This is a genomic window from Halorientalis sp. IM1011, from assembly GCF_001989615.1.
GTDB lineage: Archaea > Halobacteriota > Halobacteria > Halobacteriales > Haloarculaceae > Halorientalis.
This window is the reverse complement of sequence record NZ_CP019067.1, coordinates 1,050,788-1,166,130: the sequence shown is the minus strand read 5'-3', so window position 1 is coordinate 1,166,130 and position 115,343 is coordinate 1,050,788. Positions and strand designations below refer to the sequence as shown.

At 66.4% G+C, this 115,343-nt stretch carries 103 protein-coding genes (2 of these 103 running past the window's edge); 52 read left to right on the top strand and 51 right to left on the bottom strand.

The genetic code is table 11. The features are described 5' to 3' along the window. Together BV210_RS05855 and BV210_RS05850 are read left to right on the top strand one after the other, a co-directional pair. On the top strand, positions 1-409 hold the final stretch of the coding sequence (locus BV210_RS05855; protein ID WP_077205732.1) for a DUF4350 domain-containing protein. Its footprint begins 665 nt before the window's first position; only the last 409 of its 1,074 coding nucleotides appear in the window; the start codon falls outside the window, past its left edge; the stop codon is at positions 407-409. Between the two features lie 99 nt (positions 410-508). Then, positions 509-1,501: a MoxR family ATPase gene (locus BV210_RS05850; protein ID WP_077205731.1), complete on the top strand. Its 993-nt coding sequence runs from the start codon at positions 509-511 to the stop codon at positions 1,499-1,501. 27 nt (positions 1,502-1,528) lie between these two features. Here BV210_RS05850 and BV210_RS05845 read toward each other — a convergent pair whose 3' ends face one another. From BV210_RS05845 to BV210_RS05835, 3 genes are read right to left on the bottom strand one after another with little or no spacing between them, the layout of a single operon-like run. Beyond that, on the bottom strand, positions 1,529-2,446 hold the full coding sequence (locus BV210_RS05845) for a hypothetical protein (protein ID WP_077205730.1): 918 nt from the start codon (positions 2,444-2,446) through the stop codon (positions 1,529-1,531). Next, complete coding sequence (locus BV210_RS05840) at positions 2,443-2,931, bottom strand: hypothetical protein (protein ID WP_077205729.1); 489 nt, start codon at positions 2,929-2,931, stop codon at positions 2,443-2,445. Before BV210_RS05840 ends, BV210_RS05845 begins: the two co-directional genes overlap by 4 nt. Then, entirely contained in the window at positions 2,928-4,379 is a 1,452-nt protein-coding gene (locus BV210_RS05835) for a DUF58 domain-containing protein (RefSeq protein WP_077205728.1), read from the bottom strand. The genes BV210_RS05840 and BV210_RS05835 overlap by 4 nt, the downstream gene beginning before the upstream one ends. A gap of 119 nt (positions 4,380-4,498) precedes the next feature. Between BV210_RS05835 and BV210_RS05830 the strand changes: the two genes are divergently transcribed. Next, positions 4,499-6,715: a hypothetical protein gene (locus BV210_RS05830; protein WP_157525874.1), complete on the top strand. Its 2,217-nt coding sequence runs from the start codon at positions 4,499-4,501 to the stop codon at positions 6,713-6,715. Between the two features lie 62 nt (positions 6,716-6,777). After that, positions 6,778-7,779, top strand: a complete 1,002-nt coding sequence (locus tag BV210_RS05825; RefSeq protein WP_077205726.1) for a DUF1616 domain-containing protein — start codon at positions 6,778-6,780, stop codon at positions 7,777-7,779. Between the two features lie 30 nt (positions 7,780-7,809). Here BV210_RS05825 and BV210_RS05820 read toward each other — a convergent pair whose 3' ends face one another. Beyond that, positions 7,810-8,967: a glycosyltransferase family 4 protein gene (locus tag BV210_RS05820; protein ID WP_077205725.1), complete on the bottom strand. Its 1,158-nt coding sequence runs from the start codon at positions 8,965-8,967 to the stop codon at positions 7,810-7,812. Between the two features lie 322 nt (positions 8,968-9,289). Between BV210_RS05820 and BV210_RS05815 the strand changes: the two genes are divergently transcribed. The 5 genes from BV210_RS05815 to BV210_RS05795 all read left to right on the top strand — a co-directional run bounded on the left by BV210_RS05815 (position 9,290) and on the right by BV210_RS05795 (position 16,619). Further along, positions 9,290-10,966, top strand: a complete 1,677-nt coding sequence (locus tag BV210_RS05815; RefSeq protein ID WP_157525872.1) for a hypothetical protein — start codon at positions 9,290-9,292, stop codon at positions 10,964-10,966. A 298-nt stretch (positions 10,967-11,264) separates the two neighbouring features. Next, positions 11,265-12,527 carry a sulfatase gene (locus tag BV210_RS05810; protein ID WP_077205723.1) on the top strand — a complete coding sequence of 421 codons (1,263 nt, stop codon included), beginning with the start codon at positions 11,265-11,267 and terminating at the stop codon, positions 12,525-12,527. Beyond that, the gene (locus BV210_RS05805; RefSeq protein WP_077205722.1) at positions 12,524-13,609 is read left to right on the top strand and encodes a glycosyltransferase family 1 protein; all 1,086 of its coding nucleotides are present in this window, start codon (positions 12,524-12,526) and stop codon (positions 13,607-13,609) included. Before BV210_RS05810 ends, BV210_RS05805 begins: the two co-directional genes overlap by 4 nt. A gap of 56 nt (positions 13,610-13,665) precedes the next feature. Then, on the top strand, positions 13,666-14,748 hold the full coding sequence (locus tag BV210_RS05800; protein WP_084802577.1) for a glycosyltransferase family 4 protein: 1,083 nt from the start codon (positions 13,666-13,668) through the stop codon (positions 14,746-14,748). A 341-nt stretch (positions 14,749-15,089) separates the two neighbouring features. After that, a complete protein-coding gene (locus BV210_RS05795; RefSeq protein ID WP_077205720.1) occupies positions 15,090-16,619 on the top strand; it encodes a flippase in 1,530 nt (509 codons plus the stop codon). Between the two features lie 94 nt (positions 16,620-16,713). Here the strand turns inward: BV210_RS05795 and BV210_RS05790 are convergent, their stop codons facing one another. From BV210_RS05790 to BV210_RS05775, 4 genes are all read right to left on the bottom strand, one after another. Further along, a complete protein-coding gene (locus BV210_RS05790; protein WP_077205719.1) occupies positions 16,714-17,946 on the bottom strand; it encodes an ABC transporter permease in 1,233 nt (410 codons plus the stop codon). Beyond that, complete coding sequence (locus BV210_RS05785) at positions 17,943-19,184, bottom strand: ABC transporter permease (RefSeq protein WP_077205718.1); 1,242 nt, start codon at positions 19,182-19,184, stop codon at positions 17,943-17,945. Before BV210_RS05785 ends, BV210_RS05790 begins: the two co-directional genes overlap by 4 nt. Further along, positions 19,174-19,914 (bottom strand): ABC transporter ATP-binding protein, encoded by a 741-nt coding sequence (locus tag BV210_RS05780; RefSeq protein ID WP_077207987.1) that lies wholly within the window; start codon positions 19,912-19,914, stop codon positions 19,174-19,176. Before BV210_RS05780 ends, BV210_RS05785 begins: the two co-directional genes overlap by 11 nt. A gap of 106 nt (positions 19,915-20,020) precedes the next feature. Continuing rightward, positions 20,021-20,950 carry a hypothetical protein gene (locus tag BV210_RS05775; protein ID WP_077205717.1) on the bottom strand — a complete coding sequence of 310 codons (930 nt, stop codon included), beginning with the start codon at positions 20,948-20,950 and terminating at the stop codon, positions 20,021-20,023. 140 nt (positions 20,951-21,090) lie between these two features. Here BV210_RS05775 and BV210_RS05770 point away from each other — a divergent pair, with 140 nt between their 5' ends. Next, positions 21,091-22,710 carry a PGF-CTERM sorting domain-containing protein gene (locus tag BV210_RS05770; protein WP_157525870.1) on the top strand — a complete coding sequence of 540 codons (1,620 nt, stop codon included), beginning with the start codon at positions 21,091-21,093 and terminating at the stop codon, positions 22,708-22,710. 226 nt (positions 22,711-22,936) lie between these two features. Here BV210_RS05770 and BV210_RS05765 read toward each other — a convergent pair whose 3' ends face one another. Both BV210_RS05765 and BV210_RS05760 read right to left on the bottom strand, forming a co-directional pair. After that, positions 22,937-23,116, bottom strand: coding sequence for a hypothetical protein (locus tag BV210_RS05765; RefSeq protein ID WP_077205715.1), 180 nt, complete (start codon positions 23,114-23,116; stop codon positions 22,937-22,939). Between the two features lie 67 nt (positions 23,117-23,183). Then, a complete protein-coding gene (locus BV210_RS05760; RefSeq protein ID WP_084802576.1) occupies positions 23,184-24,455 on the bottom strand; it encodes a glycosyltransferase family 2 protein in 1,272 nt (423 codons plus the stop codon). Between the two features lie 309 nt (positions 24,456-24,764). On the opposite strand from BV210_RS05760, the gene BV210_RS05755 reads away from it, so the two are divergent. From BV210_RS05755 to BV210_RS05745, 3 genes are all read left to right on the top strand, one after another. Next, a complete protein-coding gene (locus BV210_RS05755) occupies positions 24,765-25,601 on the top strand; it encodes a deoxyribonuclease IV (protein WP_077205714.1) in 837 nt (278 codons plus the stop codon). 137 nt (positions 25,602-25,738) lie between these two features. After that, entirely contained in the window at positions 25,739-26,152 is a 414-nt protein-coding gene (locus BV210_RS05750) for an EamA family transporter (protein WP_077205713.1), read from the top strand. 40 nt (positions 26,153-26,192) lie between these two features. After that, on the top strand, positions 26,193-27,005 hold the full coding sequence (locus BV210_RS05745; RefSeq protein WP_077205712.1) for a class I SAM-dependent methyltransferase: 813 nt from the start codon (positions 26,193-26,195) through the stop codon (positions 27,003-27,005). Here the strand turns inward: BV210_RS05745 and BV210_RS05740 are convergent. From BV210_RS05740 to BV210_RS05730, 3 genes are all read right to left on the bottom strand, one after another. After that, complete coding sequence (locus tag BV210_RS05740; RefSeq protein WP_077205711.1) at positions 26,988-28,280, bottom strand: RNA-guided endonuclease TnpB family protein; 1,293 nt, start codon at positions 28,278-28,280, stop codon at positions 26,988-26,990. The genes BV210_RS05745 and BV210_RS05740 overlap by 18 nt on opposite strands. A gap of 240 nt (positions 28,281-28,520) precedes the next feature. After that, the gene (locus tag BV210_RS05735) at positions 28,521-30,065 is read right to left on the bottom strand and encodes a (R)-citramalate synthase (protein ID WP_077205710.1); all 1,545 of its coding nucleotides are present in this window, start codon (positions 30,063-30,065) and stop codon (positions 28,521-28,523) included. Positions 30,066-30,215: 150 nt separating this feature from the next. Continuing rightward, positions 30,216-30,770, bottom strand: a complete 555-nt coding sequence (locus tag BV210_RS05730; protein WP_077205709.1) for a DUF192 domain-containing protein — start codon at positions 30,768-30,770, stop codon at positions 30,216-30,218. Between the two features lie 137 nt (positions 30,771-30,907). Here BV210_RS05730 and BV210_RS05725 point away from each other — a divergent pair, with 137 nt between their 5' ends. After that, positions 30,908-32,746, top strand: coding sequence for an ATP-binding protein (locus tag BV210_RS05725; RefSeq protein ID WP_077205708.1), 1,839 nt, complete (start codon positions 30,908-30,910; stop codon positions 32,744-32,746). Positions 32,747-32,792: 46 nt separating this feature from the next. Here BV210_RS05725 and BV210_RS05720 read toward each other — a convergent pair whose 3' ends face one another. After that, complete coding sequence (locus tag BV210_RS05720; RefSeq protein WP_077205707.1) at positions 32,793-34,487, bottom strand: methyl-accepting chemotaxis protein; 1,695 nt, start codon at positions 34,485-34,487, stop codon at positions 32,793-32,795. 194 nt (positions 34,488-34,681) lie between these two features. On the opposite strand from BV210_RS05720, the gene BV210_RS05715 reads away from it, so the two are divergent. From BV210_RS05715 to BV210_RS05700, 4 genes are all read left to right on the top strand, one after another. Beyond that, entirely contained in the window at positions 34,682-35,296 is a 615-nt protein-coding gene (locus tag BV210_RS05715) for a hypothetical protein (RefSeq protein ID WP_077205706.1), read from the top strand. Positions 35,297-35,338: 42 nt separating this feature from the next. After that, complete coding sequence (locus BV210_RS05710; protein ID WP_077205705.1) at positions 35,339-35,887, top strand: GMP synthase subunit A; 549 nt, start codon at positions 35,339-35,341, stop codon at positions 35,885-35,887. Between the two features lie 94 nt (positions 35,888-35,981). After that, positions 35,982-37,880, top strand: a complete 1,899-nt coding sequence (locus BV210_RS05705; protein ID WP_077205704.1) for a DUF2070 family protein — start codon at positions 35,982-35,984, stop codon at positions 37,878-37,880. A gap of 87 nt (positions 37,881-37,967) precedes the next feature. Next, positions 37,968-40,136, top strand: a complete 2,169-nt coding sequence (locus BV210_RS05700) for a hypothetical protein (RefSeq protein ID WP_157525866.1) — start codon at positions 37,968-37,970, stop codon at positions 40,134-40,136. A 4-nt stretch (positions 40,137-40,140) separates the two neighbouring features. Here BV210_RS05700 and BV210_RS05695 read toward each other — a convergent pair whose 3' ends face one another. The 8 genes from BV210_RS05695 to BV210_RS05660 form a co-directional block, all read right to left on the bottom strand. Beyond that, positions 40,141-40,383 (bottom strand): DUF3194 domain-containing protein, encoded by a 243-nt coding sequence (locus BV210_RS05695; RefSeq protein WP_077205702.1) that lies wholly within the window; start codon positions 40,381-40,383, stop codon positions 40,141-40,143. Between the two features lies 1 nt (position 40,384). Next, positions 40,385-40,774, bottom strand: a complete 390-nt coding sequence (locus BV210_RS05690) for a prefoldin subunit beta (RefSeq protein ID WP_077205701.1) — start codon at positions 40,772-40,774, stop codon at positions 40,385-40,387. Between the two features lie 148 nt (positions 40,775-40,922). Then, a complete protein-coding gene (locus BV210_RS05685) occupies positions 40,923-41,321 on the bottom strand; it encodes a hypothetical protein (RefSeq protein WP_216640643.1) in 399 nt (132 codons plus the stop codon). 55 nt (positions 41,322-41,376) lie between these two features. Next, entirely contained in the window at positions 41,377-44,943 is a 3,567-nt protein-coding gene (locus tag BV210_RS05680; RefSeq protein ID WP_077205700.1) for a PAS domain S-box protein, read from the bottom strand. Positions 44,944-45,053: 110 nt separating this feature from the next. Further along, positions 45,054-45,314 (bottom strand): KEOPS complex subunit Pcc1, encoded by a 261-nt coding sequence (locus BV210_RS05675; RefSeq protein WP_077205699.1) that lies wholly within the window; start codon positions 45,312-45,314, stop codon positions 45,054-45,056. A 1-nt stretch (position 45,315) separates the two neighbouring features. After that, entirely contained in the window at positions 45,316-45,450 is a 135-nt protein-coding gene (locus BV210_RS05670) for a DNA-directed RNA polymerase subunit P (protein ID WP_077205698.1), read from the bottom strand. Next, the gene (locus BV210_RS05665) at positions 45,447-45,728 is read right to left on the bottom strand and encodes a 50S ribosomal protein L37ae (RefSeq protein ID WP_077205697.1); all 282 of its coding nucleotides are present in this window, start codon (positions 45,726-45,728) and stop codon (positions 45,447-45,449) included. Before BV210_RS05665 ends, BV210_RS05670 begins: the two co-directional genes overlap by 4 nt. Before the next feature lie 67 nt (positions 45,729-45,795). Beyond that, positions 45,796-46,521 (bottom strand): DUF2103 domain-containing protein, encoded by a 726-nt coding sequence (locus BV210_RS05660; RefSeq protein ID WP_077205696.1) that lies wholly within the window; start codon positions 46,519-46,521, stop codon positions 45,796-45,798. A 94-nt stretch (positions 46,522-46,615) separates the two neighbouring features. Between BV210_RS05660 and BV210_RS05655 the strand changes: the two genes are divergently transcribed. Beyond that, on the top strand, positions 46,616-47,323 hold the full coding sequence (locus tag BV210_RS05655; RefSeq protein ID WP_077205695.1) for a hypothetical protein: 708 nt from the start codon (positions 46,616-46,618) through the stop codon (positions 47,321-47,323). A gap of 7 nt (positions 47,324-47,330) precedes the next feature. Here the strand turns inward: BV210_RS05655 and truD are convergent, their stop codons facing one another. The 5 genes from truD to pth2 all read right to left on the bottom strand — a co-directional run bounded on the left by truD (position 47,331) and on the right by pth2 (position 50,569). Further along, positions 47,331-48,707, bottom strand: coding sequence for a tRNA pseudouridine(13) synthase TruD (truD, locus tag BV210_RS05650; protein ID WP_077205694.1), 1,377 nt, complete (start codon positions 48,705-48,707; stop codon positions 47,331-47,333). A 93-nt stretch (positions 48,708-48,800) separates the two neighbouring features. Beyond that, positions 48,801-49,439, bottom strand: a complete 639-nt coding sequence (locus BV210_RS05645; RefSeq protein ID WP_077205693.1) for a phosphoribosyltransferase — start codon at positions 49,437-49,439, stop codon at positions 48,801-48,803. Positions 49,440-49,551: 112 nt separating this feature from the next. Beyond that, a complete protein-coding gene (locus BV210_RS05640; RefSeq protein WP_077205692.1) occupies positions 49,552-49,947 on the bottom strand; it encodes a PIN domain-containing protein in 396 nt (131 codons plus the stop codon). Beyond that, positions 49,944-50,189, bottom strand: a complete 246-nt coding sequence (locus BV210_RS05635) for an antitoxin VapB family protein (protein ID WP_077205691.1) — start codon at positions 50,187-50,189, stop codon at positions 49,944-49,946. Before BV210_RS05635 ends, BV210_RS05640 begins: the two co-directional genes overlap by 4 nt. A gap of 41 nt (positions 50,190-50,230) precedes the next feature. Beyond that, entirely contained in the window at positions 50,231-50,569 is a 339-nt protein-coding gene (pth2, locus tag BV210_RS05630; protein ID WP_077205690.1) for a peptidyl-tRNA hydrolase Pth2, read from the bottom strand. A 93-nt stretch (positions 50,570-50,662) separates the two neighbouring features. On the opposite strand from pth2, the gene dcd reads away from it, so the two are divergent. Further along, positions 50,663-51,253 (top strand): dCTP deaminase, encoded by a 591-nt coding sequence (gene dcd / locus BV210_RS05625; protein ID WP_077205689.1) that lies wholly within the window; start codon positions 50,663-50,665, stop codon positions 51,251-51,253. Between the two features lie 151 nt (positions 51,254-51,404). Here the strand turns inward: dcd and BV210_RS05620 are convergent, their stop codons facing one another. After that, entirely contained in the window at positions 51,405-56,546 is a 5,142-nt protein-coding gene (locus BV210_RS05620) for a S8 family serine peptidase (protein WP_077205688.1), read from the bottom strand. Between the two features lie 267 nt (positions 56,547-56,813). Here BV210_RS05620 and BV210_RS05615 point away from each other — a divergent pair, with 267 nt between their 5' ends. From BV210_RS05615 to BV210_RS05605, 3 genes are read left to right on the top strand one after another with little or no spacing between them, the layout of a single operon-like run. After that, positions 56,814-57,710, top strand: coding sequence for a thiamine-phosphate synthase family protein (locus BV210_RS05615; protein WP_077205687.1), 897 nt, complete (start codon positions 56,814-56,816; stop codon positions 57,708-57,710). Beyond that, a complete protein-coding gene (locus BV210_RS05610; RefSeq protein ID WP_077205686.1) occupies positions 57,710-58,372 on the top strand; it encodes a class I SAM-dependent methyltransferase in 663 nt (220 codons plus the stop codon). Before BV210_RS05615 ends, BV210_RS05610 begins: the two co-directional genes overlap by 1 nt. A 36-nt stretch (positions 58,373-58,408) precedes the next feature. Continuing rightward, positions 58,409-59,740, top strand: coding sequence for a hypothetical protein (locus BV210_RS05605; RefSeq protein ID WP_077205685.1), 1,332 nt, complete (start codon positions 58,409-58,411; stop codon positions 59,738-59,740). A 1-nt stretch (position 59,741) separates the two neighbouring features. Here the strand turns inward: BV210_RS05605 and BV210_RS05600 are convergent, their stop codons facing one another. Then, positions 59,742-60,503 carry a DUF7001 family protein gene (locus BV210_RS05600; RefSeq protein WP_077205684.1) on the bottom strand — a complete coding sequence of 254 codons (762 nt, stop codon included), beginning with the start codon at positions 60,501-60,503 and terminating at the stop codon, positions 59,742-59,744. A gap of 55 nt (positions 60,504-60,558) precedes the next feature. Continuing rightward, positions 60,559-62,571, bottom strand: coding sequence for a CARDB domain-containing protein (locus BV210_RS05595; protein ID WP_157525864.1), 2,013 nt, complete (start codon positions 62,569-62,571; stop codon positions 60,559-60,561). 168 nt (positions 62,572-62,739) lie between these two features. On the opposite strand from BV210_RS05595, the gene BV210_RS05590 reads away from it, so the two are divergent. Then, on the top strand, positions 62,740-64,086 hold the full coding sequence (locus tag BV210_RS05590; RefSeq protein WP_157525862.1) for a M48 family metalloprotease: 1,347 nt from the start codon (positions 62,740-62,742) through the stop codon (positions 64,084-64,086). A 206-nt stretch (positions 64,087-64,292) separates the two neighbouring features. Here BV210_RS05590 and BV210_RS05585 read toward each other — a convergent pair whose 3' ends face one another. Then, on the bottom strand, positions 64,293-65,213 hold the full coding sequence (locus BV210_RS05585) for a sulfide-dependent adenosine diphosphate thiazole synthase (RefSeq protein ID WP_077205682.1): 921 nt from the start codon (positions 65,211-65,213) through the stop codon (positions 64,293-64,295). 156 nt (positions 65,214-65,369) lie between these two features. On the opposite strand from BV210_RS05585, the gene BV210_RS05580 reads away from it, so the two are divergent. After that, the gene (locus BV210_RS05580; RefSeq protein WP_077205681.1) at positions 65,370-67,199 is read left to right on the top strand and encodes a histidine kinase N-terminal 7TM domain-containing protein; all 1,830 of its coding nucleotides are present in this window, start codon (positions 65,370-65,372) and stop codon (positions 67,197-67,199) included. Positions 67,200-67,205: 6 nt separating this feature from the next. On the opposite strand, the gene BV210_RS05575 is transcribed toward BV210_RS05580, so the two are convergent. The 6 genes from BV210_RS05575 to BV210_RS20200 form a co-directional block, all read right to left on the bottom strand. Beyond that, positions 67,206-67,952, bottom strand: a complete 747-nt coding sequence (locus tag BV210_RS05575; protein ID WP_077205680.1) for a 4-phosphopantoate--beta-alanine ligase — start codon at positions 67,950-67,952, stop codon at positions 67,206-67,208. Positions 67,953-68,020: 68 nt separating this feature from the next. After that, positions 68,021-70,945 (bottom strand): DUF1508 domain-containing protein, encoded by a 2,925-nt coding sequence (locus tag BV210_RS05570; RefSeq protein ID WP_077205679.1) that lies wholly within the window; start codon positions 70,943-70,945, stop codon positions 68,021-68,023. An 80-nt stretch (positions 70,946-71,025) separates the two neighbouring features. After that, the gene (locus BV210_RS05565; protein ID WP_077205678.1) at positions 71,026-71,853 is read right to left on the bottom strand and encodes a pantoate kinase; all 828 of its coding nucleotides are present in this window, start codon (positions 71,851-71,853) and stop codon (positions 71,026-71,028) included. Positions 71,854-71,926: 73 nt separating this feature from the next. Next, entirely contained in the window at positions 71,927-73,642 is a 1,716-nt protein-coding gene (locus tag BV210_RS05560) for a histidine kinase N-terminal 7TM domain-containing protein (RefSeq protein WP_216640642.1), read from the bottom strand. An 83-nt stretch (positions 73,643-73,725) separates the two neighbouring features. Further along, entirely contained in the window at positions 73,726-74,664 is a 939-nt protein-coding gene (locus tag BV210_RS05555) for a UbiA family prenyltransferase (protein ID WP_077205677.1), read from the bottom strand. A 118-nt stretch (positions 74,665-74,782) separates the two neighbouring features. Further along, complete coding sequence (locus tag BV210_RS20200; protein WP_172824879.1) at positions 74,783-74,920, bottom strand: hypothetical protein; 138 nt, start codon at positions 74,918-74,920, stop codon at positions 74,783-74,785. Here BV210_RS20200 and BV210_RS05550 point away from each other — a divergent pair. Further along, positions 74,919-76,235, top strand: a complete 1,317-nt coding sequence (locus tag BV210_RS05550; RefSeq protein ID WP_077205676.1) for an alpha/beta fold hydrolase — start codon at positions 74,919-74,921, stop codon at positions 76,233-76,235. The two genes, BV210_RS20200 and BV210_RS05550, sit on opposite strands and share 2 nt — an antisense overlap. Position 76,236: 1 nt before the next feature. On the opposite strand, the gene BV210_RS05545 is transcribed toward BV210_RS05550, so the two are convergent. Then, entirely contained in the window at positions 76,237-76,512 is a 276-nt protein-coding gene (locus tag BV210_RS05545) for a hypothetical protein (RefSeq protein ID WP_084802673.1), read from the bottom strand. A 124-nt stretch (positions 76,513-76,636) separates the two neighbouring features. Between BV210_RS05545 and BV210_RS05540 the strand changes: the two genes are divergently transcribed. From BV210_RS05540 to BV210_RS05530, 3 genes are read left to right on the top strand one after another with little or no spacing between them, the layout of a single operon-like run. Next, complete coding sequence (locus BV210_RS05540; protein WP_077205674.1) at positions 76,637-76,939, top strand: UPF0175 family protein; 303 nt, start codon at positions 76,637-76,639, stop codon at positions 76,937-76,939. Continuing rightward, a complete protein-coding gene (locus BV210_RS05535) occupies positions 76,936-77,460 on the top strand; it encodes a hypothetical protein (RefSeq protein WP_077205673.1) in 525 nt (174 codons plus the stop codon). Before BV210_RS05540 ends, BV210_RS05535 begins: the two co-directional genes overlap by 4 nt. Positions 77,461-77,508: 48 nt before the next feature. After that, entirely contained in the window at positions 77,509-77,934 is a 426-nt protein-coding gene (locus tag BV210_RS05530; RefSeq protein ID WP_077205672.1) for a hypothetical protein, read from the top strand. A 229-nt stretch (positions 77,935-78,163) separates the two neighbouring features. On the opposite strand, the gene aspS is transcribed toward BV210_RS05530, so the two are convergent. Then, positions 78,164-79,468, bottom strand: a complete 1,305-nt coding sequence (gene aspS / locus BV210_RS05525; RefSeq protein ID WP_077205671.1) for an aspartate--tRNA(Asn) ligase — start codon at positions 79,466-79,468, stop codon at positions 78,164-78,166. Between the two features lie 106 nt (positions 79,469-79,574). On the opposite strand from aspS, the gene BV210_RS05520 reads away from it, so the two are divergent. The 3 genes from BV210_RS05520 to BV210_RS05510 all read left to right on the top strand — a co-directional run bounded on the left by BV210_RS05520 (position 79,575) and on the right by BV210_RS05510 (position 82,935). Next, entirely contained in the window at positions 79,575-80,054 is a 480-nt protein-coding gene (locus BV210_RS05520) for an Lrp/AsnC family transcriptional regulator (protein WP_077205670.1), read from the top strand. Between the two features lie 180 nt (positions 80,055-80,234). Next, positions 80,235-80,684: a hypothetical protein gene (locus tag BV210_RS05515; RefSeq protein ID WP_077205669.1), complete on the top strand. Its 450-nt coding sequence runs from the start codon at positions 80,235-80,237 to the stop codon at positions 80,682-80,684. A gap of 40 nt (positions 80,685-80,724) precedes the next feature. Next, complete coding sequence (locus tag BV210_RS05510; RefSeq protein WP_077205668.1) at positions 80,725-82,935, top strand: amino acid permease; 2,211 nt, start codon at positions 80,725-80,727, stop codon at positions 82,933-82,935. Positions 82,936-83,003: 68 nt separating this feature from the next. Here BV210_RS05510 and BV210_RS05505 read toward each other — a convergent pair whose 3' ends face one another. Together BV210_RS05505 and BV210_RS05500 are read right to left on the bottom strand one after the other, a co-directional pair. After that, complete coding sequence (locus tag BV210_RS05505; RefSeq protein WP_077205667.1) at positions 83,004-83,708, bottom strand: phosphoglycerol geranylgeranyltransferase; 705 nt, start codon at positions 83,706-83,708, stop codon at positions 83,004-83,006. 45 nt (positions 83,709-83,753) lie between these two features. After that, a complete protein-coding gene (locus tag BV210_RS05500) occupies positions 83,754-86,246 on the bottom strand; it encodes a DNA topoisomerase I (protein ID WP_077205666.1) in 2,493 nt (830 codons plus the stop codon). A gap of 175 nt (positions 86,247-86,421) precedes the next feature. On the opposite strand from BV210_RS05500, the gene BV210_RS05495 reads away from it, so the two are divergent. Continuing rightward, positions 86,422-87,183, top strand: coding sequence for a HEAT repeat domain-containing protein (locus BV210_RS05495; protein WP_077205665.1), 762 nt, complete (start codon positions 86,422-86,424; stop codon positions 87,181-87,183). A gap of 38 nt (positions 87,184-87,221) precedes the next feature. Here the strand turns inward: BV210_RS05495 and gatB are convergent, their stop codons facing one another. Further along, positions 87,222-88,739, bottom strand: a complete 1,518-nt coding sequence (gene gatB / locus BV210_RS05490) for an Asp-tRNA(Asn)/Glu-tRNA(Gln) amidotransferase subunit GatB (protein ID WP_077205664.1) — start codon at positions 88,737-88,739, stop codon at positions 87,222-87,224. Between the two features lie 121 nt (positions 88,740-88,860). Here gatB and BV210_RS05485 point away from each other — a divergent pair, with 121 nt between their 5' ends. After that, positions 88,861-89,169, top strand: coding sequence for a hypothetical protein (locus tag BV210_RS05485; protein ID WP_077205663.1), 309 nt, complete (start codon positions 88,861-88,863; stop codon positions 89,167-89,169). Between the two features lie 20 nt (positions 89,170-89,189). Here the strand turns inward: BV210_RS05485 and BV210_RS05480 are convergent, their stop codons facing one another. Both BV210_RS05480 and BV210_RS05475 read right to left on the bottom strand, forming a co-directional pair. Next, entirely contained in the window at positions 89,190-89,900 is a 711-nt protein-coding gene (locus tag BV210_RS05480; RefSeq protein ID WP_077205662.1) for a universal stress protein, read from the bottom strand. Next, entirely contained in the window at positions 89,900-91,336 is a 1,437-nt protein-coding gene (locus BV210_RS05475; protein WP_077205661.1) for an APC family permease, read from the bottom strand. Before BV210_RS05475 ends, BV210_RS05480 begins: the two co-directional genes overlap by 1 nt. 206 nt (positions 91,337-91,542) lie before the next feature. Here BV210_RS05475 and BV210_RS05470 point away from each other — a divergent pair, with 206 nt between their 5' ends. Genes BV210_RS05470 through BV210_RS05460 form a run of 3 tightly spaced genes read left to right on the top strand, consistent with a single transcriptional unit; the run spans position 91,543 to position 96,451 of the window. Beyond that, complete coding sequence (locus tag BV210_RS05470; protein WP_077205660.1) at positions 91,543-91,872, top strand: bZIP transcription factor; 330 nt, start codon at positions 91,543-91,545, stop codon at positions 91,870-91,872. A 24-nt stretch (positions 91,873-91,896) separates the two neighbouring features. After that, positions 91,897-95,487, top strand: coding sequence for a chromosome segregation protein SMC (gene smc / locus BV210_RS05465; protein ID WP_077205659.1), 3,591 nt, complete (start codon positions 91,897-91,899; stop codon positions 95,485-95,487). Continuing rightward, positions 95,480-96,451 carry a ScpA family protein gene (locus BV210_RS05460; protein ID WP_077205658.1) on the top strand — a complete coding sequence of 324 codons (972 nt, stop codon included), beginning with the start codon at positions 95,480-95,482 and terminating at the stop codon, positions 96,449-96,451. Before smc ends, BV210_RS05460 begins: the two co-directional genes overlap by 8 nt. On the opposite strand, the gene BV210_RS05455 is transcribed toward BV210_RS05460, so the two are convergent. Together BV210_RS05455 and BV210_RS05450 are read right to left on the bottom strand one after the other, a co-directional pair. After that, the gene (locus BV210_RS05455; RefSeq protein ID WP_077205657.1) at positions 96,448-96,789 is read right to left on the bottom strand and encodes a hypothetical protein; all 342 of its coding nucleotides are present in this window, start codon (positions 96,787-96,789) and stop codon (positions 96,448-96,450) included. The genes BV210_RS05460 and BV210_RS05455 overlap by 4 nt on opposite strands. Then, complete coding sequence (locus tag BV210_RS05450; protein ID WP_253741608.1) at positions 96,786-97,136, bottom strand: winged helix-turn-helix domain-containing protein; 351 nt, start codon at positions 97,134-97,136, stop codon at positions 96,786-96,788. Before BV210_RS05450 ends, BV210_RS05455 begins: the two co-directional genes overlap by 4 nt. Before the next feature lie 94 nt (positions 97,137-97,230). Between BV210_RS05450 and BV210_RS19770 the strand changes: the two genes are divergently transcribed. From BV210_RS19770 to ppsA, 4 genes are all read left to right on the top strand, one after another. Beyond that, entirely contained in the window at positions 97,231-97,386 is a 156-nt protein-coding gene (locus tag BV210_RS19770; protein WP_157525858.1) for a hypothetical protein, read from the top strand. A gap of 107 nt (positions 97,387-97,493) precedes the next feature. Beyond that, positions 97,494-97,712, top strand: coding sequence for a hypothetical protein (locus BV210_RS05445; protein WP_077205655.1), 219 nt, complete (start codon positions 97,494-97,496; stop codon positions 97,710-97,712). Positions 97,713-98,001: 289 nt separating this feature from the next. After that, entirely contained in the window at positions 98,002-98,901 is a 900-nt protein-coding gene (locus BV210_RS05440) for a PhzF family phenazine biosynthesis protein (protein WP_077205654.1), read from the top strand. Between the two features lie 118 nt (positions 98,902-99,019). Further along, the gene (ppsA, locus tag BV210_RS05435; RefSeq protein ID WP_077205653.1) at positions 99,020-101,290 is read left to right on the top strand and encodes a pyruvate, water dikinase; all 2,271 of its coding nucleotides are present in this window, start codon (positions 99,020-99,022) and stop codon (positions 101,288-101,290) included. Between the two features lie 42 nt (positions 101,291-101,332). On the opposite strand, the gene BV210_RS05430 is transcribed toward ppsA, so the two are convergent. Further along, entirely contained in the window at positions 101,333-102,082 is a 750-nt protein-coding gene (locus tag BV210_RS05430; protein ID WP_077205652.1) for an SDR family oxidoreductase, read from the bottom strand. 125 nt (positions 102,083-102,207) lie between these two features. On the opposite strand from BV210_RS05430, the gene mfnA reads away from it, so the two are divergent. The 10 genes from mfnA to BV210_RS05380 all read left to right on the top strand — a co-directional run bounded on the left by mfnA (position 102,208) and on the right by BV210_RS05380 (position 112,676). Beyond that, positions 102,208-103,260 (top strand): tyrosine decarboxylase MfnA, encoded by a 1,053-nt coding sequence (gene mfnA, locus BV210_RS05425; RefSeq protein WP_077205651.1) that lies wholly within the window; start codon positions 102,208-102,210, stop codon positions 103,258-103,260. A 99-nt stretch (positions 103,261-103,359) separates the two neighbouring features. Continuing rightward, entirely contained in the window at positions 103,360-103,902 is a 543-nt protein-coding gene (locus BV210_RS05420; protein WP_253741651.1) for a YqaA family protein, read from the top strand. 70 nt (positions 103,903-103,972) lie between these two features. After that, positions 103,973-104,557, top strand: coding sequence for a hypothetical protein (locus BV210_RS05415; protein ID WP_077205649.1), 585 nt, complete (start codon positions 103,973-103,975; stop codon positions 104,555-104,557). 459 nt (positions 104,558-105,016) lie between these two features. Further along, positions 105,017-106,150 (top strand): ATP-grasp domain-containing protein, encoded by a 1,134-nt coding sequence (locus BV210_RS05410; protein WP_077205648.1) that lies wholly within the window; start codon positions 105,017-105,019, stop codon positions 106,148-106,150. Between the two features lie 2 nt (positions 106,151-106,152). Continuing rightward, on the top strand, positions 106,153-107,103 hold the full coding sequence (locus BV210_RS05405) for a glycosyltransferase family 4 protein (protein ID WP_172824878.1): 951 nt from the start codon (positions 106,153-106,155) through the stop codon (positions 107,101-107,103). A gap of 69 nt (positions 107,104-107,172) precedes the next feature. Then, on the top strand, positions 107,173-109,263 hold the full coding sequence (gene metG / locus BV210_RS05400; RefSeq protein ID WP_077205647.1) for a methionine--tRNA ligase: 2,091 nt from the start codon (positions 107,173-107,175) through the stop codon (positions 109,261-109,263). A gap of 67 nt (positions 109,264-109,330) precedes the next feature. Beyond that, positions 109,331-109,570, top strand: a complete 240-nt coding sequence (locus BV210_RS05395) for a hypothetical protein (protein ID WP_077205646.1) — start codon at positions 109,331-109,333, stop codon at positions 109,568-109,570. A 48-nt stretch (positions 109,571-109,618) separates the two neighbouring features. Further along, the gene (locus BV210_RS05390) at positions 109,619-110,206 is read left to right on the top strand and encodes an NfeD family protein (RefSeq protein ID WP_077205645.1); all 588 of its coding nucleotides are present in this window, start codon (positions 109,619-109,621) and stop codon (positions 110,204-110,206) included. A 573-nt stretch (positions 110,207-110,779) separates the two neighbouring features. Continuing rightward, positions 110,780-111,961: an SPFH domain-containing protein gene (locus BV210_RS05385; protein WP_077205644.1), complete on the top strand. Its 1,182-nt coding sequence runs from the start codon at positions 110,780-110,782 to the stop codon at positions 111,959-111,961. Between the two features lie 109 nt (positions 111,962-112,070). Beyond that, entirely contained in the window at positions 112,071-112,676 is a 606-nt protein-coding gene (locus BV210_RS05380) for a MarR family transcriptional regulator (RefSeq protein ID WP_077205643.1), read from the top strand. 32 nt (positions 112,677-112,708) lie between these two features. On the opposite strand, the gene BV210_RS05375 is transcribed toward BV210_RS05380, so the two are convergent. The 3 genes from BV210_RS05375 to BV210_RS05365 form a co-directional block, all read right to left on the bottom strand. Further along, complete coding sequence (locus tag BV210_RS05375; RefSeq protein ID WP_077205642.1) at positions 112,709-112,960, bottom strand: hypothetical protein; 252 nt, start codon at positions 112,958-112,960, stop codon at positions 112,709-112,711. 142 nt (positions 112,961-113,102) lie between these two features. After that, entirely contained in the window at positions 113,103-113,501 is a 399-nt protein-coding gene (locus BV210_RS05370; protein WP_077205641.1) for a TRAM domain-containing protein, read from the bottom strand. 83 nt (positions 113,502-113,584) lie between these two features. Next, positions 113,585-114,364: a YkgJ family cysteine cluster protein gene (locus BV210_RS05365; protein WP_077205640.1), complete on the bottom strand. Its 780-nt coding sequence runs from the start codon at positions 114,362-114,364 to the stop codon at positions 113,585-113,587. A gap of 116 nt (positions 114,365-114,480) precedes the next feature. Between BV210_RS05365 and BV210_RS05360 the strand changes: the two genes are divergently transcribed. Beyond that, on the top strand, positions 114,481-115,146 hold the full coding sequence (locus BV210_RS05360; RefSeq protein ID WP_077205639.1) for a hypothetical protein: 666 nt from the start codon (positions 114,481-114,483) through the stop codon (positions 115,144-115,146). A 33-nt stretch (positions 115,147-115,179) separates the two neighbouring features. Here the strand turns inward: BV210_RS05360 and BV210_RS05355 are convergent, their stop codons facing one another. After that, a protein-coding gene (locus tag BV210_RS05355) for a helix-turn-helix domain-containing protein (RefSeq protein WP_077205638.1) crosses the window boundary here: on the bottom strand, positions 115,180-115,343 show its end. It continues 325 nt past the right edge of the window; only the last 164 of its 489 coding nucleotides appear in the window; its start codon lies beyond the right edge, outside the window; its stop codon occupies positions 115,180-115,182.

Below are 115,343 nucleotides of genomic sequence, written 5' to 3'. Positions count from 1 at the left end.
CGTCTTCATCAACGCGATGCAGGAACGGGAGGGGAACAGTGCGTTCGTCCGAACGCTGGTCGACGAGGACGACCGCGTGCTCGTAGACATTTCACACGGTGAGCCGGTGCCGCCGCTGGCGATGGCCGTGCTGGTGCTCCGGGAGACACCGCTCGCGCAACTGCTGGTCGGCACGAGTGCGATCTTCGCCCTCGCGGTGTGGACGACCCGGCCGTCGCTGCTCGAAAGGGGCCGGACGCGTCTCGCCCGACTGCGCGGCCACCGACCGGCATTCGAGGACGACGGTGTCGTCTCCCGCGAGGCGGTGCTGGAACACGTCGCGGCCCGTCACCCGGAGTGGGACCGCGACCGGGTCGAACGGCTGGTCGACACCGATCTCGACGCGTCCCCGGGCGACCGGGACGACTGACGGGAGGCGACTGCGGGGCGACGACCGGGTGACGGGACGGCGACCGCGACGTCCGTTCGAGCAGATACGTTTTTACGTCGCGTCCGAAATGTACCTGTAATGGTCCACCCCGAGGAGTTATACGCGACGCTCGAGTCGGAGGTCGGGAACGTGCTCGTCGGGAACGAGACGATCGTCGAGGGGCTGACGGTGGCGTTACTGACCCGGGGACACGTGCTTCTCGAAGGCGTTCCCGGCGTGGCGAAGACGACGGTCGCGAACCTCTTCGCGACTGCGACGGGACTGGAGTACACGCGCATCCAGATGACGCCCGACGTCTTGCCCGCGGACGTGACGGGAACCCACATCTACCGCGAGGGGACCGGTGAATTCGACCTCCAGCGGGGGCCGGTGTTCGCGAACATCGTCGTCGCCGACGAGATCAATCGGGCGACGCCCAAGACCCAGAGCGCGCTGCTCGAAGCCATGGAAGAGGAGACGGTCACCATCGACGGCGACACGTTCGCGCTGCCGTCGCCCTTCATGGTCGTCGCGACGCAGAACCCCCTGGAGTTCGAGGGGGTCTACGAGCTGCCCGAAGCCCAGCGCGACCGATTCATGTTCAAGCTCCGGGTAGACCTGCCGGACGAGAGCGACGAACTGGCGATGCTCGACCGGTTCGACGACGACCCGGAACTGGGGCCGTCGTCGGTCTCGACCGTCGCGTCGGCGTCGGCCATCGAATCGGCGCGTGAGATCGTGGCCGAGATCTACGTCCACGATTCCATCAAACAGTACATCCGGGACATGGTGGCGGCCACGCGCGAACATCCGGATCTGGAGTTCGGTGGCTCGCCGCGGGCGACGCTGGCGTTGCTCGACGGCTCGAAGGCCCGGGCGGCGATCCACGGCCGCGAGTACGTCATCCCCGACGACGTGAAAGCGCTCACCGACAACGTCCTCGGCCACCGGGTCATTCTGCAGGCCGAAGCGGAGTTGAGTAACCGATCGACGACCACCGTCGTCACGGACGCCGTCGAGTCGGTGTCACCGCCGGGCACGGAGGACCTCGAAGGACCGCGTGCGACCGCGGTCACGGACGGGGACGGGTAGCTCTCAGCGGGTACGCGGTCCCGCCGGTCACGCTGTCTCCGTGTCCGCGACTCCGGATTCGTCGTCGACGTCGACCGCCTCGGGATCCCACGAGCAGACGACCAGCGACTCCTCTTCGTCTCGGTCGCCCGTTTCCTCCTCGATTTCCACGGGCACGTCGAGCGTTCGCGCCAGGCCGCAGGCCGCAAAGGACGCGACGGGGTGGTCGATTCCGTCGACCGGCCCGTAGGCGCTCCCGGTCACTTCGAGCGCGAGCCGTCCCGCCTCGCGGTCGACGTCGGTCGTCGCGCTATCGACCAGTTCGTGGACCTCGACGAGTGCGTCCGCGATCTGGGCCGCCAGGTCGACGGGATCGGTGGCCGGGTCGGCGGCGCTCGCTCGCTCGAACTCCTCGTAGAGGCCGTCGCCGGTGGGCGAGAGGCAGACGCCGCGACGCCGGTCGTCGGCGGCGACGACGACGGTGCGTTCGAGGTCGGCCCCCTCGGGGACTGCGTACGCGCCGTGCTGGGGGAGGAAGAGCCTGACCCGGTCGGCGTCCGTCGGGACGTAGACGCCGGTCTCCTGCAGGTCCAGGTCCGCGACGAGGCCGGCCATCGAGTCGGCGAAGGCGTCGTAGACGCGCTGGCCGACGGAGGCGGCGATGAACCGCTCGGGGGTCAGGAAGTAGATCAGGACGGCGACGAAGAGCCCGGTGCCCGCGAGCGCGAAGAGGACGTCCCGGGTGCCGGGGAACAGGAGAGCGCCGACGAGGGCGAGCAGTCCGAGGCCGGCGAAGCCGAGCCCGGTCCGGTGATACTCCTGCTTGCGCGCACGGCGGTACTCCTCGCGCAGTCGCCGGTTCTCCTCGGCGAGGTAGGCGGCCCGCGCCGCGAGCGCCTCGTCATCGTCCCCGGCCGCTGTCGGCTCGTCGGCGGCGCCCTCGTAGCCGTCGGACTCGGTGCTCACGATCGAACCCTCCCGAGGCCGACGAGTTCGTAGCGGTGGCCGAGATACGCCGCCGTGGCGATGGCGCCGAGGACCACGGCCGCCGTCAGTCCCGTGCGGTTCCAGGTCGTCTGCGTCCACCAGGCGAGGCCGCCGAACGCGAGTGCGGCGACCGGTGTCGCGGCGACAATCGGCCAGTCGGTCCGCGAGCGGTGCGGAGGCGTGACCAGGACGGCGAACAGGGCGACTTCCACGAGGACGAACTGGGGGTCGCCGATGCGTCCGGCGCTCGCGACGAGGGCGACCTGCCCCATCGCGAAGGCGAACTGTGGGGTCGTCGCGACCCAGACGGCGAGGAGCGCGACGCCACCTGCGGCCCCCAGCGGGCCGCCGACCCAGTACAGCGCCCACGCGGCCACGACGGCGACGAAGAACCCGGCGACCAGCGAGTACGCGCCGGGACGGCCGAGTCGGTCGGTGACGTCGGCAGGCACGACGCCGTTCATCGCTTGGCCCTCCGTCTACTCGCCGTGTTCGACAGCGTCTCGACGCGCTCGCGCGGGCCGACCTCGTAGACTCGTGTCCCCCGACGACTGCCGCCGCTCAGGCTGCGACGGAACTCCTCGAAGCGAACGTAGCGGTGGTAGGCGTCGTCGAGGTCCTCGATTCCGGTGGTCTCGAACAGCACGGACGGCGTGAGGAAGACGACGGCCTGCTCCCCGTTGTGCTGGGCGGCCTCGACCGTCTCCCGCAACTCGTCCCGGCGGGTGTCGTCGGTCAGCACTATCGTGACGACGGTGCCCCGCAGTCGCGCGAGCTCCTGCGTGAGCGTCTCGTGGAGGGACGTCTCCCTGCCGGTCTCCTCCGTCGGTCCCGGCTCGTCGAAGAACGGGCCGAGCGCGCTCGCGAAGGGGGAGTCGTCAGATTCCAGACGGGCGGCCGCGGTGCGGGCGTCGATCCGGGCGCGCTGGGGCGTCCGACGTGTCTTCCCGGTCGATGACGCGCTCGCGTCGGTGACGGGGTCGAGGCTGCGGACGAGCGAGTGGAGCCAGGCGTAGTGGGTCGAATCCGCGCTGGGTCGCTCACGGTGGGTCAGGCCCTCGGAGCCGACGGCGACGAGGCCGACCGGGTCGTTCGTCTTCTGGGCTGCGTGGAGCGTCCCGAGCGCCACCTGTCGGGCGTAGTCGAGTTTCGTCTCGCCCGGGGGACCGTCGGCCATCGAGGGCCGGCGGTCGACCACCAGGAGCCATCGGATGTCGACTTTCGACTCGTACTCGACGACGTGGGGCTCGCCGAGTCGCGCGGTCGCGTTCCAGTCGATCCGGTCGGCGTCGTCGCCCGACACGTACTGCCTGACGTTCGAGAGTTCGAGGCCGCTCCCCCACTGGCCGGCCGCGTGTTTCCCAAAGGGAGCCGCGAAGCGGTCGCCACCCTCGCCGACGTGGACGTCGGTCGGGCCGCGGGGGCCGACTGTCGCCGAGACTGCTCCGCCCGTCGTGAACTCCGAGCTGAACAGCGGGGAGGTGACGGTCACCGTGGGCGACCCAAACTGGGTCTCGCCGACGACCTGCGGCGTGACGGTGAACGCGGTAGCGGCGTCGGACTCGTCCGCGTCGAGGACGGTCGTCCGGTCGCTCCGTTCGGGGCCGGCCACCCCCGCAGGTGCGGCGGCGGTGACCGAGACGGACCGCCTGGTCGGACCCGTCCGTTCGACGGTGAGCGAGAGCGTCAGGTCGTCGCCGACGGCGAGTCGCACGGGCGCGACGGTCTGGTCGACGGCCAGCGTCTCCTGAAGCGCGTGGACGTCGCGGACGAAACTCGCCTGTGCGGCGACGAGCCACGCGCCGAGGCCGACGGTACCGACGAGTAACTGCGGGCGGTCGAGGACGGCCGCACCGGCTGCGAGGAGGGCCGCCAGGGCGACGGTCCCCCACCAGCGGCGCGTGGGTTCCATGTCCGCCGGATGAATGGGCGCGCAATTGAAGGTTCTGGATGCGACAGGGGGCGATCCGGCGATCATATCACAGTAAACTGGTAAGAAATAATAGTCCCGTCCGCTAACGGCCGGTAACAGTGAGACGCTTCGGAGTTGCGGTCGCGGCGGTGCTGCTCGTCGCCACCTGCTGGTGGGTCCCCGGCGCCCTCACGGCGTCGGAATCCCAGGGTGGGACGGCCATCGCCGAGGTGGGGGCCGCGGGGGACACGACGGTCGGTGCGGCGGCGGACGGCTGGCGCGCGCCGGTCGGCGTCGCCGCGGCGCAGGAATCGGACGGTGACGACAACGAGTCGACGAGACACGAGGACCCGGACGAGGCGGGGTCGGAGGGCGACCTCGAGGCGGTGTCGCGCTGGTTGCAGGGCGAACTCGCCGACCGGCTCGGGGGCAGTGCGATCAACCTGAGCCAGGGGCAGTACGAGCAGGCGTCGGAGATTCTGGGCGACGGGTACGACGAGCGACTCGACCAGTTCGTCGACGTGGCCGGCGAGACCGACGGCGACGAGGACGACGAGCAGGCCGAGACGTACGGCCAAGCACAGGAGAACCAGTCGTCGTTTGTCGACGCAGTCGAACGGTATCGCGAGGGGTTCGAACGATACCGCGAGGCGAGGGAGCAGGGGAACGCCACACGCGCGCGGATGGTGGCCCGGACTCTCAGGGAGCCGGCACAGCGCATCCGGGACAACGGCTCCTCGCTGCGGCGGCTCTACGGCCGACTCTCGGAGTCGCCGAACGCGGATCTGTCCGAGGCGACCACGACCATCGAGCGACTCCAGGAGAACGTCAGCAGCCAGCAGTCGGCGATCGAGGCGGCCGTGTTCGTCGGCACGTCGCTGACGGTCGAGGCCGGCAACGGGACCGCCTCGTTCGACGATCCGCTGACGATCACGGGACGGCTCGCGACCGAGAACGGGACGGCGGTCGCCGACCACCGGACGCGGTTCACCGTGGCCGGCCGGTCCGTGACGACGACGACCGACGCCGACGGCCGGTTCTCCTTCGAGTTTCGCCCGACGACGCAACCGGTCGGGTCACAGTCGCTTGACGTGGCGTTCGCGCCCGCCGACGCGTCGCGCTACCTGCGCTCGACCGACACCGTCGACGCGACGATCGAACCGGTCGAACCGTCGGTGACGGTCACCCCGGAACCGACGACGGTGAGTTTCGCGGACGATCTCACCGTCACCGGGCGGGTCGGTGCCGATGGGGTCGGCGCGCCCGACGTGCCCGTCGAAGTGACGCTCGGCGACGAGCGCCTGGGCGTCGTGAGGACCGACGCGGACGGCGGGTTTCGGCTGAACGCGACGGTGCCGGCGACCGTGCTCGACGGCTCCCGGACGGTGGCGGCCCGCGTCGCGCAGGACGACCGGGCGCTGACCGCGGCGGGCGAGGCCGCGACGGTGACGGTCGAGTCCACGCCGACGTCGCTCTCGCTCGACGCCGAGTCGAACGGCACCGAGTCGGTGGACGTGGACGGGACGCTCCGGACGGCCGAGGGCAGGGCCGTCCCCGAACAGCGGCTCAGGGTGCTCGTGGACGGGAGCGTCGCGACGACGGTACGGACCGACGGGGACGGGCGGTTCGCGGCGACGGCGTCGGTCCCCGGCACCCCGACGGCGGCGAACGGGACCGCGTCGGTGTCGGTCGTCTACCAGGCTGACGGGACGAACCTCGAGGCCTCACGGGCGAACGCGACCGTGACGCTCGGACCGGCCGAGCAGGACGGGGGCGGGGTCGGTGGCGACGGTGCTGGTGGCGACGGCGGCGACGACGGGACGGGGTCACTCCTTTCCGGCTGGCTTCTCCCGATCGTCGCCGTGGTCCTGCTGGTCCTGGTAGCGCTCGGTGGAGCGGCCGCGTACCTCTGGCGAGAACGGGAAGCAGGGGACGGGTCGGACGACGACCCGATCGTCGTCGCGAACGCGGTGGACACCGAGGAACCCAGCGAGAACGGGGCGGACACCGAGTCGACCGGGGACGCGTCACCGCTGGCCGCGGCACGGGAGCGGTTCGACGAGGGTGAGACGGACGCGGCCGTGATGGCTGCGTACGCGGCCGTGCGGGACGCGCTCGCAGCCGAGCACGACGTCCCCGCGGACGGCACGCACCGTGAGGTGTACGCGGCCGTGACGGATGCGCTGGACGAGAGCGACCGCACGGAACTGGAGCAGGTGATCGACAGCTACGAGCGGGCGGCGTTCGCGCAGTCGCCGGTCCCGACCGACCGGGCCGAGCGGACGCTCGACCGGGCGGCCACCATCCTCGAAGACCGCGAGGCGGCCGGCAACTGAGGGGGTCCTGTCGCCCTCGTAACCGGTCGCTTTTTCAGTTCGTCCGAGCAACAGTCACGCCAATGTCGCGTTCCGGGACCTGGTGGCTCATGCTCCCGCGGCCAGTACGGCGGCTACCGGCCGACCTGGCGGCCGTCGTCGCGCTGGTGGTCCTGACACTGCTCTCGGTCACCGTCCCGGGCGTTCGCGAGACGCCGCTGCGGGTGGTGGTCGGGCTCCCCTTCGTGCTCTTCTGTCCGGGCTACGCGCTGCTGGCAGCGCTCTTCCCCGAGGCGTCGACGCCGGTCGACGACGAGGACGCCCGGGAGAGCGGCATCGACGGCCTCGAGCGTGTGGCACTCTCCTTCGGCCTGAGTATCGCCGTCGTCCCACTGCTCGGACTGGCGCTGAACTTCACGCCGTGGGGCATCCGCCTCCTGCCCGTCGCGCTGGCCGTGGGGGCCGTGACCACGGGCTCGGTCGTGCTCGCCGCCGTGCGTCGGTGGGCGCTGCCCCCCGAGGAGCGGTTCAGCGTGCCCTACCGGTCGTGGGTGGCGGCGGGGCGTCGGGAGCTGTTCGAGCCCGCTTCGCGGGCGGACGCGGCGCTGAACGTCCTGCTGGTGGTGGCTCTTCTGCTGGCCGTCTCGACCGTCGGGTACGCCGTGCTGGTCCCCTCGGACGGCGAGCGGTTCACCGAGTTCTACCTCCTGACCGAGAACGAAGACGGCGATCGGGTCGCAGACGGCTACCCGCAGAACTTCACGGTGGGTGAGAGCCAGTCGGTGATCGTCGGCGTCGGCAACCACGAACACGAGCCGACGCGTTATGCGGTGGTGGTCCAGCTCCAGCGGGTCGAGACGGTGAACAACTCGACACGGGTGCTGGACCGCGAGGAGATCGACCGGTTCACCACGCCCGAAATCGCGGCGAACGAGAGCTGGCAACAGCGCCGGTCGATCGACCCGACGATGACCGGCGAGCGGTTGCGCCTGCAGTACCTGCTGTACAGGGGCTCAGCCCCCGAGGACGCCTCCGAGGCCACGGCCTACCGGGACCTGCATCTCTGGGTGAACGTGACTCGGTGAGGGGCGGTGGGGGCCGTCGTCGGGCGGTCGTTACGCAGAGTCGACGGCGCGGCGGTAAACGGATTCGGCCTGCTCCGCGACGGCGTCCCAGTCGAATAGCTCGGCTCGTTCCGTCGGGTCGGTTGCCGGGCGTTCGCCCGAGAGGGCCGATCGGAGCGCGCTGGCGACGCCGTCGACCGTCGGCTCGGCCAGCAGGCCGGCGTCGCCGATGACCTCGTCGGCGGCCGAGTCCGGGTGGTCGGCACCGACGACGAGACAGTCCGCGGCCATCGCCTCCGCGTAGGTGATGCCGAACCCCTCTCGCGTGGAGGGCGAGGCGAACACGTCTGCGACGCGCATGTGTCCGAGGACGTCTTCGTACTCCTCGAGGAAGCCGAGGAACGTGATCCGATCCGCGGTGTCGAGGTCGTCCGCGAGGTGCTGCAGGCGCTCGCGCTCCGGGCCGTCGCCGACGATGCCCAGCGTGGCGTCGTGGTCGGTCGCGACCGCGTCGAAGGCTTCCAGGAGGACGTCCACGCGCTTGTCCTCGATCAACCGGCCGGCGAAGAGGACGTCGAACCCGGGCTCGCCGTCCGCTCGCCAGGAATCCTCGGGGAGGGGTGCGCCCCGGATCTGCTCGACGTCGATGCCGTTCGGGACGACATCGATCTCGCTGCGGGCCGGCCCCATCGTCGCGAGGCTGTCGGCGGTGACGCCCGAGACGGCGATCGGGTGCTGGGGGACCCGGGCCGTGACGCGCTCGACGAGTTTCCCGCCGGGGGCCAGCCGGCCGAGGTAGTCGTCCCAGTAGTCGCCCCAGACCTCGTGCCAGGTCGTGACCAGCGGCGTGTCACCGGGGAGCGTCGCGAGTTCTGCGGATAGGACCGGAAAGTAGGGGAAGACAGAGGCCACGACGAGGTCGTGCTCGTCGATATGCCGCCGGAGCGTCGGGAGCAGGCGGACCGAGAAGTCGATCGCCTCTGTGATCGAGCGCCGTCCCTCGTCCTCGTAGAGTTCGGCCTCTGGCGCTGCGGCGCGGAGGGTCATCCCTTCGTGGGTCATCTCCTTCGGCCCATCCCAGAAGTGCCGGCCGTAGACGGTGACGTCGTGGCCCTCTTCGGCGAGGCGTGTCCCGATCTCGTGGACGCGCTTCTGTGCGCCGCCAGTGACGAAGGGATATACCACATTACTTACAAAACATACGTTCATCGACAGATGTCTGTATACTCTCCCGACAACTCCTTGAACGCTCTGCTTTCGTAATGGGAAGGACGTGACCGTATCTCAGTCCGTGATCTTCTCCGGGAGGGAAACCATGAACTTCCGGTCATACTCCGGTGGTGTTCAACCGCCGAACGTCGTCGAGGAATACGTCAATGGTTCTGTAGAGGCTGTTGTCGCTGATGAAACTGGTAACATGACGACGATCAGTTAGCGACAGACTCTCTTGCTCTCCGATATGCGCTGGCTGACCCCGTCTTCAGGTGGTTGCTTAGAAAAACTAAAAGGGTCCAACATGTACATCTAACACGTGGATCAGCGATTCAAAATAGGGGCCATTTGCGCTTCTCTGACTTTCGGAACGGGGGTTTTCTATACCCATATCTCCGGGACACTCTTTCCAGGGCTGCCGCTCGGACTTGCTGTAGCTGTGTGTGCGCTGGTGGCCGGCAGTTTCGGGTCGCGGGCATCAGCGGTCGCAGGGGTCGTAGCGATTGCAATCCTAGCCGCCGCTGCGCGGGTATTTGGATATCTCTTCCCTCCAAGCATGATGTTTTTTGACCCAGATGCGTACGCGGTCCGCAGCCAGATCATCGCCATCACTGGAGACCTAAGTGCGATCGCTCCAGACTTTTACGGAGCAGCAGCTGCGTTTCATGTTTTCGGTGCGGAGGTGATGCTCATTACAGGATTGCCCGTTGATCTGGCATATGCTGTCTTTCCATTCCTCGTGGGCCTCGTATTCGTTCTGTTCGCAGCAATTCTGTCTCGCCGCCTGACGTCCGATTCGGACGCTCCGATTATCGCCGCAAGTGTGGCCGCTGTCGGTGCATCTTCACTATTCTTTGGGATGGCTCCAACCCCTCTGGCGGTGGCGGCAATTTATCTCACTGGTTCTGTGGTGATACTGATGACAAATATCAATCGTCAGTTAGATTTGCAGTATATTCTCCCACTGGGGCTTTTCCTGCTGGCCGGCGCAGTTACGCACAAAATCCCGGTGATGTTGTTCGCTGGCATTGGTGCTGTCCTTGTCGGATATTCGGCCGTACTTCATTGGATAGGTATCCACCGCTCCCCTGGCACGATGTGGATTGTTGCAGCACTTGGAATTGCCGCATTAGCCCTTCAGTGGATCTATCTCCTGGGATACTCTGAAAGGGCAGTTCTAAAGATATTCTCGATAGTTGGCCTCTCTGAACTACCGATATCGTTCGAGGTAGTCCAACCTGCAGCGGCGACGGTGGTTGAATCTCCCCTTATTGTCTCATTGCTTCGCCAACTCTATCTACCGGCCACTGTTGGGGCTGGCGGGATCGTCGGACTGGTTTTATTCCGGCGGTATGACGACAGTCGCGTCCGGCTTCTCCAGGCGGCCGCAGGAGTGACTGTTTCCGCTGCACTTCTGGGCTTAGTCGGATCGGGACTTGGATACCAGAGAGTCTACATGTATGGGGCTGTCTTCGTTGCAACGCTCATCGGTGTTGGATTGGCGCGGCTTTTACACTCCGGCCGGGTCAGCACTCGTACTGTTGCAGCTGGATTCCTGCTGGTGATTCTGTTAGCGAATCCCCTCAGCTCGACGGCTATGCCGGATTATCCGGACACACCGCGTCTATACCTCTCCGCAGAAGAGGTCGAGGGAAAGCAGTTCGCCAACCACAGAATTGATCAAACTGGTTATATGGACTTGTATTACGGCGACGAGGCAGTCGACTTTAAACAGGCTGCTCGTGGCGGGATACATCACCAGAAGACCGTTCCCAATCCTCTCTGGCATCCGGGATTGTTGAACAACGAGCTGATAAATGGAACGTTGCTCAACTACGAGTACCAGTATATTGCATATAGAACCGATGTCGAGGTTTGGCGTCTCAGAGGCAATTGGTATCGGCTGAGGTGGGAACCAGAACAGACCCTCAACGCGAATACCTCTTACCAGAGGGTCTACGATAATGGCGGGGTCACGATCCATGCCAGAAAGTAATCCAAGTCGACAACTCGAACGTTGATCGCGAGTTCTCTGGCCGGTGGGCTTTTCTTTACCTAGACAATTGCCCGCATCCTCACCATTGATCAAGTTTTTGTCTGGACAGGCGAGGACATGGTCGTCTTGTCAGACGTCCTTCTCGTAGCACAGGCGTTACTTCTGGGCTTACCTCTCCTCGGTGCGGGATTGGCCGTTATTCTCGAACCCCGGCTCAGATTCTGGTACCACGACCGATCCTAATAAGTTCGCGCAAATCACGTAACACATATACTGCATGGTCTATTCTGTGAATATAATGCATGGGGACTGGGAGAATGTCGCCCTCCTCTCCTTCGACGCCCTCCGGGCGGACCACCTCGGCTGTTACGGCTACGAGCGTGACACGTCCCCCGTGCTCGACGAACTCGCCGAGGAGTGTCTCCGGTTCGAGAACGCCTACAGTGCGAGTTCCCACACTCGCGAAGCTGTGCCGGCCATCCTCACCGGCGAGTATCCCGACACGGCGATCGACGCGAAGTACCACCTCGTGACGGAAACGATCGCCTCGGACCTGTCGAACGAGGGCTTCGCGACTGGCGGCTTCCACTCGAACCCGTTCGTGTCGCGGGCCTACGGTTTCGACCGGGGATTCGCTGAGTTCGACGACGACCTCCACTTCGGGAGCAACAAACTGGTGGCGCTGGCCCAGCGGCTGCTGGACAAACTGCGGAACCGCCACTACGCCCGCGCCGACGAGATCAATAAGCGGTCGATTTCCTGGGTGGAATCGCTGGACGACGAACCGTTCTTCCTGTGGAATCACTACATGGACACCCACGGCCCGTACGAACCGCCGGGTGAGTACCGCGAGCGGTACGGTCGCGGTGGGGTGTCCGACAAACGCGCGCAGTCGCTGTACCAGCGGGCCATCGACGATCCCGAGTCGATCACCGACGAGGAACGGCAGCTGTTGATCGACTGCTACGACGCCGAGATCGCGTACAACGACGCGCAAGTCGGCGAGTTTCTGGACGAATTGGAATCCCGTGGCGTGCTGGAGGAGTCACTGTTGATCGTGACTGCCGACCACGGAGACGCCTTTGGGGAACACGACTACTACGAACACCCGCGCTACCTCCACGACGAAATCACGAAGGTGCCGCTGTTCGTTCGCCCGCCAGGGGGCGCGGATGGGGACGTGGTCTCGACGCCGGTCAGTACGCTCGACGTCGCGGCGACGATCGGTGACGCCGTGGGTGTGGACCGAGAGTACGTCGGCGCGTCGCTGTTCGACGTATCTGGTAATCGGTCCGTGTTCCAGCAGGCTCGCGGTGAGGACGAGCACGCGCACGTTCGCCGGTACGCGGTGCGTTCCGAGAGTGGTGTGTGTTTCTGCAAACGGGACACTGAAACCGGGTCCCTGGAGTTCGGCGACTGTTCGGACCGGTCGTTACGTGAGGAGCTAGAGGCACACGTCGACGAGCGGATTCGTGCGGAGAACGGAGGGGCCAGTGGTGACGACTCCGAGGTTGACGAAGAGATCGACCGGCGGCTGAGTGCGCTGGGGTACAAGGAATGATACGAGTAGGGGTGAATGCAAGAACATTCTCTGTCTCAGAGCCAGGGGGGGCAGTTCAAACTGCTATAAATCAAACAAAAGAACTCGAAAAGAACGATGAGATTGACCTTGCTATTTTAGGTCACGACTCAGTAGCTGAATTATTTCCTGAAGAAGAACTCATATCTGACTATTTTTTCAGAGACAGTCAGGTCTTTGGCATTCTGTGGGAGCGAATTTTTCTCCCGAGGTTAATAGAGAAGTACGATATCGATCTCTTGTACTGTCCCAATGGAAACGCCCCACTTACAGAAATTGATGCGTCTGTTGTAGTGTGCACCCATGACATGAATGCACTGAGAGGCATGTCAAGTCCGACTCACCGGTTATATCGAACCATTACCTTACCTCGAGGACTACAATTAGCGGATGCTATAGTGACGGTTTCAGAGTTCTCGAAATCCGAGATAGAACGGATAATTTCTGTTGACAGGAGCAAAATCTCGGTCGTACCAAATGGAGTCTCTGATGACTATCTGTATTCGTCATTAGAATCTCCGGTAGATCTCCCAGATGATTACATATTATATGTAGGGTCACTCAACCCCCGGAAGAATATTAGTGGTATACTGGAGAGTTATCGCATACTCCGGGAAAACTACGGCGTTCCACATAAACTTGTGATAATTGGCCCTGGAAACAAGTCGATATTTCAAGACTTCACTATTGGAGAGTCCTCCCAAATTGTGACTCCGGGGTATCTTACCCAGCCTGAACTTAAATATGCCTATAAGAATGCAGATATCTTCCTCTATCCGTCGAAATATGAGGGGTTTGGCCTTCCTCCGCTAGAGGCAATGACCCAAATGACACCCGTTGTTGCTTCTAGTGCTGCGGCCCTACCGGAGGTTCTGGGTGATTGTGCACTATTTCCGGATCCAGATCGTCCCGAACAAATCGCAGAGGGAGTCTGGAAGGTACTGAACGATCATGAACTCAAGACTGAATTGACGGAATGTGGTGAGGAATTAGTAGAAAAGTACAGCTGGGAACGGGCTGGTAATCGCCTTGTGAACGTATTTACTAATGTTGAGGGAAGGTAAATTACTTCTATCAGAACCGTAATAACTATAAAAATAAAGGCGGATATTGAACCAAAATGTCGAGAATCCTGATACACTCGCCAATATATCCTCCTCAATCAGGTGGGGCAGCCTCATATTTCTCCAACTTGGTTGAGAAGATAGATGACAATCACACTATCTTTGTACTTACGGCTAGGGGGGAAGACCATGATGAAATAAATGATAATCCAGCGGTTACCGTCCTTAGGGTGATTCCGGAACTTCACCACCCTCCTCTATTCATCCGGACCGCAATTCCCTCTCTCGTATCTCTCATTATAAGCCTCTATCTGATACTCTTTGAGGATATTGATCTCGTTCATTCTCATTCAACCTCCAATGCCGTCCCGGGGCTCGCGGTTGCTACAGTCCTTTTAGATGTCCCCCTCGTCTACGACTGTCGCGATGAGGACTTCCCGTTATGGATGGTTACATTAGGTAATGTTGAGCATTGGCTTAGCTGTAGCAGTAATATTGATGCCCGTCTTGAGAAGGCGGGTGTCGACGCCAACAAAATTACAAGAATCCCGGTTGTAAATCCAGATTACGTTTCTGATTGTGCTATTGAATCAGAAAACGACGAATTCACGATTATCTTCGTTGGGACGGTAATCCAACACAAGGGCATATTCCTCTTACTTGATGCCTTTGAGGAGTTCTATACAAAGCACAGATCTGGAAAGTTGGTAATTATAGGCGATGGACCGGATTTCAATGAAGTAAAAGACCATATTGAGGGTATCGAATATGGTGATAAAATTGAATTGAAGGGGAGTGTCTCTCACAGAACGGCATTGACCGAAATCTCACAAGCGGATACACTCGTTCTGCCCTCTGAACGGGAAGGGATGCCTCGCGTCATAGTCGAAGCATTTGAGCTAGGTGTACCAGTGATTTCGACGCCAGTAGGTGGAATCCCAGATATAATTAAAGATGAGAAAACTGGATTGCTTGTTGATCATAATGCATCCAAAATTGCCGATGCTCTGGAGAAACTCTATTCCTCAGAAGGATTCCGGGAAAAATTGTCAACCAATGCGGAAAACCAAATTGCAGACTGGGATTGGGATACGGTTACAGGTAGAATTTATGACCAGTATCAATCTGCAGTGAGCTGAGATACTTCCTTCGACCCACCGTTTTCATAAAACATCCGGTAAGGAGAATAGGTGGACGGGTCTGGTGAAACATTTGGGAAAACCACAATCTATTGCTTTGAGTTATTCGATATAACCGAGTTCTTCCAGAAGATCGAGTGGTACATCTTTATCCTCTCTTTCTGATTGAGAGAGATTGATTTCCCTTGCTTCCTCAATCCACGTCTTTGCTTTCTCCGGACCAAAAAACCAATAGCGGACTTTACAAGATAGAATATGATCTATGGACCTAATTATTTAATTACGGATATGGTATGGCGAGAAGACGAAATTTACTAATATTTAACTTCTAATGAACTAATGTGCAGTCGGCAAATGAATCACTCGGGGATCTGGCTGAGAGCGCACTACTAATTCTTTGTGGCACTATTTTAGGCCGTGCTCTTGGATTTTTTGGAGAGATAATTATCATTCGGTCTCTCAACCCAAATATGTTTGGTGAAATTGCCTTTACGTATACGATTGTATCATCTGTGGCGACAATTGTACTTCTGGGGGTACATGATGGAGTTACAAGAAAAATGTCCGGTGAACGGGGCAGTCTTTCTAAAGAAGAAATCGTTCAAAGTGGTCTTATAATTGTCTTGTTTAGTGCTTCGATCTCCTCTATAGTTCTCTATCTACTTCGAAATTGGATAGCTCAGATAGCGGGAATTATGGCTGTCTCCACATTTTTGGTCCTATTCATTCCTTACATATTTCTTTACCCGTTAGGTCGAATTTCGCTAGGAATACTAAGAGCACAGAAACAATCTTTTCCCGCTGTTATTTCACAGGACTTCATCTCACGACTCGGCTCTATCGGTATCCTTTTAGCCTTAACCTTAACGGGCGAAAATGTACTGGGGGCTATCGTATACTGGCTCTCCGTTCCACTTCTTTTAGTTCTGGGAGCGAGTATCTTCATAAGGAAGAATCTTGATCTGACAAATATATCCCACCACACTCCAAGTGTTACCTCAGTCCGCGAACTCTGGCGGTTCTCATGGCCGTTAGCTGGAGGACTAGCAATCTTCCTATTTCTCCGAAATCTAGATATATTGATGATTGGATACTTCATGGATGAAACGTCAGTCGGCTACTACCGTTCAATCCAGCCACTCCAACAAATTTCAACCTTCATTCTTGGCTCATTCACGTTTATTTTCCTACCTCTGGCGACAAAATACTATGATAGGGGAATGAAGGAGGAATTGAACCATTTATATAATGCATCTACTAAATGGATACTACTCGCTACCACACCGCCAGTTCTTCTCTTTTCATTCTTCTCTTCTGATATAATACGAATTGTGTACGGTGAGGCGTATTTATCCGCAGCCACGGCATTGAGCGTATTGGTTGGAGGTCTTCTCATACGTGCTGTTACTGGGTTAAATGGGGACGTAGTACAGGCTATTGATCAACCTCGAATTGAGTTATATTCCGCAGCTGTTGGTCTGTGTTTTAACTTTATATTCAATATACTTCTCATCCCCGTGTTTGGAATCGTAGGGGCAGCATTTTCTACTGTGATGGGTTACGCAGTATACAATATAGTTGAAACAGGTGCTATTTATAGAGAAACTGGGATTACTCCGTTTGCTTTATCCAATATCAAACCAATTATTCCAACAGCAGGGTTTGCAGCGTCTCTGGCGTTACTCACTCAGAACCAACTGAGCATCCCTGAAATGGTATTAGTTGGACTTTCCCTCGGAATAATTCAAATACTTTCACTATTCCTCACGCGTAGTGTTGAAGAGGATGACTTGATTTTATTTGATATGTTTGAGGATAAGATAGGATTCGAGATGGAAAGGACAAGAGAGTTTCTTAGAAAGCAGATATAGTACCAACAAAGCTTGATGGATTTGGTCCTGGATTCAAGGAGGTCTGAATAGCAATGGAATAGTTCAAATACAAATATTATTGGCTGAGCCAATATCAAATATCGTCTTCTACCACCGACCCACGCCCAACACCCCACCCAGCAACCATCCCACTAACCAAACTCGTAACTCCACCAATCCAGGCCCCGACCAATACAGCAGTCCCGGACAACTGAATCACATCCCCGAAGCCGACCAGCGTTTCGGCGACCCACTCCAGACCAATAGCCAGAGGCACGGAAAGCCCCAGGCCCACCACAACCCCAACCAACCCAACCACCAACGCCTGCGCCACGATCGTCCCGCCAAGCGTCCACCGGGAACAGCCGAGCGCCTGCAGCGCGGCGAACTGTCGGCGTTGCTGGGCCACAAACGACAACAACAGATTCAGCGTGATCGCGAACCCGACGACCACGGCCAACCCGGCCAAACTGACTCCAGCGGCCAGCACCACCAGCCGTTCCTGCAGGAGCGACTGCAGTTGTTCCTCGTTGGTCCGGACGTCGTAGTTCGGGTACTCCCGCTCCAGTTCCCCGGCCACCTGATCGGGGTCGGCGCCGTCCTCTAAGTTCACGGCGACGTAGGTGGCCTCGTCGGTGCCGGTCGTCCCGGTGACTTCCTGCAGTTCGCTCAGCTGGAGCGTCACGGTGGAGGTCCCGAGGAACTGCGAGAAGGTGGAGGTGAAGCCGACGATCTCGAACTCGTGCTCGCGGGCGGTACTGGTCGTCCCGCCGACGTAGAGGGTGTCGCCGATGCCGACGTCGAACAGGCTCGCGGTCCGCTGGTCGATCAGGACCTCGTGGTTCATCGGGCCGTCGTAGGTCCCGTTGGCGTAGTGGGTGCCTGATTTCGAGAAGGTCGACCCGCGGTCGATGCCGATGCGACTCTCCTTGACGAACGGCACCCCCACCGCGGCGATTGGCTCCAGCTCGCTCCGATTCCGGCCGACGTAGACGGTCTGGAAGGCCAGCGGTGCGGCGATCTTGACGTCCTCGTGGCGACTGATCCGATCGGAGAGTTCGTGCGAGCCGGTCAGGGAGTTGTCGACGCCGCCCACCGTCCCCGGCGCAAGTTCCACGGGGCCGCCGGTCACCCAGAGCTCCTGGTCGGACTGGGCGAAGCGCTCCTCGCCGAAGGCGACGACGCCGATGCCGAGGCCGAGCAACAGCGTCGTCGAGACGACGGCCAGCGCGACGCCGAGCACGGCCAGCGCCGTCCGCGTGCGGTCGTACCGCAACTGCGCGATGGCGAGTCCGACCGACGCACGGAGTCGCGTGAGCACTCTCATCGTCGGATGTCCTCCGTGACGCGACCTCGATGGCTCAACCAGACCGGATAGGGCGCGGCGAGCAGGCCGATGACGACCGCGACCCCGAGCCCGTAGGCGGCGAGGGCCAGGTGGAACTGTGCGATCTGGGTCCCCAGATACTCCCGGGTGGCGAGGTTCGTCGCGGCGATGCCGGCCCGGCCGACGACCACTCCCAGAATCCCGCCGAGCACGGAGACGGTGACCGTCTCGGCGAGGACGATGAGCGAGCGGCTCCGACCGCCGAAGCCGACGGCGCCCATCGTCGCGAGCAGGCGGCGGTCGGCCGTCACCGCAAGGGCCATCGTCGTCCCGATGAAGAGCACGCCGACGACCAGCGCCGTCAGGAACGCGACCACGGCCATCGCGAGCGGGAGGTCGGAGTTCCCCAGCTGGTAGGTCGAGAGCCCGCGCTGCTCGACGACCTCGGTGTTGGGGTACAGACCGGCGAGCCGGTCCCGGACGCCCGGTGCGTTCGTGTCCACCAGCAGGTGGGTGGCCACGTCCCCGCGGTCGGCGCCCGTCACCGCCTGCAGTTCGCTCAACTGCGCGGCCGCGACGGGGACCGACCCGCCCGGCCCGCTCCGCTCGGCGTCGGCCACCGCGACGACCGAGAAGTTGCGCTCGGGTGCGGTCGCGAACTGCAACCCGGAGCCAGCCGAGGCGTTCAGCACCGACGCGGCCGCCTCGTTCAGCACGACCTCGCCGGTCCAGGACCCGTTGCGGCTTCCGTTCGCGTAGTGGGGGTCGCCGGGGGTGAGGGCCGACACGTTGACGCCGGCGACCAGATCCAGATTTTCCCCGCCGACGACGCCGACCACCGCGACGTACTCCTGGGTCGAGCCACCGTCGACGGAGACCTGGAGCACCTGGCGCAAGACGGGCGTGGCGTGGGAGATCCGCTCGTCCTCGCGGAGGCCCGCAGCGGTGGCGTGGACGTCGCCGAGCCGGGGGTCGCCGGTCGCGACGACCGCGGAGCTGGCCGTCCCGCGCTCGGGGACGACCACGTAGTCGACGCCCTCGCCGTGGACGGTCGCGTCGGCGGTCACGCCGAAGGCGATGCCGGTCACGACCGTCAGCAGTGCGACGGCGATGGCGACGCCGAGCACGCTGTAGCCCACGCGTCGAGTGCCGCCGTGGACGAGCGAGCCGACGACCCGGGTCACCCCGAGGCCGACGAGCCCGTACCAGCGGCGCAGGCGGGCGAGGCTACGGGGCACGGTCCTCCCCGGTGACGGCCCCGTCGCGGAGGCGGACCAGTCGGTCGCCCGCGGCCAGCGCCTGGTCGTCGTGCGATGCGAGCACGACCGCGCGGTCGGTCGCGAGGTCGGTCAGCACGTCCAGCACTCGCGCGCTCGTCTCGGTGTCGAGTTCGCCGGTCGGCTCGTCGGCGACGACGAGGTCCGGTTCGGTGATGAGCGCTCGCGCGATGGCGACCCGCTGGCGTTCCCCGCCACTGAGCTGGCCGGGGCGGTGATCGGCCCGGTCTTCGAGGCCCACGGATTCGAGCGCCTCGCGGGCCCGTTCCCGGCGCGTTCGCTTGCCCACGCCCCGTTCGACCAGCGGGAGCGCGACGTTCGAGGTGGCGGTCAGCGACGGCAGCAGGTGAAAGCGCTGGAAGACGATGCCGACGTGGTCGAGGCGGTGGCGCGCCCGCCCGCGCTCGGAGAGCGACCCCACGTCGGTGCCGGCGAGCGTGACCGTCCCCGCACTCGGCGTGTCCAGGCCGGCGAGCAGGTGCAAGAGTGTGGTCTTGCCGCTCCCGCTCGGGCCGGCGATGCCGACGACCTCGCCGGCGTCGATCGACAGCGTCACGCCGTCGACGGCGCGGATCGCCGTCCCGTCGCCCCCGAAGAAGCCACCCCCGCCCCGTCGGTACTCCCTGACGACGTCCGCGCAGTGGACGACCGATCCCTCGTCGCCGTCCGTTCCCGCGACCTCCTTCGACATGATCTTCGTTGGTCCGACGCAGACGGCCGACGAATAAAACATCTTCTACCTGAACAATCTCCCCTGACGATGGATTCGCCCGATACGTGATCCGGGGACGGCCGCGTCACCGCCGACGCCGAAGGGCCGTCACCAGCCCGTACCCGAGCAGGGCGACCGTCAGCAGGGCCACGGCCGTCGACCGTCCGGTCCCTGCAGTCGTCGATGGTCCGTCGTTCCCGTTCGGGGTCAGCACGTCGGCGGAGGAACCCGACCCGTCCGTGGTTTCGATCGTCTTGGAATTACCCGGTTGTGAGGTCGGCGGTGGCGTGTCGCCGACCGTCAGGGTCGCGCCGTCGCTGATCCCCAGGGACTGATCGCGCGCGTCTGGACGGCGTTCGATCACGGACGCGTACGCGCGGTAGGTCCCCGCGGGCAAGCGCGAGACATCGACGTTGGCGACGTACTCGCCGTCTTCGACTCGCGTCGCGGTCGTCCTGACGCTGCGGTTCCGGTCGCCGACGACGACCTCGACCGCGTCGGGCGCACTGCGGTCGCCCGTCGACGTGACCGTCACCGGAACCCTGGCGGTCCGGTCGGTCACCGTCTCGGCGGGCGTCGAGACGGTCACGTCGTAGCCGGCGACGACCACGGGGAACACGTCGAGGAACTCCCCCTGTCTGTAGACGGCGACGACGTACGTTCCGACTTCGAGCCCCTCGGTGTCGAAGGCCGCCTCTGCGGGTCCTCGCTGGCGGGACGTGTCCCGGATATTGCGGTCGGCGTCGTAGAGATAGAGGTCGTAGCCCGCATCGGGCGCCGCGACCGTGACGTCGATCCGTTCGCCCGGGCGACGCTGGGCAACCGCGGAGACATCGAACTCCTCGCCCTCCAGGGAGACGGTCCGGGTCGGCGTCTCGACCGCGTCCGCGACGGTCACGTTGTAGTCGTCGGCACCAGCGTCTTGTCCGACGTCACCGGTCGCGGCCCCGAGTCCGGGGACGGCGAACAACACCGCGACGAGAACCACGCACCGAACCCCCGATCCTGTGTCCATGGCGATATCTGCGTCACTGAGGGCAAAACTATTTCCGGTCAAGTGGGGTTCGTTCGACGAGCGCTTTCGGGCAACCCGTAAACGAGACAGCATTCAGAGGAATCTAAACGGTTAAGAAAGCGCGCGTAAAACCATTGCGTATGACACTTAGGGTGGGTAGAGTGTGTCTGCTGGTAGCCGGCCTGTTGGCCCTCACGGTCGTAGGTGTCCAGACCGGAATGGCACAGCCCGATAACCGAGCGAACGCCGCACTGGGCGTCGAGAACGAGAGCGTCGTCGAGGTCACCGACGAGGTGGACGTCTGGGAACGCGCCGCGTTGCCGTTCCGCGCGAAGACGCCCGGGGCGACACGCGTCACGAGCGTGAACTCGTTCGTCAACGTCGACGAGTTCGACACGGGCGACGTGCCGCTGAACAAACGGCATCTGAACGTCTACGACACCGGCGACAAAATCGAGCTGTCGCTGGATCCCGACACGACTGGTGCGGGGACCGGCGACTTCGCCGGGAAGGAGGCCCAGGTGCTGGTCGCGAACGTCCAGGACACGGAAACGGCCAGATCCGTGGTGAGTCAGGGTGGAATCGATGGTAATCTAGCCGACCTGCTGGCCGGGACGAACGAGAACGTCACGTACGACCTGCTCGACGACGGCGAGGGCGTCGGCGAGTTCGACGACGAGGGTGGTCTGGAAGCGAAGTACGAACCGAGCGAGAGTGGCGTCCACGTGTTCGCCGTCGCCATCGTCGAGGACGGTGACGGATTCTCCGTTGCGGACGGTGACGCGAGCGTCGACGGCGACGTGACGATCGTCGGCGTCGACTCGGTCCCGGTCCAGCACGCGGCGGCCGACGTCTCGCCCGAGGACTCCCGGATCAACCCCGGCGACGAGGCCACGTTCGACGTGGACGCGAACCTGGGCGACGACGACGTGACGCACTCGCTGGTTCTCTACCGGCGCCCGACGCTGGTCGGACAGCAGTTCACGCTGAACGTCGACGAGGTCAGTCGCGACGTCCGGCCCGAGGACGTGACGATCGAGCACTCGCTCGACGAGGTCAACGGCGTCGCCGAGATCGAGAACGACCTCTCGGTGATGGGCGTCGACATCTCGGATCGACGCGTCTCGCCGACGGTCGAACTCCCCGGCCTCGTGGACTTCGTCGCGACCAGCATCGGAACCGAACCGCCGGGCACCGTCTCGACGGGTGACGCGACGCTCGACGCCTCGGCGGTCGCGGTCGAGAAGGACGGCTCCGATGTGGAGCTCACCGTGGAGACGTTCGGCAACTGGTCGACCGGTCCCTACCAGTACGTCTACGTCGCCGAGGGTGACGGTCCCGACGAGACCGCGACGTCGACGGGCCGCATCCAGATCAACCCCGGCGGTGGCAATGGACCGGCCAACCCCGGTGGTGGAAACGACGACGATGACGACGATGGCGACACCGGAGGCCACACCGACGATGACGACGGTGACACCGACTCCGACGACGATACCGACGACAAAGAGGAAACTGACGGGGACGACACCGACGAAACCGATACCGAAGACGAGGACGACGAGCGAGAGACCGAGACGGGCGACGGCGAGCAGGAGACCGACGACGACACGCCGACCCCCGGATCGGACGGTCAGGCGGCGGCAGACCCGGGGACGGACGCACCGAACACGACGACCGGCTTCGGCCCCGGATTCGGAATCGTGATCGCCACGCTGTCGCTGATCGCGGTTGCGTTGCTCTCCCGTCGGCGGTCGTAACTACCCGGCGACGAATTTTCTGCGAACAACGGATCGCTACTCACTTTTCTCGCCACAGTGACCGACTGCGCTGAACAGCAGGACGTGCGTCTCGAAGAAGCCTCTCTGGAGATTCTCGTCGCAGGGTTAGAAGCAGTAGAACATCCGAACGAGCAGTAGTGCGTGGCCTGCCACGCTGGGCTGTCGCTTCTACTCACTCTGAAGATGTGAGCTTTCGCTGGCTGTATCAGGACGACCGCGGTCGCGACGCCCGGAAGACGTGTCCGCCCGCGGCACGGATCCGATCCAGCGCGCGTTTGCCCGTGGCCAACATCGTCAGTCCGGACAGCGCGACGACGTACACCGCGAGCAACACGAGGATCTTTCCGACGTTGTAGCTGTATCGGAGCACACTTGACGAACTCATTGGAAATAACTTCGACAGGGTCACCATAAATCGTCCCCCGCAATTATCAAACGCTGAGTTGGCGGCCTCAGGCCGAATCGCCCGAGGTCGCCAGCATGCTCAGGAAGAAAGAACAGAAGATGGTCTGGACGCCAAGCAGTGTCACTGTCGAGGCCAGCAGGTTGACGGTCGCCGACGGGACGGCGGCGTACCCCTCGATGGTCCACCCGACGACGGCGTAGCTCAGCGCGAGCGCGCCGAGCAGGAAGAGGCCGACGCCGATCGACGCGCCGTGTTCGAGCTTGAAGTTCTCGCGGATCCGGCTGGTGATCGGATCGCGGGGCTCGCGGATCGGGTCGGTCGCGATGGAGCTGAACATCGCGAGGGTCCCGACCTGATAGCCGACGATCGTGATGAGACTGCCACCGATCATCGTCTGGAGGCCGAAGGTCACGCTTCCCATCTGGGTCCCGAACAGTGACAGGCCCATGACCGCGATGCCGGCAAGCGTGAGCAACGCGGCGGGCAGTGAGAACAGGTAACCCGGCGCGTTCACGAGCATGAACTTGACGTGTCGCCACCCGTCCCGGAAGCTGTCGAGGGTAGCCTCACCCTCGCGCTCGTGGTAGGTGATCGGCTCCTCGGCGATGGTCATGTCCTTGGCGGCCGCGTCCATGATCATCTCGCTGGCGAACTCCATGCCGGTCGTCTCGAGATCCAGGCGGTCCAGCGCGTCGGCGTCGAGCACGCGGAGCCCGCTGTGTGCGTCACTCACGCCGGCGTCGTAGAAGGTGTTGAGGAACGCGGTCAACAACGGGTTCCCGACGTACTGGTGGAGGGCTGGCATCGCCCCGGGTTTGATCTCGCCCTCGAGGCGACTCCCCATCGCGATGTCGACGTCGTCCCGGGTCGCCAGTTTGACGAGTTTGGGCAACTCCTCGAAGTCGTAGGTCGTGTCGGCGTCACCGATGGCGACGAACTCACCGCGAGCGCGCTCGAAGGCGTACTTGTAGGCGTTACCGTAGCCGCCCTCGTCGGGTTCGACCACGATCGCACCCAGATCGCGGGCGATCTCCGGAGTCCGGTCGGTCGAACTGTCGCTGACGATGATCTCTGCGAACACGCCGAGTTCCTCGATCGCCGTCTTGGCCCGGTCCATACACTCCGTGATGCCCTCCTCCTCGTTGAGGGTCGGCATCACGATGGTCAGGCTCGGTTCCTGATCACTGTCGCGCTGGACCAACAGATCGTCGCCGGAGAGGTCTGTCTGGGACGCACCGACCGACGACACGCCGATGGATCCGTCCACCTCAGGTGTGGAACCGGATTCCTCGATTCCGCTGTCCGAGTCCGTCGACATCACTCCGATGCCTCGCCTCCGTCAGCCCCGACGCGCGCTCGGATCGGTGATTCCCCGCACTCGGCACAGACGTACGAGCGGTCCACCGTCTCGACCACCGGCGCGTTACAATCGATACACTTGATACTGGCTGCCCGGGCTGCTTTCGGATATCTTCCCACCGTTGTCACCCTGCTATCTTCTTGTTTGCCATTGTCCCATATAGTAATTTCTCATTGCGTGATAGTTGTATGAATAGCAGACATGATAGACGTCTCACCGGTCATCACGCATCGAAGCCGCTTTGGCCCCCACGAACCCAGTCCGACTATGCTCAGAGTCGGTGCACACACCTCTATCGCCGGTGGCGTCCACAACGCCGTCGACGAACAACTGGAGTACGACGGTAACTGCGGGCAGATCTTCTCACACTCCCCGCAGGTCTGGCAGGACCCCGATATCGACCCCGACAACGCCGCACAGTTCCGCGACAACTCCGCCGACGCTGACGTGGGGCCGTGGGTCATCCACTCCTCGTATCTGGTCAACCTCTGTACGCCCAAAGACGACCTCCGCGAGAAGTCGATCGACTCGATGCAGGCGGAACTCGACGCCGCCGACCGACTGGGAATCGAGTACGTCAACGTCCACCTGGGGGCCCACACGGGTGCCGGCGTCGATCAGGGCCTCTCCAACGCCGCGAGCGCGCTGGACGAACTCGACGTGCCCGACGGCGTCACCATTCTGATCGAGAGCGACGCGGGCAGCGGCACGAAACTCGGCGGGCAGTTCGACCATCTCGCGACCGTCCGGGAGCGCACCGAACAGGAGATCGAGTTCTGTCTGGACACGGCCCACGCCTTCGCGGCGGGCTACGACCTCTCGACGCCCGAGGGAGTCGACGACACGCTCGCGGAGTTCGACGACGTGGTCGGCCTCGACGATCTGGCCTGCGTCCACCTCAACGACTCCAAACACGAGTGTGGCACCAACAAGGACGAACACGCCCACGTGGGAGACGGCCTGATCGGCGAGGACGGTATGGACGCGTTCGTCAACCACGAAGCCATCCGGGACGTCCCCCTCGTGCTGGAGACGCCCACGGAGGACGGCCGCGGCTTCGCCTGGAACGTCGAGAAGGTCAAGGAGCTCCGGGACGGCGACTAAAATCACACGAGGGAATCGAAGGGAGTTTCGGGAATACGAACCGGGCGAACCTGTTTGTACGGGGCGGTTCAGAGACCGGCTATGCACTTCTTCGACGGATCGACGCTCGTGGATCGCTTCCCGGAGGTGGCCGGGTCGTGAGATACGTGTTGTGGTCGCTGGGTGCGATGGTGAGTTACTCAAGCGTCTTCTTGCTGGTGAAACTGGCCCAGCGGGAACTGCCGGCTTTCACCGTCATGACCATCGCCGTGCCGGTACTGCTGGTGACGACGACGCTCGTGACGATCCTGACCGGCGAGTGGGAGCCAACGTCGGTCACGGGCATCCACACGCTGTACGCGGTCGCTGCGGGGCTGGGGCTCGCCGGTGCCGTCGTCGGGTACTTCCGTGCGCTGGCGACCGGGCCGGTCAGCGTCGTCGTCCCTATCTACGGGCTGTTCATCGTCGGCGGCGCAACACTCGGGATCGTCGTGTTGAACGAACCCCTCACCGCCCGGAAGGGACTCGGGATCGGGTTCGCCGTGCTCAGCATCGTTCTCATCGCGACGTAGGTCCCGACCGTTTTTGTCGGCCAGTGACCAACGAGCGAGTGTGCGCGAGTTCAGTGCCGAGTACCTGGAGACGACGCGGGTCGGGATGTGGGAGGACTCCCGAGACGCGCTCGCCGACCTCGACCTCCCGGGTCGGAAGCGCGTCCTCGACGTGGGCTGTGGGACGGGCGAGTTGACGCGCGTCCTCCGGGAGGAGACGCCCGGCGAGGTGGTCGGCCTCGACGCCGACCGCGGGTTGCTCGCCAGTGTCGACCCACCTCGACTCCAGGGCGACGCGCTCTCCCTGCCGGTGGCCGACGACAGCTTCGATCTGGTGGTCTGTCAGGCGCTGCTCGTGAACCTGCCCGACCCGGCCGCGGCGGTCGCGGAGTTCGCCCGCGTCTCGACCGATCTGGTCGCGGTGATCGAACCGAACAACGCCGCGGTGTCGGTGACCTCCTCGGCCGACCCGGAGGCCACCCTCGCGAGACGCGCGCGCGAGCTATATCTGCAAGGCATCTCGACCGACGCCGCGCTGGGGGCGGACGCCGCAGCCCTCTTCGAGGACGAGGGTCTGACCGATGTATCCACGACCCGGTACGATCACGAGCGCCGGATCGAACCTCCCTACTCCGAACACGCCGTCGAGGCGGCCCGCCGGAAGGCGAGCGGTGAGGGACTGGAGGCCGACCGCGAGACGATGCTCGCCGGTGACGCCACGCCAGAGGACGTCGACGACCTCCGGACGGCCTGGCGCGCGATGGGCCGGGACGTGATCGCCCAGATGCAGTCCGAGGAGTACCACCGTCGCGAGGTCGTCCCCTTCTTCGTCACGGTCGGTTCGGTCACGCCGGAGTCAGCTACCCACCGCTGAAGCGGTGGGCTTGCCGGTGGACTCCCGTTCTGCCGACACGGGGGTGTCGGACGCCACGTCAGTCGCGTTCACGGTCATCGCCCCCGACTTCAGGGCGTACTGACAGAACGCCCCTCCAGCGGGGGACTTCTGCCCCCGCTGGAGTTTCAACGCCAGTTTTCGGGCTACGTTCTTCGCTGCGTTGTAATCTGCGTTCGCAGTATAAGAACAGTGCAAGCAAGCGAAGCGTTGCCCGTCGCGGTTTTCGTCGAGCGTACAGCCACATTTCGAGCATTGTTGGCTCGTATAGGACGGTTCGACCGTCTCGACCACGATACCGTGTTCGTCGGCTTTGTATGCCACCTGCTCTTGCAGTTCGCGGAACGCCCACTGCTGGAATTTCTTGCCATCGCTGATGCGCTCTCGAATCTGCGCCAGGTCCTCGAACGCGATGTGCGTACAGCCGTGGCGTTCGGCCTCTGCAACGAGTTCTTTCGAGCACCGATGCAGGTAGTCACGGCTCCAGCGACCGAACCTGTCACCGATGCGCTGGTAGGTCAAGTGGGCGCTTCGCGTCCCGGTCTGTTGCAGGCTGGCACGCCGTTTCTCGAACTCGCGGCGCTGGTGGTTAAGATAGTCGGCGTTGCCGACGAACCGACCTGTGCTGGTCACGGCAATATGGTCGGCAACGTTGCAGTCCACGCCGAGGACTCTCGAATCCTCAGCTTTCTCAGGACTGCTCGCGTCAAGTTCTTGCTCCATCGCCGCGTGGAGGTAGAATTCGTCGGCGTCGCTGTCGTAGTGGACGGTGCTGGTCGAAAACGAGTATTTCTCGTTCAGCAGGTACTCGCCGTGGGGTGTGCCTTCGGGGTTGTCGGGCAGGTCGTACTCGCATTCGACTCTGCCGTTGACGGTAGCGAGACTTACCTTATCGCGGTAGAAGGAGGCCGCTCGCTTGACGTAGACGATGCTGAACGTGTCGTATTCGGGCTTGCTGGTGTTCTCGCCCTCGGCCAGCCTGTCTACGCAGTTGTCGATGTCGTCGGTGGCGCGTTTGATGGCTTTCTGCACGAGGTTCGCGTGCAGGTAGTCTGTTTCTTCCCGAAGGTCGTCGTAGATTGCGTTTTCAGCTTCGCTTTTGCTGGTTACGCAGTCTTCATCGGGATAGCGCCACGCCCAGTCTGCGGTGCGGTTGACACAATACTGGAACTTGTTGTTGGTGGCGTGGAGGTCGCTCTTGCGGTTGTCGGGCACATCAAGGCGAACGCGTACCGTTCGAGTTACCTCCCATGCCATATCTCACAGTAGTTGCTACTTTTTATTAGTAGTTTTGACTATGTTGGGGAGTCGGCAATGCCGATACTAGTGAGTGGTTACACGGAGTTTACGCGCTTCCTCCCACGGCTAAAGCCGGTGGGCTTCCGCGCTGTTACCGCTGTGACGGACCGGCTGAGAACACTGGACGTCCGGGAAGCGTCGATTCGTTCCCCGGATAGCGACAGCACGATTTCCTCCTCGTGTGAAAAGTGGGTGCCGTTAATCGTCGGCGAGCACCTGATCGGGTTCGTTCTCGATGAGGCGGTCGATGGCTTCGACCATGGCCTCGACCGAGGCCCGCGTGATGTCGGCGTCGGAGACGGCGACGGTGACGGTGTTGTCGCCGCGGGACATCTCCACTTCGACGGTGACGACGGCGTCGGTGCCGCCGGTGATGGCGTCGACGTGGTAGGAGTCGAGCGAGGCGTCGGCGGCGTGGCCGAGCGCCCCCTGGACGGCGGAGACGGCGGCGTCGACCGGACCGGACCCGGTGCCGGAGGCGACGCGTTCCTCGCCGTCGACCTCGACCCGGACGCTCGCGGTCGGGGTACCGGAGCCGCTCGCGGCGGTCATCTCGAGGAGCTCGACGCGGCGGTCCCGATCCTGGCCGACGACCTCCTCGGCGATCGTCAGGAGGTCGGCATCGGTGACGCGCTTGCCCCGGTCGCCGATTGCCTTGACGCGCTCGACGACCTCGTCGATCTCGTCGTCGTCGGCGTCGATGCCGTGCTCTTCGAGGGCGGCCGCGACGCCGGCGCGGCCGGCGTGCTTGCCGAGGACGAGTCGGCGCTCCCGACCCACCTTCTCGGGCGGGTAGGGCTCGTACATCGAGTCGTCCTTGAGGGTGCCGTCGGTGTGGATGCCGCTCTCGTGAGTGAAGGCGTTCTCGCCGATGACGGCCTTGTTCGGGGCCAGCGGGACGCCCGTCGACCGGGAGATCAGCTGTGCGAGGTCGTACACCTCGGTGAGGTCCATCGGCTCGACGCCGTAGCCGTGGTCCAAGGCGATGGCGACCTCTTCGAGGGCGACGTTGCCGGCCCGTTCGCCGATGCCGTTGATCGTGCCGTGGACGAGGTCAGCGCCCGCGGCGACGCTCACCAGGGCGTTCGTGACGGCCAGTCCGAGGTCGTCGTGGGTGTGGGTACTCGTCGGGCCGAGTTCGGTCATCGGCTGGATCCGTTCGAGCGTGTCGTCGGGCGTCGCGTGGCCGACCGTGTCGGCGTAACAGATCCGGTCGGCACCGGCGTCCATCGACGCGCTCATCAGCTCTTCGAGGTACTCGACCCGGGCCCGGGAGCCGTCCTCGGCGATGACTTCGACCCAGAGGTCGTGGTCCTTTGCGTAGGCGACCAGTTCCTCCGTGTTCGCGACGTTGTCCTCGTGGGTGGTCCCGACTTTCGTCTCGATGTGCTTGTCGCTGCCGGGGACCACGATGGTCACGCCGTCGACGTCGCAGTCCAGTGCGAGGTCGATGTCGTTCTTGATGCCACGGCAGAAACTCGTGATCGTGGCGTCGAGATCGAGGTCGGTCACGCGCTGGATCGTCTCGCGCTCGCCCGGCCCGGTGCAGGCGCTGCCGGCCTCGATGAAGTCGATCTCTGCTCGATCGAGTCCGCGGGCGATGCGCGCTTTCTCCCCGGGTGTCAGCGACACACCCGGCGCTTGCTCGCCGTCGCGAAGCGTCGTGTCGAGAAACTGTACGTCGTCGACGTCACTCGGGTCCCGAAGCTGTGGGTGATTCCCGAAGAAGCTACTCTCTGTCACGGTGTGTCCACCATCAGGCAGAACCGAGAATTTCGCATCCAGCCGCCTTGCGGCGACTTCCTCTATCCTCCGTCGGGGTATGGTCCGACATTGTACCCCACAGTTAGCCAGAGGCTCGCATTAATCTATTGGATTCGAGACAGCGAGTCTCTAGCTCTGCTCGTCGGCGGCCGGTTCGTCCTCAGCCGTCGCGGCATCACCGGTTCCGTCGGCCGGAGCCGCCGTCCCGTCGCCAGTCGCGGCCGACTCGTCGGTATCGGCAGTGCCAGTGTCGTCGGTGTCGGGTTCGGCGGCGGCGTCGGTGTCAGCAGGGTCGTCCGGAGACTCCTCACGTTCGACGACGACCGTGTCGCCGACGTCGACGCCGTCGGCGCTGCCGGCGGGGAGTTCGACGATGGTGTCGGCCTTGGCGACGCCGATTCCGGTCCACGGCGAGAGCGTCGCGACTTTCACGACCTCGTCGTCACGGAGCCAGAGCACGTCCAGCGGCAGCCGGACGAACAGCATGTGGATCACGCGCCGCGGGACGGTCTCCCGCAGCCGATAGAGGAAGCCGGGGTCGCCGAACTCGAAGACGAGTGCGTAGTCGTCGGCCAGCGTGGACTGCCCCATCAACCCGACGGTCTGGGAGATAAAGGAGTCGGCGAGGTCGACGGTCGTCGCAAGCGCTCGCCGCTCGCCCTCGGTCTCGTGGACGACGCGCATACCCGTCGCTCTCCCGGTGCCGACAAAACGTTTTGGTCGAGAACGGCTCTCGACGACAGCCACTCACGCCGCGTCTCCGTTTCAAGCTCTGAGAACTGGGGGGGTTAGTTAAAAACGCGGCCGTAAGTATAGCGAGTATGGCCAGTAGTCTCTCGGCCGTCGAGTTGGCGTACTACGCGCTGCCGGCGGTTACGGTGTTGTTGCACGCGGGCCTGAGCTACTGGATCTATCGCCGTCACTGGGATCAGGCGGGGGCGAAGTGGTTCGTGATCACGCTGATCACCGGGGGGATCTCGGCGTTTTTCTTCTGGATCTATCTGTTCGTCCCGCCGTCGGGGGGCAAGCGGGCGCTGTTCTTCCCGATCGCGTTGCTCGCGTTCTGTTCGTACCTCTCCTTTACCGTGTTCGCCGGCCGGTACACGGGGACGGATTTCCACCGTCACTGGTTGACCCGTGCGACGATGACGGCGATCCTCGGCGGGTTCGTCGTCCTCTCGCTGACCAGACCGGACGGTCTCTATACCACGAACGTCCGACTGATACAGGAGCCGATCACCTACTACGCCTACGAGGTCGAGGCGGGACTGGGTGTCGTCTATCTGCTCACCTACGCGCTCGGGGGGTACACGCTCTACAAGCTGTACGTGTACCTGCTCTCGACCTCGGCGCGCGCGACGAAACAGCTCGCCCTGCTGATCGCCGCCGTGCTCTCGGTCGTGGTCATCACCGCCGCGAGTCAGGCGGGCCTGTTCCCCGCCGACCACCTCAACCACGCCACCTACTCGACGATCCCGTTCAACGTGTTCGTGACCCTCGCACTCTTCCGGTTCGACCTGCTGAACGTCCAGCCGGTCGCGCGCAACGCCGTCGTGGAGAACCTCCGTGATCCAGTCCTCGTCCTCGACGACGAACGCCGCGTCGTCGACTACAACGAGGCCAGTACGCACGTCTGGTCCGATCTCGAGGGCCGCGTCGGGGACCCGTTCGAGGACGTCTGCCCGATGCTCGCCGACGTCGTCGACCTGCGTGAGGACGGTGAGGAGGCGGACCGGATCACGATGCCGGCCGACGGTCAGGACCGCCACTACTCCGTCACCGTCTCGCGGGTCGCACGGGGCGACCGGGACGGGGAGTGGCTGTCGATCCTGCTACGGGATGTGACCGCGCTCGAACAGTCCCGCTGGCAACTCGAAAAACAGAACGAACGCCTCGATCAGGTCGCCTCGACGATCTCACACGACCTCCGCAACCCCATCAACGTCGCCGACGGCTACGCGGAGATCCTGACGGGGATGCTCGACGAGGACGGAATCGACGCCGACGAGGCCGACACCGCAGCCGGGCATCTCGACGAGATCCGGACCAGCCACGAGCGGATGGAGTCGATCATCGAGGATATCCTCACCATCGCTCGCGAGGGCAAGACCGTCGAGGAGACCGAGTCGGTCTCGCTGGCCACGGCCGCCCGCGACGCCTGGGCCAACGTCGACACCGGCGACGCGACGCTAACCGTCGCCGACGACCGACAGATCCAGGCCGACCGCTCGAAACTCCTCTCGATCCTGGAGAACTGCTTCCGGAACGCTGTCGAACACGGTTCGACGGGCAATCAGAACGCGAAGCGTTCTGAAGACGCTGTCGAACACGGTTCCACGGGCAATCGGACTTCGTCCGATGACGCTGTCGCCCACGGCCCGGCCGACGTGGCCGTCGAGGTCGGCGGGACGTCCGGCGGGTTCTACGTCGAAGACGACGGTCCCGGCATCCCCGCGGAACACGCCGACGACATCTTCGAGTACGGCTACACCACCACCGAGGAGGGGACCGGACTCGGCCTCTCCATCGTCCGGACGATGGCCGAGTCCCACGGCTGGACCGTCGAACACGACTCCGACTACGATCAGGGTGCGCGGTTCGTCTTCACCGAGGGGAGCAAGGAATCCGTCGCGGAGACGCCGACGGCCGTTCCGGAGTGAGACGGCTGGTCGGGCACCCCTTCACCCAAAGTCGCAGGAATCGAGGTCAGTCATCTGCGGGCCGGGTCGCGCCGGGTTCGACGGCCGAACCGGGCTGGACGGACGCGCCCGGGAGCCGGAACCGATCCAGAAGGTCGGTCAGATCGGCCGCTTCGGCCGACAGGGACTCGGTCTGGTCGGCGACGGTCGAAACCGAGTCGGTCTGCTGTTGGGCGGCCGCGGCGACGGTGTCGGCCTCGGCGGCGGTCTCCTCGCTGATCGAGGCCACCTCGTCGACCATCTCGACGACCTCCTGTGTGGTCCCGGCCTGATCGTCGGTCGCCGTCGAAATCTCCGTGACGCTCGTGTGCAACTCGCCGACGACCTCGACGATGTCGTCGAAGTTCGACAGCGTACCCTCGACGGTCGCGATGCTGTCGGTCACCTGCTCGTTCATCTCGCGAGCGGTCGCGGCGGTCTCGTCGGCCTCGCGCTGGATCTCGGCGATGAGGTCAGACATCTCGTCGGCGGAGGTGCGGGCCTCGTCGGCCAGCGCTTTCACCTCGTCGGCGACGACGGCGAAGCCCTCGCTGTCCTGTCCGGCGCGGGCGGCCTCGATGGAGGCGTTCAGCGCGAGCAGATTCGTCTCCGCGGCGATCTCCTCGACGTCCGCGACGATCTCGTCGATCCGGCCGATCTTGGTCGCGAGGCCGGCCACGTCCTCGGCGGTGCGGTCGATGCGGTCCTCGACGGCGTCGAGTTCCTCGATGGCGTCGGCGGCGGCCTCCCGGCCCGAGCGCCCCCGTTCGGCGGCTTCTTCGGCGGTGTCTGCGACCTCGTCGGCCGAGGCTGCGATCTGCTGGACCGTCGCCGAGAGCGTGTTCATCTCGCTGGCGACCAGCTGGAGCCGGTCGCTCTGGGTGGCCGCCCCCTCCGAGATCTCCCCCGTCGAGCCGGCGATCTCGTCGCTGGCGCGGTCGATCTCGGCGACCGAGGACTGGAGGTCGTCGCTCGTCTCCGCAACCGTGCTGGCGAAGGCGGCCACGTCGCCGACGGTGTCGGCCAGCGTCCCCAGCAACTCGTTGTAGTTGTCGACGACGGACGCGTACTCGTCCTCGCTAGCGTCGTACTCGACCGTCGCGGTCAGGTCGCCCTCGCGGGCCCGCTCGGTCGCCTCGGCGAAGGCAGCCGCCATCTCCTCCAAGTTCGCCGAGCGTTCCTGAAGTTCGGCGGTCATCTCCTCCAGTTCCGTCGTGTAGCCTTCGAGTTCCGCGGCCATCGTCGACAGCGACTCGCCGAACTCGCCGGGGACGTCCTCCTCCAGCGCGGGCGCGTCGAACTCCTGGCGGGCCAGCGCGTCGGCCTGCCGAGAGACGGTCGTCAGGTACTCGCTCATGTCGGCGACGGCGTTGGTGAGTGACCCGACCTCGTCGGGCTGGTCGGATCTGGCGGCGGTCACGTCGAGGTCGCCGACCGCCACCGACGCGACCGTCGCTTCGAGGTCCTGGATCGGGTCGACCAGATCCTCGCGCGTGATGAGGAGAGTGTTCAGGAACGCGACGAGGGCCGCGACGACGAGCGTGCCGACCAGCGCGACGCGGACGAGCCCGGTGGCCAGAAACGGGACGACGGCCTGGGCCAGCGAGATAGCGAACTGGATCGCCACCGCCGCGACCACCTTCCGCTCGACCGACCCAGTCACGCCGAGTCGATCCATCGATCCCCACAGCAGGGCGCGATACCTGTCGAGAACGTTGCTCATGTCTCTCGAACACCGCCGGGAGCAGTTTAATGCCAGTCAAAATTCTCACTAACTGAAACCAGCTTTCGACCCGTATTCGACATCCGGCTCCCTTTTCGTCGGCCGGGGTTCACTACAGAATCAGATGTGGCTCTCGATCGTCCGCCGGCGGCGGTCGTCGGACGTTTGAAGGGTGGCGACGGCACAGAGGTGGTATGGAGAAGACGCCGACCGGGACCGGCGTCGGGGTCGACGACCCATACGCACACGTCGACCGGTGTGATCACCTCACCGACGCCGGGAAGTGTCGCTTCGCCGTCGAGCAGGGCGACCGCGATCCGGCCTTCGCCGACGCCCGCAGCGCCGAGGACTTCCAGTGTCCGGTCGCCGGCGACCTCGACGAAGAGGGGCTGACCGGGCCGTGGGAGTGGGCCGACTGTCCGCACTTCCGCTGTCGAGACCAGCGAGGCGCGAGCGCAGCGAGTGCCTCGGACGGAGCGAGCGGTGTAACCGCGAGCCGCGAGTGCGCTCGCTGCGGACTGCAAGCCCGACGGCTGGCCCACTCCGACGAGCGACCGCTGCTGGAGGAACACCACCTCTCCTATGCGGACGCGTCCGACGGCCGCGCCGAGGACGGCGACCCGAGCCACGAGATCACCGTCGTCCTCTGTCGCTGGTGTCACTCGAAGGTCCACGACTCGTGGGCGCGCATCGACGACGACGTGAATCCCGACGCGGAAGCCATCGCCGAGGCCGAGTCTCGGCGCGCCCGCGAGCAGGACGAGCTGGACTTCGCCTCGGCGGCCGAGCGGTTCGACCGCGAGGAGTGAGTTTCGGGCGACTTATCCGTCCCCTGAATCTGTGTTCTCCCAATGACGCGTATCGACGTGGTCGACAACCACGGCCAGTTCACCCACCTGGAACACCGCGCGCTCCGCGATCTGGGCGTGGACGTGGAACTGATCGACAACACTACCCCGCCCGAGGAGATCGACGCCGACGGGCTCGTCCTCTCGGGCGGCCCGGACATCGACGACATCGGCAACTGCCCGGACTACCTCGATCTGGACGTCCCGGTCTTCGGGATCTGCCTCGGGATGCAGCTCATCGCCGACGAGCTCGGCGGTCGGATCGGCGAAGGCGACTACGGCGGCTACGCCGACGTGACCGTCGAGATCACCGACGACACCGACCCGCTGATCGGGTCGCTCGCACCCGAAACGCGGGTGTGGGCCAGTCACGCCGACGAAGTCAAGGAGGTCCCCGACGGGTTCACCCGGACCGCCACCAGCGACGTCTGCGGCGTCGAGGCCATGAGCGACCGCGATCGAGACCTCTACGGCGTCCAGTGGCACCCGGAGGTCTCCCACACCGAGGAAGGCGAAGCGGTCTTCGAGAACTTCCTCTCGGTCTGTGAGTGAGCGGTCCCGGCGATCGCCGCGGCCGTTCCGATAGGGTCCTCGATCATCAAAGATGCATCAAGAACTATAGCCGAGGGGAATCGAACCGAAGACGATGACCCAGACGCAGGGCGATCTCGCCGGGCTGTCGCGGTTCATCTTTCGCGCGCCCAACTGGTATTCGAGCCTGACGTTCGCCCTCGTGATCGCCGCTATCACGGGCGTCGCCGTCTTCGACGGCCGGTACGTCCTCGGCGACGCGTGGGAAGGGATCTTCTTCGTCGGCCTGCCGACCGTCGCCGCGAGCGTGCTCACGCCGTACGTCGACGGCCGACTCGGCGGCCAGTTGACCCGTAATCGCGCCTCGCTGCTCGCGCTGACCTGCGAGCTCGTCACCATCACCGTGTTGATGGCTGCCGGCGTGCTGGTGGTGGCCTCACACCCCCTCCACGGTGTGATGCCGGCGACGCTCCTCACCGAGCCGCTCGGCCAGCAGTTCGTCTTCGACGCGCTCTTGCTGGCGCTGGCCTCCATCTTCGCGATCCGGCTGTTCGTGATCGTCGCCGTCTCCAGACACTCCCTGCCGGTCGCGGCGATCCCCGCCAGCATCCAGACCGTCGCGGCCGCCGTCTTGCTGTTCATCTACAGCGGGACGCTCCGGTTCCTGGAGGTCGGCGGGCCGTTCCTGAACTCCTATCTCTCGCGATCGGAGGCGGCACCGCCCGAACTGAACGTCGTCGGCCCGCAGGACTTCGTGGTGCTCGCCGCGGTGTGTCTCGTCTACACCGGCGGCGTCTGGCTGTTCCTCTGGGCGATCGACTCCCCGTGGCGACGCAGCCTCGACGTCTCAGTATTAGACTTCATCCGCGGGTTCATCGGCCACATCGCCGAGGGCACCCGCGAACTGGAGGACTTCTTCGAGGAGATCGGCGAGGAGGCGATGGTGCCCGTGACGGTACTGGTCTTCCGGACCGAGGACGGCGCGGAGAAAGCCCGCTTCGTCCTGCCGATGATCCACCCCGGGCCGATGGGCGAGATCGGCGGCGGTAACCTGCCCGAGCGGGTCGCTCACCGGGCCGAAGGGCTCGCCTTCCCGCCGCACGCGACCGCTGGCCACGACTTCAACCTCGTGACCGAACGCGAGGTCGACACCATCCTCGACGCCGCCGACGCCGCCGTCGGGGAGATCGAGTTTACCGACGAGGCGACCGTCTCCGTCCGGGCCAGCAAGGGGGACGCGAAACTCGTCGGACAGGCCTTCGGCGACGACGCGCTGGCCGTGGCGACCTACGCCCCGGAGTTCGCCGACGACGTGGAGTACGCGGTCGGCCTCTCGGCGGCCGCGGAGGCTCGGTCGGCCGGCCTCGACGACGTGATGCTCGTCGACGCCCACAACAGTAACAACGGGCTCGACGGGGCCGATCTGGGCCACGTCACGCCCGGCAGCGAGCGGTCGTTCGACATGATCACCGGCGCGGGCGAGGTCGGGAAGCGACTCCTCGACGCCGAGAGCGGCCAGCCGAGACTGGGCGTCGCCTGGGACGAGACGCCGTGGGATCCCGAAGACGGAATCGGCCCGCTCGGGATCAGAGTCTCCGTCCTCGAAGTCGGCGACCACCGCACCGCCTACGTCCTGATCGACGGGAACAACATGGAACCGGGCCTGCGCGGGCAACTCCTCGACGCCATCGACGGCGTCGACCACGCCGAGGTGATGACGACCGACACTCACATCGTCAACACCGTCGAGGCCGACAACCAGGTCGGTGCAGCCATCGACGACGAGAAACTCGTCGCTCTCGTGACGGAACTGGTCGAGCAGGCGACCGACGACCTCGAACCGGTCGAGGCAGGCATGGCCGAACAGCGCGCCAGGGTCACCGTCTTCGGCAACGACCGCACCGAGACGCTCGCCTCCCACGCCAACGCGATGATCTCCATGGGCGCAACCCTCGCCGCAGCCGTCATCGTCGCCGTCCTCGCCATCTCCGCCTTCCTGTTCGCCATCGCGTAGTTACCGAATCTGATAACCCGACGGGACGTTTTAAGCCGCGGCCGGTCCGAGCGTCGGGAAACGGCGGCGTCCGCCGGGAACCCGACGATGCACCCTCCAGAACCGGATCACGCGAGGCCCACGGCCAGCCGACCGTCGCGCTGGCTCCTCGGCGGTGTCCTCGCGTGCGTGTGCCTGCTCGCGGTCGCCGGCCCGGCCGCGGGAGCCACCGGACCGGGGACGGCCGTCGCGGCTCCCGTCGACGCCGAACTGTCGGCGGTCGCCCAGCAGGAGGACTGTTTCGGCCCGGACACGTTCGAGGGCGTGGCCGGCGATACGGTCGAGATATCGACCAGTTGCGGCGGCTACCTCCTCGTGGGCGGTGACAGGACGGTCGATTCCCCCTCGAACCGAAACTTCCTCGACCTGCTCTACGTGCCCGGCGGGGGCACGACCTTCACCGTCAACACGCGACTGCTCGGCACTGACCGGTCGGCCTACTCCGGTGGTGTCGTGAGTTACGCCCAGAAGTACGGTCCCGACACCGCGCCAGAGGACACCTCGGAGTTCTCCGGATTCCGGTTCGTCGACGAGGACGGCGACGAAATCGCCGGGACGCTCGCCGAGTTCGAAGGCGAAGTCGGCATTACGCGACTCCCGCGACCAGTCCAGCCCGCCCGCTACCGGTTGCTGGCGGGCGCGAACGAGTCGCTCGTCCTCGGCGACGACGGCGTCCCCTACCTGGAGAACCCCCTCGACCGCTCGAACCTCAGACTGACGACGCCGAGTTTCGAGGGCGACCTCGAACGGAGCGTCGCGCCCAAGGGAGCGGCCGACGGGGAGTTCACGCCCGCGACCGACCGGAACCGGGTCGCGGTCGGCGACCGCGTGCGGATCAGCGGCTTCTCGACCGCCGGATTCCGCGGCACCCTCGCGACCATCGACGGCGACGGCCTCGACAAACTCCGGACGCTGCTCGACTACCCCGAAGGCGTCAACGTCACCGTCGAACACCTGAACCCCGGCGTGAACCAGGAGACCGAGCAGGTTACGTTCGACGAGGCGAACGCACAGGATCTGTTCGTCGACGTGTCCGACGACGAGGAGTCGTTCTCGATGGTCATCGACACCTCTGGGGGCACCTGGTTCGGGCAGCGATCGGCCCCCGGCGACCGGTTCAGGGTGACCTTCGAGTTCGAGGGCAGCGCAAACCGGGAGTACCGCTTCCCGTCCGGGAGCGGGTTGCCGGGTCCGTTCACCGCCCGCTCGGAGGTCGAGGACCGGAGCGAACAGTACCCCTACTTCGACAGCGACGAGACGACCGTCGAGTCGACGACGACGTTCACCGTCGTCGAGCCACGCATCGAGTACAGCCAGGATCAGCTGACCGACGACGGGGAGTTGATCGTCGGCGAGAACGGGCGGTACCGGCTCACTGGTACGACCACCTACGCGCCCGGGACAGACGTCGAGATCCAGCTCATCTCCCGTGACGGGCCGCCGCCGACCAAGATCACCATCGACGACGTGTCCATCGACGCCGACGGCACCTTCCGGACCCCGCCCGTCAGCTTCGCCGAACTCGACCCCCAGTACCCGGTGGAGGCCGAACTGTTCCTGCGCAACCGGCTGGTCGACCGTCGACCCGTCGTCATCGCCGCCGACCCCGACAACCCGGCGGAACTCCGGTTGCTCGACGCCACGCGGAACCTGACGATCACGGAGGGCGAGCGGCTGGGAGGGCTGTCCGCGACCGTCGGGAACGACGGCGTCGCCGACGGGACGGGCCGCGTCCTGCTCACCGTCGACGGCGATCGCTGGGGCAACCGCTCGGTCTCCGTCACCCCCGAACGGAACCGGTCGGTCGCCTTCGACGGCGCACGCCCCTCGCTGCCCCCGGGCGAGTACCCCTACACCGTCCGCCTCGCCGGGAGCGACCAGTCGCTGTCGGGATCACTCGTAATCGAACCCCGCGCGACCCCGGAGCCGACGGCCACCCCCGAGCCGGACACGGCACAGCCGCCGACCGCGACGCCCGAGGACACGCCCCAGTCACCGCCCACGGCGACGGCGACCGACACACCCGGGACGACGAATACCACGGCGGCGAACGGTTCCGCACCCAGCGAGGCCGAAAGCGGGTCACTGATCGGCGGGCTGGTGAGCTACGTCACGTCGGTGGCCCCATACACGCTTGGCTCGATGGTGTTCGTCGTCGTCGCGTACGTGGTCGCGCGTGCCGCGGTCGCCAGACGCGGCGGGAGCGACGCGTCCTGAAAAATTAGTCCTCGAACAGGTCGTCGACGGCGGACCGTGCCGCGAGGGCCGCGTCGTCGGCGATCCGTTCGGGATCGCGGGTGTCCGAAGGTGCGTTGAGGTAGACGTCCACTTCGAGTACCCCGTCCTCGAACGTGACGGTCACGTCGAGGTCGGTGACTTCGGACTGTTTGTAGCGGGAGAAGACGAGCCCCTCCGCGGCGTCGGCGGCCGTCTCCACGACGTCCTCGTCGGTGGGTTCGCCCATTCTACGCGCCGCCGGCACCGGGACCCATCGGGCCGCCACCGCCGCCCGCGCCGCCGAGCAGCTGCTGGAGCTCCTGCTGGAGTTCCTCGAACTGCTCCTGAACGCGCTCTTCCTGCTTTTCGAGCGTGTCGACGCGGACTTCGAGGCTCTCGACGGACTCCTCGAGGTCGTCTTTGGCTTCGCCGTATTCGGTCTTGACGAGCAGTTCGCCGACCTCGCGGTACATGGTGGTGTCCTCGTCCACGTCGTCGAGCTCTTCGAGCGCGGTCTGGGACTCGGTCAGCTGTGTCTCGGCCTGCTGTTTCTGGGCGGCGACCTGCTGGGCTGTCTCCTGCAGATCCTGTAGCTCCTCGATTTTCTCCTGTGCTTCCGGCGGCAGATTACCCTGCATACCCGGACCCTCGGCATCCGGAGTGAAAAACCCACGCATCTCACCACTCCAGCGCCGGCGTCGACGGTTCCGTCGGTCCCCGGGAGACGGCGTCAGCGAAGACCGGAGGGCGGCGGGGACCGGGCGGAAAAGCGGACCGACCGACCGCTCAGGATTCGGCCTGTGGCTCCTCGTCGACGGCCTCGACGTGTTCGGCCCACTTCTCGACTGTCGGCTGGCCCCAGTAGCGTGCGGTGTTGCTCCGCGGATCGTACTCGACGATACCTGCATCGTCGAGTTTCGGCAGGTGCCGATGGTGGAGGTTGATGGCGAGCCGGTCGCGTTCTTCCTCCGAGGCCTCGGACGCGAGCGCCTCGACCAGATCGGACAGCGTCGCGACTTCGACCGCTGACTGCCGGAGGAACAGACAGACACGACGGCGACAGTCGTTCGAGAGGAGGTCGAAGACGTCGTCGATGGAGGGCGTCACAACCGCGCGGTTCGTCCCGAGCGGGTTCGTCGAACTCGGGGACCTCACCGATCGGTCGGACTGATTGTCGTCTCTCATGGAGGCTTCACACAATGCTCGTACACCATCCCGCATGATATGCGTACCTAGCTGTCTAGGTCCGCCCGTCGTCGAAGTACGTCGAGAGCAGTTTCCGCTCGGCGTGTCGGAGGTGCTGGTGGAAAGTCGGCGAGGCGATACCCAGCGCGTCCGCGACTTCCTCGGCGGTGCTGTCGCGCGGCCAGTCGAAGTAGCCACCGAAGTACGCCGCCGACAGCGCCGAGCGCTGCCGGTCGGTGAGTTTGTCGTCGACGCCCTCACAGGGATCGGTCGACGACTCGGGCCAGCCGTCACCTTCGCGTTTGGCCGCGAGCGTGGCGTCGCCGAACCGCTCGTCGAGCCGTTCGGTCAGCTCCCGGATGTCGAATCCGCGAGGGGCGGCCGCCTCGACCGTCACCTCGCCGCCCTCGGCCTCGACCGCGGCGGGTTCGACGCCGGACTCGAACAGGACCGACGTTATCGACGGTTCGACCTGCGCCTCGAAGACGGCGTGGTCGTCGTTCTCCGTGACCAGTCGGAGTGACGCGGGAGTCGGGGTTTCCGGGTCGTCGGCCAGCGCCTGCACGTCCGCGGGCGGCGCGGTGACGGCGACGTAGTGGAGCCGGTCGCCACCGGATGATTTCGTCGAGCCGAGGAGGCGGCAGGTACAGTCCAGTTCCGTCGAGACGGTTCCGAAGAACGTGTCCGGTTCCTCCAGTTCGAGCGTCATCTCGACGGGCACGTCGGACTCGATGAGCTGGCGGTTCTGCGTGGCGGAGATCGCGAACCCGACCATCTCGCCCAGCACCTCGAAGGCCTTGATCTCGCGGTCGCTGAACGCTCCCGGCCGGTCGGCGTACACCACCAGCACACCGTGTGTCACCGTCCGGTGGGTGAAGGGGATGGCCGCGACCGACCGGAAGCCATGATCTAGCGCCGGTTCGCGGAACGACTCGAACAGCGGGTCCGACTCCACGTCGTGGACGACAGTCACCTCGCCGGAGCCGAAGGTCTCGGCGACGGGACCGGACCGCTCGTGCTCTGAATCGACTGGAATCTCGACGCGATCCAGGTATCCCTCTCCGTCGCCGGCCCGGGCTTTCGGTTCGACGAACGCCTCGCTCGGACGGCGCACACCCGTGAAGGCAAAGCGGTAGAGCGAGGAGCCACCCAGTCGCTCACAGACGGTCTCCTCGATCTCCTCGGCCGTCGCGGCCGTGGCGAGCGCGCCGATCGTCTCCTGGACGAGTTCGTTGATCCGGTTCAGCGTCTCCAGTTCGTCGCGCTGGGTCCGGAGTCGGCGCTCGCTCTCCTTGCGCTCCGTGATGTCGCGGACGACGCCGACGGTGCCCGCGAACTCGCCGTCGTCCAGTGGGAGCAACGAAAACCGGTTCTCGACTGGCGTCTCCTCGCCGTAGACCGATCGGAGCGTCCCCTCGACCGTTCCCACCGAGCGCTCGCCGGCGAGCATCTCCTCGCGGTGCTGTCTGGCCTTCGTGACGACGTTCTCGTCACCAAACATCCGTATGTCCATGCCGTCGACCTCCGCGGGATCGAACCCGAGTTTCTCCCGGGCCGCCCCGTTGACCATCCGCAGCTCGTGGTTCTCGTCGGTCATGTAGACGCCGTCGCTCATCGTCTCGACCAGCGTCTCGTAGCGCTGGAGTTCCTCCGTGCGCTCCCGTAACTCCTCCTCGCGGTCGGCCCGCCGGAACGCTGACTCCACGTCCGCCGCGAACAGCCGCCCGAGTTCGCGGTGTGTCTCGTCGAAGGCCGCCGGCTCGGTCGCCCCGATGTTGAGCATCCCGTACCCCTCGATGGGGAGCAGGAGCGCGCTCCGACCCGGTCCGTAGTCGTACTCGGTGTCGATGTCGCGCAAGTCGTCGACGACGACCGGCTCGCCGCGTTCGTAGGCCTCACCGACGACTCCCTCACCCACGTCGTAGGTCGGGAACGTCTCGTCGAACCGGTCGTCGTCGGTCTCGACCACGACGGATTCGAGCCGACCGTCGTCGGTCAACAGCCGGACGCTCGTCGTCGCGAACTGGAAGTGTCGCTGTGAGACGTCCGCGGCCGTCTCGGCGACTTCACAGTGAGTTTCGGCGGCCATCAGTTCCCGGGTGCCACGGTGGAGCTGTTCGAGCAGTTCCGCACGTTCCCTGCGGTCGCTGATGTCCCGGATCAGCCCCAGCGCAGCGAGGTCGCCTTCGAGCGGCATGAACCGGACTTCGATGGGGAACTCCTCGCCGTCGCCGTCGAGGGCAGTCCCCTGAATCGTCGCGACCGCCTTCTCGTCCCGTTCGGCCAGTTCCCGGCGGGCTCTGACTCCCTTCTGGGCCGTCTCCTCGGTGACGAACTCCGAGAGGTGTGCGCCCAGAATCGCGTCGGGATCGCGTCCGAACAGCTCTGCGAGCGTGTCGTTGGCCTCCTTCAGCCGCAGATCGTCACCCATGACGTAGACGGCGTCGCCCACCGTCTCGAGGATCGTCTCGTAGCGTTCGAGTTCGCGCTCGCGCTCGATGCGCTCGGTCACGTCCCGGATCAGGCCGATGGTCGAGTACTCACCGTCGTCGACCAGCCCGAACCGCCCCTCGACCGGAATTTGCCTCCCGTCCGGGCAGTGGAGGTCGAACTCCATGGTCGTGGGCACGTCTTCGCCAGCCTTGAGCGCGTCCGACCGCTTGCGGGCGATTTCGTTCGTCTCCGCGTCGAGGTATTCCGAGACGTGTCGTCCCAGCACGTCCTCGCGGTCGACACCGACCATCTCCAGCATCGCGTCGTTGACCTTCCGGACGTAGCGGTCGTCGTCGGCGACGTAGACCCCGTCGCCGATGGTCTCCAGGAGCGACTTGTACCGCCTGAGGTCCCGCTCGCGCTCCTTGCGGTCGCTGATATCGCGGACGAGGCCGATCGTCGCGTACCCCTCGTCGGAGAGCAACGAGAACCGCCCCTCGACGGGGAGGCGACTCCCATCTCTCCGGACGAGGTCGTACTCGATGGTCTCGACCGTCCGGTCTGCCTCTCGCATGGCGCTGGCCAGACGCCTGCTTCGGTCGACGGTCTCGGCGTCCATGAACTCGGAGAAGTGCATCCCCAGCATCTCCTCGCGGTCGTAGCCGGCCAGTTCGGTCATGGCGTCGTTGACTTTCGCGACCCGCAGGTCCTCGTCGAGGGCGTAGACGCCGTCGCCGAGCGTCTCCAGCAGCGACTTGTACTGCGAGAGGTCCCGCTCGCGTTCCCTCCGCTCTCTCACGTCCCGGGCCGTCCCGACGAGCGCCCACACCTCGCCGTCGTCGTACAGCGGTGCGGCGGTGAGTTCGTGTGGAATCTCACGCCCGTCCGCGGTTTCGAGGTGGACCTCGATCGTCGTCTCCTCGCCGTCGGCGACGCGATCGAGCGCGGCCGCCACCCGGTCGCGGTCGCGTTCTGCGATTACCGTCAGCGGATCGATCTCCGCGAGTTCGGCGTCGCTGTACCCCAGCACCTCGCGACACTGCGCGTTCCAGTCGACGAGCCGGCCCGAGCGGTCGAACACGTACAGCAGGTCCGTCAGCGTGTCCAGAATAGCGTCCGAGATGTCCTCGGGTTCGGGCCATTCGCCCCGATGGTCCGGATCGACCCACCAGTCCCCCTCGTGTCGCATCGCCCGACTCATCGGTGTCCCCCTCTGACGAACGTCGCCGACACCGCGGACGACGGATTCGCGAACATACCGGGGTCTAGACGAAGCGTCAAATAAGGGTATCGGCGATGTCAGTATCGGCCAGTCGCGACCGCGTCGGCCCGCTCGCCGACCGAGACCAGCGTCGACCAGGTGTTGATCCCGGCCCGGAGCGCGACCAGATCGTCGGCCGAGACGGTCACCGTCACGGTCTCCCCCTCGCGGTCGAGGGACGCCGTTGTCCGGTCACCGGCGATCTGTCCGACCTCGGGGCGGACGCTTCGCTCGACGATGCGGGCACGACGCTCGTCTTCGAAGGAGAACGAAAGAACGGCGTCGTGGGCGCGAGCCACGCTAGTTGACGTCGACTTCCTTCACGTCGCGGCTGCGCTCTTTCAACAGGACGCGGTGGCCGCAGTACGGACAGCGGACGCCGCCGTACTCGTCCAGTTCCACGTCGCGCTTACAGCGGGAACACTTGTAGCTCATTCGTCGTCGTCTTCGGCGAGTGCCGCGCGGATGGAGCGCGTCACCGTCTTGCCACCGGGGGTCTCCGGACGGTACGTGCCGCCGGCGAACTTGTAGCCGCAGTAGCCACACTCCCAGATGCCGGTGCCCTGGCGCTCGACGGCGTCTTTACCGCAGTCGGGGCACTCGTGGTCGTCGTTCATGTCGTCCTCGATGTCCGCGACGCGGCGGCGTGCGACGCGGCCGTAGCGAGCGCCGAACCGGCCGGCGCTCCCCGTCCGTGCCTTGTCTTTGGCCATAGTACCGTTCTATCGGTCCAGCCCGCTCATAAACCCTGCGTGTTCGAACGACCCACCGCGGCCAGAATCACTCCCGCAGTCCGGTTTCGGAGAGCGCATCGTTGAGGTCCGCACGGACCTGTTCGCCGAGTTCGCGGTCGCCGGCCGTGGTGACCACCCGATTTTCCTGCACGCTGGAACCGTCCCGGATCAACAGGCGGACGTTCCCGTTGGCGTCGGCCCGCGTGGCCTTCGCCCGGACGCCGCCCCGCGACCCCGACCCGCTGGCGTCGATGGGCCCCGGGATGATCTTCTTGACGTGGGGGTGACCCGCGACCGTCTCGATGGCCTGTTTCCCCGCCCGCTCACCGATCAGCGTGGTGTGAGAGCCGCCGAGGATGTCGGCCGTCGACGCCTCGACCACTTCGAGCGCCGGCCGCCCCTTCCGTTCGATCACGGCCGTCACGGGATCGTCGCCGGTCACGCGGTAGAACTCGTAGTGGACCTGCCCGCGGACCGCTCTCAGAACTGTGCGATCGCCCGTCGCGTACACTTCCTCGGGTCGCTTGCGCCTGATCTCGTCGGCGATCAGGCCGGCGAAGTTGCGCAACTCGATCACGTCGCTCTCCCCGTCGGGATCCTCCGGCGTGGTCGTGATCGTCCGCCGGCTGACGACCTCCTCGTCCAGCAGCGTCGTGACGGTCGCGCGGTCCCGCGAGAGATCGAGGACGACGGTGTCGGCGTTGCCCGTCCGACAGACCAGACAGTAATCGCCCGGCCGGTCGAGTTCGCTGGCACACTGCCGACACTCCATGTCACCGTGTCGGTGATTCGACCGGATAAGCGAGACGGTTCGGCGTGACAGTCGGCCGAAAAGCCCTTCGTCGTCGGGTTGGACAGTCGACAGGATGGTCCCGAAGCGCGTTCCCGCCCTCCTCCTCGCGGTCCTCGGGCTCGCCCTCATGTTCAACAGCGTCTGGCTCCTTCCCCAGGAAGGCGACACCCAGTACACGGTCGACCGGACGGAGATAACCGTCGAGAACGGCACGTTCGACTACCGCAACGACGCCGACGGTCCCGGTCACGAGTTCAACGATCTCGTCCCGGTCGCCTGTGACGGCCGGACCGGCGACCGCCTGTGCGCCTTCGACCAGCACCTCGTGACAGACGGCCCGGTGACGGTCGCCGGCGACCCACTCTACGGGTCGGATCAGGAGTTCGTCCAGCTCGACGGTGGCTACTACCGCCGGACGGTCGAGGACACCGAGAACGGCACCGTCTACGACGTGGAGCGGGTCGCGCCCCGCGCACTGCTGGACGAGGTCGCCGTGAACGTCTCCAGCGTCTCGCCGGCGGATGCACGGGATCGGGCGCTCCCGGTTCGCGTGGCCGTCACCGGCGACACCGGGACCACGACCGAGTTCCCCGATGGCGATCGGATCGGACAGGTCTACCTTAGGAACGGGACCTTCTACACCGTCGTCGTGGTGGACGAGGGGGCCGTCGACACACCGCTGTTCGAGGAGTGGATGCACGACGCGCTCGGCATCGCGGGACTGCTGCTGGTCGTCGTCGGGGTGGTCGTCGCCGTCGGCGACCGCCGACCGGAACTGTGACCCCGGCTCACCCCAGTTCCGCCGGGTCGACCTTCAGGTACTCCCGGAGCAGGACCGTCGCGTAACTCCCCTTGGGGAGCGAGAAGGCGAAAGATAGGGGGTCGCGCTCGATATCTAGCTCCGTCCGAACCAGCACCGCCCGCCGGGTCCCCGTCGAGTGGAACTCCCCGGGCAGGTCGAAGTCCGCGGGTTCGATCCCCACCTCGTCCAGCACCTCGCGTTCGATCTCGCCGGGCTCGCCGTCCCCCAGTTCAGTCTCGGTGCCGACCAGCGGCGCGGTGACGAACGCCCGCCCGCGCTCGCAGTGGCGGGTCACGGTGTCGACCCGGTCCTCGTCGACGCGCTGGAGGCGGTCGGTATCGGGCACGGCGAGGTCGGCCGGCGCGTCGCTGTCGGTGAAACAGACCACGTCGCCGGCGACTGGCCGGTCGAAGGGCAGGCCGCGGGCCAGCCGCTCCGAGAGAACCTCGTTGAACACGTACGACTGGGCGGCGTTGACCACGAGTTGCTGGAGATTGCTCGGCATCGTCTCCAGCGCCGCCCGGAAGTCTTCGGGTTCGCTCGCGTCCCGTTCCACCAGTTCGTGCAGCATAGCCCGTTCGTAGTTCAGATAACCCGGTAGCGCGTCCAGTGCCGCCTGCCAGTCCCGCGAGCCGGCTGCGACTTCCTCGACGCGTGCGCGGGCCGTCTGGGTCTCCTCGGGTTCCCGCTCGGAAGGCCTACCTACGTAGGCAAGAACTGCGTCCTCCCAGTTTTCGCGGACCACTTCGAGGCCGACTTCGTGGGTGATCGGCCGATGGCTCCCGAAGCGCTGCTGGCCGAAGTAGTTGGGCACGCCGACGGTGACGGGGCCGTCCGTGTCGCCGTCACCGGCCGGGTCGTCACCCGCGAACGCCCGGAGGTCGGCGGTGATCGCGTCGACCGTCTCCGGACGCTCGGGCTCCCGGACGGTGACCTCGAAGGCGTTGCCCGCAAGATCGCCGAAGAAGATGGGGCGACCGGTCCGTCCGAGGACCTCGATGTCGGCGTCGGAGAGGTCGACGGCGGCGACGGCCTCGGGGTCGGCGTCCGCGACGGAGAACAGTTGGGTCGTGACGGCGTGTTTGTCCTTCGTGCCGGCCCAGGAGATCCGCTCGCGGCTGGATTCGAGGGCGTTCGAGAGGGCGCTCGCGAAGTCGTTGGTGTCCCAGCCGGAAAGCGTCGCGCGCAGGAGGACGTGTGGGTACGCGCCGGGGTCGGCGTCGACCGGTTCGGGGTCGAACGCCTCGATCTCGGTGACCCGGAAGTCTTCGGGCCGGTCGCGCAGGCGGCCCCCGACGCCGGCGGCGTCGCTCGCGTAGTACTCCATCCCGACGGCGCGTTCGACGGGTTCGGCCTCGCGCATCAGCGGCTCACCCGGAACTCGGTGGTCATTGCTCCGGGGTTGGTCTGCGTCCGACAAAAGGGTGGAGATCCGCGGCGGAATCTTCGAACTCGCTCACATCTTCGCTTCGTCCCGATCGAGGTAGGTCAGCGCCTCCTCGTCGGGGACCTGCTCGAAGCTCCGGTAGTACTGGCCCACCGCGCGGAAGTCCGGTGGCGTGTCCAGACAGATCACCCGGTCGGCCTCGGCTCCCAGTTCCGCGACGGTGTCTGACGGCCCGACCGGGACGGCGAAGATCAGCGGGTCGGCCCCGGCCTCCCGGACCTGTCGCAGGCACGCCCGCGCGGTCGACCCGGTCGCGACGCCGTCGTCGACCACGGCCACCGCCTGTCCGTCGAGATCGCCGAGTCGTTTCCCCTGTCGGTACGTCGCCGCCTTCTGCCGTGCGGCGACGGTCTGTTCTTGCCACTCATCGCGGACGTACGCGCCGCTCACGCCGAGTCGGTCGATGGCGTCCTCGTTGTACCAGGTGCTCCCGTCGCTGGCGACGGCTCCGATGGCGAACTCGGGGTTGCGCGGCGCGCCGAGTTTCTTCGCCACCACCACGTCCAGCGGGACGTCGAGCGCGTCCGCGACCGCGCGCCCGAGCGGCAGGCCGCCCCGCGGAATCGCCAGCACGAGATCGACCGAGACGTCCTCGCTCGCGAGTCGCTCGGCGAGGCGCTCGCCCGCGTCACTCCTGTCGGCGAACATCGAGTCGACAGACGAAATCGAGCCGCAAAGGTCTCCGTGCCAACTGTCTGTGGATCCTTGCGAGAGAGTTCCGACCTACCACGGCGCGCCGAGAGCGCCCAGCTCGATGACGCTAGACGAGCTCCACGGCGAGTCCGTCGACCTGAGTGAAATCGCCGTCGTTCGTCACGACTGGCTCGTTGTACTGGAGTCCTGTCGCGGCGACGATGGCGTCGCCGGGGCCGAGTTCGGGTTTCTCGTCACTGGTCACATGTTGTCCCTCCAGCGCGCCGGCCTGCCGCGCGATTTTCCCGTCGATCTCCACGACCGGCTTGTTCGCCACGAGTGCCTCGTACTTCCGGGCATTCTCGAACGATCTGGAGCCCGCGCCGACTCCGACGTAGAGTTCCTGAACCACGAGCGTCGGGACGCGAAGCGGCACGTCCGCCGACTCGAGTTCGGCCGCTTTCTCTATCGCGCTCTGACTCTGGTTGTCGAGTTCGATCAGGAATTCGGTGTCGAGGATCATCCCTCGTCCTCGACGTCCATGCGCTCCAGTCGGTCCCGCGTGTCCCCTATCCCCTGGTTCTCGGACTGGGCCAGTGCATCACGGTGAGTCTCCGCGTCCACGACCGGCGCACCGTCCGCGAAATCGAGCAGCGTCCACTCGCTCGTCAGCCGTTCGATCGCCTCGCTGAACGTCTCGTCGCTCCGTTTCCGACTCTTGATACGCTCGTACACGTCGTCGTCGAGGCGGACCTGATGGCTCATGCTAATACGTCGTTGACAGCGAAAGTTAGGCGTTTCCCCACTCAGAACAGCGAGAGTTCGCCCGTCACGCGGTCGATGGCATCCTCCGGACCCGGCCCGACCGCCAGCGCGGTGACGGTCCCGGGTTCGAGCTGTGTGTGCCCGGCGTCACGGACGACAGCGTGGGGCAGTCCCTCGCGTTCGGCCGCGTCGGCCAGCTCGAACAGTTGCTGTTCGCTCTCGCCTTTCAGCACGACCTTCTTCTGGCCGCCGCCTTTCCACTCGCGGCGGGTCCCGTCCGGTGTGTCCTCGTACGCGGAGAGGGAGGCGTGGGCCACCTGTGCGGCGAGTTTGCCCTGCCCCATCCCCACGTCGGCGCGCGCGACGATTGCCTGTTTCATACCTCGGGGGAGCGGGTCGGTGACAATAGGTCTGACCGTTGGCCGTCGGAGGAAGCCGGATATTTTTAGACGGGTGGTCCCGCTGGTAGGAGTATGATCCTCTCGGACGCGGACATCCTCGACCGGCTCGCCGAGGGCGACCTCGTGATCGAGCCGCTGGAGGACGTCGACCTTCAGGTCCAGCCCGCCAGCGTCGACCTGCGGCTGGGTCGGGAGTTCCTGGAGTTTCAGCACGCCAACATCCCCTGTATCCACCCCAACAGCGAGCAGGAGGTCGCCGAGTACGTCGACGAGACCCACGTCGACGAGGGCGAGGAGTTCATCCTCCACCCCGGCGACTTCGTTCTCGGGACGACCGTCGAGCGCGTCGAGATCCCGGCGGACCTGATCGCCCACGTCGAAGGACGATCCTCGCTGGGTCGGCTGGCGATCGTCGTGCACGCCACCGCCGGCCTGTGCGATCCGGGGTATCAGGGCCAGATCACGCTCGAACTGTCGAATCTGGGAACTGCGCCCGTCGCGCTGACACCGGGGATGCGTATCTCGCAGTTGACCTTCACCGAGTTGAAGACGCCCGCGGACCGCCCGTACGGCGAGGAGCGCGGCTCGAAGTATCAGGACCAGGCGGGGCCCCAAGCGTCGAAGATTCAGGGAGATCACGAGTTCGGAGGCGATCAAGTGTGACGCGACGGACTTCGGTCCGTCGCGTCGAACTCTATCGCCGAGAACGAGCAGAGTGAGGAGGGGATCAAGTGTGACGCGACGGACTTCGGTCCGCTGCGTCGAACCCTATCGCCGAGAACGAGTAGCGTGAGGAGGCGATCAGACCGTCGAGCTACGGCACCCGGCGCGCCAGACCGAGTGCAGCCAGCACGAGCGCGACGAGGGCCACCAGTACCGAGAAGCCGGGGCCGCTGGCGTCCGTTGTGGTGCTCGGCTGATCGTCGGTCACCGTCTCGGACTCGGATGTCTGACTCGAACGAGTGTTCCGGTCCGGGGTGGACGTCGTCGCGGGGCCGGACGGCTCGTGGGTGTCGACAGGGACGGTGACCGTGACCGTACCGGCGGCCACGTCGTCGACCGCGAGCGCGTAGGCCCCGATCTCTGCGAACTCGACGGGGACGGTCACGGTCCGCTGCCCGTCGGCAGGGACTGTCACGGTCTCGTTCGCGACCAGCGTCCCGTTGGCGGTGACGTTCAGCCGCTGCGTCGCGGTCACCGGGCCGTCGTTTGCCAGCGCGGCTGTCACGCCGATCGGTTCGGCCCGGGCAGCGGTCGATCGGTTCACCGTGACGTTGGTCACCGAGAGATCGGCGGCCGCCGGCGTCGCGACGGCGAACACCGAGAACCCCGGACTCTCGGACGCGAACCGATGGGTCCCGTTCTCGGTCCCGCGGTGGGCCGTCGCGAGCTCCGTCCACGACCCGTTCGTCCGGCGGAGCAGGGCGACCGCGCCCGGGCCGGTGCTCCGTTCTGCGAGCGTCGCCGCGTCGACACCGAACCGGAACGTCGCGCCCGAGACGTTCGCGTCGGCGATGGAGTGGTCGACGGTCAGGAAGCCGAGCGCACCGGCCGGTGACGGAACGTTCGCAGGCGCAGTCGTGGCGGCGCTGACTGCCACCTCGTAGTCCGAGTCGGCGGCGGTCACGGACAGCCGATCCAGACTGAGACGGGCGTTCGCGGTGGTGACGCCGACGGGGAGCGAGACGGTCTCGCCCTCGTCGGCCCGCCGGACGGACGCCTCCGCGCTGGTCCCGCCGGTCGGAAGGACCGTCACGTCGGCTCCGGGGGCGGGCGAGGAACCACCAGACGAACTACCCCCGGTGCCACCGCCACCATCACCGCCGCTGGTGCCCCCGCCGCCACTACCTCCGCCGCCGCCACTACCTCCGCCGCCGCTCGACCCCCCGCCGCCACCGCCTCGGCGGTCGGCCGGGTCGACCGAGACCGTGGCGGACTGGCCGCTGGCCCCGTCGTGCCCGGTCTCGTCGGTCGCGGATTCGAGGGTCGCGGTGACCTCGCCGCCGGTCCCGACCGACCTGACCGCGCGGTAGGTGTAGGGCGGCGTCGATCCACTCCGGGTGAACGCGTCGGCCGAGAGCGTGGCGGTCGTCGCGCCGTCGAGGCCCACCCGGAGCGTCCCGAGCGGCTCGGAAGCGCGGACCGTCACCACGATCCGCTGGTCGGTGCGTGTCGCCAGCGAGAACTCTCCAACCTCCGGCGGGGAGTCGACGACGACGGGCTCGGTCGTCGCCCGGCCCTCGTTGCCGGCCCCGTCGGTGGCGGTCACCGCGACGGTCGCCTCGCCGTCCGGGACCCAGCGCTGGCTCGCGACCGGGACGGTCGCGTTGACGGTTCCGTCACCGTCCCCGTCGGTCAGCGCGACCGTCCCCGCACCGAGCGCGGACGCGTCGGCGCGTGCCCCGGCGACGCCCGTCGTGGCGTCGGTCGCGGTCGCGGTGATCTCGACTCGATCCCCGACCTCGACGCCGCCGTCGCCGTCGGGCAGGTCCCGCAGGCCGACCGTCAGGGCGGGCGGGGTCGTATCGAGCTTGACCGGGTCCGTCGCGGCGCGGACCTCGTTGCCGGCCGCGTCCGTCGCCGTGACCTCGACGGTCCGCTCGCCGTCCCCCGCCGCTTCGTCCCCGTCGACGGCGATGCTCGCGTCGTAGGTCCCGTCTCCGTCGTCGTCGGTCAGGGTGATCGTCCCGGCTCCGAGAGCCGAGGCGTCGGCACTGACGGCTCCCACGCCCGTCGTCGCGTCCGAAACGGTCGCGCTCACGACGGGCGTGTCGCCGTCGCGGACGGCAGCACCCGTCGCGGCCGCGAGCGTGGCGTTCGACACCACCGGGGCGGTCGTGTCGATCACGGCCGTGTCCGACTGCCCGCTCGCGCCGTTCTGGTCCGCGTCGTCGACCGCCCCGTCCAGCGTGGCGGAGTAGGTCCCGTCGAGGCCCGCGTTCCACGTGGCGACGTAACGGCCGTCCGTCGCCGAGAAGTCCGTCTCGGTCAGCGTCGCGCTTGCAGGGCCGTCGACGCTGGCCGTGATCGCGTCCAGTTCCTCCGAGGCGTCGAACCCGACCGCGATCCGCTGGCCGGTCGGGTTCCGGACGGTCAGGTTGGCGATCCGGGGCGGCGTATCCAGCCCGAGCGCGCCGGTATCGACCGCGCGACGGTTGCCGGCCTCGTCGGTCGCCACGATCTCGACCGCGTAGTCGCCGTCCCTCGTCGCGTTGGTGCCGTCGACGGCAACGGTCGCCTCGTAGGTCCCCTCCTGGTCACCGTCGGTCAGTCGGACCCGGCCTGCGCCGAAGGCCGACGCGTCGGCCGTGACTTCCGCGACGCCTGCGGTCGCGTCCGACACGTTCGCGACGAGTTCGAGGTCGTCACCCTCGCCAACGGTCCCGTCGCCGTCCGTCCCGTCCGCGAGCGTCGCCCCGGACAGGTCGGGCGCGGTCGTGTCGATCACGACCTGCTCGGACTGGCCGGTCGCGCCGTCCTTGCCCGCGTCGTCGACAGCCGCGTCGAGCGTCGCCGTGTACCTCCCGTCGAGGCTGGCGTTCCACGTGGCCACGTAGCGGCCGTCCGTCGCCGAGAAGTTCGCCGCCGTCAGCGTCACGGACGCTGGGCCGTCGACGGTGGCCGTGATCGCGTCCAGTTCCTCCGAGGCGTCGAAAGCGAACTCCAGGATTGGGCCCGCGAGGTTCCGGACCGAGAGGTTCCGGATGGCGGGCGGGGTGTCCAGCGCGAGCCTCCCGGTGCGTTCCGATCGGTCGTTGCCGGCCCCGTCGGTCGCCACGACCTCGACCGCGTACTCGCCGTCCGTCGCGGCGTCGGTGCCCTCGACGGCAACTGTCGCGTCGTAGGTGCCGTCGCCGTCCCCGTCGGTGAGCGCGACCGTGCCCGCGCCGAAGGCCGAGGCGTCGGCCGCGACCCCGGCGACGCCCGCGTCGTCGTCCGCGACCGATGCGGCCAGCGTGAGTTCGTCGCCGTCACCGACGACGCCGTCGGCGTCCGTCGCGTCCGCAATTTTCACCCCGGTCGCCGTCGGCGGGGTCGTGTCCACCTGCACCGTCCCCGTCGCGTCGACGTCGGTGTTGCCCGCCGCGTCGGTCGCGGTGACCGTCACCGCCCGCTCGCCGCTGGTGGCGTTCGCCCCGACCGTGACGGTCCCGTCGTAGGTCTCGTCCCCGTCGCCGTCGGTCAGTGCGACGGGTCCACCGCCGAGGGTGGAGGCGTTCGCTCGGACCCGGTCGACGGCGAGATCGTCGGTCGCCGTCGCGGTCACCCGTACCTCGTCGCCGACGCCGAGCCAGCCGTCGGTCCGCGGCGTGAGCGTCGCGTTCCCGACGGTGGGGGCGACCCGCTCCACCGCGGCGACCGCGCCGGTGGCGTTTACCAGCCCCCAGCCGGTCGTCACGGTGGGTTCGCCGTCGCGGACGGTCGTCGTGGTTCGGCGCAGGACCGTCCGAACCGCGGCTGGCGAGAGGCTGGCGTTCGCATCCAGCGCGAGCGTCGCGACCCCGGCGGCGTGGGGTGCGGCCGCCGACGTGCCGTAGAAACAACAGCCCGTGTCGGTGCTGACACCGTCCGGCGCGACCACGTCGGGCTTCAGCCGCCCGTCGATTGTCGGCCCCCGGGAGGAGTAATCCGCCAGTTCACCGGAGTCGTAGTTGACCGCGCCCACCGAGATCACGTCGGGACTGGCCGCGGGGATGAGCAGGCTCCGCCGGGCGTCGCTCGGATCGAAACCCGCCCGGCCGAACGTGAACGCGTCGAACTCGGCGTCTCTCGACCCGGAGCGGTGGACGATCCGGAGCCGCGGGTCCGCGTCACTTGCGTCGACGGTGACCCGCTCCCACGGGCCGAACGTGGCCCCGTCCTGCGTATTGGTCGAGCGGTCCAGCACGGTTCCGTCCCCGTCGACCAACAGGACGTCGTAGTCCTCGTCCCGGGTTACCCAGTCGTCCCAGCTGACGAATACGTCCGCGGACCCGCTGCTCGGCGGATCGACCGCGACGGCCCCTCCTCCGTCCACGTCCAGCACGTCGTCGCCGTCCGGGTCCCGCCATGAGCCGTTCCAGTGGCGGCCGTTGGCGTAATTGCCCGCGGAGGTGACCCAGACCCCGCCGTCGGCGACGAACTCGCCGATCTTCCGGTCGATGTCGTCGGTGCCGTCGAGCGGGCCCGCGGTGTTGGGCCACGCCAGCGACATCGAGACCACGTTGGCGACCGTCTCGGTCCGGAGCCAGTCGACCGCGCGCTTCAGATCCGTCGTGGTGCGGATCCGGACCAGCACCACGTCGGCCCCGGGTGCGGTCCGGGCGGCCAGTTCTGCCGTCTTGGTCCCGTGTGAGCCCGCACCGCCCTCGATGCCGTTGCCCGAGAAGTCCCGCGTGGCGACGACCTGATCCCCGAAGGCCGGGTTGTCGAGGTCGTACCCACTCGTGTCGATGATCGCGACGGTCGCGTTCGCGCCCTCGTATCCGAGGTCGTGGACGCGCTCGGCCCGCATCGCGGGTAGCCCCTCGACGCTCGTCGGCTCGATGGGAATCGGGGGTCGGATCACCCGGACCGCCGACGTATTCGCGACCTGGGTCAGTGCCCGCGCGGGGAGTCGGACCTGCAGTTCGTCCTCGTAGCGGGAATCCAGGTGGCCGCCCGCGGCGCGCACGGCCGCCGCAGCCGAGCCGGCGCTGTCAGGCTGTGCCACGACCGTCGCGTCGACGAACTGGTCGCCGCCCTCGCCGCGTCCAGCGGAGTCGGACCCGTTCGCGGGCGACTCGCGTCCGGCACCGAGCAAATCGTCGTGAATACGGGAGTGCCCCGACGAGGTCAGGGACTCGTTGGCGGCCGCGGTCTCGTTGCCGTCCGTAGCAAGCGGTCCCGCGGTCGGTGCGGCGGCCGCCGTACCGGCCACGAGACTCACGAACAGTACGACACCGACTGCGATCGACCACCGGTTTGTTGCGACCATCTCTTCGGAACCGTGTCCGGTGTTCCACAGCTCCCCCAGTTATTGTTTTCTACTCTACTATTTTTGAGATATATAATATCTCTTGGTATTCATTTACTTGCCAGTTTGTTAAAGACAGGCTCTAGAAGCTATTAGAAGGTTGTCTGTGAGCAAATCTACCAGATAGAGTTGTATGATACATTATTGATGGTATCGAATCAGTTGCCGTGTCCCTCCGGCGAGTCGCTCGGCACGGTTTTTATGCCAGTTCGCGCCGGAGTGGGGGCAATGAGATTCATCGAGGAGGTGGTGGTCGAGGAGTTTCTGCCGACCTTCCGGTCGATGCTGGCCGAGGAGTTGCGGGAGCGGGGGCTGACACAGAGCGAGGTGGCCGGCCTCCTGGGGATCAGCCAGAGCGCCGTCTCGAAGTACGTCCACGGAGAGGTGGCGCGCAACGAGCGATTGCTGAGCGACGAGCGGCTGGTCGATCTGGTCGAGCGACTCGGCGAGGGGCTGACCGACGGTGAGATGAGTCCCGTCCAGGCGCTGGTCGAGACCGAGGTCGTCATCCGTCAGCTCGAACAGGGGGACGTGCTCGCCCAGCTCCACCAGGAGGAGGTCCCCGAACTGGCCGACTACGGCGGCGCGTTCGACGTGCACGATCCCGACAGCGACGTGCGGGTGGCCGAGCAGGCCCTGGCCTCGGTCCGGCGGGGGCTGACGGTGATCGAGAACACGGCGGATTTCTCCCGGCACATCCCCGCAGTCGGGACGAATCTGGTGGAGGCGCTACCCGACGCGACCGGCATCGAGGACGTGGTGGCGGTGCCCGGCCGCATCATCGACCTCAAGGGCCGCCCGGAGATTCCGGCCGAACCGGAGTTCGGCGTCAGCGAGTACGTCGCGAGCGTCCTCCTGACCGCCCGCGAACACGGGAGCGACGCCCGCGCTGCGATCAACGTCCGGTACGATCCGGCCCTCCTCGACGCGCTCGAATCGCAGGGTCACACAGTCACCGAGTTCGACGCCGAGACCGGCATCGAGGACGCCATCCCGGACGCGCTGGCGGCGACACCCGACGCGGACGTCCTCTACCAGAGCGGCGGGTTCGGAATCGAGCCCGTGATCTACGTGCTGGGTCCCGACGCGCCGACGGTCGCGGGGCGGCTCCGGGACAGTCTCTGATGGCCGACGTCGACCGCGTCCGTGAGTTCTACGGCCGGTGGACCGGACTGTACGATCGGCTTGCGACCGTCCCGGGCGTGCGGTCCTGGCGACGGCGGGCCGCCGGCGCACTCGATCTCTCACCCGGTGATACCGTCGTCGAGATGGGGTGTGGCACCGGTGCGAACGTTCCCTACCTCCGCGAGCAGGTCGGGTCCGAGGGCCGAGTCGTCGGCGTCGACGTGACCCGGCCGCTCCTCGACCGGGCCCGGGAGCGAGCCGCCGACGACGGCTGGTCGAACGTCGACTTCTGTGAGGGCGACGCGACCCAGCCACCGATCTCGGGACCGGTCGACGCCGTCCTCGGGACGTTCGTCCTCGGCCTGTTCCGCGACCCTGCGGCGGTCGTCGACGACTGGGTGGCCCTGTGTCGGCCGGGCAGCCGCGTCGCCGTCCTGAACTTCCAGCGTAGCGACCACCCGCTCACTTGGCCGCTCAACCTCGCGTTCGCCGCGTTCCTCTGGGCGGGCTCGCCCGGCTGGAGAGTGCCAGAGGAGTCCGTGACCGCGGCCTTCGAGCGCCGGGTCGAGGCCGGCCGGACCGCGCTGGCCACCCGCACCGAGGACCGCCGCTACGAGACGTTCGCCGGCGGCTACCTCGGCCTGCTCTCCGGCCGCGTGTAGGAACGCTTTTTTCGGCTCGTGTCAGTGGGAACTAATATGCTGTCCGCCAAGAAACTCGCACCGCTCGCGGTCGCCCTCCTCCTCGTGCTGGCGGGGTGTGGGGCCGGCCCGAGCGACGGCACGACCACGGAACCGGAAGATACGGACGCACCGACCGCGACCAACCGGACGACCGACTCCCCGGCATCGACCGACACGCCCGACCCCGGCAACACGGACACGCCTGCGGGTACCGCGACGCCTGACGACGAGGGACCGCCGAGTAACGAGACCGACGACCGCGGGGAGACGAGCGGGTACAGTATCCAGGTCCAGAACGGGACGCTGCCGTTCGACGTGAACCGGACGTTCGACCGGACGCAGACGCTCCTGGGGACAGATGTGGAGCCGCGACCGGTCGCGATCCGGAACCTGAGCGAGTGGCGCGGCACGCTCCCGAGTATCGCCGCGAGCCCGCTCAACGCGGCGCTCGGCTTCGAGAACGTCTCGGTGAACTGGAGCGAGCCGACGGGGGTGACACCGTTCACGGGCTACGTCTACGTCCATCCCGGGCAGGGTCCGCCCGGTGTCGTCGAGCGCGTCCTCACACACGAGTTCGCGCACACGATCCAGTATCAGGGGAACATGCTCCCCTGGCTCGACAGGCTCCGAACTGGCGGCATCATGACCGACCAGCGCAAGACCTACCGCGCTCTCCAGGAGGGCGGAGCCGTCTACACGGCCGACGCGTACGCACACCGGCATCTGGACGTGCGGAACAACTCCGCGTTCGTCCGTGAGCGGTACGAGCAGGGCGGTGCGACCACCCGGTCCGCACTCGCCCCGTACCTGTTCGGCAAACAGTACGTGGCTGACGAGATCGACTCACCCGCGAACCTCTCCGCCGTCTACGAGGAGTACCCGCGGACGACCGAGCAGGTGATGCACAACTACACCCGCGAGGAGGAACCGGAGAAAGACCTCTCGGTCACGGTCGAGACCGACTCCGAGTGGGGACTGCTCGGCAACAACACGCTCGGCGAGATGACGACCCGTCACGCGCTCGGGACCGAACTGTCCGTCGAGCGGGCCGCGGCGGCGGCGACCGGGTGGGGGACCGACGAACTGTCGGTGTTCCGGAACCGCTCCGACGCCGACCAGTTCGCCTGGGTCTGGACCCACCGCTGGGACAACAGCAGCGAGGCCGACGAGGCGTTCGACGCCCTCGACGAGTACGAGACCGCCCGCGTGACCGACTCCGGCCGCGGGTTCGAGACGGTCCGGGTCGACGACGGGACGACCGCGTTCGTGTTCGGCCCCGAGTCGTTCGTCGACACCGTCTCGGTCGAGGGCACGACCGCGAACGTCACGGTACAGGTCGGGTCCTGACCTACGCCTCGTACCGCTCGGCGTGCGCCGCACAGAACTCGGGTTCGCGCAACTGTGCCTCGATCACGCCGGGCTGGCGGTGGGGATTGGCCAGCCGGCACTCTTCGTTCTCACAGAAGTCCTCACCGGTCGCGAGGAAGTGGTAGGCCTGCAGGACGTACCCCGCGATCGCCTCGGTCGTCCGCGGGTCGTCCTCGACCAGAAACTCCCCCTCGACCTGTGATTCGAGGACCTCCCGCGGCGGCGCGTCGCCGCTGACCATCGCCGTGCGCTGTTTCTCCTTGTAGTACTGTTCGGGCTTGGCTGGGGCCTCGTAGAGGCCGGGCACCGAGACCAGCGCGGGCTGGCCGAGGACGTTGACGCGCTTGTGCCAGCGGCCGTCGTGGTCGCCCCACGTTCCGAGGACCCGATCCAGAAGCGGGACGTGGAGGTGATCGAGCGAGCGCTCGTCGGCGGGCAGGCGCTCGCGGAGCGCGTCCTGCACCGACAGTCCGTCGTAGATGACGCCGCCGGCGCGCTCGGGGTGTTCCAGCGCGCGCTCCTCGTAGCGGACGATGCCCAGCATCGTGTTGCCCGTCTCCCGCTCGTAGGGGCTGAGGACTCTGGCCTCGGCGAAGGCTTCGGCGAGACCGTCGTCCTCGCGGTCGAGAAAGCGGTCGCGTACCTCGACGGTCGCGGGGACGCGCTCGTCGAGCCAGTCGGCGATGGCGTCGGCGTCCGCTTCGGTGGTCGGGGCGCGGTAGAGCGTGACGCGGTCGGGCATACCCGACAGTCCGTGACCGCCGAAGTTACGGGTTATGGGTCTCGGGCCAGTCGCGCTACGTCCGGCGACGGCGGCCGGCGAGTGCGACGACGATCACCGCGAGAACGACGGCTGGAGCGCCGAACCCGGGACCGTTCGCGGTCGTCCCGGTCGAACCCGTCCCGTCGCGCTCCGTCGGCGGTGCGTCGACGGTCACCGTCGCCGTGGCGTTGCCGAGGCGGAACCGATGGGTGCCGGCCGGCGGTTCGATAGCAAACGTAATCTCCTGCTCGCTGCCGGGTCCGACGACGACCTCGCGCGTCGACACCACCGTGTCGTTCCGGTAGAGCGTGAGCGTCCCGGCGGCCGGAATCGTCGCGTCGTTGCCGAGTCGCGCGGTCAGTTCGACGACGTCGCCGGCCGTCACGCGGGAGGCGTTCGCCTGCAGGTCGACGACGGCCGGCGGTGACGGGCCACGCACCGCGACCTCGACCGTCCGGGTCCCGGCGGTGAGCGTGTAGGTTCCCGGCTCGTCGAACGTGTGCGAGAACGTGAGCCGACGCTGCTCGTCGGGGTCGAGGGATCCCGCCTGTTCGTCGAGTCGCCGCCCGTCGACCGCGAAGGCGGCCTCGAACTCGCCGGCCGCGTCCCCGGTGTTCTCGACGAGCACGTCGAGCGAGAGGGATTCACCGGTCGCCAGTTCGACCGGTTGGCCTGCGTCGAGCGACCCGTTGCGGTATGGGCCGGCCACCCGGAATCGCTCGGACGCCGGCGCGAACGCGTACTCGATCCGTGGAGCCGCCCCCTCGAAGGCCCGCAGGTGTTCGGTGCGAGACCACATCGACGGGGTGGCGTCGGTGGTGGTGTAGCGGTCCGCGAGCCGACCGACTTCCCGGCCGGCGACGTCGGTCACGATGTCCTCGAAGGCCGCCGCCGTCAGTGGTTCCTCGGCCGCGTTCATGCGCCGGAAGACGGTCTGGAGCCGTCGGCCGTCGGCCGCCAGGCGGATCTGTCGGTCGAGTTCGCCCGCCACGAGCGCGCCCTTCAGATAGGGCGTCCGACCGGACCAGGTCGACGGAGCCGCCAGCACCTCGCCGGGGTCCGAGCGAACGTCGCCGGCCCGCAACCGGCTGCGGAAGGCCGAAAAGCCGATCCGATCCTGTTCGAGGGAGAGCAGCGCGGCGTAGTACGTTGCGCTGGCTTCGGTGAACCAGCGGGTCCCGTCGTTGCGGTCGTAGTCCTGTCGCGTGTGGACGTACTCGTGGAGCCAGACGTTGTCCGGGACCTGCAGTCCCTGATCGTCCTGCACCCAGAAGGAGTCGCCCCCGGTCTGGAGTCCCTGGACGGACCACTCGACGCTCGTCGTCGGCGCGGCGATCATGAACACGCTCGCGTCGCGGGCACCAACCTGCAACGTATCCGAGGCCGCCGTCATCGACTCGAAGATCCGGCTCCGGGATTCGGCCAGCGAGGCCGCCGCCGGCACGATCAGCCGGAAGCGCTGGCCGTTGGCTCGCCGGGTGTACTCACTGTGCGGGCCGAGAAACGCCATGGCTTCGCTGGCGACGCCCTCGCCGTCGACGGTCGTCCGCCGGTCGAGCGTAACGTTCCCGCCACGCCAGCTCCAGGAGACGCCGACCTGTGGTGTCCGGACGATCGCCCACTCCCCGGCGTCGACGAAGGTGTAGTCACCCCGCCCAGCGAGCGGCCCCTCGGTCTCGCGCGTCTCGTTGACCGGCAGCCGGTAGGTCAGACTCGGTGCGTCCGTCCGACCGTCCCAGGCGTACCCGCCGCCCGATCCCGAGAACCCGTCGGTATCGATCACCGTCGCCCGGGCGGGCACCTGTGTCTCCAGTTCGACCAGATTGTCGGGGTCGTCGAACCGCGCCGTGACCTCGATCTGGCCGGGGCGGTCGGGTGTCAGGTGGAGGCGTTTCGTGAGTTGCAACGTCTCGCCGTCCTGCGTGGCGCTGGCCGTCGCGTTCGCGGCGGTCGCGTCCCCGGCGTCGGCAGCCGCCGTCCCGGTCAGACAGACACCGAGAGCGAGTACGGCCAGCAGACAGAATACCAGCACGCGTCGTCGTCTCATCAGTAGCGGGGTCGGACAGGGCGAACTTAGTTCCGGTGGCAGCGGTGGCGGTGCGGTGGCGGTCTCGATCCGCGTGACGATCGAACCCCACAGCGTCGACGCACGCGACGACTGGTCGTTTCCGTCGGTTCGGAAAGCTGATACTCTGGACACCTGTCAACGGCGTGTATGGAGACGAACGGGGAGACGACGGGCGTCCTGGGGACAGTAGCCCTCTGTACGGTGACCCTCTGCCTGCTGTGCCTGCTCTGGGGCGTGTTCGCTCTCGGGACGACAGCGGTGGCGGGCCGGGGTGTCGGCGTCGTGGTCGGGACGGTCGTCACACTGGGTTCCAGCGTCGCGAGCGTCAGGTACGGTCACGAGAGCGCCACGAGCCGGCTCTCGGTTGCGGGGCATCTGCTCGTTATCGGTCTCGCCGCGTCGCTGTTCGTGCTGGTCGTGTCACTCGTCGTCGCAGTCTCGCCGTTCACCGACGGGTCTCCCGGCATCGTCGACGCGACCGTGGTCCTGCTGCTGGCGGGTGGGTGTCTCGTGGGGTTCCTCCTCGCGCTCCGGGACATGGCGGAGTACGGCAGTTGGAGCCTCACGGTTCGGCTGTTCGTCACGGTTCTCGTCTTCGGTCTGTGTACGATCTGTCTGTTCGTCGCCGTCTGGGTGGCCGTCTGGGCGTTGTTCGGTCCGGGGTGGTACGCCAGTCAGATCGGGTTCGTCGCCGGAGCGGTGATTCTGACACTGATCGGGGCCGTGGAGTACCGTCAGCTACGCACCGTCACGGACAGTGCGGGTGCGACCGTCGTGTCGACGGCCGACCGGCCGGACCTTCACGCGCGGGTAACCCGGATCGCCGCGCAGTTGGACGTGCCAGCACCGACTCTCGCACTTGCGGACCGACAGACGCCCGAGGCACTGGTCGTCGGGTTCCGCCCGATCGAGACACGCCTCGTCCTCTCGACGGGATTGCTCGACACGCTGACCGGCGACGAACTGGACGCCGTGATCGCCCACGAACTCGCCCACGTCGCCAACCGCGACGCCACAGTGATGACGATCCTCGCAGGCCCTATCGTCGTCGCGAACGGCATGCTCGCCCGCAGTTCGCTGTCTGCCCTCGGTCACAAAGCGCCGGACCGCGGCGGGCGAGAAACCGGTCACTATTTCGCGCATTTCATCCCCCTCGCCCTGTTCGTCCGGGGCATCGGTCGCGCGAACGCCGCCTACCTCTCGCGGGCCCGTGAGATGACCGCCGACCGGGTGGCGGCCGAAGTTACGGGGTCGCCCGCAACACTGGCCAGCGCGCTCCGGAAACTCGACGCGCGGATCGACGCCACCCCCGACCGCGACCTCAGACACGCGGCGGGCGTCTCCGCACTGTCTATCCTCCCGCTCCACCGATCCGGTGGCGTCGTCGACGGCGACGATACGAACGGCGAGTCCGGCAGCGGCTGGTTCCGGACGCACCCGCCGACGGCTAAGCGACTGGAACAGTTGCGACGACTGGAACGAGAGCAGAGCTGACGGGAGTGCTGGCGATGTCGGCGGTCGCTGTGCGGTGACGGTAGGGCACGAGCGTAGCAGCCGCGAGCGCGGCGCGCCGCGCTCGCGGCTTTTTCGCCACCGAAAGACGCCCAGCGTCTTTCGAGCTCCCGTTCGCCTTCGGCTCACGGAAACCACGTTTTTGGCGAGGGGGGTCGCCGCTGGCGACCCCCTCGCGAAAAAGGTGGTTAGTCGTCAGCGGGGCTCGCCCGCGTCGTCATATCCACGTCCTCGGCGTCGACGCCGAGTTCGTCGATGGCGGCCTGTGCGGCGCGCTTGCCCGAGAGGAGCATGGCGCCGAAGGTCGGGCCCATCCGCGGGAGGCCGTAGGTGGTCGCGGTGGCCATGCCGGTGACGACGAGGCCGTCGTGGGCGAGGCCGGTGTGTTCGACGACGGCGTCCTCGCTTTTCCCGACCCACATCGAGTCGTGGCCGGGGGAGTCGTGGCCGGGCGCGCCGTAGGAGTCGTCGCCGGTCTGGTCCATCCCGCTGGCTTCGTCTTCGAGGCCGGGCGCGTTCAGGACGCCGCGCTCGTCGAGTTTCTTGACGGCCATGGCGTCGTGGCCGGTGGCGTCGATGACGAGGTCGGCCTCGACGGCGATGGGGTCGACGCAGGTGATCTCCCGGGGCAGGGCGTGGACGGGTGTCCAGTTCATGACGATGCCGCCGACGCGGTGGTCCTCGCGGATGACGATGTCGGTGAACTCGGTCATGTTCTGCATCTTCGCGCCGGCGTCGCAGGCGGCCTTGATGAGGCCGGAACAGGCCTCCGGCCCGTTGGCGACGAACAGGCCCTCGCTGTCCTGGGACTGCTTGTAGTCCACGTCGAGTTCGTCGAGGACGTGGTGGGCCGGGCCCCGCACGGTGACCTTGTTCATCAGGAAGCCACCGAGCCAGAAGCCACCGCCCAGGTAGTTGTTCTTCTCGACGACCATCGTCTGGACGCCCCGTTCGGACAGTTCCTTGGCGGCCATCAGCCCGGAGGGGCCGCCCCCGACGATGATCACGTCGCTGTCGGAGAAATCCATGAACTCCTCGGTCCACTCCTGACCGATGGCACGGGTCACTTCCGCCTCGCCCACGTCGCTAAACTGCTGGAAGTCGGACATAGTAGCCACTACTACCACCCGGTAATTGAAAGGTGTTCTGGTCGGCAAAACGGAGGGTGATCGGGCCGGAATCGGGCCGCTCGTCGGGTTCGAGTCTTCGCGTCGAAATAGCGAAAAGTCATAAGCCATCGGCCGGCTAACACATCCCAACTCCGAATGACCTGGCAGTACACTCCGTTTCTCACCCTCACGCTCATCGGGGCCGTGCTGGTGGGCGTCGCCGCCCTCTACGTCGTTCGCCAGCAGCGCGCTTACGAGCCGGTAGCGGGGGGATACACGGCAGTGGTGCTGGCGGCGGCGATCTGCTGGGTCCTGCTCGGGTACGCGCTCCAGATGGGGAGCGTCGAACTCCAGCAGAAGCTGTTCTGGTACGAGCTGAGTTTCGCCGGGTTCATGCCCATTCCAGTCCTCCTGTTTTTCTTCACGTTGCGATACACGGGCCGTAACGAGTGGCTTCGGTGGTGGAACGCCGGCCTGCTCTCGTTGATCCCGCTGGTCATGATTGGGCTGATGTTCACCAACGAGAACCACTGGCTGATTTTGAAGCACTCGGAGATCATCGACAACGGCGTATTCGTGGCCCTGCGGCCCGAGTTCGGCGAGGCGATGATCGCGTACGTGGCCGTCAGTATTCTGCTGGCGGGGATCAGCTTCGCACTCCTCTCATGGCGTGCGTACACGACGGCCGGGATCTACCGTCGACAGGCGGTGTTGCTGGTCGCCGGGACTGTCGCGCCGGTCGTCACCGCCGGCATCTACTTCTCCGGCTGGAATCCCCTGCCGGGACTGGAGGTCATGACGCTCTCGCTTGCCGTCACGGCGTGTACGTTCTGCTGGGCGGTCGCCCGCCACGGTCTGTTCACGTTGATCCCAATCGCCAGCCAGGCGGCCGTCGAGCAGATGGACGACGCCGTCGTCGTCATCGATATCCGCGGCCTCGTCGTCAACGTGAACGAGCAGGCAGAGCCGTTCCTGACCGTCGATCACGACGAGGCCATCGGCGGCTCCGTGGGGGAAGTGCTCCGCCCGTTCGCGGTCCCGCCCGCACCTCGGTCGGGCGACCCCGAGAGCGACCGGGAGGTCGTGACCAATCCCGAGAGCGGTCGCTCCTACCAGCGCACCGGGACGCCGCTGACCGACGGCGACGGCGTCGTGATGGGGCAACTGGTCGTCCTGCAGGACATCACCGACCGGGTCCGGCGCGAGCGACGGCTCCGACAGCAGAACGAACAGCTAGAGGAGTTCGCCAGCGTCGTCTCCCACGACTTGCGCAACCCGCTGAACGTCATCAGCGCGCGCTCACAACTGGCCCGCGAGACCGGCGACCCGGAGCATTTCGACGCGCTGGATCGGGCAGCCGACCGGATGGACCGACTGATCGACGACCTGCTCCAGCTCGCCCGGCAGGGCCAGACCGTCAACGAGACCGAGCAGGTGTCGCTGCAGGAGGTCGCCGAGGACGCCTGGTCGCTGGTGAACGCCCCCGAGGCCGAGCTGCGGATCGAGAGCGACATGTACGTCGAGGCCGACCGCGACCGCCTCCAGCAGGCCTTCGAGAACCTCTTTCGTAACGCCATCGACCACGGCAGTTCGGACGTGTCGCTACTCGTCGAACCACTGGAGTACGACGCCGACCGCGGTGTGTTGCCGCGGTCGACCGACGCGAGCGCCGACGAGGAGGACGAATCGGACCGCACTCGCGCCGGGTTCGCCGTCGAGGACGACGGCCCGGGGATTCCGGCCGAGGAGCGCGAACACGTCTTCGACTACGGTCACACCACCGAGGAAGACGGCACCGGCTTCGGACTGGCCATCGTCAAGGAGATCGTCGAGGCCCACGGCTGGGAGATCCGTGCGGTCGACGGCCAGCTCGCCAGCACCCACGACGAGGACGAGTACGGTGGCGCACGCTTCGAGATCACCGGCGTCACCACCGCACAGGGGCTCGCTATCGGCGAGACCGACGTGGGCTTCGAGTTCGAGTGATCGGCGTCACAGCTCGCCGCTCCTGATCGCGTCCTCGGCCGCCCGCAGGGCCGCCTCGCGGTCGAACTTCTCGACGACCCCCTCCAGTTCGGCCCGGGAGGCGTCCGCGAGGTCACGGGCGTGGGCGGTGATCCCCGGCACCGCACGGATGATGTTGTCGACGATCGGGACCGTCGCGGTCTGGGCCGAACGGGAGAGCGGGTTCAGGTCGATCACGAGTTCCGTCTTGCCCATCTCCGCGAGCGCCTCGGCCCGGTCGCCGTCTTCGAGGGGGACGAGCACCACGTCGGCGTCGCCGATGCCGTCGGCGTCGACCTTCGCGCGCTCGTGGTCGAGGCCGGGGATCCGGCCGTCGGCGTCGAGGCCCTTGACCGCCTCGGCCCCGTGCTCGCGGAGGTGGTCGGCGATGCGTTCCATGCGTTCCTCGGTTCGGTTGAACAGGTTGACCTCCAGATCCGCGCCAGTCGCCTCTGCCAGGTCCACCAGTTCGCCGGGCACGAGTGCAGCGGCGTTGCCGTTGACCGAGAGGACAGGGTGGTCGGCCAGAAGCAGATGGGCGGCGGCGGCGCGTTCGGCGCTGTCGGCGCTTTCGAGGGTCCGCTCGCCGAGCAGGTAGTCGTAGGCCTCGCCCCGGCCCTGTGCGATCAGCCCCTGTCGCGAGGTGATCCCCAGGTCGACCCCCTCCTCGATCCGGTGTCGCGTGAGGAGGGACTCGTAGCGGGGGTGACTCTCGGGAACGTCGATCTCGTCCATACTCGGGCAAGTCCTCGCAGGTGTGAAAAATCGACCGATGAGCGCGAGCGCGGCGTCGGCTACTCCGATCAGGCCTGGGTCTCGGTGGCGGCGTCGGGGCCGAACTCCCGGAGACTTCCCAGTGCCTCCCGCGCCTCACGGCGGGTCTGGTAGGTCCGTTTGCTCTCGGCGACGGTCCGTCCGTCCGTATCGACCAGTCGCCAGCGCCACTCGCCCGTCCCGCGGCCCGGTGTGGCGTCGACGGCCTCCTCACCGTCTCCCGCGTCCTCGTGGAGTTCGAAGGCCGGCGATTCGATCTCCAGCAGGCTCGCCGTCGTCAGCATCTCCCGGACGGACGCGAGCGCGCGCTCTGCTGCGCTCCGGGAGTCGAAGGTCGGGCCGCTGACGCCGACGGTGTTCCCCGCGGTGTCGACGAACCGCCAGATCCACCCCGCCTCGCGTTCGGTGACCTCGAACGCGGCGAGGTCGAAATCCAGCAGGCCCGCGCCGCCGGCGAGTTCGCGGGCCCGCGTCAGGTCGACCCGGGCGCTCTCGCGGCTCTCGTGGGTCCGGGCCCCGACCGCCAGCGTCGACCGGTCGGCGTCCACGAGTCGCCAGCGCCAGCGGTCGGCCTCGGCATCCTCGACGGCTTCGACGCGAAACGCCGCCGGGTCGACGGCGAAGACGCTCGCGCCACCCGCGTTGTCCCGGACGAGGCGGGCGGTCGACGCCACGGCGTCGCGGGAGGGGAACTGCTCGGTGCCGACGGCCAGCGGGTCGCGCTCGCGGTCGACGATCTCCCACTCCCATGCCTCGCCCTCCTCGCCCACGGTGACCGAGAAGCGGATCGCCACGTCCCCGACGGTGTGGACGGCCGCGTCGGCGGCGAAGTTGGCGACCGACCCGGCGGACTCGGTCGCGCTCTCCCGGTCGGCGAAGCCCTCGCGGCTGCGGGCGATCGTGCTCCCGTCGGGATGGATCAGCCGCCAGCGCCACTGCCGGCGCTCGCCCTCGTCGACGTACACCTGGAAGACGGCGGCGTCCATCCGGCGCGTGTCGGCCTCGGGAGCGAGAATCGAGAGGGCGTCCATCGCCTCGCGAGCGGATTCGTCGCTCTCGTACCGGCCGGGACTGGTCGCCAGCGTCTCCCCACTGGCGTCGACCAGCCGCCAGTGCCACTCCGAATCCGCTTCGTACAGCTCCAGTGCTGCGCTGCCGATCTCGACGAGGTCGGCGTCGGGTGCGTGTTCTTTCATCGTGTTCATCGCGGCCGCGGCGTCCTCGCGGGAGGCGTGTTCCTGGCCGCTGTCGGAGACGACGCTGCCGTCGGCGTCGACCAGCCGCCAGTTCCAGCTCCCCTCGTCGGCCTCGTAGAGGTGGAAGGCGGCGCTGTCGAACTCGATCCGGTCGGCGTCCGCGATCTCCTCGCGCATCCCCTCGACGGCCGCTTCCGCGGCCGCCGGGTCCTCGAAAGTCGCACTGGCCGGACTGCGCGCGACGATCTCGCGGTCCTCCGTGACGAGCCGCCAGGCCCACCGGTCGCCCTCGGGGTAGATCTCGTACTCCGCGTCGTCGAGTTCGACGACCGGCGCGTCCTCGACCACGTCTTTCACGCGGCTCACGACCGAGCGCCCGCTCTCCTCGGAGGGGACCGCGCCCTCGCTGCGGGCGACGACCACGTCCTCGTCGTCGACCAGCCGCCAGCGCCAGCCGCCCGCCTCGTCCTCGACGATCTCGTAGGCGGGCGAGTTCGCTTCGAGGAAGGGCACGTCGACGGCCCCGTCCATGATCCGGCGAACGGAGTCCTCGACCGCCTCGCGGCTCTCGAACTCGTCGCAGGACTCCGCGATAGTCTCGTCGTCGGCGTCGACCAGCTCCCAGCGCCAGGTACCCTCGTCCTCTATCAACTCGACGCCGACCGATTCCACGTCCATCACCGGCGACTCGCGGGCGACCTCCCGGATCGAGGCGACCGACGCCTCGGCCGCTTCGCGGTCCTCGTAGGCCTGCGGACTCTCGCCCAGCACGCCGCGGTCCTCGTCGACCAGCCGCCAGCGCCACTCCGAGCCGTCACCGTACACCTCGAAGGCACCCTCCTCCACGTCGAGCAGCGAGGCACCGGGACCGTGTTCCTTCAGCAGGTTCACCGCGTTCTCGGCCTTTTCGCGGTCGGCGTAGCGGCCGTCGCTGTCGGCCAGCACGACGCCGTCCTCGTCGACCAGCCGCCAGCGGACGGTCGACTCGCCGTCCTCGTCGTCGTCGCGGTACAGCCTGAACGCGGCGTGGTTGATTTCGAGCAGGCTCGCACCCGCCACCTTCGCCTTGATCCCTTCGAGCGCGGTCTCGGCGTCGGCCCGACTGTCGTAGGCCCGGGTGCCGTCGGCGACGGCCGCCTGCTCGACGAACCACCAGTGCCAGCCCGACTCGCCCGGGAACACCGCGAACACACCGTCGCGGTCGGCCTCGCCGACCAGCACGTCCGAGACGCGGGTTTCGGTCTCGTCCTCGACCACCCACCCTTGCGCGCTCGCCGCCTCGTCGGCCAGGAAGTAACTCCGTCTGCCGGTCACCACCGGCACGAGGGCAGCGACCAGCGCCAGCAGTGCCAGTCCGCCGCCGTAGCCCGCGAGGAAGAGTTGCCCTTCGGTCCGCCCGACGCCCCACTGATTCGGGTATATCTGCAGGAAGTACCCGACGGTGGCGACGGACGCGAGCGCGCCGAGGACGGCGACCGGCACCGCCCGCCTGCGGAGGGGCAACTGGAGGATCGCACCCAGGAGGAAAAGCGGGCCCCCGGCCGCCACGAACACCAGCGCGAGTTCCGTGACGGCCACCGGCCCGAGTCCGAGCAGTCCCGTCCTGCCGGTGGCGAACACCACCACGCCAGCCAGTACCGCGAGCAGTCCGATCACCAGTACCCAGTAGCCGTACACCTCCGGTTTCGTCCGTGCCTCCCCCATGTACTCGTCGTAGAGGCCGTAGAAGACGCTGTCAGGCTGCGATCCCGTTGCCATTGTACAGTTCGTGGTTGGACCACTCGGTACCTTAAACGTGGGGTTGGTTCACACGAAGCTCGGCGACCGAAATCGGACCGCTACTCCAGCAGTCGCGCGCCCGTCGGGTCGATCCGGCAGGTCGCGGGGTCGTAGCCGGCCGCCGAGAGCCCGCCGTCGATGGAGAACACGGTTTGTCCGAGCATCGCCATCGAGGCGTCGCCGCCGGCCTCGTTCACGTCGAGGATCACGTCCCGGACCTCGGGGGTGAGCAGTTCGGCCTCACGGGCGAACTGCCGGGACGCACGCATGAACGACGACAGCGTGGGCTCCTCGACCACGCGGGAGAGCCCGCGCTTGCCGGCCTGATCCAGCAGCTCCGTGTTTCCGGAGATGACTTCCTCGGTCGAGAGTTCCCCCAGCGTGTGGTACTCGATGGGACCGCGTGCGGGGATCGCATCCAGCAGGTTGTCCTGTGGCCCGCCGGGTTCGAGTCTGATCGGGACGCCGCCGTGGGCCTGCGCTACCACGTCGCCCAGTCCCGTACCCGCCTGCACTTCCGCGCCGTGAGCGATGGTGACGAGTTCGTTGACCGAGAGCCGGCGATCGAACGCCTCGTTGACCGCCAGCGCGGTGCCGAGTGCCATCGCGCCCGAGACGCCGAACCCGGAGCCGATGGGCAGTGGCGTCTGCCCGTCCACGCGGGCGGTCGCCTGGAGCGTGTCGAGGACCGTCTCGACGGCGTCCATCTCGACCGGGACGTCGTTACAGCGGACACTCGTCTCCTCGGCCGGGCGGACGGTGACGGTGACGCCGTCGGTGAGTGTCAGCCCCGCGCCCCGCGACCCAGCCTTCGTCGGGTCGTCGTCCCGGTGGATGGTGAAAAAGCCGGTGACGTGGCCCGGGACGAACGCTTCGACTTCAGTCATGCCTCCCGGTCGGTCCCCCGGGCGAATAAAAGGTGGTCGTTGCCGGCGAGTTCCGGACGGTTGCGGCGCGGACTCAGGGTTCGAGCAGTCGTTCAAGATCGGTCCCCATCTTCGCCGCCGGATCGACCGTCGGAACGGTGATCGTGAGGACCGTTCCGGTCGGGTCGTTCTCCCGGAAGGTGACCGTCCCGTCGGCGATCTCGGTTCCCCACTTGATCAGCCAGAGGCCGAGGCCGCTGCTGTGCTGGAGCGAGTTCTCGGTCCCGCGCTCGATGACCGATCGCTCGTAGTCGTCGATACCGGGACCGTCGTCGGCGAACTCGACCGTGACGGTCTCCTCGTCCGTTTCGACGGTCACCCAGACGTGTGGGTTCGAGTCGTCGTTGTGATCGACGGCGTTGTCGAGCACGTTCAGAAACACCGTTTCGAGGACCTCGGAAACGTACACCCCGTCCGGGACGGGGTCGGACTCGATGGTCGCCGTCGGATACCGGGCGGCAGTCAGATCGACACAGCGGGAGAGCAGCATGGAGAGGTCCGCGGCGGTGTCTCGCGTCCGACCCCGTTCGAACACGTCGAGGATCGTGCGGGCCTTCTCGGCCGTGTCCTCGATCCGATAGGCACCCCGTTTGATCGTGGCGGGATCGCCGGTATCGGGATCGGATTCGAGCAGTTCCGCGTGGCTGAGTATCAGGTTCGTCTCCGTCCGGATGTTGTGTCGAAACAGTCGGTTCAGCACCTCGTGGCGCTGCTGGTTCCGGACGTGATCGCCGACGTCGTGGAAGGAGAATATCATCCCGACCCGTCGGTCGTGGCTGTCCGAGATTTCCGTCCGGGTGATGTCGTACAGCGTCTCCGTGTGCGGACTGTAGATCGTCTTTCCACTGCTGTGAACGTCGTCGCGTTCGGCCGTATCACACCGTCGGAAGAGTGTCCGCGCCTGATCGCCGAGGATTCGCTCCTCTCCCACGCCGAAGATCTCCCGTGCGCTGTCGTTGACGTCGACCACGAATCCGTGGTCGTCGATCACGACGACACCTTCCTGCAACTGGTCGATGAACAACCGGCGGGCGTGTTGTCCGGCCGACGGCGTCGTACTGAACAGCTGAAACCGGGTGACGGCGCCGAGATACGCGATCCCGGACACCGAGAACGCGATCGGCGTCGGATCGAACGCGGGAATCGAGATCACGCCGCCGAGAAAGAGCGCGTTGCTCACCCACGGGGCCAGCGTTCCCAGGAGGATCGCCCCGCTCTGTCCGCGGAACATCGTCGATTCACACCTGATGAAATCGAGCAGGGGAATCGAACCGAGGACGCCCAGCAGGTACGTATATCCCATGATGACCCAGATCCAGGGGCCGATAGACCGGTTCAGGAACGTCTGGCCCTGGTACATCACGAGTTCCGACGACGTGTACAGCAGGTCGTGGGATCTGCTGGTCACCGCCAGAACGACAGTGATGGCGGGGACGACCGAGAGGACGAGGATGTACCGTGGCCTGACGAACTGGTCGCGTCCGGTGTATTCGAGCGAGAACAGCAGCCAGCAGACGGGGATGACGACGACACCGATCCAGAGCAGTTCGCTCCAGAGTAGTTTCCCCTCGAAGGTGCCGGACTGCAGGTCGAACAGGGCGAACGTCACCCAGAGACACTGCCCGATAAACATACCCATCAGCGGGAGTGCACCCGGTTCGTCACGCTCACGCCACGCGATGAGCGCCGCGGTGACCCCGACGCCGAGGGTGATCGCATAGACGGCCGAAAGTGTGCTAATATCCCACACTTTCGAAAAGGGATGGGTGAAATCAGTATAAAGGTATCTGTTGTTCTATAAATACAACAATAAACGGAGAGTAGGTGGGATGGTCAGAAAATCAGGAGGGCGGCCCAGAGTATCGCGAGCGTCAGGAAGTGTTCGGACTCGACGGCCTGTGAGAGCCCGGAGAAGTTCTCCCAGCGGCCGATCAGGCCGGTCACGACGACGGAGTACCCGGTCGCGAGCAACAGGACGGCGGCGTGGACGGGCGTGAGGAGTCCGTCCGCGAGCGCGAGCGCGACGAGTCCGGCCGTCAGCAGATTCACCAGATACAGCGCGTAGCGGGTCCCGACGAGTCCGAACACCACCGGGATGGTGTCGACACCGATCGCGTCGTCACCCGTCCGGTCCGGGATGTTCCCGACTTCGGCGAGGACGAACACTCGCAGGAAAAAGTAGACGAAGACGACCGCCGCCGACAACGTGACGGCCCGGTCAGCGAAGGCGATCGGGAGGAACGTGAGCGTCACAGCCCACCCCGACGCGACCATCGCCGTGTTCACCACCAACTGTTCTTTCAGCCGGTAGAACGTCTCGGTGATACCGTCGAACCAGTTGGCAGCGTAAAACACCCAGAACACGCCGGGGAGCAGCGTCAGGGCCAGCGCAGCCGGCCCCCCGAGCACCGCGAGGGTGACGGCCAACCCGTACGCCCCCGCGGCCAGTGGATAGAGGTAGCGTTCGTACTGTCGCACGAACGCCGCCTTCCGACGGTCGGTGAGCGCGTCGGTCTCGACGTCTGCGATCCGGTCCGTCGCGTAGACGGCGAACGTAACCAGTCCGACGACGAACGGTGCCGGGTTGAGCGGCACGTCCAGCAACAACATCGCGACGCCGACCTCCGTCGTCGCGAGAACCGCGACGTACAGCGAACTGTACTGGAAGGCCCGCCACAGCCGACAGAAGCTCCGCCAGAGGTTCGCGATCGCTCGATCGTATCGATTCGATGCCTGTTCGAGTTCGCTCGATCTGTATCGATCCTTTGTCATCTCTTTCTCGGTGCAGGTAACGAGACTCCGATATCCGTCCCTGCCAGTTAGTATTACAATATTTTCATGTTTAAATTAGGGGGTTGAGGACGAATACACGCGAATTGAAGCAGACGTTTTACAAGACTGTCACAGACCTGATGATCGTGTCAGTGGTGCGCTCGTCGAGCTTGTCGGCGTCGCCGTCGGGGTGCCTCCCGTCGGATCTGGCCCCAGCCGCCACCGATTTCACCGTCGCCTGCCAGACCCGAGTCATGGGCGACACGCCGCGGATCGCCGTCGATCCCGTCCGCCCGCTGGTCGACGAGCGGTTCGCGGTCCGACTGGCCGGCTTCCCGCCAAAGCGGTGCGTGACTGTCCGCGCCAGGATGCCGCTCGACGGCGCGCTCTGGGAGGGCCGCGCGACAGTGCGAACCGACGCCGCCGGGACCGCAGACCTCGACGCCCAGCGGCCGCTCACTGGAACCTACGGGCAGGCCGACGCGATGGGGCTGGTCTGGTCGGCCGAACGCGTCGGTGCCCGCCCCGCTCCCCGCGAGCGTACCCGAACCGACGGGAACGTCTCGCTCACAGCGACGGTGGGGGACCGACGAGTCGCCAGCGCGACCGTCGAGCGCCGGTTCCAGCGCGAGGGTGTCACGGTCGAGCGGGTCGAACACCCCGACCACGTCGCGCGGTTGTACGACCCACCCGCCGGGTCCGCGGACGACGGCGGACGCCACCCAGGTGTCCTCCTCCTCGGTGGCTCCAGCGGCGGCTTCCCCTCCCGGCGGGTCGCCTCACTGCTGGCCTCGCGGGGTTACGCCGTGCTGGCGCTGGCGTACTTCGGCCGGAGCGACCTTCCGAGCGAACTCGTCGAGGTCCCACTCGAATACGTCGAGCGGGCGGTGGAGTGGTTCGCCGGTCGCGAGCGGGTTCGACCCGAACCGCTGGGGGTCGTCGGCTGGTCGCGGGGCGGCGAACTGGCCCTGCACGTGGCCAGCCGCTGTGACCGCCTCCGAACCGCCGTCGGCTACGCGCCGAGCACCGTTACCTTCCAGGGCAACGAACTACTGCGCGATCCCGGCTCGGCCTGGACCGTGGACGGCGAGTCCCTGCCGTTCGTCCCGCTCGCGCGACCGCCCGGATTCCGGGGGCGGGCAGTCGCCCGGTGGCTCCGGGGCCGGCCGCTCTCACTGCGCCCCCTCTTCGAGCGTGGGCTGAACCGGGCGAGTGAAGCGCGAGTTCGGGCGGCGACGATCCCCGTCGAGGAGATCGGCGGTCCGATCCTGCTCGTGACCGGCGACGACGACCGGGTCTGGCCCGCCGAGCGACTCGCCACCCGAGCGATGGCCCGGCTGGACGAAAGCGAGTATCCCCACTCCTACGAACACCTTCGAGTCCCGGGGGCCGGCCACGACATCAAGGTCCCCTACCACCCGACGACCGAGCGGGCGACGCGGCCGGTCCCGATTCCCGGCCGTCCCCTCGCGCTCGACATGGGCGGCACCCCGGCGGGGTACGCCCGCGCCGATGCAGCGGCGTGGGAACGGACGCTCGCGACGCTGGATCGGGGCCTGCGGCCCGACTGACTCAGTCTTCGCCGGGTTCGTCTCCGTCGGCGTCGTCCCCGCCGTCACCGTCGTCGGCGAGGCGGTCGAGGAGCGCCGCACGCTGGCTGGCCGAGAGGTCGTCGGCGAGACACTCGACGAACGACGCCACCAGGTCCTCCCGGACCCGGAGGTCGACGTGTTCCATCCGGCCGTCGACGACGACGGCGTCGAGTTCCCACTCGCCTGCCCCTGGGTCGGTCATCCGGATGTCTACCCACTCGTCCGCAGTCGGGTCGGTGGCCGCTAACGTGGACATATCGACCATACTACGACGGAATCCACCTTAGCTGTATCCGACGCGGGCTGCTAGCACTCGACTTCCACCGAACCGTGATGCAGGCGCCGATAGTTCTTTGTATGCATAGTATCACTACGCATACATGCCGACGATCAGCGCGCGGCTCTCGGAGGACGAACTGGCGGAACTGGAACGAGTCGCGGAGTTGCTGGACGACGACCGGAGTACCACGATCAGGAAGGCCCTCGAAGAGGGACTGGCGGAGTTACGGACCCGCGAGGCCGTCGGGCGCTACCAGCAGGGCGACATCGCGGTCACGGAGGCCGCCCGGATCTCGGGACTCTCGGTCGCCGAATGGATGGAGGTCGCCCGGAGGCGCAACCTCACGACGCAGTTGAGCGCGGCCGACCTCCGGCGTGACGCCGACAACGCGAGGGAACTGTGAGCCGGATCTACGTCGACGCCACGGTCCTGACCGCCCTCGGCGCGGTCGGCGAACTCGATCTGCTCGGTGCCTTCGACGGCACCATCGCCCTCCCCGACGCGGTCCGGGCGGAAGTGACGACGGAGCCGGCGCGGACGAACCTCGACCGGTTCGCCGAGGACCACGACGTCGTGACCGGGTCGGTCGAGACCGAGTGGACCGAGGACGCCCGCCGCGTGCTGGACGCGGCGGAGTCGACCAGCGACGTGCGCGTGATCGAAGGGATTCTGGCGGCGACGGAGAACGACGCGACCGCCGATGGGCCGACGGTCGGCCTGCTCTCCGACGACCGGCGGCTCCGAACCGTCGCGGAGGGGTTCGGCGCGACGGTCGCCGGGACCTTCGGCGTCGTCGTCCGGGCGGCAGTCTCGGACAAGTACTTCTCCCAGTCACAGGCCAAACGCGTCGTCCGCCGGATCGACAGCCACGGCCTCCACCTGACCGGCGAGTTGCGCGAACAGGCCGTCGGCGAGACGGAGTGAAGGGAGCAAGGAAAGAATTGATACCGAGTTGATTGTTCTTTGGTATCGATGGCGGACGCAGACGCGATACCGATGTCCATCGACCGACCGAAGTTGTGGATCGCCGGCCTGGTCGGAATCCTCGTCCTGGGTGGGGTGATCGGCCTCGGGTTGAGTACGACGAAGACCGAAGTCGTCACGATCTCGCTGCAGGATACCGACGGGGAGGTGACCGTCACGATCACGAGAGATCGAGACGGGGAGTATCGTCAGGTCTACCGGGGGACACACGACTCGACGGACAGCGGTGGGAACGAGATCTGGACGACGGAGAAGACGGGCCGGTACCGGATCGAACTCAGCGGGGAGAACACGACCTGTACGGTCCGCGTGACCGTCCAGCGGCGATCCGGATCACTGACGACTCACATGCCGTCACCGCCCTCCGAATGTCCGGCCGATCTCCGGGTCGGCGTCCGTTCGAGACCCGCCTAGATCGCGGTGGCAGGCCACCCGCGAGTGGTGGACCCGTCGAGACTCGCTTCGCTCGGCAGAACTCTGGAAGACATTCCTGCTCGGCGGTGCCCGCCTGCGCGGGCTGTGACTTCCGCGCTCCCCCTCGACTGCCAGCGCCCAGTCCTACGGACTCAGTCTCTGGCGATCTCGCGGGAACACTGTCAGAGCAAGCTCTGACAAGCTCCCGCTCGCCAGGGACGGCTTCGCCCTACGGGCTCAGCCGTTGCCTGTCTCGCGGGAACAGAACCGCTTCCCGGATGTTTCCGAGCCCGAGCATCGTCATGATGAGGCGCTCGCCACCGAGGCCCCAGCCGGCGTGGGGCGGCATCCCGTACTTGAACATCTTGGTGTAGTACTCGAAGGCCTCGGGGTCGAGACCCTGCTGTTCGAAGCCTTCGACGAGGCGGTCGTAGCGGTGTTCACGCTGGCCGCCCGAGACCAGTTCCATCGAAGGGTGCATCATGTCGAAGCCCGTCGACACCTCCTCGTCGTCGTCGTGATCCTTGATGTAGAAGGGCTTGATCTCGCTGGGCCAGTCGGTGATGAAGTAGTGCTCGCCGACCTCGTCGCCGAGGACGTGTTCGGCCTCCGTCGAGAGGTCGTCGCCCCAGACGAGCACCTCGTCCAGTTCGCCCGTCGCGTTGATCTTTTCGAGGGCCTCCTCGTAGGTGATCCGCGGGAAGTCACCCTCGGGGACCTCGAACTCCTCGGTCATGTCGAGGGCGTCCAGTTGCTCCTGACAGTTCTCGGCGACGCCCTCGTAGGCGGCCTTGACGATCTCCTCGCAGGCGTCCATCGCCTCGGTGTGGTCGTAGAAGGCCGACTCGAAGTCGATGGAAGTCGCCTCGTTGAGGTGGCGGGGCGTGTTGTGCTCCTCGGCACGGAAGATCGGACCGATCTCGAAGACGCGTTCGAGGCCGGAGCCGACCATCAGCTGTTTGAACAGCTGGGGGCTCTGGTTCATGAACGCCTCCTGCCCGAAGTAGGTGATCGGGAACAGTTCGGTGCCGCCTTCGGTCCCCGTGGCGACGATCTTCGGCGTGTTGATCTCCGTACCCCCGAGATCGCGGAAGGCGTCGCGGACCGCTTCGAGGGCCGCGGCGCGGATCTCGAAGATGGCCTTGACTTCGGGCTTTCGGAGGTCGAGCGTCCGGTTGTCCAGTCGGGTCGGGAGTTCGGCGTCGACCTTGCCCGACGGATCGAGCGGCAGTTCGGGGTCGGCCTCGGCGACCACGTCGAGCGAGTCGGGGACGATCTCGACGCCGGTCGGGGCGCGCTCCTCCTCTTCGACGTCGCCGGTGACGGCGACGACGCTCTCGCGGTGGACGTCGAGCCCTGTCTCGACGAGGTCGTCGTCCATCTCGTCTTTCTCGAACTTGACCTGGATCTTGCCGGTGGTGTCCCGGACGATCAGGAAGGCGATGCCGCCGAGGTCGCGGATCTCGTGGACCCAGCCGGCGACGGTGGCCGTGTCGCCCGGCTCGGCGTCCGCGGTGTAGGTGCGGTCGTCCATGCTGTCGGGTATCGGCGGCCGGGACTTAAGCACCGTCGTTTGCGGTCCGGCAGTGCCGGTCGGTCGGCGACGGTACACTTTTTGTGAGATACCGAGTCCACCCGCTATGAGCGACCGCGACGACATCGTCGAACTCGACGCACTGGATCGGCACATCATCTATCGCCTCCAGCACGACGCGCGCAAGACCTCCGCGAGCACCATCGCCGAGGAGATGGACGTGGCCGCCAGTACCGTCCGCAACCGGATCAACCGACTGGAGGAACGGGGCGTCATCAAGGGGTACAATCTGGACGTGGACTACGAGCGAGCCGGGTTCCAGCTCCACACGCTCATCATCTGTAACGCCGAGATCCCCGAACGCGAGCAACTGGCCAGAGAGGCCCTCGAGATCGACGGCGTCGTCGACGTCCAGGAAGTCATGACCGGCAGCGAGAACATCCACGTGGAGGTCGTCGGCAGCGACGGGGACGACCTCAGCCGCATCGGCCAGGAACTGGACGCACTCGGCCTCCAGGTCGTCGACGAGGACATCATCCGCAACGAGTACGTCCACCCCTACGAGGGATTCGCTCCGGAGAAGTAGGAGTCGTAGATGCTTGACGGTTTGTTTTTTCATACCAGCCTATTTTCCGCTTCGCGCAGAATAATCGGTCTATTTATCCCGATCCAGCAACGACTAGCGACAAGACGGCGGACGAACCCACAGTCTCCGGATGGTTCGGAGCCCAGCGAAGCAGTTCGTCTGTCGACCAGACACACTAAAATGATTGCCGAGAAACGACGGCTGTCCGGCGGATCAGCGGCCGATAGCCGGTCGCTTCTGATCGTTGGCGGTGACGGTGCGATGGGGCTGGCAACTCATCTTGACGAATCCGCAACGGTTCGGTTCGCCAGCAACGACGAGCGACTCGTTCGACAGGCAGACGTCGCCGGACTGGACGCACACCGTGTCGATCTGACCGACGCCAGGAGCCTCTGCCCCGTCGCGTCTGGTGTCGATACGGCCGTCGTGGCCTCCGATCTGGATCGGACAGCGCTGTTGACGGCGCAGTTGCTCAGCGTGAGCTGTGACGTCGACGAGGTGATCGCGTGTGTCGCCGGACGAGCCTACCGTGACGCCTTCGAGAACACGGACATCCTCCTCGTCGATACACCGTCCCTGCTGGCAGGAGCCATCCGCGACCAGCTCTCGACGCCGGAATCCGGCACCTGAGCACACGTCCGTCTATCGTCGCCAATTACACCTCTACACAATGCCAAAAGAACTCGAACGCGATCTCGGACTGCCTGCGGTAATCGCGATCAGCGTCGGTGCGATGGTCGGGAGCGGGATCTTCATCCTGCCCGGACTCGCGCTGAAGACGGCCGGCCCGGCGGTCATCCTGGCGTATCTCCTCGCCGGCGTCCTCGTCTTGCCCGCGGCGCTGAGCAAAGCCGAGATGGCGACCGCGATGCCCGAGGCCGGCGGCACCTACATCTACATCGAGCGCGGGATGGGGCCGTTGCTCGGCACGATCGCCGGCGTCGGAACGTGGTTCTCGCTCGCGTTCAAGGGCGCGTTCGCGCTCATCGGTGGCGTCCCCTACCTGCTGTACCTGTTCGATCTCCCCGTCAAACCGATCGCGCTCGCGCTGGCAGTCCTCCTGATCGTCGTCAACCTCGTCGGCGCGAAACAGACTGGCCGACTCCAGATCGGCATCGTCGTCGTCATGCTCCTGGCGATGGTGTGGTTCGTGATCGGTGGCCTCCCGAGTACGTCCGGGAGCTACTACGGCGGGTTCTTCGAGAAGGGCGCGGGCGGACTGCTCGCCGCGACCGGCCTGGTGTTCGTCTCCTACGCCGGGGTGACCAAGGTCGCGAGCATCGCCGAGGAGATCGAGGACCCCGACCGGAACATCCCCCTCGGAATTCTGGTCTCGCTCGGGTTCACGACGCTGCTGTACGTCCTGATCGTCGTCGTCATGGTCGGCGTGACGCCGCCGGACCTGCTGAGCGATTCGGCGGTGCCGATGATCCACGCTGCCGAGGCGACGCTCGCGTTCCCCGGCGTGGTCGCTGTCATCGTCGCGGCCGTCCTCGCACTGATCAGCACCGCCAACGCGGGCATCCTCTCCTCGTCGCGGTACCCCTTCGCGATGGCCCGGGACAAACTCGCGCCGCCGTCGCTGACGGAGATCCACGAGTCCTGGGGGACCCCCTCGAAGGCGATCACGCTCACGGGTGCGGTCATGCTGGTCCTGATCGCGTTCGTCCCCGTCGAGAACATCGCGAAACTCGCCAGTGCCTTCCAGATCGTCGTCTTCGCCCTGGTCAACGGGGCAGTCGTGGCCTTCCGCGAGGGCGACGTGGGCCAGTACGACCCCAGTTTCGAGTCGCCGCTGTACCCCTGGACCCAGATCGCCGGGATCGTCGGCGGCCTCGCGCTCATCGGCTTCATGGGGACGGTCCCGCTCGTCGGCGCGGTCGTCATCACCGTCGGCTCGATCCTGTGGTATTTCTTCTACGCACGCGGGAAAGTCGAGCGGGAGGGAGCGGCGACGGACGTGCTCCGGCGGGCGATCGGCCAGGAGGCCATCGAGCGCACCAAGTCGACCTTCGAGGAGATCGAGGGATACGAGGTGCTCGTCGCGATCAGGGAGGACACCAGCGCGGCGCGTGAGCGCTCGCTGGTCCGGATCGCAGCCGACATCGCCCGGAAAAACGACGGGAGCGTCACCGTCGTCCAGTTCGACGAGGTGCCAGATCAGGCGCCGCTCGACCACGCGTCGGATACCACGTCGGCGTCCGACGAGGCCTTCGAGCGGCGGACGGCCGAACTCACCGAGGCGTTCGACGTGCCGATCCAGTACGGCGAGGTCGTCAGCCACGACGTCGAGACCGCCGTCGTCAACTTCGCCGAGGACGAAGAGGCCGACTTCCTCCTGCTCGAACGCGAGGACGACCCGCTGTACGCGTCGGTGTTCGGAACCGGCGTCGAGTGGATCACCCGGAAGGCCCCCTGTGACGTGTTGCTGATCGAGGAGCGCGACCTCACGGACATCCACTCGATCACCGTCGTGACGGATCGCGGCCCGTTCGACCCCCAGAAGATCGCCATCGCCAACGCACTGGCGAGCGAGACCGGGTCGCGCATCGATCTGCTCTACCCCGTCGAGGGGAGCGCCACCGAAACCCAGCGCGAGACTATCGACGAGTACCTCGCGGAACTGGAGGAACTCTGTTCGGTGCCGGTCTACCGCTCGGTCGTCGAGAGCGACGACCCCGCGCGGGACTTCGTCTCCGCGACCGACCCGGCCGACGTGTTGATCATCGGGACCGACGGCGGTCGCCTCCGGAGCAACCTGTTCGGCCGCCCGGCCGACTGGATCGTCGACAGCGTCGACTGCACGGCCGTCCAGATCGAACCCGCCCGGTCCGAGCGACCCGGCTTCCTCCGCCGCCTCGTCGAGCGAATCGTCTTCTGAGGCCCGTCGCTCACGGGGAGTGAGGACAGGAGACCGCACTCGCGACGGACGGGGCGATCACCCCAAAATCAGTTCGCGTCTTTGGCACCCTCGACGGTCTCGCGGACGGCGTCGGCTCCGTCGTCGTGGACGAGGTCGCCGACGACCACCACGTCCGACTCCTGAGCCATCTGGTGGGCCGAGTCGTAGTCGTGGATGCCGCCGCCGTAGAACAGCGTGGCGTCCTCGAGGGCGTCGTGAGCCGCCCGAACCTTCGTCGGATCGCCCAGCGTGCCGGAGTACTCGACGTAGACGATCTCCTGGCCGAACATCTGTTCTGCGACCTCGGCGTAGGCGGCCACGTCGTCGGCGTCCTGCTCGCAGTCGGCCCCGGTGTAGGTGGCCACGGACGCCTCGGGGTTGAGGACGATGTAGGCCTCCGTCCAGGTGCGTGACCAGTCGATGTCGTCGTCCAGCCGGACCCACTCCTTGTGTGCGCCGGTGGTCCAGGTTACGTCACCGGCGTTCATCACGATGGGGACGAGATACCCGTCGTGAGCGTCGGTGTGGACGACCGAAGACGGGTTCGAGGGTTCGATGTACATCGGGATGTCGTACTTCCCGCAGGCCTCGACGACCCGGGCCATCTTCTCTTCGGTCATGCCCGTGGTGCCGCCGACTTCGATGGCGTCGGTCCCGGTCGCCGCCACGTCCTCGAACGTCTCGCCGTCGACCAGCGACTTGTCCGGGTCGATCTTCAGCACGTGATCCCACTCCGTCCATGGCCCGCTCATACCCGGAGATTCCGACGGACCGTGAAAACTACTTCGGAAACCCAGTCAGTCAGCCGCCTCCGCCCCGGCCTGCTGTTGCCACTCGCGGATCTGGTCGGCGGAGACGCCCTGCACCGTCGTCGCGACCGCCTCGGGATCGACCGTCTCCAGATCCGACAGCGTCTCGATCTCTGCCTCGGCCAGTTTCTCCGCGGTCCGCTCGCCCAGACCGTCCAGATCCACCAGATCGTCGACCGCCTGCCGGGCCTGGTACTCCCTGTAGTTACAGATCGGACAGCCCAGTTCCCACGGCTCGTCGCCGTTGTGGACGATCAACTCGGGCAGGTCGTGTTCCTCACAGCGCTCGTCGGTCACCTCGATCTCGCCCCGGCGGGGCAGGGGGAGCGAGTAGTCGCAGTCGGGATAGCGCGTACAGCCCACGAGTCTGGAGCCGTTCCGGAGCTGCTTGATCGCGAGTTCGCCCCCTTCCTCGGCGCCACACTCCGGGCAGTCACCGATCACTTCGTCCTCGCTCTCGTCGGCCTCGTCGGCCTTACACTGGGGGCAACCGTGGACGAACGTGTCCCGCCCCGCGAGCATCTTGACGTGGTTGAGGCCGTGTTCCTCACACTCCTCGTCGAGGACCTGCGGTTTGCCGGTACTGGGGAGCGGCAGGGTGTACCGACAGTCCGGGAAGCCGTCACAGCCGACGAAGTGGGAGCCGTGGCGACTCTGCCGGATCAGCAGGTCGTGGTCGCTCTCGGGACAGGGGCCGAGCGTCCGGTCGGCCTTCAGCGACTGCTGGAGGTGATCGCCGACCTCCTCGCGTGACTCGTGGAGTTCCTCGAAGACGCGTTCGAGCATCTCGCGGGACTCCTCGGTCACGTCGTCCAGCGTCGCCTCGCCGCCCGCGATGGCCGCCATGTCGGCCTCGAGCTCGGCCGTCATATCCTCGCTGACGACGTGGTCGGCGAACTCCTCGGCGGCCTCGACGACCGCCTTCGCCAGCGTCGTCGGCCGCGGCGGATCGTTCTCGATGTAGTTGCGGTCGTAGAGCTTCTCGATCACGTTGTGGCGGGTCGCCTTCGTCCCGATGCCCATGTCCTCCATGCGCTCGATCAGCCGCGACTGGCCGTAGCGGCGCGGGGGCTGGGTCTGCTTGGCCTCCAGTTCCACGTTCGAAACCGAGAGTTCCGCGCCTTCCTCCACGTCGGGCACGAAGTTCTCGCTCGCGCTGGAGTAGGGGTAGACCGCGTGGTAGCCCGGTTCGACGAGGCGCTTGCCGTTGGCCTTCAGCTGGCAGCCGTTGGCGTCGGCGACGACGCGCAGGTGTTCCCAGGTGGCGGCCTCGGCGACGGTCGCGAAAAAGCGCCTGACGACGAGTTCGTAGACCTCCCACTCGTCGTCGTCGAGTTCGCTCCGGTTCGGGAGTTCACCCGTCGGGTGGATCGGCGGGTGGTCGGTCGTCTCCTCGTCGCCCCGCGTGGGCTCGATCTCGTCGAGGTTGAGGAGGGCGGCCGCGTCCTCGCCGAAGGCGCTCGTGTCCGTGAAGTCCCCGAGCAGTTCCTCGGGGTCCAGATCCTCGGGGTACACCGTGTTGTCCGTCCGCGGATACGTGACGTAGCCAGCGGTGTACAGCTCCTCGGCGATGCTCATCGCGCGTTGAGCCGAGTAGCCCAGCGATCCCGCGGCGCTGATGAACGCCGTGGTGTTGAACGGCGCGGGCGGGTCGTCCGTTCGAGTGCGCCGCCGGACCTCGGTGACGGTCGCACTGGAGGCCTCCTGCAACCGCTCGTGGGCCTCGTCGGCCGCGTCCTCGTCCCAGACGCGTTCGGCCTCCTTGCCGTCGTCGTCGTAGAAGTACTGGGCCTCGAAGGCCTCGCCCTCCTCGGTGAGGTCCGCGAACAGCTCCCAGTAGTCGTCGGGCTCGAAGGCCTCGATCTCGCGCTCGCGGTCGACGATCAGCTTCAGCGTCGGCGACTGCACCCGACCGACGGAGATGAAGTCGTCGCCCAGCTGGCGGGCCGACAGCGAGAGGAATCGCGTAAGTGCAGCGCCCCAGATCAGGTCGATGATCTGTCGGGCCTCCCCCGCCGCGGCGAGGTCGAAGTCCAGATCGTCGGGGTCGGCGAAGGCGTCTTTCACCTCGCGTTCGGTGATCGAGGAGAACCGAACCCGCTTGATCGGCACGTCCGTCTCGTCGCGGATGATCTCGTAGGCCTCCTTCCCGATCAACTCGCCCTCGCGGTCGTAGTCCGTCGCGATGACTGCCTCGTCGGCCCGGCCAGCGAGCTGTCGGAGCGTCCGGACGATGTTTTCCTTCGTGGGCGATTTCGTGATCTCGGCGTCGATCAACTCGACGGGTTCGACGTCCCGCCAGTCCGAGTACTCGGGCGGGAAGTCGACGCCGACGACGTGGCCCGAGAGCCCGACGACGCGCTTGTCGCCCCAGCGGTAGACGTTGACGCCGTTCCGGCGCTCGGCCTCGGCGCTGTCCTCGCTGAGGATCTCGGCGATGCGCCGCGCGGCGTTGTCCTTCTCGGTGATGATCAACTCCACGACGGCCCACCTCCCGGTGCGTGGGTGGTCATTCGCCAGACTCTATGCGCAGACCGCTTCTAAACCTTTCGCCGGCGAGAGCGCCGAAACCGCCGGACTACGCGGGTCCGCGCGCCCACGCGCCGCGAGCGCACACGCTCAACGCTTATCCGTTCGCGGCCGCCACTGTCCGACGATGCTCCGTCGCTTGCTGTCGTGGCTCCCGGGATCGGACGGGAACGGCGACCGGCCGTCCCCCGAACAGCGGGCCGACCGCATCCGCGAGATCGGTCGCAATCCGCTCCAGCACGGCCACGACGCGACCGAGGAGGTCCTCGGAGCCCTCGACGACGAATCCCCGCTCGTCCGGGCCACCGCCGCCGAGGTCCTGGGCTCGGTCGAGGTCTACCACGAACTCGTCGCCGCCGATCCGCTGGTCGACTGTTTGGACGACCCACATCGGCACGTCCGACTCGCGGCCGCCGAGGCGCTGACCGTCACCACCGACGCGACGGTCGTCGACGACGTCTTCCCGTACGTCCTCGCCGACGACCCCGGCGTCCGCGCCGCCGGTGCGGTGGGCCTGTACCACGCGCTCGCGCGTGTCACCTACGAGTTCACCCCGGCACAGGTCGAGGCCCTGCTCGACGCGTTCGCCGTCGCTGCCGAGCCCGACGAGACGAGCGAGGACGACGAACTGGCCCGGGAGTACCTGCTGTCGGCGATCGACCGCGGCGCAGCGAGCCGGGATCTGGCGACCCTCGACGCGGACCGGACGGCGGCGCTCGTGGACGGGCTCGACGACGGCTCGATCAGCGTCAGCGGACAGGCAGCGGCCCTGCTCGGACAGGTCGACGACGAGACGGCACGCGACGCGCTCCGGGCGGCCAGGGAGAACCACGACGACGAGCGGGTTCGGGCAGCCGCGGACGAGGCGCTGGCCGACGGTGAGCACTGAGGAGCGGCCGCCGAAAATCGCCAGGGTCGATCGGGGTCTTACTCCGCGAGTTCTTCCCGCAGCAGCTGGTTCACGTCGCCAGGATCGGCACTCCCACCGGTCTTCTGCATCACCTGCCCGACGAGGAAGTTGATCGCCCCGTCGTCGCCGTCGTGGTAGTCCTCGACAGCGCCGGGGTTCTCGTCGATGGCCTCGGTGACCGCGGCGGCCACCTCGTCGCCACTGGTCTTGCCCAGATCCTCGTCCTCGACGATCGTGTCCGGGTCATCGCCGTCGTCGAGCATCCCCCGGAGGACCGTCTCGCGGGCGTTCTTCGCGGTGATCTCGTCCTCGGCGACGAGTTCGACAAGCCGCATGACCTCGTCGAGACGGTCGTCGACGTCGGTGATCTCCATGTCGCGGTAGTTCAGTTCACCCAGGAGGTTGTCAGCGACCCACGTCGCCGCCAGGTCGGGGTCGAACTCCGCGGCCACGTCCTCGAAGAAGTCCGCCACCTGTTTCGTACTGGTGAGTTTCGAGGCGGCTTCCTCGCTGAGTCCGTACTCCGCCTCGAAGCGCTCGCGACGGGCGTCGGGCAGTTCCGGGATGGCGATCTCCTCCTTCCAGTCGGCGACCTGCAGCGGCGGGAGGTCGGCCTCGCGGAAGTAGCGGTAATCTTTCTCCTCCTCCTTCGAGCGCATCGAGACGGTGTTGCCGTGGGTCTCGTTGAAGTGTCGGGTCTCCTGCTCGACCGCGCGGCCGGACTGGACGAGTTTCTTCTGGCGGGACTGTTCGAAGGCCAGCGCCTTCTCCGCACCCTTGTGGCTGGAGATGTTCTTGACCTCCGTTCGGTTTGCCTCTTCCAGTACCTCCTCGGGAATCTCGCCGTCGTCGTCGACCGCCTCGGCGGGGACCATCGAGAGGTTGGCGTCGATCCGCAGCGAGCCGTCCCGTGCCGGGTCGAAGACGCCCAGATATTCGAGAACCTCCTCCAGTTTTTCGAGGAACGAGCGGACCTCGCTGGGCTCGCGGAAGTCCGGTTCGGTGACGATCTCCATCAGCGGCGTGCCGGCGCGGTTGTAGTCGATCAGCGTGTAGTCGGCGCGTTCGATGGAGACGGTGCGACTCTCCAGACCCTCCGTGCCCTCCCGGACGTGTTTGATGCTGCCGGGGTCCTCTTCGAGGTGGGCTCGGCGGATGTCGACGCTGCGGCGCGTCCCGTCGACGGCGAACTCCAGCGTTCCGTCCTGACAGATCGGCGCGTCGTACTGGGTGATCTGGAAGTTCTTGGGCAGGTCGGGGTAGTAGTAGTTCTTCCGGTGGAATCGCGTCTCCTCGGGAATCTCGGCGTCGATGGCCTTCCCGACTTTGACGGCGGCCTCGACGGCCCCCTCGTTGAGGACCGGCAGGGCACCGGGGAGGCCGAGACAGACGGGGCAGGTGTGGGTGTTCGGCTCGTCGTCGCCGACGGCGGTCGAACAGCCACAGAAGATCTTCGTGTCCGTCTCCAGCTGGACGTGGACCTCCAGCCCGATGACGGCGACGAGATCCCCCGTTTCGGCAGCCTGTGCTGTCATTACTCGCGAAACGTGTGCCGCCGGCTAAAGGCTAACGACCCGCGCGAGCCTCGCGGTCGGTGGGCCCGACCTCGGCGTCCGCAGACGCACCTTTCTTGTCCGTCCTCGTCGACGGTCCGGTATGGTCACGGACAAACTACGCCGACTGGGGTACGGCTGGCTGGTCGTTCAGGGGTTGCTCGCCGCCGCGACACCGAAGACCAGCATCAAGCTGAACGCCCGCCTGTGGGGACTGGCCTTCGAGAACACGGACGAACTGGAGCCCAAGCCGTGGTACGTCCGCTCGGTGCGGGCGGCCGGGGTCGGCCTGCTCGCGGCCGGCGGCGTCGGCCTCCTGCTGGAAGACCGGGCCGCCGAATCCGACGCCGACGCAGTCGATGACGACGAGGAGCCAACCGATCCGATCACGATCGACACGGGCGACGCCTGAGCCCGGTATACGGGGGTCGGTCAGGCGTCGCTGGCTTTCCCTCTCGGACGGACGACCAGAACCGCGCCGAGCGACGCGTCGGCGACGCGTTCCTCGAAGTCGCCGAAGACCAGTTCCTGCCAGTCGGCCGCTCGCTCCCCGAGGACGGTGGCGTCCGTGCCGGCGGCCAGTTCGGCGATGGTTCGGACCGGCCGGTCGGTCTCGATCCGCTCGGCGTCGATCCGGTCCGGGTCGACGCCGCCGTCCTCCATCGCCCGTCGCGCCCGTTCGAGCAGGTTGAGCGTGTCCTCGTCGTCGCCGTCGATCTCCCGGAGGCGGACGTCGATGTCGCGGCCGGCGACCAGCACTGCGACAATCTCGCCGATCCGCTCGGCGGCGACCGCGCCGTGGAGCGCGACCAGCAGGTCGGTCGCGTCCATCGAGGGGTTCAGGTGGACGACCACGTCCGCGTCCGTCTCGGCCGCGACACGGTCGAAGGTCTGTTCGCTGTCGTGGGTGAAGACGAGTCGCGTGGTGACGTCGGAGCCAGCGATCTCGAATGCCTCCTCGATGTCGTCGAGTTTGTCTCTGGCCCGATCCTCGAAGGAGAGGCGGGCCTGGTCGGGCGAGGTCTGCTCGGGGATGACGTGATACCCGAGCACGGTGACGTTCGCGGGGGCCAGCAGGTCGATCACGCCCTGTGGAACCGTCTCGCTCTCGAGAACTTCGACTGGGACGAGTGCGTGAACCATCAGAGGACACCTCGTAACTGTACGTCCGCGGCGTAGTAATAGTACCACCCGGCCGCGACGGCCATCAGTCCGAGGCCGACGATCTGGGAGAGTGGCTGCATCAACAGCATGAGCGCGAAGCTCGCGAGCGCGCCCAGAATCGGGACGAACGGGTACCCGGGGACGCGGAAGTCGGGGTCGTACCACGCCGGTTCGTCGCGGCGCAGCGCCAGCAGGGCCACACACATCAGCCCGTACATCACGAGGTGGAGGAAGGAGGCGACCTCGGCGAGCAGTTGCACTTCGCCGCTGGCGACGAGGACGACGACCGGCACGCCCGCGAGCAACAGCGCGACGTGGGGCGTCCCGTAGCGGAGGTTGACGACGCCGGCCCGCCGGGGGAAGAGGGCGTCCCGGCTCAGGGCGAAGATGGCCCGCGACGAGCTCAGGATCGACGCGTTGGCCGAGGAGACCGTCGCGAGCAGTCCCGCGATCAGGATCGCGACCGCACCGGGCACGCCGAGGAAGCTCCGGGCCACCTCGACCATCGCCGTCTCGCCGAACCCGGCCAGCGTCTCGCTGCCGAAGGCGCTGGTGGCGACGAACACCGTCACGACGTAGAACACGCCGACGATCACCACCGAACCGACCATCGCCAGCGGGAGATTCCGGCCCGGGTCCTCGATCTCTCCGGCGACGGTCGCGACCTGCGCGAAGCCGAGGTAGGAGGTGAACACGAGCGCCGCGGTCGTGAAGATCGGAAGCGGACCGAACGGCGCGAACGCCTCCGGCGTGCTGGCGCGGCCGAAGACGCCGAGCGCGTCGAGCCCACCGTAGCTCAGAAACAGTGTCAGGATCACGAGGAGAAGTCCGACGACGCCGTTCTGGAGTTTCGCGGCGTTCTCGGTCCCGGTCATCGACAGCGCGGTGAGGAAGACGCCGAAGGCGAGGCCGGACGCGATCACGGGATCGAAGCCGATGGCGACGCCGACCTCCGAGAGGACCGCCGCGACGTAGCTCCCGAAGCCGACCAGGTAGAAGGCCGAGGCGAAGACGAGGCCGAGCCACAGGGAGATGCCGACGACGGTCCCGGCGAGCGTGCCCAGTCCGCGCGAGATGAAGTAGTACCCGCCCCCGCTGCGGGGCATGGCGGTCGCGAGTTCGGCAGTCGGGATCGCGACCAGGAGCGCGACCACCGCGCCGATCCCGAAGGAGAGTGCCGCCGCGGGGCCGGCCTCACCCGCGGCGATCCCCGGGAAGACGAAGATGCCCGCGCCGATCATCGTCCCGATACCGATCGAGAGCGCGCCCGAGAGCGACAACGTCCGTTCGAGTTCGACGCCGTCGGCCTCGTCGACCGTCGGGCCGTCTTCCGTGACCGGTGCGCTGGGCTCCGGGGGCTCGCCGTCGCGATTGTGCCCGCTCGGCGGTTCGGGCTCCGTGGACATGTCACCCATTACACAGTGCGGCCCCTAATGTCTGCGGGACGGCACGGGCGCGACCACCCGCGATCGGCCGGCCTCCGCTCGACGGTCCCGGGAGCGGATAGTCGCCAGTCACGCGCCACGGACGCGTGGCGTCGGTTTTCACCGATCCCATTCCTATCAGAAGATATGTGAATGTCTGACGTAACTTTATGCCGACAGGGGCAGGTTACCCCTGTATGGCGAGCGGCAATCGCGTCGAGGAACTCGAATCGCGCGTGAACGAGCTTGAAGCGACGGTCGACGGGCTGACCGACGAACTCGTCGAGTGCAAGGTTCGCATCCGCGAACTGGAGAACGTCGTCGACGACCAGGTCGGGCTGGACACCATCGACGGCAGCGGCGTCGGGTCGTCGACGCCGCCGACCGAGCGCGAGGCCGACGAACCCGAGTCAGAACCGGAACCCGAGCCGGCGGCAGCGGAAGAGCCGGCCGAAGCGCCTAAATCCGAGGCCGCCGAGGCGGAAGACGAGACGGAGTCCGAGGGCAGCGACATCATCGTCGCCTGACGGGCTCCGGCCACGAGCACCCCCATGCACATCAAAGAGCTCGTCCTCGACAATTTCAAGAGTTTCGGCCGGAAGACACGAATCCCGTTTTACGAGGATTTCACTACAGTTAGCGGCCCGAACGGCTCGGGCAAATCGAACATCATCGACTCCATTTTGTTCGCGCTCGGACTCGCCCGTACCTCGGGCATCCGGGCGGAGAAGCTGACGGACCTCATTTACAACCCCGGCCACCAGGACGGCGAGCGCGAGGGCGACGAGGAACGCGAGGCCAGCGTCGAGGTCATCCTCGACAACGCCGACGGTACTTTAGAGCGCGGGACCGTCGTCAACGCCGCCGGTACCGAAGACGTGGGCGACTGCGACGAGATTTCCATCAAACGCCGCGTCAAGGAGACCGAGGACAACTACTACTCCTATTACTACATCAACGGTCGCTCGGTCAACCTCTCGGACATTCAGGATCTGCTGGCACAGGCCGGCGTCACGCCCGAGGGGTACAACGTCGTCATGCAGGGCGACGTGACCGAGATTATCAACATGACCCCGCACGCGCGCAGGGAGATCATCGACGAGATCGCCGGGGTCGCCCAGTTCGACGCCAAGAAAGAGGACGCCTTCGAGGAACTGGAAGTCGTCGAGGAACGCATCGAGGAGGCCCAGCTCCGAATCGAGGAGAAACAGGATCGCCTCGACCAGCTCGAAGACGAACGTGAGACCGCCCTCGAATATCAGGACCTCCGCGACGAGAAGGAAGAGTACGAATCCTACCGGAAAGCCGCCGAACTGGAGGACAAACGCGCGGAACTCGAATCGGTTCGCGAGGAGATTGACGAACTCGAAGCCGAACTGGAGGACCTCCAGCGCGAACTCGACGAGCGCCAGGGGAAGGTCGTCCGCCTCGAAGAGGACCTCGAGGATCTGAACGCCGAGATCGAGCGGAAAGGCGAGGACGAGCAACTCCGGATCAAACGCGAGATCGAGGAGGTCAAAGGCGAGATCTCACGGCTCGAAGACGCGGTCGACAGCGCCGAGGAGAAGATCGAGGACGCCGAGAACGAGCGCCGGCAGGCGTTCGTCCAGATCGACCGGAAACAGGAGGAGATCGACGGATTGGAGGGCGACATCCGCGAGACGAAGGTCGCGAAATCCGGCGTCAAGGCCGACATCCAGGAGAAAGAAGGGGAACTCGCCGATCTGGAGGAACGCATCGAGGAAGTCGGATCCGAGTTCGAGGAGGTGAAGGCGGAACTCGACGAGAAACGCGGGACGCTCGAGGAGAAAAAGAGCGAGAAAAACGACCTCCAGCGCGAGCAGGATCGACTGCTGGACGAGGCACGCCGGCGCTCGAACCAGCAACGCGAGAAAGAAGAGGAGATCGAGGAGGCCGAGGCACGCCTCCCCGAGATCGACGCCGAGATCTCCGACCTCGAGAACGAACTGGAGAAAGCGGAGGAGAACCGCGGGACCATCTCCGGCGTCGTCGAGGACCTCAAACAGGAGAAACGCGAGTTGCAGTCGGATCTGGACGAGATCGAAGACGAGATCTCGGCCAAACAGCAGGAGTACGCGGAACTGGAAGCCAAGGCGGGGCAGGACGGCGACTCATCCTACGGCCGGGCGGTGACGACGATCCTCAACGGCGGCATCGACGGCGTCCACGGCACGGTCGGGCAACTGGGCGGGGTCGACCCGGAGTTCGCCACCGCGTGTGAGACAGCGGCGGGCGGCCGGCTGGCCCACGTCGTCGTCGACGACGACGGGATCGGCCAACACTGCATCGAGTACCTGAAGTCACGCAACGCTGGCCGGGCGACCTTCCTGCCGATCACGAAGATGCAGCGGCGGTCGCTGCCGAACCTGCCGAGCCACGACGGCGTGGTCGACTTCGCGTACAACCTCGTCGACTTCGATCAGGAGTACGCGGGCGTGTTCTCCTACGTGCTGGGCGATACGCTGATCGTCGACGAGATGGACACGGCCCGGGACCTGATGGGCGATTTCCGGATGGTTACCCTCGAAGGCGACCTCGTCGAGAAGTCCGGTGCGATGACCGGTGGCTCCTCGAAGGGGACACGCTACTCCTTCTCGGGCGGGCAGGGCCAGCTCGAACGGGTCGCCGCGCGGATCAACGACCTCGAGGACGAACGGCAGTCGATCCGGTCGGACCTGCGGGACGTGGAGAACCGGCTGGACGACGCCCGCGACCGCAAATCCGACGCCGCAGACCAGGTCCGGGAGATCGAAAGCGAGATCGAGGCCCTCGAGACCGAACGCGAGGAGATCCAGCAGAAGATCGAGCGGCTGGAGGCCGAACTCGACCAGATCGAGAAAGATCGAGAGGAAGTCTCAGACCGGATGGACGAACTCGAGGGCGAGATCGAGGAGCAGACGGCCGAGATCGAGGCCATCGAGGAGGAGATCGCCGATCTGGAGAGCGAGATCGAGGACTCGGAGATCCCGGAGCTGACGAGTCAGGCCGACGAGGTGCGCGAGGAGATCGCCGACCTCGAGGATCGACGCGACGATCTCGACGCCAACCTGAACGAACTCCAGCTCGAAAAGCAGTACGCCGAGGAGGCCATCGAGGAACTCCACGACGACATCGAGGCGGCCCAGAACCGCAAGGCTGACCAGGAAGAGCGGATCGAGGAGCTCGAAGCCCAGATCGACGAGCAGGAGGATCTGCTCGAAGAGAAAGAGGAAGCGGTTGCGGAGCTGGAGGAAGAGCTCGCGGACCTCAAAGACGAACGCGAGGACCTCAAAGACGAACTCAAGGCGGCAAAGGAGATCCGCGACGAACAGCAGTCGAAGGTCACGAGCGTCGAGGACGACCTCGGGGACCTGCGGGACGAGGAAGAGCGCCTGGACTGGGAGGTCGACGAACTCGAAGGGCAGGTCGGCGACTACGACCCCGAGGACGTGCCCGACCACGACGAGGTCGAACGCGAGATCGACCGCCTCGAGACGGAGATGGAGAAACTCGAACCCGTCAACATGCTCGCCATCGAGGAGTACGACGAGGTGAAGGCGGACCTAGAGGACCTCGAGGAGAAGAAGGCGACCCTCGTCGAGGAAGCGGACGGCATTCGCGACCGGATCGACACCTACGAGGCCAAGAAGAAGGCGACGTTCATGGATGCCTACGAAGGCATCAACGAGCAGTTCGAGGACATCTTCGAGCGGCTCTCGAACGGGACTGGGACGCTCCACCTCGAAAACGAGGAGGACCCCTTCGATGACGGGCTGACGATGAAGGCCCAGCCCAAGGACAAGCCGATCCAGCGGCTGGCGGCGATGTCCGGCGGGGAGAAGTCCCTGACGGCGCTTGCCTTCATCTTCGCGATCCAGCGGTACAACCCCGCGCCGTTCTACGCGCTGGACGAGGTCGACGCCTTCCTCGACGCGGCCAACGCCGAGATGGTCGGCGAGATGGTCGACGAACTCGCGGGTGAGGCACAGTTCGTCGTAGTCTCACACCGCTCGGCCCTGCTGGAGCGTTCGGAGCGAGCCATCGGCGTCACCATGCAGGACGACAACGTCTCCGCCGTGACCGGGATCGACCTGAGCGAAGTCGGTGGCGACGGTGACGAGGAGGTGCCGGCCGATGACTAACGAGGACGACGACATCCCCCTCAATATCGCCGGACACGAAGACCGAGACAAGCCCGATGGAGCGTCGTCGATGCTCGGCGGCGACGACGGGACGGCCGACGACGGCGGCGAAGAGGCCGAAACCGAGGCCGGCGATGCCGCCGTCGACCGACCGAAACCACCGGGCGAGGAGGACGAGGACGACGTCCAGCCCGTCGAGGTGCTGGTCCAGCTGGCCAAAGACGGCGAGATCGAGCCGTGGGACATCGACATCGTGACGGTGACGGACAAGTTCCTCGACCGGCTGGACGAGGCGGACCTCCGCACGTCGGGGCGGGCGCTGTTCTACGCGAGCGTCCTCCTGCGGATGAAGAGTGACGCGATGCTCAACGACGACGAGGACGAGGAGCCCGAACCCGAACCCTGGGAGGCGGCGGCGATGGGCGAAGACACGCCGATCGACCCCGAGGCCGACCCGTTCGCGTCGCTGGAACAGGAGATGGACCGCCGGCTCGAACGGAAGCGGGCCCGCGGGATGCCCCAGACGCTGGACGAACTCGTCCGCGATCTGCGGGAGGCCGAACGGGACACCTGGTGGAAAGAGTCCAGAGAGTACGACACCAGCGACAGTCCCGGCACGTACCAGCGGGGGACACAGGAACTGGACTACCGGAGCGGCGACGAGTTCCGGATGGACGACGAGCCGACGGCCGCGGACGTGACCGGGACCGCCCACGGCGAGGACATCGACACGATCATCGACGACGTGTACGGGGCCTGCCTCGAACAGTGGGAGGCCGGCCGTGAGGAGGTCCTCTACGCAGAGATCGAGGACGCGGGCGGGAGCCGGGTCGAGACCTTCCTCGGACTGCTCTTTCTCTCCCATCGCGGGCAGGTCTACCTCCAGCAGGACGACCTGTTCGGGGACCTCTGGATTCAGGACCCCAACGCGGCCCAGGGATCCGAAGAGGCCATCGCGGACTAATCGCGCGGCATCCAGAGGCCATAGAGGAGACAGAGCAGTCCGACGAGCGTGCTCACGTCGCCCGCGAGCGACAGGGCCACCTCGACCGTCGTCCGCATGCCGGGCGCGAAGGTGGCGAGCTGGTCGAGGGCGACGGTGACGCCGAGCAGGAGGCCCGGGGCCCAGAACGTCAGCAGGAACCCGGTCGCGACGAACAGCATCGGGAGGCTCTCGTTGCGGCGGTAGCCCCGGAAGGCGACGTAGCCGACCAGAAAGCCGAGGATGGCGATGGCGAAGGTGAGTGCCGCCGACACGGTGCCGATCTCTCGAACGGTGAACTGGAGCAGTGGGTCAGTCATCTGAGGTCCTCCACGAACTGGGTGAAGCGGTCGGCCATGCGGTCCCGTCGGGAGAGGCGGATGGTGAGTCCGTCGGCCGAGAGCTCGACGACGACGCGGTCGAGGCTGGCGGTGTAAACCTTGTAGTGGTGACCGTCCTCGTCGGCCCGGGTCTGCTCGGTGACCAGATCGTGTGCCCGGAGATCCGCCAGTCGCCTGTAGATGGTCGGCTCGGAGACGCCACAGCGGTCGCTGAGTTCCTCGGCCGACAGGGCGTCCGCGGCGGTCGCTTCGAGGATCGTCCGCGCGCAGTCGTCGGCCAAAAGCGTCGCGATGGCGTCGACATCGCTGTCTGCATCCACAGTCACACACCTCGGGGACCGATCATCAACCGCGTCGCACGGCTTCAGTCGCTGAAACCGAGGCTTCCGTCTTATATCCACGGGACCCCTCGATACGACCATGGTCGCGATCAACGAAACGACGATCGGACTGACCTTCGCCGTCCTCGGCGTGGTGTTCTCGGTCGCGTGGCTGATCCTCGGGCTGTACGGCATCAACAGTCTCCGGGAGATAAAAGAGAAACTGGACGAGAACGAGACCGACTCGGAGGCGTAGAACGGGTCGCCACGCCGAACGTTCACCGAGCGTTATTCGTCGGTCTCGTCATCTCAGGCCGCCAAGAACGGGTGGTTAAGCGTCTGGCCGTGGAAGTCGACGATGCAATGGCAGACCACTCGTTCGGCCCGCTGGGCTGGTTCTCGGCCGCGGGCTTCGTCATCCTGAGTCTGTTGTACGTCGTCGATATGTACGCCATCGCCTCGTGGCCGGTGTCGCTGGCACTGACCGGAGCGCTCGCACTCCTGGCTGCAATCGGTGCAGTGGCGCTGTGGTACGGCCACGACCCGACCGCATCGGAACGGCGCACTCCGCGGACGGAGTGAGACCATCCCGTTTTTCGGCGCGATGCCACCCACCGAAAGAGCTATGATAGATTGTGGCGTATGGTAACAGTACACATGACGCCATCGAAATTTCAGGAGCGCCTGAGCGAGGCCGAGGGGCGAGTCGACACCGAGCGGTTCATCGAGGCGCTCCAGTACGTCCGGGACGACGGGCGCGCGTAGCCGAACCGCGGTCGTGCCGAACCGCGGTCGTGCCGAACCGCGGGCTGACCGGCTGGAACGGGTGGTGGACCCGACACTTATGCGGCAGGTGGGCGAACGCGGAGACATGGACACGCGACAGGCGCTTCTGGTCGACGCGTTCACCGACGAGCCGCTCGCGGGCAACCCCGCGGGCGTCGTACCCGACGGCGACGGCCTCGACGAGGAACAGATGGGGGCCATCGCGTCGGAACTCGGCGCGAGCGAGACCGTCTTCCTTCGATCCTCCGAGGAAGCAGACCGGGCGGTCCGCTACTTCACGCCCGAGACCGAGGTCGACATGTGCGGCCACGCGACCATCGCCAGCCACGCCTACCTCTACGAGCGCGACGAGATCGACGCCGGCGAGCACACCCTGGAAACGCAGGCCGGCGTGCTCGACATCGAAGTCACCGAGGACGGCGGCGTCTGGATGACCCAGAATCAGCCCGAGATCCGGCGGGTCGATCTGGACTACGACCGGGTGGCCGACGCCATCGGCGTCGACGTGGCGGCACTGGAGGACGTGGGCGCGGACCTGCCGCTCGCGCGCGCCACGACGGGCCTGCCCTTCCTCGTGATCCCGGTGAACTTCCTCGAACACCTCAGTAACCTCGACCCGGACATGGCGGCGATCGCCGAGTTGAGTCGGGAGGTGGACACCGCCGGCGTCTACGCGTTCACCTTCGACACGCTGGAGGAGGAGTCGACGCTCCATGGGCGAATGTTCGCGCCGAAGGCCGGTGTGCCCGAGGACCCGGTGACCGGGACCGCCAGCGGTGCGGTCGGGGCCTACCTGCGGGAGTTCGACGCCTTCGACGACCTGCCCGAGGAGATGGCCTTCGAACAGGGGCATTTCGTCGACCGGCCGGGGACGGTGTACGTCCGGGTCGGCGCGGAGGTCGAGGTCGGCGGGTGGGCAGTGACCGCGATGGACGGTGATCTGGTGGTGCCCGAGACCGAGGACGACGATATCATCGAGGCCTGAATTCGGGTGCTCCGGGCGTCGCTGCGGCCGCTGTAGGGTGTTCTGGTCGGCAAGCCTTGCACGGGACGCTCGGTTCGGAACCTTCTTTATCGGTGTTCTGTACTTCCCAGGTGAGGACATGGCTGTACTCTGGCTGGACGAAATCGGGGCAGACGACCTCGAGTCGGTCGGCGGGAAGGCGGCCTCGCTAGGGGAGCTCACGGCCGCAGGCCTGCCGGTTCCCCCGGGGTTCGTCGTGACAGCGGGAACCTACCGACGATTCATCGAGGAGACAGGTATCGACGAGGAACTGTTCGAGGCGGTCGACGTGGACGCCGAGGACTCGAAGGCGCTGGCCGAAGCCGAGGCCCGCGCAGAGGAACTCATCCTGGAGACGGAGATGCCCGAGGACCTCCGCGAGGAGATCCTGGCCTCCTACGAGGAGATCGGCGAGGACGAGGCGTTCGTCGCGGTCCGGTCGTCGGCGACGGCCGAGGACCTGCCCGACGCCTCCTTCGCCGGCCAGCAGGAGACGTTCCTGAACGTCACCGGTGAGGACCTCCTGGATCGGGTCAAGCGCTGCTGGGCCTCCCTCTTTACCCAGCGGGCGACCTACTATCGCCAGGAGCAGGGCTTCGCCCACGACAAGGTCGACATCGCGGTCGTCGTCCAGCAGATGGTCGCCGCCGAGAAGTCGGGCGTGATGTTCACGTCCCACCCCTCGACCGGCGAGAAGAAAGTCATCATCGAGGCCGCCTGGGGTCTGGGCGAGGGCGTCGTCTCCGGGTCGGTCACGCCGGACAACTACGTGATCGACCGGGCGGACGGCGCGGTGACCGACGTCGAGGTCGCCGACAAGAAGACGATGTACGCCAAGGATCCCGAGACCGGCGAGACCAACGAGCGGCCCGTCCCCGAGGAGCAACGCAACGAGCGCGTCCTCGACGAGGCCGAACTCGACCGGCTCGTGGAACTCGGCGAACGCGTCGAGGACCACTACGACACCCCACAGGACGTGGAGTGGGCCATCTTCGAGGGCGACGTGTACATGCTCCAGTCCCGTCCCATCACGACCATCTCGGAGGACGGGGAGTCGGCCGCGACCGCCGACGGCTCCGGCGCGGCGGCCGCGCAGGAAGAGGAGGACGTCCTTCTCTCGGGCCTCGGTGCGAGCCCGGGCATCGCCTCGGGCGCTGTGCGCATCGTCGACAAGCTCGATCAGCTCGACAAGGTCGGCGAGGGCGACATCATCGTCACCGAGATGACGACGCCGGACATGGTGCCGGCGATGAAACGGGCCGCCGGCATCGTCACCAGCGAGGGCGGGATGACCTCCCACGCCGCCATCGTCGCGCGCGAACTCGGCGCGCCCGCCGTCGTCGGGACCGGTGGGGCGACCGACGCGCTCGAAGACGATCAGCTGGTCACCCTGGACGGTGACAAGGGGACCATCCGCGAGGGCCGGCAGGCCGAAGAGGAGACCGAACCCGTCGAGGAGGTCCGCCCGCAGGCCCCCGTCAAGCCCATGACGGCGACGGAGGTCAAGGTCAACGTCTCGATCCCGGAGGCAGCCGAGCGCGCGGCCGCGACCGGTGCGGACGGCGTCGGCCTACTCCGGATCGAGCACATGATCCTCTCGACGAACAAGACGCCCGAGCGCTACATCGAGGACCACGGCGAGGACGCCTACATCCAGGAGATCGTCGACGGCGTCCGCGGGGTCGCAGACGAGTTCTACCCGCGACCCGTCCGGGTCCGGACGCTCGACGCCCCGACCGACGAGTTCCGCCAGCTCGAAGGCGGCTCCGACGAGCCGGAGGAACACAATCCGATGCTCGGCTACCGGGGCATCCGCCGCAGCCTCGACCGCCCCGACGTGTTCAAACACGAACTCGAGGCGTTCAAACAGCTGTTCGAGATGGGCTACGACAACGTCGAGATCATGTTCCCGCTGGTCAACGACGCCGAGGACGTGCTGCAGGCCAAAGCCCTGCTGGAGGAGGTCGGGATCGACCCCGAGAAACGCTCCTGGGGCGTGATGATCGAGACGCCCGCCGCCGCGCTGGGCGTCGAGGAGATGGCCGACGCGGGCATCGACTTCGCCTCGTTCGGCACGAACGACCTCACCCAGTACACGCTGGCGGTCGACCGCAACAACGGGAACGTCGCCGACCGGTTCGACGAACTCCACCCCGCCGTCCTCGATCTCATCAGCCAGACCATCGAGACCTGCCGTGAACACGACGTGAACACCTCGATCTGTGGCCAGGCCGGCTCGAAGCCCCGGATGGTTCAGCACCTCGTCAACGAGGGTGCGACCTCCATCTCGGCCAACATCGACGCCGTCCGCGACGTCCAGCACGAGGTCAAACGCGTCGAGCAGAAACTCCTGCTCGACTCGGTGCGCTAGAGCCAGCCGTCGTCTTTTTCGCCCGCCGAATTCGGCCGGTGACTACATCGTCCCGAACAGTTCGAACTTGTCCCGCCGGTAGAGGTCGATCTCGCTGGCCATCGAGGGCGAGCGCTCGGCGGCGAAGACGATCGCCGCGGCGATCTCCTCGGGTTCGCTCACCTCGCCCTCGTCGAAGCGCTCGGCGAAGGACTCGCCGTACTCGGAGCCGAACTCGGTCCGCACCTCGGAGGGGTTGATCACCGTGACGGCCACGTCGTCGCCGCCGACCTGCGCGGAGACGCTCTTTGCGAACCCGCGGGTCCAGAACTTCGTCGCGGCGTAGACCGGGTTGAACGGCCGGGGGAACTTGCCCGCGAAACTCCCGAGGTAGACGATGGTCCCGCTTCCCTCCCGGAGGTGCGGCAGCGCGGCCTTCGTCGCGAAGAACATGCCGTCGCAGTTGACGGCCATCATCGTCCGGTACTGGTCGGTCGACATCTCCTCGACTTCGGAGCCCCGCGCGAGCCCGGCGTTGTTCACGAGCAGATCGAGCCCCCCGAACTCCTCGACGGTCGCCTCGATCAGCGCCGCCACGGCGTCCTCGTCGGTCACGTCGGTCGGCACGACCTGTGCCGCGGTGCCGTACTCCTCGCGGACGGTGGTCGCGACCTCGTCGAGCCGGTCCTCCCGTCGGGCCGCGAGGACGACGTTCGCGCCCTCGCGGGCGAGCGCGTGTGCGGTGGCGCGGCCGATGCCCGCGCTCGCGCCGGTGATCACCGCCGTGTCACCGTCGAGTGAGTCTCGTACCATCGCCGTCGGATACGGAGTGACGAGTGTTAATCGTTCCTGCCGGCAGGGTAAACAGCGTACGGACTGGGGTGGCAGGTGGTGAACGGAGCGGAACCCCTAAGCCGGTGCCGTCACTTGTGCAGGATATGCAGCGGGTCGAACCGCAGGACTTCAGCCGCGTGCTCTCCTCGATGTGCACCAAGCCACATCCAGCGGCTCGCGAGGCCGCCGAGGAGTTCCTCGCGACGAACCCGGGCGATCCGGGCACCTACGAGACGGTCTCGGAACTGGAGACGGAGGCCGTCGACACACTCGGGACGATCACCGGCCTCCCGAACCCCGCGGGGTACGTCACCTCCGGCGGGACCGAAGCCAACATCCAGGCGGTTCGGATCGCCCGCAACCGGGCCGAGACCGACCGCCCGAACATGGTCGCGCCCGAGAGCGCCCACTTCTCGTTCAACAAGGCCGCCGACATCCTCAACGTCGAGTTGCGGACGACGCCGACCGACGACGACCACCGGGCCGACCCCGACGCGATGGCACAGGTGATCGACGAGGACACCGTGCTCGTGGCCGGCGTCGCCGGCTCCACCGAGTACGGCCGGGTCGACCCCATCCCAGCCATCGCGGACCTCGCGAACGAGGTCGACGCGCTCTGTCACGTCGACGCCGCCTGGGGCGGGTTCGTCCTCCCCTTCACCGACCACCGGTGGCACTTCGGGCACGCGGACATCGACACGATGACTATCGACCCGCACAAGATGGGGCAGGCCGCGATCCCCTCCGGTGGACTGGTCACCCACTCGAAGTCACTGCTCGACGAACTCGCCGTCGAGACGCCGTATCTGGAGTCGAAATCGCAGGCGACGCTGACCGGCACCCGGAGCGGGGCGGGCGTGGCCAGCGCCGTCGCCGCGATGGATGCGCTGTGGCCCGTCGGCTACCGCGAGCAGTACCACGAGTCGATGGAGAACGCGGAGTGGCTGGCCGACCGACTGGCCGCCCGGGGCCACGACGTGGTCGACCCGGAACTGCCGATCGTCGCCGCCGACATGTCGATGCCCGTCACGGAGGACCTGCGACAGCGGGGCTGGCGGGTCACCAAGACCGGTGCGGGCGAGATGCGCGTGGTCTGTATGCCCCACGTCACCCGCTCGATGTTGCGGTCGTTCGTGGCCGAACTCGACTGGTTCTGAGAGGGGTTACTGACCCGACACGACGGATTTCCGAGGTCTCGGGAGCACAAATATGAAAGCTTACAGCGGCGGCAGAAAAATCGCCGCGTAGTGCCCGCTGTGACGCTTGCGGTCCTGGAGTGGTTCCTCCAGTTCGAGGTCGTCGAGGGAGCGGTCCGGACAGCCACCGGTCCCGCGGGACTGGGAATCATCGCCACCTACTCGTTTCTGATCGCGTTCGTCCTCCCGCTCCCCAGCGAGGTCGTCCTCGCGACGCCGCTCAACCTCGGACTTCCGTACTGGGCCGAACTGGGACTCATCGTCCTCGTCAGCGGCCTCGGGAAAGCGGCCGGGAGCGTCTTCGCCTTCCACATCGGCCAGGAGGCCAAGGAGTCCGGTCCGGTGATCCGGTTCCTGCGCCGGTCGCGGTTCGACGTGGTGGAGTGGTCCGAGAGCAAGACCGTCCAGATCGCCCAGAAGTGGGGGTACGTCGGACTGGGTCTCGCGCTCTGTGTCCCCGGCTTCCCCGATACCATCTCGATCTACGCCTTTACCGTTCTCGAAGAGGATTACGGCAAGTTCGCGCTGGCGACGTTCGCCGGGAGCGTGGGCCGACTGCTCGTGACCATCTCCTTTGGCGTGGCCGCGTTCGCGATCATCTAACATTTGGTTCGCGCTGAAACGACCGAAAGCTATTCGACGGACTGGCGAACATTTGTTAGCAGAACGGGGAATGGAACCGGAGCTCACAGCCCAGTCGGTCCAGAATCATCCGCGAGCGCTCGTACTGGCGTCGACGACCGACGTGGCGGCCGACGACCTCTGTGTGGATCTGCTATCGAGCGACAGCCCCGACGACCAGCACGTGCTGTCGCTGTCGTACACGCGCCGACCGACGCAGATCGTCGACCACTGGCAGGTGGCCCACGATTCGTTGCCGGCGTCGATGGCCATCGTCTGTCCGGAGGCACGCACCGACGGGGAGCCGCCAGACGGCGTCCACACGACCCACGTGCCGACCAGCGACCTCACGGGGGCGAGCATCGCCGTCTCGCGGTATCTGGACCGCTGGGACGGCGACGGCGAGCCGATCACGGTCTGTCTGAACTCGCTGACCGAACTCCTCCGGGACGCCGATCGCGACCGCGTGTTCCGCTTTCTGCACACGATCACCAGCCGGTGTCTGGCGGTCGACGCCACCGTCCACGCCCACCTCGACCCCGCGACACAGGACGAGCAAACCGTGGCGACCGTCGCGACGCTATTCGACGCCGTTCTCCGCCGAGAGGACGATACGGGGTGGACGGTCCGAACCTGAGTCGGCGAGGTCCCGAACGTCGCCATACCGAGTCCTCGGCCGGCGGAAGCAGTCATCGACCGGGAGGCGTATCGCTGCGGACCCGTTCTCGGACTCCGTCGCCATCGGCGGATAGGGCTGGATTACGTGCTATCGAGCGACAGGTTCCCGTCTGCGAAGCGACCGTACGTATTCACGATCGGCCGGCGACCGTACGTATCATCGACAACCGGAGAACCAACGGGCAACAACCGCTCCCCGTCGGAGCGACGGGGTCCGGACACTCGTCCGGCGACTCCCGCTGACCGAGTGGGGTTCCGGAATCGTCGTTGCGTCCGGTCACAAGCGTGCTTCCGGCGGTATCGGTGAACACGGAAAAACTCGAAAGCCGGCGTTACCGAGCGGTGGGACATCGCTCCGTGCAGGCGGACCCGATAAGTACGGAATTACTTTTCGCGAATCTCGGATGGCTATATAGCCATGGGGAGAGCACTGGTGTTGAGCGGCGAAACGCGTCACGGGCTGGTCGCGATCCGCGAACTCGCACGGGCGGACGTCTCCGTGACCGCGGGGAGTTCGTCGTCCATCTCACCGGCACGAGTCTCCTGCTACACCGACCGGTTCGTGCGGTATCCCGATCCACGCGAGGACGCCGCGAGGTTCGTCACGACGCTCACGACCGAACTCGCGGATCGGGACTACGAGCTGTTGTTGCCGATCAGCGGCGAGACCGTCGCCCCGGTCGTCGAACACCGCGAGGTCTTCGAGGAGTACGCGACCGTCCCGTTCCCCCGGTCGGATCGGTTTCGCGTCTGCAACGACAAGTTCCGGACGATGCAGGCCGCGTCCGAAGCGGGCATCACCTGTCCGCGAACGGTCCGCCCGGACGAGGTCGGTATCGACGGTGCGGTAGAGGCGCTCGAATTTCCGGTGATCGTCAAGCCCCAGACGGGGCGGAGCCGCAACGGTGTCAGTCTCTGTGAGTCCCGCGAGGAACTCGAAACGGCCGTCGAGCGGACGCGTGCCGCACACGGACCGGTCGTCGTTCAGTCGTTCGTCCCGAACGGGGGCGAGCGGGGCGTCTACACGATCTACGACACGGACGGCGAACTTCAGGGGGTGACGGTCCAGCAGCGGCTCCGGTCGAACCACCCCGACGGCGGCCCGAGCACGCTCCGGGAGACGGTGGACGACCCCGCCCTCGTCGCGCAGACGGATCGACTGCTGTCCGCGCTGGACTGGGAAGGGGTCGCCATGGCCGAGTATCGGATCGACGCCGAGACGGGCGAGCCCCACCTCATCGAGATCAACCCGCGACTGTGGGGCAGTCTCCGGCTGACCATCGCCGCAGGTGTGAACGTGCCCGTGATGTTGTATCGGATGGCCAGCGGGGAGTCCCCGGAGCCGGCGCTGGACTACGAACGCGGCGTCAGGGCCCACTGGGTGTTCGGCGACGCCTATCAGGTGCTGGCGCGCGAGAATCGGCTGGCCGCCGCGGCGACGTTCTGCCGGACGCTTGCGCGTAGGTACAGGCGGGACATCCTCTCGGTCGACGACCCGTTGCCGGCGGTGGCTTACGGGTTCGGCGGGCTCTGGCGACAGCTTCGAACCTGACCATGCGCGTGTTGAACATCGTCACGAACCACGACTCGCAGTTCTTCCGGACCCAGGTCGATCGGTTGCGGGACCGCGGCGTCGAGGCCGACGTGCTCGCCGTTCCGGGGCACAACGAGGCCAACTCCGTCCACGGGGACGGCGACCGAACCCGGTCGGTGACGGACTACCTCCGTTTTCTCCCCGGCGTTCTCCAGCGCTCGTTCGGGCAGTACGACCTCCTCCACGCGAACTACGGGCTGACGGCCCCGGCGGCGGTCGCCCAGCCGAACCTGCCGACCGTGCTCTCGCTGTGGGGGTCGGATCTCATGGGATCGGCCGGCTGGTTCGTCCGCCCCTTCGCCGCCCGCGTCGACGAGGTCGTCGTCATGTCCGACCGGATGGCGGCCGAACTGGACCGGGACTGCCACGTCGTGCCCCACGGCGTGGATCTGTCACTCTTCCAGCCCGAACCGCAGCAACGCGCCCGCGATCGACTGGGCTGGGCACACGACCCGACGATCGTCCTCTTCCCGTACCCGCCCTCGCGTGACGTGAAGAACTACCCCCGCGCCGAACGGATCGTGGCGGCCACCCGCGACCGGGTCGACGGCGAGGTCGACCTGCGAATCCCGTCGGGCGTTCCCCACAGCGAGATGCCGACCTACATGAACGCCGCCGACGCCCTCCTCGTGACCTCGAAGCGGGAGGGGTCGCCCAACACCGTCAAGGAGGCGCTGGCCTGTAACTGCCCCGTGGTCTCGACCCCGGTGGGGGACGTCCCGGAACGCCTCGACGGCGTCCGCCTCTCGGCGGTGGGCGGGACCGACGAGGAACTGGTCGAGGGCCTCGTCGCCGCACTGGAAGCCGGGGCAAACTCGAACGGGCGCGAGGCCGTTCGCGACCTCGGCCTCGACGCGACGGCCGAACGACTCCACGGCGTGTACGAACGCGTCCTCGACGGACAGTCCTGAACGGGATGGGCCAGCGACGGGCGCCCGCGAACCGGCGGGTTTTAGGCCGTTTGTCGGGACCGTAGACACATGAGTCACGAGGAGTTTCCCACCGACAATCCCGCGGTGGTGACGGTCGGGTTGCCCTACGCCAACGGCGACCTGCACGTCGGCCACCTCCGGGGCTACGTCACCGGCGACACGGTCGCCCGCGCGCTCCGACGCACCGGCCAGCAGACCGCCTTCGTCTGCGGTTCGGACATGCACGGGACGCCCATCGCCGTCAACGCCGCCGAGGAAGGCGTCTCCCCCGAGGAGTTCGCGATGGAGTACCACGAGGAGTACGCCGAGACCTTCCCGCAGTTCAACGTCGAGTTCGACAACTACGGCCACACCCACGACGAGACGAACGTCGAGACGACCCGGGAGTTCGTCCGCTCGTGGATCGACGGCGATCACGTCGTCGAGAAGGAGATCCAGGTCGCCTACGACCCCGACGCCGACCAGTGGCTTCCCGACCGCCTCGTCGAGGGGACCTGTCCCTACTGCGGCGAGCACGCCCGCGGCGACGAGTGCGACGAAGGCTGTCAGCGCCACCTCGAACCCGGCGAGGTCGAGGACCCCGTCTCCACGCTCACCGGCAACCCCGCCGAGTACCGCGAGCGCGAGCACAAGTTCCTGCGCCTCTCGGACTTCCAGGACTACCTGCAGGACTTCATCGACCGCGTCGAGGGCACCGACAACGCGAAGAATCAGCCCCGCGAGTGGATCGAGGGCGAGTTGCAGGACCTCTGTATCACCCGCGATATGGACTGGGGGATCGATTATCCGGGCGAAGATGGGGAAGCCGAAGATCTGGTCCTCTACGTCTGGGTCGACGCACCCATCGAGTACGTCTCCTCGACCAAGCAGTACACCGAACGCGTGGGGAAAGACGAATACGACTGGGAAGACGTCTGGACAGTCGAGGACGAGTCCGAGTTGACCGGCGCGGACAACGGTGAGATCGTCCACGTGATCGGCCGGGACATCATCCAGCACCACGCCGTCTTCTGGCCGGCCATGCTGCGCGGGGCGGGCTACAACGAACCCCGCGCGATCCTGGCGACCGGCTTCGTCGGCATCGACGGGAAGGCCCTCTCGACCTCACGGAATCGCGCCGTCTGGGCCGACGAGTATCTGGAGGAAGGGTTCCACCCCGACCTGTTCCGCTACTACATGATCGACGGGAGCGGGATGGAGACCGACGTGGACTTCTCCTGGGACCGCTTCGCCGAGCGGGTCAACGGCGAGCTCGTGGGGAACCTCGGCAACTTCGCGTACCGATCTCTCCTCTTCGCCCACCGCAACTTCGACGGCACGCCCGAGACCGATGTCAGCGACGACGTGCGCGAGCGGATCGAGACCGCCATCGACGAGTTCGAGGCCGCGCTCAACGACTACCGGATCCGGGACGTGGGCGCGGCCGCCGTCCAGTTGGCCGACTTCGGCAACGAGTACATCCAGCGCAACGAGCCCTGGAAGCTCACCGACGAGGACCCCGAGGAAGCCGCCCAGGTCATCCGGGACTGCGTCCAGCTGGCGAAGGCCTGTGCCGTGCTGATGCAGCCGGTCATGCCCGGCAAGGCCGCCGACCTCTGGGACCAGCTCGGCGAGGACGGGTCGGTCCACGAGACGAGTCTGGACGCGGCTCTCGACGACCCGCCCGCCGAGTTCGGCGAACCCGACGAACTGTTCGTTAAGATCGAAGACGAGCGCATCGAGGAACTGAACGAGAAACTGCAGGAACGCGTCGAGGAAGCCACCGAGGACGGCGACGATGACGACGAAGCCGCCGACGCCGACCTCGAACCGCTGGCCGACGAGCGGATCGGCTTCGAGGACTTCGGCGATCTCGACATGCGCGTCGGGCGGATCGAGGTGGCCGAGCCCATCGAGGGCGCGGACGACCTCGCGCGCCTGGAGGTCGACATCGGGTTCGAGACCAGACAGGTGGTCGCCGGCATCAAGCAACTCCACGACCTCGACGAACTCCCCGGCGAGCGGTGTGTCCTGCTGGCGAACATGGAGAAAGCGGAACTGTTCGGCGTCGAGTCCAACGGAATGATCCTCGCGGCCGGCGACGAGGCGGACCTGCTGACGACCCACGGCGACGCGCCGCTGGGGTCGAAGGTCCAGTAGGGCAGTCGCCTTTTTCGACCGGTACGCGGACCGTGTCCTTTTGGTCGTGAGGCCAGTAGTGACGAGCATGTCCGAGGCGGACGACGAGGACGGTGGCTGGAAGTTCGAACTCGAGGACCTCCCCGGCGAGGACGACCCCGAGGGTGACGCCGACGATGGCGAGGGCGAGGAGGGGAACGTCGCCGGGTCGATGGTGCTGGAGGAGCCGCTGGAACCGGGGTCGCCGTCGCTGGAGAACACGGCGTTCGTCCTGCTCGGAGCACTGTGTACCGTCCTGCTCTTTCTGGTCGTGCTGGGCGTGATCTGACCCCGCCGACCCCCGAAGCTTAACCCCGGGGCGGCCCTACTCGCGGGTATGGTATCCTGGTTGTTCGCACAGGCCTCGGTGCTGGGGTCGGACCTCGCACTGCTCCTCGTGGTCGCGGGGGCGGGGCTGGTCATCGCCGAGGCGCTGGCCCCCGGAGCCCACTTCATCGTCCTCGGCGTCGCCCTCCTGGTCGCCGGCATCGCCGGCCTCCTCTTGCCCACGAGTATCGGCATCTTCGCGCCGCTGGTACTCGCGGCGCTGGTGCTGGTCGTCGGCGGAATCACCCTCTACGGCTACCGCCAGTTCGACTTCTACGGCGGGAAGGGATCGGGCCAGACCAGTTCCTCCGACGACCTGCGGGGCAAGACCGGCCGCGTCACCGAGCGCGTCACCGAGACCGGTGGCGAAGTGAAACTCGACGAGGGCGGCTTCAATCCCCACTACCGGGCCCGCTGTGTCGACGGCGTGATCGCAGAGGGCACCGAAGTGATCGTCATCGACCCCGGCGGGGGCAACGTCGTCACCGTCGAGGCCATCGATGACATCTCCGACGACATCGACCGGGAACTCGCCGAGGAAGCCCGCAAACACGACACCGAGACGGCCGAACCCGACGCGGACCCGGACACGGCCTGACCGCGGACGGACGCCCAGTTTCTCCCCCGCACCGTCTCACCGTTCCGTCGATACCCGAGCGAATCGAGCAGATAATTTTACGATTGTCCTATCCTCGTCGGAATCCTGCACACGACCAAACACTAATATCCGATATTACCTTCCTTATACCCAATCTTTATTAGCCACCCCGGACATACGTGTAGATGTAATGTCCAACCGAAAACGGGCGTACAGGAAACGGAGGCACGCCGCACGTTCGGTCAGTTCCCGTGCGGCGAGAGTGCTCGCCGGCACCGCCGGCGTCGGGAGGTGGTCGCCAGGGTAGATCACGGCACGTGCGCTGTCAGCGACTGCGTGGCTGGTCACCACTGGTGTCAGTGGTTCCGTGTCCACGGAACGGACGGGCCCCCACGTCGGCCCGCCGATGTCCGGTTTCGCTCCCCCAACCCAACCATCACGGAACCACTCTTCGACCGTACCGAACCCTTTTGGCCCCGTCCGGAGACGCCCCGTCCCGCGTAGTTGCCGGACGGGACCGCCGAATCCGGCCCGACCGAACCCTTTTCTGTTGTTCGTCCGAAGGTCGAAGTAATGCTCCCCGCGACAGTACTGCAACTCGGCAGTGGCACCGTCAGCATCGTCCTGATCCTGGTGCTGGTGCTCGCCGTGGTCACGGTCTACCAGATGGTCGAGATCGTCGACGCGACGGAAAAGCGCGCGCTGACGGTCTTCGGCGAGTACCGCAAACTGCTCGAACCCGGGATCAGCTTCGTCCCGCCGTTCGTCTCGCGCACCCACACGTTCGACATGCGGACCCAGACGCTGGACGTGCCCCGGCAGGAAGCGATCACCCGCGACAACTCGCCGGTGACCGCCGACGCCGTCGTCTACATCAAGGTGATGGACGCGAAGAAGGCCTACCTCGAAGTCGACGACTACAAACGCGCCGTCTCCAACCTCGCCCAGACCACCCTCCGCGCCGTGCTGGGCGACATGGAACTCGACGACACGCTGAACAAGCGCCAGGAGATCAACGCCAAGATCCGCAAGGAACTCGACGAACCCACCGACGAGTGGGGGATCCGCGTCGAGTCCGTCGAGGTCCGCGAGGTCAACCCCTCCCAGGACGTCCAGCAGGCCATGGAACAGCAGACCTCCGCCGAGCGTCGCCGCCGTGCGATGATCCTCGAAGCGCAGGGTGAACGCCGCTCCGCCGTCGAGAAGGCCGAAGGTGACAAGCAGTCCAACATCATCCGCGCACAGGGTGAAAAGCAGAGCCAGATCCTCGAAGCCCAGGGTGACGCGATTTCGACCGTGCTGCGCGCGAAATCCGCCGAGTCGATGGGCGAACGCGCCGTCATCGAGAAAGGCATGGAGACGCTGGAGAACATCGGTCAGGGCGAGTCGACGACCTTCGTCCTGCCCCAGGAACTGACGTCGATGGTCGGCCGCTACGGCAAGCACCTCTCCGGCAGCGACGTCCAGACCAACGGCGAGGGCACCCTCGACAGCCTTGAGTTCGACAGCGAGACTCGCGAGATGCTCGGTCTCGACAACATCGAGGAGATACTCGGCCAGATCGACCAGGAGGCCGAGGTCGACGTCGAAGCGATGGAGGAACAGGCCAAGGCCGTCAAACAGGGCGACAACCCCGCCGACATCAAGGACCCCGACGAGGTCATCGACGAGATGGACGACGACTTCGAGACCGGCGGTGGCGGCGGAACGAGCATGGACGACAGCGACACCGACGGCGAGTCCGACAGCAAGTAACCGGACCATCGCCGCAATCGAGGCGCACGGACGGCGCAGCCGTCCGTGAGCGAATCGGCCAAGATGGCTAGTCGAAGCCGTTTTATCTTCGTCTTACCAACGATCAGCTATGCCTGAGGAGGGGGTGGACGAGTCCAAGCGGTCGACGCTACGCCGGTTCGCGGCTATCGGCGCGGCCAGCCCCCTGGCTCGATTTCAGTCCGAGGAGACAAGCGATAGCGACGCACCCGACGCCATCGCAGGCTACGTCGCTGCGACGCCCGGTGCACACTTCTCGAAACTTCGCGACGACCTGCAACTGGGGACCGGCGAGACCCAGCACCACCTCCGTCGACTCGTCCGGGAGGGCGCCATCGAGAGCCGCAAGGACGGCGACTATCGCCGGTACTTCCCGGCCGATCGCTTCTCGGAATTCGAGCAGGTAGCCCTGGGTTACCTGCGCCGGGAGACGCCGCGTGGGATGCTCGTCGCCCTGTTGCGCGACCCGGAGCTGACCGCCGGCGACCTGGCCGATGAGCTTGACGTGTCGACGCCGACGGTCAGCAAATACGCGAGCGAACTCGACGCAGCGGGCCTGCTCTCTCGCACCGAGGGGTACGCCGTCGAGCGTCCGGAGACGATCGCGCTCTTGCTCGTGCGGTACGCCGACTCGTTCGGCCCCGAGGCCGCGGCGCTCGCGGCCGAGGCCGACACGCTACTCACCTACGACGCGTAAAAAGCGGAGATTCGGACGAACGCGGGCGTCTTCTAGGCCGTGACTTTCCAGGTCGTCGAGGAGGAGTACCCCCACTTCTCGACCTCGATGTCGAAATCGCCCTTCTCGATGGCGGGCATGTTGGTGCCGACCTCCTTGGCCGAGAGGTCCAGTGCGTCGCCGATGAGCCGTGATTTGAAGTAGGTCTGGGTGTCCGCGTTCTCTCGGAGGTACTCGAGGATGCGGGACTGTTTCTCGGAGAGACTGGTTCCGGCCTGGGCGGTCGCAGTCGCGGTCGCGCTCATACCAACGTCTACGGTAAGGTCCCCTTTAGCGGGTTTGGTACGGACGGTTAACCGGCTGCCGTCGTGCGATTTCGATCACTCGTTGAAGCGAGAACGGCCGGGGAGGGACGGCGAGGCGAGGGTGTTGGTACAGCCGGGTAACTCAGATATCTTCGTCGATGATCTCGCCGACTGCGAAGTTGGACTTGACCTCGGTAATCTCGACTTTCACGCGCTCCCCGATCTCGGCACCGGGGACGATGATGACGTAGCCGCGTTCGACGCGGGCGATGCCGTCGCCCTGTTTGCCGATGTCCTCGATCTCGACGTAGCGGATCTCGCCGGCCTCGACCGGCGGCTGGGGCTCCGAAGACGGTGTTTCGGGTTCGTCACTCTCGACTGTCTCTTCGCGGTCGCTCTCGATGAGCGCCACCCGGTAGGTGTCGCCGGCCTCGACCGATCCGGTGTCGAGTTCACGCTGTGGTACCTCGATCACGTACCCGTCCTCGCTGGGCTCGACTTCGGCGCTGAACAAACACAGGAGTTTATCAGATATCTCCAAGGTTAGACCTCCACCGGTACGTGTAGGGCCTATAGTAAAGAACTTGCCCGTGACTCGCCCGTGAGGGGCCGCTCTCGGCCCCCTCACTCCAGCCGCGTCCCGTCCGGCCGCTTCTGGCCCTCCGAGTCGTGGACGACGACCTCGCCCGGCCCCGTCTCGACCGGTTCGTACTCGTCTCTGACCCCGATGGCCTCCTCGATCTCCCGGATCGCCCGCTCTTTCAGCGCCGCGGCCAGGTCCTCGGCCTCGGCCCGGGAGATGTCCCGGCCCAGGCCCTCACACTCGTGGGCCCGGACCATGCCCTGCTCGTCGACAGCTTCACCCATCGGCTGACTCGTACCGCCCAGTGCCACGGAGAACGGGTAGGTCCGACAGATCAGCGGTCGGTCCTCGTGGACCGTGCAGGCTCCGGTGCCGTCGTCTCCGTGAGGCGTCTCCGACGCCTCTCGCTCCTCGTAGAAGGTGCAGTCACCACACGCGTCGGTCTGAAGCGCCCACTCGAAGGTCTCGCCCTCCGGGCCCTCGGGTCCGTCTTCGAGGCCGTAGGGCATCGGGCGGGCCACGTCCCTGAAATCGTAATCCCCGGCGTCCTGCAACCGCCGGATCTCGTCGGGGAAGACGGTCGCCGTGTGGGGGTCGGCGTCCGCGGACGTGTCGGCTCCGTCTTCGCTCCCGCCGTGCTCGCGGTTCGCGTCGCTCTCCGCTCGCGTTTTCGAGGACTCACTTCGTTCGTCCTCGCAATTCTCGGCTTTACAGCAGGCCCCACAGCGTGTACACTCGAACCCGATCTCGACGATGGCGTCGGCGAGGTCGGCCACGTCGAGGTCCCGCGCCCGGTCGAGTTCGGCTTCGAGGCTCTCCATACCCCCGATACCCCGTCGGGAGAGAAAAGATGCGTGACTCCGGGTGCGTCGGTGTCGGTCACGACGATTCCCACAGACGTTCAACTTTTATTATCTGTCTATCTGATGGTATGCGTATGAGTTCCGACGATCCATCAGGGACGGACGAGAACGGACGGACAGGGCAGACGGGCGGTCAGACCAGTGGTCAGACTGGCGGACAACCCGGACAGGCACAGGCCGGACAGGTACAGCCCGGTCAGGGCGGTCAGGGCCAGCCGGGTCAGGGACGTGCCCAGCAGGTCCAGACCGGGCCGAGCGCCACCGACGTGTTGAGCCGACCGGCCGGCCAGTCGGTCGTCAAGTACGTCGTCGGAATCTTCGCGGTCGTCGGCGTCGGTATCGGCCTCACGGCCGTGCTCGCGAACTCCCTGCTCGGCGACGCCAGTTCGGGGTTCCTCGGTGGCATCATCGTGCTGATGGCGTTCGGCGTCGCGGTGTTCGGTGGGAGCATCCTGGCGGCAGTGATCGGACTCCAGGACTTCCTCCAGATCGGCGAGGTCGACTCCCAGACGTACGTTCTCGCGTTCGCCAGTAACGCCGCAGGCTTCGTCGTGATGGGTATCATCGTGGCCATCTTCGTCTCCATCGCCATGGGTAGCGGCGGTGGCGCAGGCGGGACGGGCGGTGGCGACCTCGGCAACTACATCGTCAGTGCGATCGTCATGGCGATCCCCGCGGGACTGGTCGGGGCCGGCGTCACCTGGCTGCGCGACTGGCGACGCGGCCTCGCCGGGATCTGAACGGTTTCTATCCCGTGGAGACGGTCCGCTCACCTACCCCTTCGGGGTGTCGTCGTCGAACGGACTGCCGGCGTGTTCCGGTTCGTCGCCGGGTCGGGTGACGAGGTTCTCCCGCCCGATCCGAATCTTCTGGACCTGTTCGTCCTCGGCCATCGCCGAGAGGACGCGGCTCACCTTCGATTTCGACCAGCCGGTCC

Excerpts from the sequence above, each read along its gene's own strand:
- BV210_RS05760 (WP_084802576.1), bottom strand. The coding sequence starts at position 24,455 with ATGTCGACGGACTCGGACAGCGGAATCGAGGAATCCGGTTCCACACCT.
- BV210_RS05655 (WP_077205695.1), top strand. The coding sequence starts at position 46,616 with ATGGTCCCGAAGCGCGTTCCCGCCCTCCTCCTCGCGGTCCTCGGGCTC.
- BV210_RS05455 (WP_077205657.1), bottom strand. The coding sequence starts at position 96,789 with ATGACTGACCCACTGCTCCAGTTCACCGTTCGAGAGATCGGCACCGTG.
- BV210_RS05700 (WP_157525866.1), top strand. The coding sequence starts at position 37,968 with ATGCACCCTCCAGAACCGGATCACGCGAGGCCCACGGCCAGCCGACCG.
- BV210_RS05540 (WP_077205674.1), top strand. The coding sequence starts at position 76,637 with ATGCCGACGATCAGCGCGCGGCTCTCGGAGGACGAACTGGCGGAACTG.
- aspS (WP_077205671.1), bottom strand. The coding sequence starts at position 79,468 with ATGGACGACCGCACCTACACCGCGGACGCCGAGCCGGGCGACACGGCC.
- BV210_RS05585 (WP_077205682.1), bottom strand. The coding sequence starts at position 65,213 with ATGTCCGACTTCCAGCAGTTTAGCGACGTGGGCGAGGCGGAAGTGACC.
- BV210_RS05835 (WP_077205728.1), bottom strand. The coding sequence starts at position 4,379 with ATGGAACCCACGCGCCGCTGGTGGGGGACCGTCGCCCTGGCGGCCCTC.
- BV210_RS05395 (WP_077205646.1), top strand. The coding sequence starts at position 109,331 with ATGTCCGAGGCGGACGACGAGGACGGTGGCTGGAAGTTCGAACTCGAG.
- BV210_RS05810 (WP_077205723.1), top strand. The coding sequence starts at position 11,265 with ATGCATGGGGACTGGGAGAATGTCGCCCTCCTCTCCTTCGACGCCCTC.
- BV210_RS05575 (WP_077205680.1), bottom strand. The coding sequence starts at position 67,952 with ATGGACGAGATCGACGTTCCCGAGAGTCACCCCCGCTACGAGTCCCTC.
- BV210_RS05620 (WP_077205688.1), bottom strand. The coding sequence starts at position 56,546 with ATGGTCGCAACAAACCGGTGGTCGATCGCAGTCGGTGTCGTACTGTTC.
- BV210_RS05755 (WP_077205714.1), top strand. The coding sequence starts at position 24,765 with ATGCTCAGAGTCGGTGCACACACCTCTATCGCCGGTGGCGTCCACAAC.
- BV210_RS05390 (WP_077205645.1), top strand. The coding sequence starts at position 109,619 with ATGGTATCCTGGTTGTTCGCACAGGCCTCGGTGCTGGGGTCGGACCTC.
- BV210_RS05460 (WP_077205658.1), top strand. The coding sequence starts at position 95,480 with ATGACTAACGAGGACGACGACATCCCCCTCAATATCGCCGGACACGAA.
- BV210_RS05610 (WP_077205686.1), top strand. The coding sequence starts at position 57,710 with ATGGCCGACGTCGACCGCGTCCGTGAGTTCTACGGCCGGTGGACCGGA.
- BV210_RS05385 (WP_077205644.1), top strand. The coding sequence starts at position 110,780 with ATGCTCCCCGCGACAGTACTGCAACTCGGCAGTGGCACCGTCAGCATC.
- truD (WP_077205694.1), bottom strand. The coding sequence starts at position 48,707 with ATGCGCGAGGCCGAACCCGTCGAACGCGCCGTCGGGATGGAGTACTAC.
- BV210_RS05640 (WP_077205692.1), bottom strand. The coding sequence starts at position 49,947 with ATGATCCTCGACACCGAATTCCTGATCGAACTCGACAACCAGAGTCAG.
- BV210_RS05550 (WP_077205676.1), top strand. The coding sequence starts at position 74,919 with ATGGGCGACACGCCGCGGATCGCCGTCGATCCCGTCCGCCCGCTGGTC.
- BV210_RS05770 (WP_157525870.1), top strand. The coding sequence starts at position 21,091 with ATGACACTTAGGGTGGGTAGAGTGTGTCTGCTGGTAGCCGGCCTGTTG.
- BV210_RS05720 (WP_077205707.1), bottom strand. The coding sequence starts at position 34,487 with ATGAGCAACGTTCTCGACAGGTATCGCGCCCTGCTGTGGGGATCGATG.
- BV210_RS05545 (WP_084802673.1), bottom strand. The coding sequence starts at position 76,512 with ATGTCCACGTTAGCGGCCACCGACCCGACTGCGGACGAGTGGGTAGAC.
- BV210_RS05730 (WP_077205709.1), bottom strand. The coding sequence starts at position 30,770 with ATGCGCGTCGTCCACGAGACCGAGGGCGAGCGGCGAGCGCTTGCGACG.
- smc (WP_077205659.1), top strand. The coding sequence starts at position 91,897 with ATGCACATCAAAGAGCTCGTCCTCGACAATTTCAAGAGTTTCGGCCGG.
- BV210_RS05555 (WP_077205677.1), bottom strand. The coding sequence starts at position 74,664 with ATGACAAAGGATCGATACAGATCGAGCGAACTCGAACAGGCATCGAAT.
- BV210_RS05475 (WP_077205661.1), bottom strand. The coding sequence starts at position 91,336 with ATGGGTGACATGTCCACGGAGCCCGAACCGCCGAGCGGGCACAATCGC.
- BV210_RS20200 (WP_172824879.1), bottom strand. The coding sequence starts at position 74,920 with ATGACTCGGGTCTGGCAGGCGACGGTGAAATCGGTGGCGGCTGGGGCC.
- BV210_RS05665 (WP_077205697.1), bottom strand. The coding sequence starts at position 45,728 with ATGGCCAAAGACAAGGCACGGACGGGGAGCGCCGGCCGGTTCGGCGCT.
- BV210_RS05670 (WP_077205698.1), bottom strand. The coding sequence starts at position 45,450 with ATGAGCTACAAGTGTTCCCGCTGTAAGCGCGACGTGGAACTGGACGAG.
- BV210_RS05690 (WP_077205701.1), bottom strand. The coding sequence starts at position 40,774 with ATGCAGGGTAATCTGCCGCCGGAAGCACAGGAGAAAATCGAGGAGCTA.
- BV210_RS05570 (WP_077205679.1), bottom strand. The coding sequence starts at position 70,945 with ATGGCAACGGGATCGCAGCCTGACAGCGTCTTCTACGGCCTCTACGAC.
- BV210_RS05590 (WP_157525862.1), top strand. The coding sequence starts at position 62,740 with ATGGAGACGAACGGGGAGACGACGGGCGTCCTGGGGACAGTAGCCCTC.
- BV210_RS05765 (WP_077205715.1), bottom strand. The coding sequence starts at position 23,116 with ATGAGTTCGTCAAGTGTGCTCCGATACAGCTACAACGTCGGAAAGATC.
- BV210_RS05800 (WP_084802577.1), top strand. The coding sequence starts at position 13,666 with ATGTCGAGAATCCTGATACACTCGCCAATATATCCTCCTCAATCAGGT.
- BV210_RS05530 (WP_077205672.1), top strand. The coding sequence starts at position 77,509 with ATGGCGGACGCAGACGCGATACCGATGTCCATCGACCGACCGAAGTTG.
- BV210_RS05430 (WP_077205652.1), bottom strand. The coding sequence starts at position 102,082 with ATGGTACGAGACTCACTCGACGGTGACACGGCGGTGATCACCGGCGCG.
- BV210_RS05680 (WP_077205700.1), bottom strand. The coding sequence starts at position 44,943 with ATGCGACACGAGGGGGACTGGTGGGTCGATCCGGACCATCGGGGCGAA.
- BV210_RS05645 (WP_077205693.1), bottom strand. The coding sequence starts at position 49,439 with ATGTTCGCCGACAGGAGTGACGCGGGCGAGCGCCTCGCCGAGCGACTC.
- BV210_RS05565 (WP_077205678.1), bottom strand. The coding sequence starts at position 71,853 with ATGACTGAAGTCGAAGCGTTCGTCCCGGGCCACGTCACCGGCTTTTTC.
- BV210_RS05440 (WP_077205654.1), top strand. The coding sequence starts at position 98,002 with ATGGACACGCGACAGGCGCTTCTGGTCGACGCGTTCACCGACGAGCCG.
- BV210_RS05375 (WP_077205642.1), bottom strand. The coding sequence starts at position 112,960 with ATGAGCGCGACCGCGACTGCGACCGCCCAGGCCGGAACCAGTCTCTCC.
- BV210_RS05850 (WP_077205731.1), top strand. The coding sequence starts at position 509 with ATGGTCCACCCCGAGGAGTTATACGCGACGCTCGAGTCGGAGGTCGGG.
- BV210_RS05515 (WP_077205669.1), top strand. The coding sequence starts at position 80,235 with ATGATTGCCGAGAAACGACGGCTGTCCGGCGGATCAGCGGCCGATAGC.
- BV210_RS05405 (WP_172824878.1), top strand. The coding sequence starts at position 106,153 with ATGCGCGTGTTGAACATCGTCACGAACCACGACTCGCAGTTCTTCCGG.
- BV210_RS05505 (WP_077205667.1), bottom strand. The coding sequence starts at position 83,708 with ATGAGCGGGCCATGGACGGAGTGGGATCACGTGCTGAAGATCGACCCG.
- ppsA (WP_077205653.1), top strand. The coding sequence starts at position 99,020 with ATGGCTGTACTCTGGCTGGACGAAATCGGGGCAGACGACCTCGAGTCG.
- BV210_RS05410 (WP_077205648.1), top strand. The coding sequence starts at position 105,017 with ATGGGGAGAGCACTGGTGTTGAGCGGCGAAACGCGTCACGGGCTGGTC.
- BV210_RS05705 (WP_077205704.1), top strand. The coding sequence starts at position 35,982 with ATGACCCAGACGCAGGGCGATCTCGCCGGGCTGTCGCGGTTCATCTTT.
- BV210_RS05805 (WP_077205722.1), top strand. The coding sequence starts at position 12,524 with ATGATACGAGTAGGGGTGAATGCAAGAACATTCTCTGTCTCAGAGCCA.
- BV210_RS05360 (WP_077205639.1), top strand. The coding sequence starts at position 114,481 with ATGAGTTCCGACGATCCATCAGGGACGGACGAGAACGGACGGACAGGG.
- BV210_RS05380 (WP_077205643.1), top strand. The coding sequence starts at position 112,071 with ATGCCTGAGGAGGGGGTGGACGAGTCCAAGCGGTCGACGCTACGCCGG.
- BV210_RS05775 (WP_077205717.1), bottom strand. The coding sequence starts at position 20,950 with ATGGACACAGGATCGGGGGTTCGGTGCGTGGTTCTCGTCGCGGTGTTG.
- metG (WP_077205647.1), top strand. The coding sequence starts at position 107,173 with ATGAGTCACGAGGAGTTTCCCACCGACAATCCCGCGGTGGTGACGGTC.
- BV210_RS05580 (WP_077205681.1), top strand. The coding sequence starts at position 65,370 with ATGACCTGGCAGTACACTCCGTTTCTCACCCTCACGCTCATCGGGGCC.
- BV210_RS05615 (WP_077205687.1), top strand. The coding sequence starts at position 56,814 with ATGAGATTCATCGAGGAGGTGGTGGTCGAGGAGTTTCTGCCGACCTTC.
- BV210_RS05710 (WP_077205705.1), top strand. The coding sequence starts at position 35,339 with ATGACGCGTATCGACGTGGTCGACAACCACGGCCAGTTCACCCACCTG.
- BV210_RS05790 (WP_077205719.1), bottom strand. The coding sequence starts at position 17,946 with ATGAGAGTGCTCACGCGACTCCGTGCGTCGGTCGGACTCGCCATCGCG.
- BV210_RS05725 (WP_077205708.1), top strand. The coding sequence starts at position 30,908 with ATGGCCAGTAGTCTCTCGGCCGTCGAGTTGGCGTACTACGCGCTGCCG.
- BV210_RS05495 (WP_077205665.1), top strand. The coding sequence starts at position 86,422 with ATGCTCCGTCGCTTGCTGTCGTGGCTCCCGGGATCGGACGGGAACGGC.
- BV210_RS05715 (WP_077205706.1), top strand. The coding sequence starts at position 34,682 with ATGGAGAAGACGCCGACCGGGACCGGCGTCGGGGTCGACGACCCATAC.
- BV210_RS05660 (WP_077205696.1), bottom strand. The coding sequence starts at position 46,521 with ATGGAGTGTCGGCAGTGTGCCAGCGAACTCGACCGGCCGGGCGATTAC.
- BV210_RS05520 (WP_077205670.1), top strand. The coding sequence starts at position 79,575 with ATGAGCGACCGCGACGACATCGTCGAACTCGACGCACTGGATCGGCAC.
- gatB (WP_077205664.1), bottom strand. The coding sequence starts at position 88,739 with ATGACAGCACAGGCTGCCGAAACGGGGGATCTCGTCGCCGTCATCGGG.
- BV210_RS05415 (WP_077205649.1), top strand. The coding sequence starts at position 103,973 with ATGGAACCGGAGCTCACAGCCCAGTCGGTCCAGAATCATCCGCGAGCG.
- BV210_RS05480 (WP_077205662.1), bottom strand. The coding sequence starts at position 89,900 with ATGGTTCACGCACTCGTCCCAGTCGAAGTTCTCGAGAGCGAGACGGTT.
- BV210_RS05470 (WP_077205660.1), top strand. The coding sequence starts at position 91,543 with ATGGCGAGCGGCAATCGCGTCGAGGAACTCGAATCGCGCGTGAACGAG.
- BV210_RS05820 (WP_077205725.1), bottom strand. The coding sequence starts at position 8,967 with ATGAACGTATGTTTTGTAAGTAATGTGGTATATCCCTTCGTCACTGGC.
- BV210_RS05595 (WP_157525864.1), bottom strand. The coding sequence starts at position 62,571 with ATGAGACGACGACGCGTGCTGGTATTCTGTCTGCTGGCCGTACTCGCT.
- BV210_RS19770 (WP_157525858.1), top strand. The coding sequence starts at position 97,231 with ATGGTCGCGATCAACGAAACGACGATCGGACTGACCTTCGCCGTCCTC.
- BV210_RS05685 (WP_216640643.1), bottom strand. The coding sequence starts at position 41,321 with ATGAGAGACGACAATCAGTCCGACCGATCGGTGAGGTCCCCGAGTTCG.
- BV210_RS05445 (WP_077205655.1), top strand. The coding sequence starts at position 97,494 with ATGGCAGACCACTCGTTCGGCCCGCTGGGCTGGTTCTCGGCCGCGGGC.
- dcd (WP_077205689.1), top strand. The coding sequence starts at position 50,663 with ATGATCCTCTCGGACGCGGACATCCTCGACCGGCTCGCCGAGGGCGAC.
- BV210_RS05605 (WP_077205685.1), top strand. The coding sequence starts at position 58,409 with ATGCTGTCCGCCAAGAAACTCGCACCGCTCGCGGTCGCCCTCCTCCTC.
- BV210_RS05695 (WP_077205702.1), bottom strand. The coding sequence starts at position 40,383 with ATGGGCGAACCCACCGACGAGGACGTCGTGGAGACGGCCGCCGACGCC.
- BV210_RS05840 (WP_077205729.1), bottom strand. The coding sequence starts at position 2,931 with ATGAACGGCGTCGTGCCTGCCGACGTCACCGACCGACTCGGCCGTCCC.
- BV210_RS05780 (WP_077207987.1), bottom strand. The coding sequence starts at position 19,914 with ATGTCGAAGGAGGTCGCGGGAACGGACGGCGACGAGGGATCGGTCGTC.
- BV210_RS05510 (WP_077205668.1), top strand. The coding sequence starts at position 80,725 with ATGCCAAAAGAACTCGAACGCGATCTCGGACTGCCTGCGGTAATCGCG.
- BV210_RS05825 (WP_077205726.1), top strand. The coding sequence starts at position 6,778 with ATGTCGCGTTCCGGGACCTGGTGGCTCATGCTCCCGCGGCCAGTACGG.
- BV210_RS05485 (WP_077205663.1), top strand. The coding sequence starts at position 88,861 with ATGGTCACGGACAAACTACGCCGACTGGGGTACGGCTGGCTGGTCGTT.
- mfnA (WP_077205651.1), top strand. The coding sequence starts at position 102,208 with ATGCAGCGGGTCGAACCGCAGGACTTCAGCCGCGTGCTCTCCTCGATG.
- BV210_RS05740 (WP_077205711.1), bottom strand. The coding sequence starts at position 28,280 with ATGGCATGGGAGGTAACTCGAACGGTACGCGTTCGCCTTGATGTGCCC.
- BV210_RS05600 (WP_077205684.1), bottom strand. The coding sequence starts at position 60,503 with ATGCCCGACCGCGTCACGCTCTACCGCGCCCCGACCACCGAAGCGGAC.
- BV210_RS05635 (WP_077205691.1), bottom strand. The coding sequence starts at position 50,189 with ATGAGCCATCAGGTCCGCCTCGACGACGACGTGTACGAGCGTATCAAG.
- BV210_RS05365 (WP_077205640.1), bottom strand. The coding sequence starts at position 114,364 with ATGGAGAGCCTCGAAGCCGAACTCGACCGGGCGCGGGACCTCGACGTG.
- pth2 (WP_077205690.1), bottom strand. The coding sequence starts at position 50,569 with ATGAAACAGGCAATCGTCGCGCGCGCCGACGTGGGGATGGGGCAGGGC.